Annotated in this window: 106 protein-coding genes (2 of these 106 only partly in view); 54 read left to right on the top strand and 52 right to left on the bottom strand. The window is 60.0% G+C overall.

Annotation, left to right across the window (positions count from 1 at the left end):
- From JBO08_RS01955 to lptF, 9 genes are all read right to left on the bottom strand, one after another.
- Nucleotides 1-7 carry the 5' end (the start) of a multicopper oxidase family protein gene (locus tag JBO08_RS01955; RefSeq protein ID WP_139113170.1) on the bottom strand. Its footprint begins 1,370 nt before the window's first position, so the window shows 7 of its 1,377 coding nt (coding positions 1-7); its start codon is at nucleotides 5-7; its stop codon lies off the left edge, out of view.
- A 170-nt stretch (nucleotides 8-177) separates the two neighbouring features.
- Nucleotides 178-927 carry a pyridoxine 5'-phosphate synthase gene (gene pdxJ / locus JBO08_RS01950; RefSeq protein WP_065871751.1) on the bottom strand — a complete coding sequence of 250 codons (750 nt, stop codon included), beginning with the start codon at nucleotides 925-927 and terminating at the stop codon, nucleotides 178-180.
- Nucleotides 928-978: 51 nt separating this feature from the next.
- Entirely contained in the window at nucleotides 979-1,668 is a 690-nt protein-coding gene (recO, locus tag JBO08_RS01945) for a DNA repair protein RecO (protein ID WP_065879564.1), read from the bottom strand.
- 157 nt (nucleotides 1,669-1,825) lie between these two features.
- On the bottom strand, nucleotides 1,826-2,728 hold the full coding sequence (era, locus tag JBO08_RS01940; protein WP_029297473.1) for a GTPase Era: 903 nt from the start codon (nucleotides 2,726-2,728) through the stop codon (nucleotides 1,826-1,828).
- Nucleotides 2,721-3,410 carry a ribonuclease III gene (gene rnc / locus JBO08_RS01935; protein WP_017136295.1) on the bottom strand — a complete coding sequence of 230 codons (690 nt, stop codon included), beginning with the start codon at nucleotides 3,408-3,410 and terminating at the stop codon, nucleotides 2,721-2,723. Before rnc ends, era begins: the two co-directional genes overlap by 8 nt.
- Before the next feature lie 152 nt (nucleotides 3,411-3,562).
- Nucleotides 3,563-4,414, bottom strand: coding sequence for a signal peptidase I (lepB, locus tag JBO08_RS01930; protein ID WP_049709829.1), 852 nt, complete (start codon nucleotides 4,412-4,414; stop codon nucleotides 3,563-3,565).
- Between the two features lie 5 nt (nucleotides 4,415-4,419).
- Entirely contained in the window at nucleotides 4,420-6,219 is a 1,800-nt protein-coding gene (gene lepA / locus JBO08_RS01925; protein ID WP_003210439.1) for a translation elongation factor 4, read from the bottom strand.
- Between the two features lie 151 nt (nucleotides 6,220-6,370).
- Nucleotides 6,371-7,450, bottom strand: a complete 1,080-nt coding sequence (gene lptG, locus JBO08_RS01920) for an LPS export ABC transporter permease LptG (RefSeq protein WP_220074564.1) — start codon at nucleotides 7,448-7,450, stop codon at nucleotides 6,371-6,373.
- On the bottom strand, nucleotides 7,443-8,561 hold the full coding sequence (gene lptF, locus JBO08_RS01915) for an LPS export ABC transporter permease LptF (protein WP_220074565.1): 1,119 nt from the start codon (nucleotides 8,559-8,561) through the stop codon (nucleotides 7,443-7,445). The genes lptG and lptF overlap by 8 nt, the downstream gene beginning before the upstream one ends.
- Nucleotides 8,562-8,845: 284 nt before the next feature.
- On the opposite strand from lptF, the gene JBO08_RS01910 reads away from it, so the two are divergent.
- From JBO08_RS01910 to rlmF, 5 genes are all read left to right on the top strand, one after another.
- Complete coding sequence (locus JBO08_RS01910; protein WP_065871747.1) at nucleotides 8,846-10,336, top strand: leucyl aminopeptidase; 1,491 nt, start codon at nucleotides 8,846-8,848, stop codon at nucleotides 10,334-10,336.
- Nucleotides 10,337-10,529: 193 nt separating this feature from the next.
- On the top strand, nucleotides 10,530-10,958 hold the full coding sequence (locus tag JBO08_RS01905; RefSeq protein WP_065879566.1) for a DNA polymerase III subunit chi: 429 nt from the start codon (nucleotides 10,530-10,532) through the stop codon (nucleotides 10,956-10,958).
- A 7-nt stretch (nucleotides 10,959-10,965) separates the two neighbouring features.
- Nucleotides 10,966-11,343, top strand: a complete 378-nt coding sequence (locus JBO08_RS01900) for a DNA polymerase III subunit chi (protein WP_220074566.1) — start codon at nucleotides 10,966-10,968, stop codon at nucleotides 11,341-11,343.
- 212 nt (nucleotides 11,344-11,555) lie between these two features.
- Complete coding sequence (locus JBO08_RS01895; protein WP_065871744.1) at nucleotides 11,556-14,402, top strand: valine--tRNA ligase; 2,847 nt, start codon at nucleotides 11,556-11,558, stop codon at nucleotides 14,400-14,402.
- Between the two features lie 203 nt (nucleotides 14,403-14,605).
- A complete protein-coding gene (gene rlmF, locus JBO08_RS01890) occupies nucleotides 14,606-15,625 on the top strand; it encodes a 23S rRNA (adenine(1618)-N(6))-methyltransferase RlmF (RefSeq protein ID WP_065871743.1) in 1,020 nt (339 codons plus the stop codon).
- A gap of 195 nt (nucleotides 15,626-15,820) precedes the next feature.
- Here rlmF and JBO08_RS01885 read toward each other — a convergent pair whose 3' ends face one another.
- A complete protein-coding gene (locus JBO08_RS01885; RefSeq protein WP_003212743.1) occupies nucleotides 15,821-16,102 on the bottom strand; it encodes an HU family DNA-binding protein in 282 nt (93 codons plus the stop codon).
- A gap of 397 nt (nucleotides 16,103-16,499) precedes the next feature.
- Between JBO08_RS01885 and yejK the strand changes: the two genes are divergently transcribed.
- Both yejK and JBO08_RS01875 read left to right on the top strand, forming a co-directional pair.
- Entirely contained in the window at nucleotides 16,500-17,504 is a 1,005-nt protein-coding gene (gene yejK / locus JBO08_RS01880; RefSeq protein WP_049709838.1) for a nucleoid-associated protein YejK, read from the top strand.
- Nucleotides 17,504-17,854, top strand: coding sequence for a glutaredoxin family protein (locus JBO08_RS01875; protein ID WP_065871742.1), 351 nt, complete (start codon nucleotides 17,504-17,506; stop codon nucleotides 17,852-17,854). The genes yejK and JBO08_RS01875 overlap by 1 nt, the downstream gene beginning before the upstream one ends.
- Here JBO08_RS01875 and JBO08_RS01870 read toward each other — a convergent pair whose 3' ends face one another.
- The 5 genes from JBO08_RS01870 to JBO08_RS01850 are packed head-to-tail and all read right to left on the bottom strand — an operon-like array spanning nucleotide 17,855 to nucleotide 21,615.
- Nucleotides 17,855-18,832, bottom strand: a complete 978-nt coding sequence (locus JBO08_RS01870) for a FecR family protein (RefSeq protein WP_065890465.1) — start codon at nucleotides 18,830-18,832, stop codon at nucleotides 17,855-17,857.
- Entirely contained in the window at nucleotides 18,829-19,407 is a 579-nt protein-coding gene (locus tag JBO08_RS01865; protein WP_049713413.1) for an RNA polymerase sigma factor, read from the bottom strand. The genes JBO08_RS01870 and JBO08_RS01865 overlap by 4 nt, the downstream gene beginning before the upstream one ends.
- Before the next feature lie 7 nt (nucleotides 19,408-19,414).
- Entirely contained in the window at nucleotides 19,415-19,741 is a 327-nt protein-coding gene (locus tag JBO08_RS01860; protein WP_065945335.1) for a DUF3325 domain-containing protein, read from the bottom strand.
- A complete protein-coding gene (locus JBO08_RS01855) occupies nucleotides 19,742-21,316 on the bottom strand; it encodes a PepSY domain-containing protein (RefSeq protein WP_220074567.1) in 1,575 nt (524 codons plus the stop codon).
- Nucleotides 21,313-21,615, bottom strand: coding sequence for a DUF3649 domain-containing protein (locus JBO08_RS01850; protein WP_025858985.1), 303 nt, complete (start codon nucleotides 21,613-21,615; stop codon nucleotides 21,313-21,315). Before JBO08_RS01850 ends, JBO08_RS01855 begins: the two co-directional genes overlap by 4 nt.
- Nucleotides 21,616-21,785: 170 nt before the next feature.
- On the opposite strand from JBO08_RS01850, the gene JBO08_RS01845 reads away from it, so the two are divergent.
- The 3 genes from JBO08_RS01845 (at nucleotide 21,786) to fecA (ending at nucleotide 25,640) form a co-directional block, all read left to right on the top strand.
- A complete protein-coding gene (locus tag JBO08_RS01845; protein ID WP_065871738.1) occupies nucleotides 21,786-22,274 on the top strand; it encodes a sigma-70 family RNA polymerase sigma factor in 489 nt (162 codons plus the stop codon).
- Nucleotides 22,271-23,212: a FecR domain-containing protein gene (locus JBO08_RS01840; protein ID WP_065879571.1), complete on the top strand. Its 942-nt coding sequence runs from the start codon at nucleotides 22,271-22,273 to the stop codon at nucleotides 23,210-23,212. Before JBO08_RS01845 ends, JBO08_RS01840 begins: the two co-directional genes overlap by 4 nt.
- Before the next feature lie 91 nt (nucleotides 23,213-23,303).
- Nucleotides 23,304-25,640, top strand: coding sequence for a TonB-dependent Fe(3+) dicitrate receptor FecA (fecA, locus tag JBO08_RS01835; protein WP_065879572.1), 2,337 nt, complete (start codon nucleotides 23,304-23,306; stop codon nucleotides 25,638-25,640).
- A gap of 61 nt (nucleotides 25,641-25,701) precedes the next feature.
- Here fecA and JBO08_RS01830 read toward each other — a convergent pair whose 3' ends face one another.
- On the bottom strand, nucleotides 25,702-26,112 hold the full coding sequence (locus tag JBO08_RS01830; protein WP_065871735.1) for an HPF/RaiA family ribosome-associated protein: 411 nt from the start codon (nucleotides 26,110-26,112) through the stop codon (nucleotides 25,702-25,704).
- Nucleotides 26,113-26,324: 212 nt separating this feature from the next.
- The gene (locus tag JBO08_RS01825) at nucleotides 26,325-27,272 is read right to left on the bottom strand and encodes a LysR substrate-binding domain-containing protein (protein ID WP_065871734.1); all 948 of its coding nucleotides are present in this window, start codon (nucleotides 27,270-27,272) and stop codon (nucleotides 26,325-26,327) included.
- A gap of 137 nt (nucleotides 27,273-27,409) precedes the next feature.
- Here JBO08_RS01825 and JBO08_RS01820 point away from each other — a divergent pair, with 137 nt between their 5' ends.
- The 3 genes from JBO08_RS01820 (at nucleotide 27,410) to JBO08_RS01810 (ending at nucleotide 30,734) form a co-directional block, all read left to right on the top strand.
- Nucleotides 27,410-28,786, top strand: a complete 1,377-nt coding sequence (locus tag JBO08_RS01820; protein ID WP_065879573.1) for an L-serine ammonia-lyase — start codon at nucleotides 27,410-27,412, stop codon at nucleotides 28,784-28,786.
- A gap of 60 nt (nucleotides 28,787-28,846) precedes the next feature.
- Entirely contained in the window at nucleotides 28,847-30,133 is a 1,287-nt protein-coding gene (locus JBO08_RS01815) for a serine/threonine transporter (RefSeq protein ID WP_065910563.1), read from the top strand.
- A gap of 286 nt (nucleotides 30,134-30,419) precedes the next feature.
- Nucleotides 30,420-30,734, top strand: a complete 315-nt coding sequence (locus tag JBO08_RS01810) for a DUF3509 domain-containing protein (RefSeq protein WP_065871731.1) — start codon at nucleotides 30,420-30,422, stop codon at nucleotides 30,732-30,734.
- Here the strand turns inward: JBO08_RS01810 and JBO08_RS01805 are convergent.
- The gene (locus JBO08_RS01805) at nucleotides 30,731-31,219 is read right to left on the bottom strand and encodes a phosphate-starvation-inducible protein PsiE (RefSeq protein WP_049709853.1); all 489 of its coding nucleotides are present in this window, start codon (nucleotides 31,217-31,219) and stop codon (nucleotides 30,731-30,733) included. The genes JBO08_RS01810 and JBO08_RS01805 overlap by 4 nt on opposite strands.
- 246 nt (nucleotides 31,220-31,465) lie before the next feature.
- Between JBO08_RS01805 and JBO08_RS01800 the strand changes: the two genes are divergently transcribed.
- Entirely contained in the window at nucleotides 31,466-31,726 is a 261-nt protein-coding gene (locus JBO08_RS01800) for a YebG family protein (RefSeq protein ID WP_003171979.1), read from the top strand.
- 54 nt (nucleotides 31,727-31,780) lie between these two features.
- On the opposite strand, the gene JBO08_RS01795 is transcribed toward JBO08_RS01800, so the two are convergent.
- A complete protein-coding gene (locus JBO08_RS01795; protein ID WP_065871730.1) occupies nucleotides 31,781-32,800 on the bottom strand; it encodes a Glu/Leu/Phe/Val dehydrogenase dimerization domain-containing protein in 1,020 nt (339 codons plus the stop codon).
- 185 nt (nucleotides 32,801-32,985) lie between these two features.
- Between JBO08_RS01795 and JBO08_RS01790 the strand changes: the two genes are divergently transcribed.
- On the top strand, nucleotides 32,986-33,789 hold the full coding sequence (locus tag JBO08_RS01790; protein ID WP_049709855.1) for a SirB1 family protein: 804 nt from the start codon (nucleotides 32,986-32,988) through the stop codon (nucleotides 33,787-33,789).
- Here the strand turns inward: JBO08_RS01790 and JBO08_RS01785 are convergent.
- The 4 genes from JBO08_RS01785 to hmgA all read right to left on the bottom strand — a co-directional run bounded on the left by JBO08_RS01785 (nucleotide 33,786) and on the right by hmgA (nucleotide 38,452).
- Nucleotides 33,786-35,153 (bottom strand): aromatic acid/H+ symport family MFS transporter, encoded by a 1,368-nt coding sequence (locus JBO08_RS01785; protein ID WP_220074568.1) that lies wholly within the window; start codon nucleotides 35,151-35,153, stop codon nucleotides 33,786-33,788. The genes JBO08_RS01790 and JBO08_RS01785 overlap by 4 nt on opposite strands.
- A gap of 71 nt (nucleotides 35,154-35,224) precedes the next feature.
- Complete coding sequence (maiA, locus tag JBO08_RS01780) at nucleotides 35,225-35,866, bottom strand: maleylacetoacetate isomerase (RefSeq protein WP_065879575.1); 642 nt, start codon at nucleotides 35,864-35,866, stop codon at nucleotides 35,225-35,227.
- A 12-nt stretch (nucleotides 35,867-35,878) separates the two neighbouring features.
- The gene (gene fahA / locus JBO08_RS01775) at nucleotides 35,879-37,165 is read right to left on the bottom strand and encodes a fumarylacetoacetase (protein WP_220074569.1); all 1,287 of its coding nucleotides are present in this window, start codon (nucleotides 37,163-37,165) and stop codon (nucleotides 35,879-35,881) included.
- Nucleotides 37,166-37,168: 3 nt separating this feature from the next.
- Complete coding sequence (gene hmgA / locus JBO08_RS01770; RefSeq protein WP_220074570.1) at nucleotides 37,169-38,452, bottom strand: homogentisate 1,2-dioxygenase; 1,284 nt, start codon at nucleotides 38,450-38,452, stop codon at nucleotides 37,169-37,171.
- 120 nt (nucleotides 38,453-38,572) lie between these two features.
- Here hmgA and JBO08_RS01765 point away from each other — a divergent pair, with 120 nt between their 5' ends.
- Complete coding sequence (locus JBO08_RS01765) at nucleotides 38,573-39,352, top strand: IclR family transcriptional regulator (RefSeq protein WP_065871725.1); 780 nt, start codon at nucleotides 38,573-38,575, stop codon at nucleotides 39,350-39,352.
- A 1-nt stretch (nucleotide 39,353) separates the two neighbouring features.
- Here JBO08_RS01765 and dacB read toward each other — a convergent pair whose 3' ends face one another.
- From dacB to JBO08_RS01730, 7 genes are all read right to left on the bottom strand, one after another.
- Nucleotides 39,354-40,799, bottom strand: a complete 1,446-nt coding sequence (dacB, locus tag JBO08_RS01760; RefSeq protein ID WP_220074571.1) for a D-alanyl-D-alanine carboxypeptidase/D-alanyl-D-alanine-endopeptidase — start codon at nucleotides 40,797-40,799, stop codon at nucleotides 39,354-39,356.
- Between the two features lie 52 nt (nucleotides 40,800-40,851).
- A complete protein-coding gene (locus JBO08_RS01755) occupies nucleotides 40,852-43,275 on the bottom strand; it encodes a TonB-dependent receptor (protein ID WP_220074572.1) in 2,424 nt (807 codons plus the stop codon).
- Between the two features lie 109 nt (nucleotides 43,276-43,384).
- On the bottom strand, nucleotides 43,385-44,320 hold the full coding sequence (locus JBO08_RS01750; protein WP_220074573.1) for a glutathione S-transferase family protein: 936 nt from the start codon (nucleotides 44,318-44,320) through the stop codon (nucleotides 43,385-43,387).
- Nucleotides 44,321-44,395: 75 nt separating this feature from the next.
- Nucleotides 44,396-44,668 (bottom strand): GIY-YIG nuclease family protein, encoded by a 273-nt coding sequence (locus JBO08_RS01745; RefSeq protein ID WP_065890478.1) that lies wholly within the window; start codon nucleotides 44,666-44,668, stop codon nucleotides 44,396-44,398.
- Between the two features lie 36 nt (nucleotides 44,669-44,704).
- Nucleotides 44,705-45,175, bottom strand: coding sequence for a nuclear transport factor 2 family protein (locus JBO08_RS01740; protein WP_065871720.1), 471 nt, complete (start codon nucleotides 45,173-45,175; stop codon nucleotides 44,705-44,707).
- Nucleotides 45,176-45,570: 395 nt separating this feature from the next.
- Nucleotides 45,571-46,206 (bottom strand): response regulator transcription factor, encoded by a 636-nt coding sequence (locus tag JBO08_RS01735; protein ID WP_065871719.1) that lies wholly within the window; start codon nucleotides 46,204-46,206, stop codon nucleotides 45,571-45,573.
- A gap of 201 nt (nucleotides 46,207-46,407) precedes the next feature.
- Nucleotides 46,408-47,232 carry a response regulator gene (locus JBO08_RS01730; RefSeq protein ID WP_065890480.1) on the bottom strand — a complete coding sequence of 275 codons (825 nt, stop codon included), beginning with the start codon at nucleotides 47,230-47,232 and terminating at the stop codon, nucleotides 46,408-46,410.
- Nucleotides 47,233-47,628: 396 nt separating this feature from the next.
- On the opposite strand from JBO08_RS01730, the gene JBO08_RS01725 reads away from it, so the two are divergent.
- The 9 genes from JBO08_RS01725 (at nucleotide 47,629) to JBO08_RS01685 (ending at nucleotide 56,076) form a co-directional block, all read left to right on the top strand.
- Nucleotides 47,629-48,261, top strand: coding sequence for a DUF1120 domain-containing protein (locus JBO08_RS01725; RefSeq protein WP_220074574.1), 633 nt, complete (start codon nucleotides 47,629-47,631; stop codon nucleotides 48,259-48,261).
- A 21-nt stretch (nucleotides 48,262-48,282) separates the two neighbouring features.
- Nucleotides 48,283-48,906: a DUF1120 domain-containing protein gene (locus JBO08_RS01720; RefSeq protein WP_065879577.1), complete on the top strand. Its 624-nt coding sequence runs from the start codon at nucleotides 48,283-48,285 to the stop codon at nucleotides 48,904-48,906.
- A 33-nt stretch (nucleotides 48,907-48,939) separates the two neighbouring features.
- Nucleotides 48,940-49,563 carry a DUF1120 domain-containing protein gene (locus JBO08_RS01715; protein WP_065890482.1) on the top strand — a complete coding sequence of 208 codons (624 nt, stop codon included), beginning with the start codon at nucleotides 48,940-48,942 and terminating at the stop codon, nucleotides 49,561-49,563.
- Between the two features lie 66 nt (nucleotides 49,564-49,629).
- Nucleotides 49,630-50,259, top strand: a complete 630-nt coding sequence (locus JBO08_RS01710) for a DUF1120 domain-containing protein (RefSeq protein WP_065879578.1) — start codon at nucleotides 49,630-49,632, stop codon at nucleotides 50,257-50,259.
- A 65-nt stretch (nucleotides 50,260-50,324) separates the two neighbouring features.
- Nucleotides 50,325-51,023 carry a fimbria/pilus chaperone family protein gene (locus tag JBO08_RS01705; protein WP_065890587.1) on the top strand — a complete coding sequence of 233 codons (699 nt, stop codon included), beginning with the start codon at nucleotides 50,325-50,327 and terminating at the stop codon, nucleotides 51,021-51,023.
- A 128-nt stretch (nucleotides 51,024-51,151) separates the two neighbouring features.
- Nucleotides 51,152-53,605 carry a fimbria/pilus outer membrane usher protein gene (locus JBO08_RS01700; RefSeq protein WP_220074575.1) on the top strand — a complete coding sequence of 818 codons (2,454 nt, stop codon included), beginning with the start codon at nucleotides 51,152-51,154 and terminating at the stop codon, nucleotides 53,603-53,605.
- An 11-nt stretch (nucleotides 53,606-53,616) separates the two neighbouring features.
- Nucleotides 53,617-54,741 carry a DUF1120 domain-containing protein gene (locus JBO08_RS01695; RefSeq protein WP_065910570.1) on the top strand — a complete coding sequence of 375 codons (1,125 nt, stop codon included), beginning with the start codon at nucleotides 53,617-53,619 and terminating at the stop codon, nucleotides 54,739-54,741.
- 19 nt (nucleotides 54,742-54,760) lie between these two features.
- On the top strand, nucleotides 54,761-55,408 hold the full coding sequence (locus JBO08_RS01690) for a DUF1120 domain-containing protein (RefSeq protein ID WP_065879580.1): 648 nt from the start codon (nucleotides 54,761-54,763) through the stop codon (nucleotides 55,406-55,408).
- A 44-nt stretch (nucleotides 55,409-55,452) separates the two neighbouring features.
- A complete protein-coding gene (locus JBO08_RS01685; protein ID WP_065874995.1) occupies nucleotides 55,453-56,076 on the top strand; it encodes a DUF1120 domain-containing protein in 624 nt (207 codons plus the stop codon).
- Between the two features lie 4 nt (nucleotides 56,077-56,080).
- Here JBO08_RS01685 and JBO08_RS01680 read toward each other — a convergent pair whose 3' ends face one another.
- Together JBO08_RS01680 and JBO08_RS01675 are read right to left on the bottom strand one after the other, a co-directional pair.
- Nucleotides 56,081-57,334, bottom strand: coding sequence for a CynX/NimT family MFS transporter (locus JBO08_RS01680; protein WP_065874996.1), 1,254 nt, complete (start codon nucleotides 57,332-57,334; stop codon nucleotides 56,081-56,083).
- Nucleotides 57,324-57,983 carry a FadR/GntR family transcriptional regulator gene (locus JBO08_RS01675; protein WP_065874997.1) on the bottom strand — a complete coding sequence of 220 codons (660 nt, stop codon included), beginning with the start codon at nucleotides 57,981-57,983 and terminating at the stop codon, nucleotides 57,324-57,326. Before JBO08_RS01675 ends, JBO08_RS01680 begins: the two co-directional genes overlap by 11 nt.
- Nucleotides 57,984-58,142: 159 nt before the next feature.
- Between JBO08_RS01675 and JBO08_RS01670 the strand changes: the two genes are divergently transcribed.
- On the top strand, nucleotides 58,143-58,454 hold the full coding sequence (locus JBO08_RS01670; protein ID WP_049709879.1) for a type II toxin-antitoxin system MqsR family toxin: 312 nt from the start codon (nucleotides 58,143-58,145) through the stop codon (nucleotides 58,452-58,454).
- The gene (locus tag JBO08_RS01665) at nucleotides 58,451-58,942 is read left to right on the top strand and encodes a type II toxin-antitoxin system MqsA family antitoxin (protein WP_065874998.1); all 492 of its coding nucleotides are present in this window, start codon (nucleotides 58,451-58,453) and stop codon (nucleotides 58,940-58,942) included. Before JBO08_RS01670 ends, JBO08_RS01665 begins: the two co-directional genes overlap by 4 nt.
- 51 nt (nucleotides 58,943-58,993) lie before the next feature.
- On the opposite strand, the gene JBO08_RS01660 is transcribed toward JBO08_RS01665, so the two are convergent.
- The 4 genes from JBO08_RS01660 to JBO08_RS01645 form a co-directional block, all read right to left on the bottom strand.
- Nucleotides 58,994-59,758, bottom strand: a complete 765-nt coding sequence (locus tag JBO08_RS01660) for an amino acid ABC transporter ATP-binding protein (RefSeq protein ID WP_003171943.1) — start codon at nucleotides 59,756-59,758, stop codon at nucleotides 58,994-58,996.
- 11 nt (nucleotides 59,759-59,769) lie between these two features.
- Nucleotides 59,770-60,867 carry an amino acid ABC transporter permease gene (locus JBO08_RS01655; RefSeq protein ID WP_049709881.1) on the bottom strand — a complete coding sequence of 366 codons (1,098 nt, stop codon included), beginning with the start codon at nucleotides 60,865-60,867 and terminating at the stop codon, nucleotides 59,770-59,772.
- Nucleotides 60,868-60,877: 10 nt separating this feature from the next.
- Nucleotides 60,878-62,059, bottom strand: a complete 1,182-nt coding sequence (locus JBO08_RS01650) for an amino acid ABC transporter permease (protein ID WP_065874999.1) — start codon at nucleotides 62,057-62,059, stop codon at nucleotides 60,878-60,880.
- A gap of 72 nt (nucleotides 62,060-62,131) precedes the next feature.
- Nucleotides 62,132-63,163 (bottom strand): amino acid ABC transporter substrate-binding protein, encoded by a 1,032-nt coding sequence (locus JBO08_RS01645; RefSeq protein ID WP_065875000.1) that lies wholly within the window; start codon nucleotides 63,161-63,163, stop codon nucleotides 62,132-62,134.
- Between the two features lie 345 nt (nucleotides 63,164-63,508).
- Between JBO08_RS01645 and JBO08_RS01640 the strand changes: the two genes are divergently transcribed.
- Together JBO08_RS01640 and rhlB are read left to right on the top strand one after the other, a co-directional pair.
- Nucleotides 63,509-64,165 carry an alpha/beta hydrolase gene (locus JBO08_RS01640; protein WP_065875001.1) on the top strand — a complete coding sequence of 219 codons (657 nt, stop codon included), beginning with the start codon at nucleotides 63,509-63,511 and terminating at the stop codon, nucleotides 64,163-64,165.
- 96 nt (nucleotides 64,166-64,261) lie between these two features.
- A complete protein-coding gene (rhlB, locus tag JBO08_RS01635; RefSeq protein ID WP_175402971.1) occupies nucleotides 64,262-65,722 on the top strand; it encodes an ATP-dependent RNA helicase RhlB in 1,461 nt (486 codons plus the stop codon).
- Nucleotides 65,723-65,808: 86 nt separating this feature from the next.
- Here rhlB and JBO08_RS01630 read toward each other — a convergent pair whose 3' ends face one another.
- The 7 genes from JBO08_RS01630 to JBO08_RS01600 all read right to left on the bottom strand — a co-directional run bounded on the left by JBO08_RS01630 (nucleotide 65,809) and on the right by JBO08_RS01600 (nucleotide 76,996).
- On the bottom strand, nucleotides 65,809-70,623 hold the full coding sequence (locus JBO08_RS01630; RefSeq protein ID WP_220074576.1) for an RHS repeat domain-containing protein: 4,815 nt from the start codon (nucleotides 70,621-70,623) through the stop codon (nucleotides 65,809-65,811).
- Nucleotides 70,624-70,699: 76 nt separating this feature from the next.
- Nucleotides 70,700-72,673 (bottom strand): hypothetical protein, encoded by a 1,974-nt coding sequence (locus JBO08_RS01625; RefSeq protein WP_139114600.1) that lies wholly within the window; start codon nucleotides 72,671-72,673, stop codon nucleotides 70,700-70,702.
- A 208-nt stretch (nucleotides 72,674-72,881) separates the two neighbouring features.
- On the bottom strand, nucleotides 72,882-73,334 hold the full coding sequence (gene moaE / locus JBO08_RS01620) for a molybdopterin synthase catalytic subunit MoaE (RefSeq protein WP_065875007.1): 453 nt from the start codon (nucleotides 73,332-73,334) through the stop codon (nucleotides 72,882-72,884).
- Between the two features lie 2 nt (nucleotides 73,335-73,336).
- Nucleotides 73,337-73,579 (bottom strand): molybdopterin converting factor subunit 1, encoded by a 243-nt coding sequence (gene moaD, locus JBO08_RS01615; RefSeq protein WP_049709886.1) that lies wholly within the window; start codon nucleotides 73,577-73,579, stop codon nucleotides 73,337-73,339.
- Entirely contained in the window at nucleotides 73,576-74,049 is a 474-nt protein-coding gene (gene moaC / locus JBO08_RS01610) for a cyclic pyranopterin monophosphate synthase MoaC (RefSeq protein WP_016978208.1), read from the bottom strand. The genes moaD and moaC overlap by 4 nt, the downstream gene beginning before the upstream one ends.
- Nucleotides 74,050-74,137: 88 nt before the next feature.
- Nucleotides 74,138-75,532: a PhoH family protein gene (locus tag JBO08_RS01605; protein WP_065875008.1), complete on the bottom strand. Its 1,395-nt coding sequence runs from the start codon at nucleotides 75,530-75,532 to the stop codon at nucleotides 74,138-74,140.
- A gap of 339 nt (nucleotides 75,533-75,871) precedes the next feature.
- On the bottom strand, nucleotides 75,872-76,996 hold the full coding sequence (locus tag JBO08_RS01600; protein ID WP_065875009.1) for a polysaccharide deacetylase family protein: 1,125 nt from the start codon (nucleotides 76,994-76,996) through the stop codon (nucleotides 75,872-75,874).
- 199 nt (nucleotides 76,997-77,195) lie between these two features.
- Between JBO08_RS01600 and JBO08_RS01595 the strand changes: the two genes are divergently transcribed.
- The 14 genes from JBO08_RS01595 (at nucleotide 77,196) to JBO08_RS01530 (ending at nucleotide 96,327) form a co-directional block, all read left to right on the top strand.
- Nucleotides 77,196-78,104 (top strand): hypothetical protein, encoded by a 909-nt coding sequence (locus JBO08_RS01595; protein ID WP_220074577.1) that lies wholly within the window; start codon nucleotides 77,196-77,198, stop codon nucleotides 78,102-78,104.
- 135 nt (nucleotides 78,105-78,239) lie between these two features.
- Nucleotides 78,240-79,019, top strand: a complete 780-nt coding sequence (gene yaaA / locus JBO08_RS01590; RefSeq protein WP_220074578.1) for a peroxide stress protein YaaA — start codon at nucleotides 78,240-78,242, stop codon at nucleotides 79,017-79,019.
- An 898-nt stretch (nucleotides 79,020-79,917) separates the two neighbouring features.
- On the top strand, nucleotides 79,918-81,234 hold the full coding sequence (locus JBO08_RS01585; RefSeq protein WP_065875012.1) for a nucleotide sugar dehydrogenase: 1,317 nt from the start codon (nucleotides 79,918-79,920) through the stop codon (nucleotides 81,232-81,234).
- An 83-nt stretch (nucleotides 81,235-81,317) separates the two neighbouring features.
- Nucleotides 81,318-82,799: a mannuronan synthase gene (gene alg8, locus JBO08_RS01580; protein WP_175402968.1), complete on the top strand. Its 1,482-nt coding sequence runs from the start codon at nucleotides 81,318-81,320 to the stop codon at nucleotides 82,797-82,799.
- A 37-nt stretch (nucleotides 82,800-82,836) separates the two neighbouring features.
- Entirely contained in the window at nucleotides 82,837-84,003 is a 1,167-nt protein-coding gene (locus tag JBO08_RS01575) for an alginate biosynthesis protein Alg44 (RefSeq protein WP_065875014.1), read from the top strand.
- 83 nt (nucleotides 84,004-84,086) lie between these two features.
- A complete protein-coding gene (gene algK / locus JBO08_RS01570) occupies nucleotides 84,087-85,514 on the top strand; it encodes an alginate biosynthesis TPR repeat lipoprotein AlgK (RefSeq protein ID WP_371905285.1) in 1,428 nt (475 codons plus the stop codon).
- Nucleotides 85,511-86,998, top strand: coding sequence for an alginate export family protein (locus JBO08_RS01565; RefSeq protein WP_065875015.1), 1,488 nt, complete (start codon nucleotides 85,511-85,513; stop codon nucleotides 86,996-86,998). Before algK ends, JBO08_RS01565 begins: the two co-directional genes overlap by 4 nt.
- The gene (algG, locus tag JBO08_RS01560; RefSeq protein WP_065875016.1) at nucleotides 86,998-88,572 is read left to right on the top strand and encodes a mannuronan 5-epimerase AlgG; all 1,575 of its coding nucleotides are present in this window, start codon (nucleotides 86,998-87,000) and stop codon (nucleotides 88,570-88,572) included. Before JBO08_RS01565 ends, algG begins: the two co-directional genes overlap by 1 nt.
- An 11-nt stretch (nucleotides 88,573-88,583) precedes the next feature.
- Nucleotides 88,584-90,032 carry an alginate O-acetyltransferase gene (locus JBO08_RS01555; RefSeq protein WP_065875239.1) on the top strand — a complete coding sequence of 483 codons (1,449 nt, stop codon included), beginning with the start codon at nucleotides 88,584-88,586 and terminating at the stop codon, nucleotides 90,030-90,032.
- Between the two features lie 8 nt (nucleotides 90,033-90,040).
- Nucleotides 90,041-91,150, top strand: coding sequence for a mannuronate-specific alginate lyase (locus JBO08_RS01550; RefSeq protein WP_083207046.1), 1,110 nt, complete (start codon nucleotides 90,041-90,043; stop codon nucleotides 91,148-91,150).
- 146 nt (nucleotides 91,151-91,296) lie between these two features.
- A complete protein-coding gene (locus tag JBO08_RS01545) occupies nucleotides 91,297-92,838 on the top strand; it encodes an MBOAT family protein (RefSeq protein WP_065875018.1) in 1,542 nt (513 codons plus the stop codon).
- Nucleotides 92,839-92,849: 11 nt separating this feature from the next.
- On the top strand, nucleotides 92,850-94,034 hold the full coding sequence (locus JBO08_RS01540; protein WP_065875019.1) for an alginate O-acetyltransferase: 1,185 nt from the start codon (nucleotides 92,850-92,852) through the stop codon (nucleotides 94,032-94,034).
- A gap of 16 nt (nucleotides 94,035-94,050) precedes the next feature.
- Complete coding sequence (locus JBO08_RS01535) at nucleotides 94,051-94,704, top strand: alginate O-acetyltransferase AlgF (RefSeq protein WP_049709899.1); 654 nt, start codon at nucleotides 94,051-94,053, stop codon at nucleotides 94,702-94,704.
- A 171-nt stretch (nucleotides 94,705-94,875) separates the two neighbouring features.
- A complete protein-coding gene (locus tag JBO08_RS01530) occupies nucleotides 94,876-96,327 on the top strand; it encodes a mannose-1-phosphate guanylyltransferase/mannose-6-phosphate isomerase (protein WP_065875020.1) in 1,452 nt (483 codons plus the stop codon).
- 92 nt (nucleotides 96,328-96,419) lie between these two features.
- Here JBO08_RS01530 and JBO08_RS01525 read toward each other — a convergent pair whose 3' ends face one another.
- Complete coding sequence (locus JBO08_RS01525) at nucleotides 96,420-96,902, bottom strand: hypothetical protein (RefSeq protein ID WP_065879585.1); 483 nt, start codon at nucleotides 96,900-96,902, stop codon at nucleotides 96,420-96,422.
- Nucleotides 96,903-97,072: 170 nt separating this feature from the next.
- A complete protein-coding gene (locus JBO08_RS01520) occupies nucleotides 97,073-97,486 on the bottom strand; it encodes a hypothetical protein (RefSeq protein WP_065875022.1) in 414 nt (137 codons plus the stop codon).
- Nucleotides 97,487-97,666: 180 nt separating this feature from the next.
- Here JBO08_RS01520 and JBO08_RS01515 point away from each other — a divergent pair, with 180 nt between their 5' ends.
- A complete protein-coding gene (locus JBO08_RS01515; protein WP_065879586.1) occupies nucleotides 97,667-98,131 on the top strand; it encodes a multidrug transporter in 465 nt (154 codons plus the stop codon).
- A gap of 14 nt (nucleotides 98,132-98,145) precedes the next feature.
- Nucleotides 98,146-98,958, top strand: coding sequence for an SDR family oxidoreductase (locus tag JBO08_RS01510; RefSeq protein WP_065910575.1), 813 nt, complete (start codon nucleotides 98,146-98,148; stop codon nucleotides 98,956-98,958).
- On the opposite strand, the gene JBO08_RS01505 is transcribed toward JBO08_RS01510, so the two are convergent.
- Nucleotides 98,955-99,812, bottom strand: a complete 858-nt coding sequence (locus tag JBO08_RS01505) for a LysR family transcriptional regulator (RefSeq protein ID WP_220074579.1) — start codon at nucleotides 99,810-99,812, stop codon at nucleotides 98,955-98,957. The two genes, JBO08_RS01510 and JBO08_RS01505, sit on opposite strands and share 4 nt — an antisense overlap.
- A gap of 111 nt (nucleotides 99,813-99,923) precedes the next feature.
- Between JBO08_RS01505 and JBO08_RS01500 the strand changes: the two genes are divergently transcribed.
- Together JBO08_RS01500 and JBO08_RS01495 are read left to right on the top strand one after the other, a co-directional pair.
- Nucleotides 99,924-101,108: an MFS transporter gene (locus JBO08_RS01500; RefSeq protein WP_065910577.1), complete on the top strand. Its 1,185-nt coding sequence runs from the start codon at nucleotides 99,924-99,926 to the stop codon at nucleotides 101,106-101,108.
- Nucleotides 101,105-101,506: a hypothetical protein gene (locus JBO08_RS01495; RefSeq protein WP_017526200.1), complete on the top strand. Its 402-nt coding sequence runs from the start codon at nucleotides 101,105-101,107 to the stop codon at nucleotides 101,504-101,506. Before JBO08_RS01500 ends, JBO08_RS01495 begins: the two co-directional genes overlap by 4 nt.
- A gap of 105 nt (nucleotides 101,507-101,611) precedes the next feature.
- Here the strand turns inward: JBO08_RS01495 and JBO08_RS01490 are convergent, their stop codons facing one another.
- Genes JBO08_RS01490 through JBO08_RS01475 form a run of 4 tightly spaced genes read right to left on the bottom strand, consistent with a single transcriptional unit; the run spans nucleotide 101,612 to nucleotide 106,372 of the window.
- Nucleotides 101,612-102,472: an HlyD family secretion protein gene (locus JBO08_RS01490; protein ID WP_065875026.1), complete on the bottom strand. Its 861-nt coding sequence runs from the start codon at nucleotides 102,470-102,472 to the stop codon at nucleotides 101,612-101,614.
- A gap of 10 nt (nucleotides 102,473-102,482) precedes the next feature.
- The gene (locus JBO08_RS01485) at nucleotides 102,483-102,683 is read right to left on the bottom strand and encodes a DUF1656 domain-containing protein (RefSeq protein WP_220074580.1); all 201 of its coding nucleotides are present in this window, start codon (nucleotides 102,681-102,683) and stop codon (nucleotides 102,483-102,485) included.
- On the bottom strand, nucleotides 102,673-104,850 hold the full coding sequence (locus tag JBO08_RS01480) for an FUSC family protein (RefSeq protein WP_065875028.1): 2,178 nt from the start codon (nucleotides 104,848-104,850) through the stop codon (nucleotides 102,673-102,675). Before JBO08_RS01480 ends, JBO08_RS01485 begins: the two co-directional genes overlap by 11 nt.
- Nucleotides 104,851-104,860: 10 nt before the next feature.
- Nucleotides 104,861-106,372: an efflux transporter outer membrane subunit gene (locus tag JBO08_RS01475; RefSeq protein ID WP_220074581.1), complete on the bottom strand. Its 1,512-nt coding sequence runs from the start codon at nucleotides 106,370-106,372 to the stop codon at nucleotides 104,861-104,863.
- Between the two features lie 182 nt (nucleotides 106,373-106,554).
- Between JBO08_RS01475 and JBO08_RS01470 the strand changes: the two genes are divergently transcribed.
- The 5 genes from JBO08_RS01470 to JBO08_RS01450 all read left to right on the top strand — a co-directional run bounded on the left by JBO08_RS01470 (nucleotide 106,555) and on the right by JBO08_RS01450 (nucleotide 111,058).
- Nucleotides 106,555-107,523, top strand: a complete 969-nt coding sequence (locus tag JBO08_RS01470) for a LysR family transcriptional regulator (RefSeq protein ID WP_065879589.1) — start codon at nucleotides 106,555-106,557, stop codon at nucleotides 107,521-107,523.
- 213 nt (nucleotides 107,524-107,736) lie between these two features.
- Nucleotides 107,737-108,711: a D-glycerate dehydrogenase gene (locus JBO08_RS01465; protein ID WP_220074582.1), complete on the top strand. Its 975-nt coding sequence runs from the start codon at nucleotides 107,737-107,739 to the stop codon at nucleotides 108,709-108,711.
- 113 nt (nucleotides 108,712-108,824) lie between these two features.
- Nucleotides 108,825-109,727 (top strand): chemotaxis protein CheV, encoded by a 903-nt coding sequence (locus tag JBO08_RS01460; protein ID WP_065875032.1) that lies wholly within the window; start codon nucleotides 108,825-108,827, stop codon nucleotides 109,725-109,727.
- Complete coding sequence (locus JBO08_RS01455) at nucleotides 109,724-110,206, top strand: N-acetyltransferase (RefSeq protein WP_065875033.1); 483 nt, start codon at nucleotides 109,724-109,726, stop codon at nucleotides 110,204-110,206. Before JBO08_RS01460 ends, JBO08_RS01455 begins: the two co-directional genes overlap by 4 nt.
- Before the next feature lie 108 nt (nucleotides 110,207-110,314).
- Complete coding sequence (locus JBO08_RS01450; RefSeq protein ID WP_065875034.1) at nucleotides 110,315-111,058, top strand: YkgJ family cysteine cluster protein; 744 nt, start codon at nucleotides 110,315-110,317, stop codon at nucleotides 111,056-111,058.
- Between the two features lie 125 nt (nucleotides 111,059-111,183).
- Here the strand turns inward: JBO08_RS01450 and JBO08_RS01445 are convergent, their stop codons facing one another.
- Together JBO08_RS01445 and JBO08_RS01440 are read right to left on the bottom strand one after the other, a co-directional pair.
- Nucleotides 111,184-111,954: a transporter substrate-binding domain-containing protein gene (locus JBO08_RS01445; protein ID WP_065875035.1), complete on the bottom strand. Its 771-nt coding sequence runs from the start codon at nucleotides 111,952-111,954 to the stop codon at nucleotides 111,184-111,186.
- Between the two features lie 164 nt (nucleotides 111,955-112,118).
- Nucleotides 112,119-112,352 (bottom strand): hypothetical protein, encoded by a 234-nt coding sequence (locus JBO08_RS01440; protein ID WP_065875036.1) that lies wholly within the window; start codon nucleotides 112,350-112,352, stop codon nucleotides 112,119-112,121.
- A 212-nt stretch (nucleotides 112,353-112,564) separates the two neighbouring features.
- On the opposite strand from JBO08_RS01440, the gene JBO08_RS01435 reads away from it, so the two are divergent.
- Nucleotides 112,565-113,731: an efflux RND transporter periplasmic adaptor subunit gene (locus JBO08_RS01435; RefSeq protein ID WP_065875037.1), complete on the top strand. Its 1,167-nt coding sequence runs from the start codon at nucleotides 112,565-112,567 to the stop codon at nucleotides 113,729-113,731.
- On the top strand, nucleotides 113,728-115,343 hold the 5' portion of the coding sequence (locus JBO08_RS01430) for a multidrug efflux RND transporter permease subunit (RefSeq protein ID WP_065910579.1). 1,483 nt of this gene lie beyond the right edge of the window; 1,616 of the gene's 3,099 nt are visible here — the first part of the coding sequence; its start codon is at nucleotides 113,728-113,730; its stop codon lies beyond the right edge, outside the window. Before JBO08_RS01435 ends, JBO08_RS01430 begins: the two co-directional genes overlap by 4 nt.

Here is a 115,343-nt window from a genome sequence, read left to right as displayed (position 1 = left end):
GGGACACAACAACCTCACGTATCTGCCGCAGAGCCAGGGCCTGCAAAGGGCAGATACGATACACCTGCACCGGCTGTAGGAGCGAGCTTGCTCGCGAAAAACTCGAAGGCCCCCCGGACATTCAGGCAACCCACGTCATCGTTGAAGTTTTTCGCGAGCAAGCTCGCTCCTACAGTGTCAGCGTTTCATTGTGGCGGCCGCCAGGATCAGCGCTTTCATCTCGGCCACGGCACCTTTGAAACCGACGAACAACGCGTGCGCCACCAAGGCGTGGCCGATGTTCAGCTCGTTGATGCCCTTGATCGCAGCCACGGCCTCGACGTTATGGTAGTGCAAACCGTGGCCGGCGTTGACGATCAGGCCTTCCTTGAGGCCGCAGTTCACACCGTCAATGATGCGTTGCAGTTCGTCGGCGACTTCGGTCGGTGTGGTAGCGTCGGCGTAACGGCCGGTGTGCAGTTCGATGGCCGGCGCACCGACACGGCGCGAGGCTTCGATCTGGCGCTCGTCGGCGTCGATGAACAGCGAGACTTCGCTGCCGATCTTCGACAAGCGCTCTACCGCAGCCTTGATCCTTGCCTCCTGGCCCGCCACGTCGAGGCCGCCTTCGGTGGTCAGTTCCTGACGAGTCTCCGGGACCAGGCAGATGTGCGCCGGGCGGATGCGCTCGGCGAACTGCATCATTTCTTCGGTGACGCCCATCTCGAAGTTCATGCGGGTTTGCAGCACGTCCTTGAGCACCAGCACGTCGCGCTCCTGGATATGGCGGCGGTCTTCACGCAGGTGCACGGTGATGCCGTCGGCGCCCGCTTCTTCGGCGTCCAGCGCGGCCTTGACCGGGTCAGGGTAACGGGTGCCCCGGGCCTGGCGCAGGGTGGCGACGTGGTCGATGTTGACGCCAAGAAGAATGCGATTGCTGGTGGTCACGGAAGCGCTCCTGAATAGGGAAAGAAACGCTGCACAGCATACACGGGGTTGTCAGGGCTTTCGAAACAACTCGCGGCTGACCAGCGGCCGCCCGCCCAGGTGCACGGCCAGCGCTTGGCGCATCAGGCGCTTGGCGGCGGACAAAGCACCCGGGGCGCTCCAATCGGCTTCGCTCATCGCCAGCAACTCGGTGCCCTGGAACAGGCCAGGTTGCAGCAGGTACACGCGCTCAAGGCCGGCATCGACTTGCAGGCGATACATGCCGTCGGCGGCGATGGGGTCGCCGTGCAGGTCGTTGGCGAGTTCGAAGCCGTAGCCCAGGTCGTCGAGCAGGCGCCATTCAAAAGCGCGCAGCAGCGGCTCCAGCGGGCGGCCTTCGGCGAGGGCGAGCAAGGTGGCGGCGTAGTGATCGAAGACGCTCGGGTGCGGGTCTTCGGCGGGCAGTAGGCGGATCAGCAGTTCGTTGAGGTAGAGGCCGCTGAACAACGCATCACCGTTGAGCCAGGCCGACGTACCGACGCTCTCGAGCCGCCCAACGTTTTTCAGCTCGCCCTTGCCGCGAAATTCCACGTCCAGCGCCACGAATGGCCTTGCCAGCGTGCCGGCCTTGCCACGCGCGCTGCGCAATACCGCGCGCAGGCGACCTTGAGGCGTGAGAAAGTCCACCAGGGCGCTGGTCTCGCGGTAGGCACGGCTGTGCAGGACGTAGGCGAGTTGGCTGGGGGGTGGGGATTGGGACATGGAAGTCTCTTCGCAGAACTTAAGAACAGCGACAAACCAATGTGGGAGCTGGCTTGCCTGCGATGCAGGCACCTCGGTTTTTCAATTGCACCGAGGTGATGCTATCGCAGGCAAGCCAGCTCCCACACAAGCCCGCTCCCACAAAGGTATGCGGTGTTTACAGGTCGCCGTAGCCCAGCGAGCGCAGTGCACGCTCATCATCGGACCAACCACCCTTAACCTTCACCCACAGGTTGAGCATGATCTTGGAATCGAACAACAACTCCATGTCCTTGCGCGCTTCGGTACCGATGCGCTTAATGCGCTCGCCCTTGTCGCCAATGATGATTTTCTTCTGGCCGTCACGTTCGACGAGGATCAGCGCATGGATGTGCAAGGTCTTGCCCTGCTGCTTGAACTCTTCGATTTCGACGGTGATCTGGTACGGCAGCTCGGCCCCCATCTGGCGCATTATTTTCTCGCGGACCAGTTCGGCGGCGAGGAAACGGCTGCTGCGGTCGGTGATCTGGTCTTCCGGGAAGAAGTGCTCGTTCTCCGGCAGGTAGCCGGCGATCACGCGTTCCAGGGCTTCGAGGTTATGCCCGTGCTGGGCCGAGATCGGCATGATCTGGGCGTTCGGCAGTTGTTCCTGCAGCCAGCTCAGGTGCGGCATCAGTTCGGCTTTGTCTTCGATACGGTCGGTCTTGTTCAGCGCGACGATCAAGGGGCCGGTTACGTATTGCACACGCTCGAGGACCATCTGGTCTTCATCAGTCCACTTGGTGCGGTCGACCACGAAGATCACCACGTCGACGTCTTTCAACGCCGCCGAAGCGGTTTTGTTCATGTAGCGGTTAAGCGCTTTCTCGCCGCCTTTGTGCATGCCCGGGGTGTCGACGTAGACCGCTTGTACGTTGCCTTCGGTCTTGATGCCCAGCATGTTGTGGCGAGTCGTCTGCGGCTTGCGCGAGGTGATCGCGAGCTTCTGGCCGAGGATGTGGTTGAGCAGCGTGGACTTGCCCACATTGGGGCGGCCAACGATGGCAACATAGCCACAGCGTGTTGCGGTTGAATCAGTCATGGCCATTCTCCACGCCCAGGGCAATCAGTGCTGCAGCGGCCGCTACCTGTTCGGCAATACGACGGCTCACACCCTGACCTCGGCTTTTTTCATTCAGTAAGGTGATTTCACATTCCACGAAGAACACGCGGCAATGCGGCTCACCCTGGATATCCACCACTTCGTAACGTGGCAGTTCGCAACCACGGGACTGCAGGTATTCCTGCAGGCGGGTCTTGGGATCTTTGTTGGTGTCGACCAGCGTCAGGCTTTCGATTTCCGAGGCCAGCCAGGCGACCACGCGCTCCTTGGCTGTCTCCATACCTGCATCGAGGTAGATCGCACCGATCAACGCTTCCAGGGCATCCGCCAGGATCGACTCGCGACGGAAGCCACCGCTTTTCAATTCACCGGAACCCAGTCGCAGGTATTCGCCCAGGCCGAAACCACGGGCCAGCACGGCCAGGGTCTCGCCTTTCACAAGGCGTGCACGCAAGCGCGACAGCTGGCCTTCGCGCGCTTGAGGGAAACGTTCGAAGAGCGCCTCACCGGCGGCAAAGTTAAGGATGGCATCACCGAGGAATTCCAGGCGCTCGTTGTTGCGCCCAGCAAAGCTGCGGTGTGTGAGGGCAAGGACCATCAATTCCTGGTCCTTGAAGGTGTAGCCGAGCTGGCGCTCGAGACGACTTAAAGAAACGCTCACGGTTTACCCATATCTGTTTGGTGGCACCGGCGGCCATCGACGATTGACGCAGTGTTCAAATTCAAATCCTGGTTGGTGCTGCATGGGGCCGGGCAAATAATTGTCCCAGCCCCAGAAAAGCATTCGGCGCTGTGTTCACAGCGCCGCCTGTATTACTTGATCAGCCCGACCCGCGAGAAGTTCGGCAGGTGGCTGAGTTTGGACTCCGGCCAACTCATCCAGACCGCGAAGGCCTTGCCGACGATATTTTCGTCGGGGACCATGCCCAGCAAGTCCTTGGGAATAGCGGGATCATTCCAATAGCGGCTGTCATTGGAGTTGTCACGGTTGTCGCCCATCATGAAGTAGTGCCCGGCAGGCACTTTCCACTCACCGTCAGGCTGGCGGTAGCGCGACATTTCCTTGCGGATCTCATGCTCTACCGCGCCGAGTTTTTCCTGGTACAGCTCGGCGCTGCCCAGGGAACTTGGCTCGGAGCCGAGCAGCTTCTCGGCCACCGACTCACCGTTGATCAACAGACGCTTGTCGCCCGTGTAGCGAATCACATCGCCCGGCAGGCCGATCACGCGCTTGATGTAGTTGACGTTCGGGTCGCTCGGGAAACGGAACACCATCACATCGCCGCGCTGCGGGTCACCAATTTCGATGACCTTCTTGTCGATCACCGGCAGGCGAATCCCGTAGGCAAACTTGTTCACCAGAATGAAGTCGCCCACGTCCAGGGTTGGTTTCATCGACCCCGAAGGAATCTGAAACGGCTCCACCAGGAACGAACGCAGCACCAGCACGATGAACAATACCGGGAAGAACGACTTGCCGTATTCAACCAGCAAAGGCTCTTTGTTGAGCTTCTCGACCACCACGGCATCGGGCTGGCTGACGCTGCCCTGATACGAAGCGATAGCCGCCCGCCGACGCGGGGCGAAGAACACCAGATCAAGCAACGCCAGGAGGCCACAAACGGCAACGGCGATGACCAGCAACAGCGGGAAATTTAGTGACATAGGACCTAACTATCCAACCTGAGCACCGCAAGGAAGGCTTCTTGTGGAATTTCCACGTTGCCCACTTGCTTCATGCGTTTTTTACCGGCCTTTTGCTTCTCAAGCAGCTTGCGCTTACGGCTTACGTCACCGCCGTAGCATTTGGCCAGTACGTTCTTTCTGAGTGCCTTGACGGAGGTCCGTGCAATGATCTGCCCGCCGATGGCGGCCTGGATCGCGACGTCGAACATCTGGCGCGGAATCAGTTCTTTCATCTTCTCGGTCAACTGGCGACCTTTATAGTGCGCATTGTCCTTGTGCACGATCAGTGCCAGGGCATCGACCTTGTCGCCGTTGATCAACACATCCAGCTTCACCAGATTAGCCGACTGGTAACGGTCGAAATGGTAATCCAGCGAAGCATAGCCGCGACTGGTGGATTTGAGACGGTCGAAGAAGTCCAGCACCACTTCGTTCATCGGCAAATCATAGGTCACTTGCACCTGGGTACCGAGGAACAGCATGTCGTGCTGTACGCCACGTTTTTCGATACACAGGGTAATGACGTTGCCCAGGTGTTCCTGCGGCACAAGAATATTGGCGCGCACGATCGGTTCGCGCATGTCTTCGATGGAAGACAGGTCTGGAAGCTTCGACGGGTTATCGACGTAAATCGTTTCACCGGTTTTCAACGCCAGCTCAAAAATAACCGTTGGCGCGGTGGTGATCAGGTCCAGGTCGTATTCGCGCTCAAGGCGCTCCTGGATGATCTCCATGTGCAGCATGCCGAGGAAGCCGCAGCGGAAGCCGAAGCCCAGGGCGTCGGAGCTTTCCGGGGTGTACTGCAACGACGAGTCGTTGAGGGTCAGCTTTTGCAGGGCTTCGCGGAAGTCTTCGAAGTCGTCGGAGCTGACCGGGAACAGGCCGGCGTAGACCTGCGGCTGGATGCGTTTGAAACCCGGCAGCACGTCGACGTCAGGGGTGGAGCTCAAGGTCAGGGTGTCACCGACCGGCGCACCGTGGATGTCCTTGATACCGGCAATGATGAAGCCTACTTCACCGGCTTTCAGATCAGTGGTAGCCGTGTGCTTGGGGTTGAACACACCGACGCTGTCCACTAGGTGGATCTTGCCGGTGGACTTGACCAAGATCTTGTCGCCCTTTTTCACACGGCCATGGCGTACGCGTACCAGGGAAACAACGCCCAGGTAGTTGTCGAACCAGGAGTCGATGATCAACGCTTGCAGCGGATCTTCGTAGTTGCCGGTGGGGGCGGGAATGGTCTTGACCAGGCGCTCAAGCACTTCGTCGACGCCCAGGCCGGTCTTGGCGCTGCACTCGACGGCGTCAGTGGCGTCAATGCCAATGATTTTTTCGATTTCTTCTTTGACGCGGTCCGGATCGGCTTGTGGCAAGTCGATCTTGTTCAGCACCGGCATCACTTCCAGGCCTTGCTCGATGGCGGTGTAGCAGTTGGCTACGGACTGGGCTTCAACACCCTGACCCGCGTCCACCACCAGCAATGCGCCTTCGCAGGCCGCCAGGGAACGGCTGACTTCATAGGTGAAGTCGACGTGGCCCGGGGTGTCAATGAAGTTCAGCTGGTACTTGATACCGTCTTTGGCGGTGTAGTACAGGGTGACGCTGTGGGCCTTGATGGTGATCCCGCGCTCGCGTTCGAGGTCCATGGAATCCAGCACCTGGGCTTCCATTTCACGCTCGGCAAGGCCGCCGCACATCTGGATGAATCGATCGGCCAGCGTCGACTTACCATGGTCAATGTGGGCGATGATGGAGAAATTGCGGATATGACTCAAATCACTCACGGATCAACACTCAAAAAGGCTGCAGGCAGATTGCCCGCTGAAAAATAGCCGGGAATTGTACCTGATGCTCAGGCCAGGCGTCATCTTTGCTGACCAGAACAAAAATGCCCCGAACTCTCGACCGGGGCATTTTTTGTTCATAAGCGTGGTATCAACCGGCTCGACGCAGTAGCCAGAAGCCAGCCAAGGCGCAGATGGCCGTGGGCACCAGCACCGCAAACAGCGGCGAGAAGCCGAACACCAGGCTCGACGGGCCGAGCAGGTCCTGGGCGATACGGAATGTGAAACCCACCAGCACGCCGGTAAATACACGCTGGCCCAGGGTTACGGAGCGCAGCGGACCAAAGATGAACGAGATCGCCATCAGCACCAGCGCCGCCGTCACCACCGGTTGCAACACCTTGACCCAAAATGCCAGCCAGTAACGACCGTTGTTCAGGCCCTGGTCCTTCAGATAGTGGATATAACTCCAAAGCCCGGAGATCGGCAGGCTTTCCGGGATCATCACCACGGTATTGAGCAGTTGCGGCTTGAGGGCAATGTCCCACTCTTCGCTTGGCACGTTGATCACTTCGGTGCTGGCCTTGGTACCTTGGCCGATATCGCGGAAATACGTGGTGGTCACATCGCTCAATTGCCACTTTTCATCACTGTACTGCGCACGTTTGGCGAAGCTTGACGACAGCAGATGGCGTTCTTTGTCAAAATTGTAGCGGGTCACACCAATCAACAGGCCGCCCGGTTGCACGGCGTTGATGTGGATGAATTGATCACCCTGGCGGTGCCACAGGCCGCGCTTGGAGCTTTGCGCATCGCCCGACCCCTGAGCCAAGGCACGATTAGCCTGGGCCGTGGATTCAGTCGGCGGCGCGACGTATTCACCGATCAGCACGCTGCACAGCATCAGCAGCAACATAGGCTTCATCACCGCCCAGACGATACGACCGATGGAAACCCCGGCCGCGCGCATGATGGTCAGTTCGCTGTTGCTGGCCAGGGTACCCAGGCCGATCAGACAGCCAATCAGCGCAGCCATCGGCATCATCTCGTAAAGACGACGCGGCGCGGTCAGCGCGACAAAGCTGAGCACATCCCACACGGTATAGGTGTCGCTGACGTTACCCACTTCATCGATGAAGGCGAACAACGACGCCAGGCCCAGGATGATGCCCAATACCGCCAGGATGGCGATCAGTACACTGCTACCGATGTAGCGATCGAGCTTAGCCACGGGCCAACTCCTTCTGGCCACGACGGCTCTTCATTTTCAAACGTATGGGTTCCCAGTAGAGCAGGCCCAGGCCAATCACCAGGAAGATCCCGTGCACCCACCACAGGCCCAGGGTCGGCGACAGCTTGCCCTTTTCCAGGGAACCACGAGCCGAAATCAGGATGGTCAGGTAAGCCATGTACAGCAGGATCGCCGGCAGCAGCTTGAGGAAACGCCCCTGGCGCGGGTTGACGCGCGACAGCGGCACGGCCATCAAGGTCACGATGAACACCAGCAGCGGCAGGGAAATTCGCCATTGCAGTTCGGCGATGGAACGCAGTTCCTTGCTGCCGAACAGGTCGGAGGTCGGGATGGCGTCACGGTCGGTGACTTCGTCGCTGATATCCGGACGCGCCAGCATCACGCCATAGGTGTCGTACTGGATTGCACGGTAATCGGCCATGCCGGGGCTGCCGTCATAGCGATAGCCGTTTTCCAGGATCAGGTAGCGGCTGCCGTCCGGGCGCACTTCCTGGCGGCCCGAATCGGCTACCAATATGGAAATACCACGGTCCTTCTTGTCCTGGCCCAGGCGTTTCTCGGAGATAAACACCCCGCCCAGGTTAGCGCGATCGTCGGTCAGGGTTTCGGTGTAGGTCACCCGAGAGCCGTCATTGAGCGCCTGAAAACGGCCTGGCTCAAGGGTATCGAACTCGGTCATCGCGTCCTGTTTGTTCAGCACCAACTGGAACTGCATGGCGCCCTGGGGAGCCAGGCTCAGGCTCAGCCAGGCGACGACCAGCGCGACGCCGGCGGCGGGGATCATGGTCATGCCCAACAGGCGCTGCTGGCTCATGCCGGTGGCCGAGAGCACGGTCATTTCGCTTTCAAGGTACAGGCGGCCGTATGCCAGCAGGATCCCCAGGAACAGGCCCAACGGCAGGATCAGTTGCAGGAAGCCCGGCAGGCGAAAACCCATGATCAGGAACAGCGAGCCTGGGTCCAGGGCGCCCGAAGCGGCTTGGGCCAGGTATTTGACGAAACGACCACTCATGATGATGACCAGCAATACCGCACTCACGGCACTCAGGGTCAACAGGACTTCGCGGGACAGATAACGGAAGACGATCAAACCAGACACTCCAGGGTTGTCAGGCTAAGGCGGCCAAACAAGCAAGCATACCGAGTCAGCCCCTTTACACAGGGCCGGCTAAAAAGATGGCGCATTATCCTGTGATTGACCGCGCCTGTCACTGCGCAACCTCATGCACGTGCACAAAGCTGGTGGCAAGGGTTGTCAGGCTCCGCCGGCGAGGTTCAAACTGCGGCCTTTGTCGCCGGCGGTTTACACAGCTGCCGGGTATTAAAGCCGGAGTACAGACTCCTGGCTAATAGACCTTTATAAGGGACCCGAAAATGGAATTGGTTGTAAAAAGCGTTAGCCCCGAAACGTTGAAAACCGCCACCCTCGTGGTCGCCATTGGCGAAGGCCGCAAACTCGGCGTTGCCGCCAAGCAACTCGACGAACTCAGCGGCGGCGCTATCAGCGCCGTGCTCAAGCGCGGCGACCTGGCCGGCAAAGTCGGCCAGAGCCTGCTGCTGCAGAGCCTGCCCAACCTTAAGGCCGAGCGTGTATTGCTGGTGGGCGTGGGCAAGGACGCCGAACTCGGCGACCGCCCTTTCCGCAAGATCATCAGCGCCATCCTCACCACCCTCAAGGGCCTGGGCGGCAGCGATGCAGCGCTGGCACTCGATGAAATCGTCGTAAAAGGCCGTGACAGCTACGGCAAGACCCGCCTGCTGGCTGAAACGTTGGTGGATGGTGGTTACTTCTTCGACCAGTTCAAGAGCCAGAAAGCCGAACCGCGTGCCCTGAAGAAAATCACCCTGCTGACCATCAAGGCGGCCCAGGCTGAAGTCGAGCGCGCCGTCACCCACGCGACAGCAATCGCCAATGGCATGTCGTTCACCCGCGACCTGGGTAACCTGCCGCCGAACATCTGCCACCCGACCTTCCTGGGCGAACAAGCCAAGGCACTGGGCAAAGAGTTCAAGGGCCTGAAAGTTGAAGTGCTGGACGAGAAAAAGATCAAGGAACTGGGCATGGGCTCGTTCTATGCCGTAGGCCAGGGCAGCGACCAGCCGCCACGCCTGATCGTGATGCAATACAACGGCGGCAAGAAGTCCGAGAAGCCTTACGCCCTGGTCGGCAAAGGCATCACCTTCGACACCGGCGGCATCAGCCTCAAGCCGGGCCTGGGCATGGACGAGATGAAGTACGACATGGGCGGCGCCGCGAGCGTGTTCGGCACCCTGCGCGCCGTACTGGAACTCAAACTGCCGATCAACCTGGTGTGCATCCTGGCCTGCGCCGAGAACATGCCAAGCGGCGGCGCGGCGCGCCCGGGCGATATCGTGACCACCATGAGCGGCCAGACCGTCGAAATCCTCAACACCGACGCCGAAGGCCGCCTGGTGCTGTGCGACGCCCTGACCTACGCCGAGCGCTTCAAGCCGCAGGCCGTGATCGACATCGCCACCCTGACCGGCGCCTGCATCGTCGCCCTGGGTTCCCATACCTCGGGCCTGCTGGGCAACAACGACGAACTGATCGAGCAATTGCTCAGCGCCGGCAAGGCTGCCGACGACCGCGCCTGGCAACTGCCGCTGTTCGATGAGTACCAGGAACAACTGGACAGCCCGTTCGCCGACATCGCCAACATCGGCGGTCCGAAAGCCGGCACCATCACGGCTGCCTGCTTCCTGTCGCGCTTTGCCAAAAACTTCAACTGGGCCCACCTGGACATCGCCGGCACGGCCTGGACCAGCGGCGGCAAGGACAAGGGCGCCACTGGCCGTCCGGTTCCGTTGCTGACCCAATACCTGCTGGATCGCGCCAAGGCCTGACGCTAAAACGCCGGGGTCGCCATTGCGTCACCCCGGCCGTAGCAGCTGCCGAGCGCAAGCGAGGCTGCGTTGGCGGAGTATCTGACACACCGCAACGCAGCCTCGCTTGCGCTCGACAGCTGCTACGCCAAGCTCAGACTCCTTTGCGGCGAAGGGTGATCGATTTAATTGCGGCGCGGCTATAAGGACCCCAATGACCCAAGTCGACTTCTATATATTGCCCAGCGCCGACCCGCTCGCGCGCCTGGACTTTGCCTGCAAGCTCACCGAAAAAGCCTGGCGCATGGGCCACCGTATCTACCTGCATTGCAGCGATGCGACCCAACGCGACGAACTGGATGCCCGCCTGTGGCGCTTCAAGGGCGAAAGCTTTGTGCCCCACGGCCCAGCCGAATCCGAGCCCGAAGGCTTGGTGGTACTGGGTTTGGGGGACAGTTGCGGCGATCACCAGGACCTGCTGGTCAACCTGGACCTGAAAGTACCGCCCTTTGTCAAGGCGTTCGCCCGCGTGGCGGAAGTGGTGGTGGAAGATCCGGCTATTCGTCAGGCCGCGCGGGAGAGTTTCCGTTTCTACCGCGAACAGGGCTATCCTCTGCAAGATCACCGGCTACAACGACTTTGAGCACACGATGGACACTCCCAATTCTGTAAAAAAAGACGACCACCTGCTGGACGACCTCGAGTCGATCCGCCAGTTGCTGGGTGATGATGACTTGCAGCCGCCGCTGCTGACCGAGACGATCGAGAGCGAGGTACAGATTCCACTGTTATTCGACATGGTAGGTAATAAGCCCGCAGCCCCGGTGGCAGTCACTGCAGCAGCAGAACCCGCCCCCGCTGAAAAAGGCCCGGACGCCCTACTGCTGCACCTCGATAACGAACTGCGCGCCGCTGCGCAATTGATCATGCAGGACGTGATCGACGATTTTGCCCCGCATATCGAGACCGAGATCAAGCGTCGGTTGGATGCGCGGATGGAAAGGTTGCTTAGCCAGTACCAGTCTTAATAGCTGTCCAGATCCTTGTGGGAGCTGGCTTGCCTGCGATCGCAGTGTCTCAGTCAACATCTTCAGTGGCTGGCATACCGCTATCGCAGGCAAGCCAGCTCCCACATTGGTTTTGCATAGGCCTTTAGTCCGTCTTCAACTCGCCCTCCACGCCCTCCCCCGTTATACTTGCCGGCTTTCCTGAATTAATGCCAACTAGGGTCCCGCCGCGCATGGATAAGACCTACCAGCCCCACGCTATCGAAACTTCCTGGTACAACACCTGGGAGTCCGAGAACTATTTCGCCCCACAAGGTGCGGGCGACTCGTACACCATCATGATTCCGCCACCGAACGTCACTGGCAGCCTGCACATGGGCCATGGCTTCAACAATGCGATCATGGATGCGTTGATCCGTTTCCGCCGCATGCAGGGCCGCAACACCCTGTGGCAGCCAGGCACCGACCACGCCGGTATCGCCACGCAGATGCTGGTGGAACGCCAACTCGAAGCCACCGGCCAGAACCGTCACGACCTGGGTCGCGAGAAATTCCTGGAAAAAATCTGGGAATGGAAAGACCAGTCCGGCGGCAACATCAGCCGTCAGATCCGCCGCCTGGGCTCGTCCGTCGACTGGAGCCGCGAGCGCTTCACCATGGACGACGGCCTGTCGGAATCCGTGAAAGAAGCCTTCGTGCGCCTACATGAAGACGGCCTGATCTACCGCGGCAAGCGTCTGGTCAACTGGGACACCAAGTTGCACACGGCGATTTCCGACCTTGAAGTGGAAAACCACGACGAGAAAGGCTTCCTGTGGAACCTCAAGTACCCACTGGCCGACGGCGCCAAGACCGCTGAAGGCAATGACTACCTGATCGTCGCCACCACTCGTCCGGAAACCATGCTCGGCGACGCCGCCGTAGCGGTTAACCCGAACGATGAACGCTACCAGGCGCTGATCGGCAAGTTCGTCGAGCTGCCTTTGGTTGGCCGTCGCATCCCGATCATCGCGGACGACTACTGCGACCCGGAATTCGGCACCGGCTGCGTGAAAATCACCCCAGCCCACGACTTCAACGACTACGAAGTCGGCAAGCGCCACAACCTGCCGCTGCTGAACATCTTCGACAAGAATGCCGCCGTACTGCCGGCCTGCCAGGTGTTCAACCTGGACGGCACGCTGAACGAGAGCATCGACGGCAAGATCCCGGCCGAATACGCCGGCCTCGACCGCTTCGAAGCACGCAAGCAGATCGTTGCCGCCTTCGACGCCGCCGGTTTGCTGGTGAGCGTTGACGACCACGGCCTGAAAGTGCCGAAGGGCGACCGTTCCGGCACCGTGATCGAACCGTGGCTGACCGACCAGTGGTACGTGTCCACCAAGCCGCTGGCCGAGCCTGCGATTGCCGCAGTGGAAGATGGCCGCATCCAGTTCGTACCGAAACAGTACGAAAACATGTACTTCTCGTGGATGCGTGACATCCAGGATTGGTGCATCAGCCGTCAGCTGTGGTGGGGCCATCGTATTCCGGCCTGGTACGACGAATCAGGCAAGGTCTACGTAGGCCGCGACGAAGCCGAAGTGCGTGCCAAGCACAACCTCGGCCCGGACGTTGCGCTGCAACAAGACAACGACGTACTGGACACCTGGTTCAGCTCGGGCCTGTGGACGTTCTCTACCCTGGGCTGGCCGCAGCAGACCGAATTCCTGAAGAAATTCCACTCCACCGACGTGCTGGTCACCGGTTTCGACATCATTTTCTTCTGGGTTGCCCGGATGATCATGCTGACCATGCATTTGGTGAAAAACGAAGACGGCACGCCGCAAGTACCGTTCAAAACCGTGTACGTGCACGGCCTGGTGCGTGATGGCCAGGGCCAGAAGATGTCCAAGTCCAAGGGCAACGTCCTGGACCCGCTGGACATCATCGACGGCATCGACCTGGAAACCCTGGTGCAGAAACGCACCTCGGGCCTGATGCAGCCAAAACTGGCGAAGAAGATCGAGAAGCAGACCCGCGACGAGTTCGCCGACGGCATCGCCAGCTACGGCACCGACGCCCTGCGCTTCACCTTCTGCTCGCTGGCGTCCACCGGTCGCGACATCAAGTTCGACATGGGCCGCGTCGAAGGCTATCGCAACTTCTGCAACAAAATCTGGAACGCGGCGCGCTACGTGCTGGATAAAGGCGAAGACTGCGGCCAGAACGGCGAAGAAGTCGAACTGTCCCTGGCTGACCGCTGGATCATCTCGCAACTGCAACGCACCGAAGCCGAAGTGACCCGCCAGCTCGACCAGTTCCGCTTCGACCTGGCCGCACAGGCCTTGTACGAGTTCATCTGGAACCAGTATTGCGACTGGTACTTGGAACTGTCCAAACCCGTGCTGTGGGACGAGAACGCACCGGTCGAACGCCAGCGCGGCACCCGCCGCACCCTGGTGCGCGTGCTCGAAGTGGCGCTGCGCCTGGCGCACCCGTTCATGCCGTTCATCACCGAAGAAATCTGGCAGCGCCTCGCGCCGCTGGCCGGTATCGAAGGCAAGACCATCATGCTGCAGCCTTGGCCGGTGGCCAACGAAGCGCGTATCGATGAGGCGGCCGAAAGCGATATCGAATGGCTCAAGACGCTGATGATGGGCACACGTAACATCCGCGCCGAGATGAACATCGGGCCGGGCAAGCCACTGGCAGTGTTTGTAAAGAACGCCAGCGCTGAGGATCAGCGTCGTCTTACTGAGAACGATGCACTGCTCAAGAAGCTGGCGAAGCTGGAGTCGATCACTGTATTGGCGGCGGGCGAAGAAGCACCGCTGTCCGCCACCGCTCTGGTCGGCGACATGGAAGTGCTGGTGCCGATGGCTGGCCTGATCGACAAGGGCGCTGAACTGGCCCGCCTCGACAAAGAAATCCTGCGCCTGCAAGGCGAAGTGCAGCGGGTGGGCGGCAAGCTGTCCAACGCGGCGTTCGTCGACAAGGCGCCGGCTGAAGTGATCGAAAAAGAACGCGCCAAGCTGGCCGAGGCTGAACAGGCCTTGGGTAAGCTGGCGGAGCAACATGCGCGGATTTCCAGCTTGTAAGGTGTAAACCGCGTGAAAAAGAGACCTTCGGGTCTCTTTTTTTTGCCTTTTGTGGGAGCTGGCTTGCCTGCGATGCAGACAACTCGGTGTACCTGCACGACAGCGTTGATGCCATCGCAGGCAAGCCAGCTCCCACATTTGACCGAGATCACCTCAAGAATGTGTGACAATGCCCACCACTTTGAGCCAACACCAGAATCATCATGACCACCCCCAGCACGCCAAAACCTCCGCGCAAGAAGCCTAAAACCGCAGCCACGGCCAAACCCGTCGTGCCGCGCAAAGAGGCCACCCTGCACCCGCGCAACCGTCACACGGGCCGTTACGACTTCCCGGCGTTGATCAAAACCACGCCGGAACTGGCGCAGTTCGTGATCCTCAACCCCTACGGCAAGGAAAGCATCGACTTCGCCAGCCCGGATGCGGTGCGGGTGTTCAACCGGGCGCTGCTGAAAGCTTTTTATGGTATCCAGCACTGGGACATCCCGGCGGATTACCTGTGCCCACCGGTGCCGGGACGTGCGGACTACGTACACTTCCTCGCCGACCTGCTGGCCAGCGTCAACGACGGCAAGATCCCGCGCGGTTCAATCGTCAAGGTGCTGGACATCGGCATGGGCGCCAATTGCGTCTACCCGTTGATTGGCTACATGGAGTACCGCTGGAACTTCCTGGGCTCGGAGGTCGACCCTACTGCCGTGGCCGCAGCCAAGGCCATCGTGCAGTCCAATGACTTGAGCAAGGTCATCCAGTTGCGCCTGCAGGCTAACCCTAAGCAGATCCTGCTGGGCTTGCTGGAACCGGGTGAGCGCTTTGACCTGACCATGTGCAACCCGCCATTCCACGCGTCCATGGACGAAGCCACCAAGGGCAGCGAACGCAAGTGGCGAGCCTTGGGCAAGGCTGACCCGAAACGCAAGTTGCCGGTGCTGAACTTCGGCGGCCAATCGGCCGAGTTGTGGTGTGAAGGCGGTGAAGTACGCTTCGTGACCCAGTTGATCGCCGAGAGCGCGCACTTTGCCCACAAGGTGTTGTGGTTCAGCACTCTGGTGTCAAAAGCGTCGAACTTGCCCGCCATCGAGACTGCACTGAAAAAAGCCGGCGTGCTGGAAAGCCAAGTGGTGGAAATGTCCCAGGGGCAGAAGCAAAGCCGCTTTGTGGCCTGGACCTTCCAGACCAAGAACGAACAGCAGATCTGGCGCCAGCGCTGGGTGCGCGACTGATCCATTTGGCGAGGGAGCTTGCTCCCGCGGGACTGGGCTGGCGCTCCAGTGCGAAGCGCTCCCAGACTTTTGGGGCCGCTGCGCAGCCCAGCGGGAGCAAGCTCCCTCGCCACAGCAACCCCGCAACCACAGTAAATCGCAGGCAACAAAAAACCGTGCCCGGATCGCTCCGGAGCACGGTTTTTTTGCTGCGTCTTACTTGTTAACAGCGTCGGTCAGGCCTTTGGCCACAACCAGCTTGATAACTTTCTTGGCAGCGATTTCGATGGCAGCGCCAGTCGAAGGGTTACGGCCAGTACGGGCAGGACGCTCGGTCACTTTCAGTTTGCCAACGCCTGGCAGAGTGATTTCGCCGCCGTTTTCCAGCTGATCAGCAACGATCTGGCTCAGTTGGTCCAGCAGAGCGCGCACGGTGGTCTTCGGTGCGTCTACTGCTTCAGCCAGGTCAGCGATCAGTTGGTCTTTAGTAATAGCCATTGTGGTGTTCCTTCCCTATCAAATTCATATGGATTGCAGAGTGCAGTGTCAGCCGTCGAGCCCGACCGTCATGGCCTGGCACCCCCGGCTATAACCACGGAGATCGGGGTTATAGATGCTTGAAACGGGGATTGGTTCGACCTGACAGATGCTGAATGCACGCTTATCGCCGAGACTTGGCGTAAGACGGGGCAAAACTAGCACAGAGACGGGGAAATATCCGCCTCTACCTACCCATTTGGTCAGCTTTATCGCTCTAAACCGTGAAAAAAAGGCATATGGACCGTCGGAGGGTGCCCAAAACCGCCTTCGAAGCGCGTCTTGCCCAATGGGTGCGGTACACTGGGCAACTTTTTGGGGAGGGCGCACCGCTCCCCTTCAACCAGCCGAGAAGCCTATGCCGATCCGTCATTGCATCGTCCACCTGATCGACAAAAAACCCGACGGCACACCTGCAGTTCTTCACGCGCGTGACTCGGAGTTGTCCGAATCCGCTGCCATCGAGAACATGCTTGCCGACCTTAACGAGAGCTATAACGCCAAACAAGGCAAGGCCTGGGGCTTCTTCCATGCCGAGTCCGGCGCGCACCCGTTCAGCGGCTGGTTGAAGGAATATTTCGACGGTGGCCAGGATTTCACCACGTTCAGCCGCACTGCCGTCGAGCACCTGCAGAAGCTGATGGAAGAGTCCAACCTCTCCGTCGGCGGTCACGTGCTGTTTGCCCACTACCAACAAGGCATGACCGACTACCTGGCCATCGCCCTGCTGCACCACAGCGAAGGCGTGGCGGTGAATGATGAGCTGGACGTGACCCCTTCTCGTCACCTGGACCTCGGCCAACTGCACCTGGCGGCACGCATCAACGTCTCCGAGTGGCAGAACAACAAGCAGTCCAAGCAATACATCTCCTTTATCAAAGGCAAGAACGGCAAGAAAGTCTCGGAGTACTTCCGCGACTTTATCGGCTGCCAGGAAGGCGTCGACGGCCCGGGCGAGACCCGCACGCTGCTCAAGGCCTTCAGCGACTTCGTCGAAAGCGAGGACCTGCCGGACGAATCCGCTCGCGAAAAAACCAAGACCCTGGTGGATTACGCCAGCAGCCAGGCCAAGCTCGGCGAGCCGATGGGCCTGGAAGAACTCTCGGGGCTGATCGATGAAGATCGGCCAAAAGCGTTCTACGACCATATCCGCAACAAGGACTACGGCCTGTCGCCAGAGATACCGGCTGACAAACGCACGCTCAACCAGTTCCGTCGCTTCACCGGCCGTGCCGAAGGCTTGTCGATCAGCTTTGAAGCGCACTTGCTGGGCGACAAGATTGAATACGACGAAGCCGCCGGTACCTTGATCATCAAGGGCTTGCCGACCCAACTGACCGACCAGCTCAAGCGCCGCAACTGATGCTCGGCGGGGTTTTCAAGAAAGTCCTGCTGGTGTTGCTGGTCGTGGTGGTGATTCAGAACTGGGGCAAGATCGAGCGGGTGTTCAACCCATCGCAGGTGGTACCAGAGCAGACCCGCGCCTCGGCGCGTGTGGTGCTCTATTCCACCGAGTGGTGTGGTTACTGCAAGCAGATCCGCCGGTTCCTGGACCAGAAGGGCATTCCGTACCAGGCGTTTGATATCGAAAAAGACGCCCAGGCGCGCAAGGCGTATGAGGCGTTGGGTGGCGGTGGGATTCCGTTCGTGGATGTAAACGGCACACTGATCCGCGATTACAGCCCCGAGAAGATCATGGCTGCGCTGAAGTAATCAGCGCACCACGATCATCCGGCCCAATACCGTGTGCTGCTCAAAGCCAAGCACAGCCTGCAACGCATTCAACACCGCCTGCGGGTCTTTGCTCGGGAAGCTGCCGCTGACCCGCTTGGCGCCCATCTCTTCGTTGAGCAACAGAATGCGGCCCGGATAGTAGCGCCCCAAGTCATTGATCACATCGGCCAGCGGCGCCTTGTAGTAGTTGAGCCAGCCGTCACGCCAAGCCAGGCGTGATTCGCTGTCGACCGCATGCAGAGGGTCGGCGACACCGTCGACGTAGGTCACTTGCTGGCCTGCCGTAAGAATTTGCTGCTGGCCCTGCTTGGACGGTATGACGCCAACGCGCCCGGACAACACGGTTACCTGAGCACCCTCCGGTTGCAGGCGCACTTCAAACTGCGTACCCAACACCCGCGCTTCGCCGCTGCCCGCCTCCACCACAAAGGATTGCCCGGTGTGAGTTACGCTGAAAAAACCGGCGCCGCGACGCAACTGGATATGCCGCTCACCCTGGCTGAAATCCACCGCAATGGCACTGTCGGCATCGAGGGTGACTTGGGACTTGTCGGCCAGCGTGACGGTTCTGACCTCCCCCGGCGCTGTCACGTAGTCGGCGCCGAAGTCATCGACCCAGCGCGACGGCTGCCAACCGGCGCCCATCGACACCATCAACACCAGACAGGCGGCCATCGCCAACGCGCCAGACCAGCGCACAACCCGTGAGCGCTTCGAGGTGTTCATCGCATTGAGATAGCCCTGCAAGGCCATGGCCTCTTCATCCGCCAATTTGCGTGCCGGCACTTCGCTCAACTCCCACAGCACCTGAGCCTGTGCGTAGGCCTCGACGTGCGCGGGATCGGCGCGCAGCCAGTGGCTGAACGTGGCCTGGTCGCCGCTGCTGGGTTGGTCATGCAACAGGCTCAGCCAAGCCAGTGCGGCCTGCTCCTGCGCGGGCGTGGGGGTGACGTTCACGGAGCTTTCCCTGGCGTGCGTGGGGGCGATGGTTCGCGAAGGCTGGCTTTGCAGGCTTCGAGGGCACGCATCATATGTTTTTCCACGGCACTTTGGGACAGGCCCATGGCCTTGGCGATCTCCGCGTATTTGCGGCCGTGAATGCGGTTAAGCAGGAAAATCTGCCGCGTGCGTTCGGGCAAGCTGCGCAAGGCGGCTTCGACGTGGCGCAAATCGTTGCCGGCTTCCAGCGCTGCCTGCGGTTCGCAACCCTGATTGTCCTGCTGCTCGGGCAGCCAGCCTTCGCTGCTGCGCACCCGCGCGCCTTCGCTGCGCAGGTGGTCGATGGCAATATTGCCGGCGCAGCGCAACAGGTAGGTGCTGAGTTCTTCGACCTGCACCAATGGCCGACGCCAGAAGCGCAGGAACAGGTCCTGCACCAGGTCGGCCGCCGTGGCGCGACATCCCACGCGACGGCTCACCAAGGCCTCCATCTGCGAACGCTGGGACAAAAACACCTGCAGGAAATGCGCACGTCCACCTGCCGCGTCAGCGTGCGGGCTGTCCTGGGATTCGGGTGGCGTGCTGATCATCAGGCTGAACTCAAAGAGTGGCAAAGGCCGCAACAGGGCTGGCGAGCAGGCCGACGCCCGCCAGGATCAAGGCCAGCCTTGGCCGATACGGCAACAACAGCACCAGCAACAGCGCACTGAGCATTAACACCGCGCACCACTCCACCAGGCCCTGGCCCCAACCCGCGATATTCACGGCGGGCCAGATCGACACCGTCAGCAGCACCCAACCAGCCACACGCAGGCCCAGCCGACGACGTGGCGATGGCGTGCTGTGCAGCAGTTCGCCGTGATGTCGGTCGGTAGACAAGCACAATGCGGTGAACCCCGCGTAGCACATCAGCAGTGCGAGCAGCATTCAGTTCGCCTCCTGCTTGAGCGTCAACCGGCGTGCGCGTTCAGGCTTGGAGGCAGGCACCGTACGCTGCTGCATTTTCCAGGCGGCCCAGGCGAGGAACACACCGCTGGCCAGGCAAGTCAAGTCGAAGCCGGCCATGGCCCAGTCGCCCGTTGCCAGGGAAACGCCCAGGTGATGGGAGGTCGTGAGCGCATTGAGCAGTGGAATGGCGATAAACAGCAGCGCGCCAAGGCTCAATTGTTCGATCCACCCCTGGCGACCGCGGCGCAGCATGGCGTGCAACAGGCTCAGGCCCCAGGCGATAAAGAAGGTTTGCACTTCCCAGTCGGAACGCTCGGCGAAGCTCACCGGCAACAAACGGTTGGCCCAGAAAAACGCCGCGATGGCGATCATCAGCCCGGACATGCTGGCGATGTTCAGCACTTCCACCAGGCGCAATTCAAACGGCATCACCGCGCTTTTTGCGTGCTTGAGCTGGCGTTTGCCAAGCCAGATCACCAGCCCGGTGCCAATCATCACCGTGCCCGCCAGACCACAGATAAAGTACAACCAGCGCAGCACCGGGCCGGCGAAATGGCCCATGTGCAGGCCATAAAAACTGCCGCCGGTCACGGCCGGCAGTGACTGTTCACCACTGACCCGCAATAGCTCGCCCGTGGTGCCGTTAAAGGACACCGTGCTGCCGAAATCATGCACCACGCTGTCAGAGCCGGCGCGAAACACATTGACCGAAGCGTTCACATCACTGGGGTTATTCACCGCCACACGCCCGACATGTCCACCCGCCCAATGCTCACGCGCCTGTTCGTACATCGGCACCAGCGGCTTCAACTGCCCGGGTTGCCCAAGCGCCGGTGCATTGTTTGTTGCCGGGAACACCTCACTGAAGAAGGCGCGGGTGTCGTTGCCGTACGAGGCCAGGATCGGTGCCGGCATTACCAGGCTCATGAAAATCACCAGGCTGCTGTAGGTGATCATCAGGTGAAATGGCAGCACCAATACACCCACCGCGTTGTGCCCGTCGAGCCAGGAACGCTGGCCTTTGCGGGGGCGGAAAGTGAAGAAGTCCTTGAAGATTTTCTTGTGGGTGATGATCCCGGTGATCAGTGCAACAAACATCACCATCGCGGCAATGGTCGACAGCCAGCGGCCCCAGGGATGCGGCATTTGCAGTTGGAAGTGAAAGCGATAGAAGAACTCGCCACCCATGCTTTCACGGGCCTGCACCGCCTGGCCGGTGACCGGGTCGAGGGTTTTCTGGATGAAGTTGCCACGCTTGCCGGGGTCGACTTTGTCCTGCCACATTACCGACAGACCGGGGTCGCGGCTGTCCGGCAGGGTGATAAACCAGCGGGCAGCGGTCGGCGCGACGTGCTGCAGATAGGTTTGAGCGACGTTCAGGCTACGTGCATCGTCCAGAGGACGAGCCTGCACTTCGGGCTGCATCCAGTGGCTGATTTCGTCTTTGAAATACGCCAACGTGCCTGTCAGAAAAATCGCAAACAACAGCCAGCCGAAGATCAATCCAGCCCACGTGTGCAACCAGGCCATGGCCTGGCGAAAGCCCTCTTTCATGTGCGCGCCATCCAAAAGCCCACGCCCGCCAGCGTGGCAAATGCTGCGCTCGGCAGCATCACGCCGAACCAGGCGCGTGCGGCGCTGCGGCAGGCGAAACACCAGAGCACGGCCAGCAAATAGAACACGAATGAACTCATCATCCCGGTGATCACAGCGTCGGCACGTGACGTGGGCATCCACAGCGCGAGGCAGATGCTGGCCAGTGAAGCCATCAGGTAACCGCCCACCACAGCAGCCAGTACGCGCGAGGTCACGGCGAGACGGTAGGAGACAGGCAGCGAGGTTTTGCTTTTCATGCGGAAGGCGCCAGGTTCATCAGCACGCGATATTAATGATAAATATTCTCATAAGCAAAAGAGAACAGATGAATCACCTGTGCAGATGGATTGCCGAAGCCCTTCATGCGCCCTACAATGCGAACAATTCTTGTTCTCTAAAGCATGCCGATGCTTGCGGAGCGTTCCCGTTGAGCCCGTCCAATACCGTCGAAGTTTTGTACAACGACCATCACCACTGGCTCACCGGCTGGTTGCGACGCAAACTCGGCTGCCCGGAAAGTGCCGCCGACCTGGCTCAGGACACGTTCATCCGCGTGCTCACCGGGCGGGAAACACCAACGCTGATCGAACCCCGCGCGTTCCTCACCACTGTCGCCAAGCGCGTGCTGTTCAACTTCTACCGTCGCCAGGACCTGGAACGCGCCTATCTCGATGCCTTGGCGCAAATGCCCGAACACGTGGCACCGTCGGAAGAAGAACGCGCAATCATCCTGCAAACCCTAATCGAGCTGGACCAACTGCTCGACGGCCTGCCCACGCAGGTCAAGCGTGCCTTCCTGCTGGCCCAACTCGATGGCCTGACTTACGCGCAAATCGGCGCTGAGTTGGGCATTTCCATCGCCACTGTTAAGCGCCACTTGAGCAAAGCGGCGATGCGCTGCTACTTCGCGCTATGAATTTTTCCACGCAAGTCGCCGAACAAGCCGTGCATTGGTTGATGGAAATGCAGCAAGGCGCCCTCAATCCGCGCCAGCAAGCCGCCTGGCAACAATGGTTGAACGCCCACAGCGAACACCAGCGCGCGTGGGACCACATGCAGCGCGTCAACCAGCGCCTGCGCGGCATGCCGTCGCCGCTGGCCCACGCGGCACTGAACGCCCCCACCTCCACCAGCCGACGCCAGGCCCTGAAGCTGCTGCTGATACTCGGCGCAGGTTCAGCCGCCGCCTGGAGCCTGCGCCAGCAACATATAGTGCCGCCGCTGAGCGCCGACTACCGTAGCCCCGTCGGCCAGCGCCGTAAGGTACAACTGGCGGATGGCAGCCAATTGCAGCTCAATACCGGCAGTGCGGTGGATGTGCATTTCGACGGCCAGCAACGCCTGATCCGCTTGCTCGAAGGCGAGATCCTGTTGACCAGCGCCGCAGGCAATACGCCGCTGCAGGTGCTGACCGGCCAGGGCCTGCTCAGCAGCCAGGCGGCGCGTTTGAACGTGCGCCAGTTCAACGATCACACTCAACTGTCGGTGTTTGAGGGGCGCGTCGACGTCATGCCCAATACCTATAGCGGCCTGCCGCTGACAGTCCAGGCTTCGCATCAGGTCAATTTCACGCGCAAAGGCTGGGACACCCCGCGCCCTACCGACGCCAACAGCGGCGCCTGGGCCGACGGCATGCTGGTCGCGGCTCACATGCGCCTGGAAGACTTCCTCGGCGAACTCGGCCGTTATCGGCGTGGCCAGGTTAATTGCGACCCACAGGTGGCCAATCTGCTGATCTCCGGCAGCTATCCACTGGACAACAGCGAACGCATTCTCGACCTGCTGGAAGTGAGCCTGCCGGTCAAAATCCGGCGGTTTACCCGCTACTGGGTGACCGTCCAGGCCCGCGCCTGAACTTTTTCTTAAAAACGATGAGCCGTTTTCCACACCTCGCGTGACAGAGAAGGAAAGCCACCTAGATCCTTCCTTCTCAGGACCGCCCGTCATGCCCCAGCAACCGACGCTTCTCGCCCGCTCACTGCGCCAACTCCTACTCGGCGCCAGCCTGAGTCTTACCGTACTGCCTCAGGTGATGGCCGCCGACGCCAAGCCTTTTCACATCGCGCCGACTTCGTTGGAAGCCGCACTGAATCAATTTGGCCGCGAAGCCGGCGTATTGATCTCCTTTGGTTCCGAAGTGACGGCGGGCAGGCAGAGCCGTGGCTTGACGGGCAACTACAGCGCGGCTGAAGGCCTGCAAAAACTGCTGGAAGGCACCGGCCTGCAAGCCCGCGCCGAAGGCGACAATGCCTACAGCCTGCAACCGGCCACTGCCCCAGCCAGCATTGAGTTGGGCACCTCCAGCGTGGTCGGCGACTGGCTCGGCGACGCCGCGCAAACCAACGTCTTCGAACACCCCGGCGCCCGTGATGTGATCCGCCGTGAAGAATTCGAACGCCAGGGCGCGACCCAGGCCAAAGACGTGCTCAACCGCATCCCTGGCGTCAACGCGCCGGAAAATAACGGCACCGGCAGCCATGACATGGCGCTGAACTTCGGTATTCGCGGCCTCAACCCGCGCCTGGCATCACGCTCCACGGTGCTGATGGACGGCATCCCGGTGCCTTTCGCGCCTTACGGCCAGCCACAGCTTTCGTTTGCACCGATCAGCATGGGCAACATGGACGCGGTGGACGTCGTCCGCGGCGGCGGCGCCGTGCGCTACGGCCCGCAAAACGTCGGCGGTGTGGTCAACTTCGTGACCCGCGCAATTCCGGATGCGCCCACTGTCAAAGGCGGCTTGCAGACCGAAACCAGCCCGTCCTCCAGCCATGACGGATTCAAGACCACCGGCAACCTGCTCGCCGGCGGCACCGCCGACAATGGCCTGGGCGGGGCGATTTTGTACTCCGGTACCCGTGGCGGCGACTGGCGCGAACACAGCGACACGCAAATCGACGACCTGATTCTCAAGGGCAAATACCAACTCGACGACGCCAACAGTTTCAACGCCATGGCGCAGTACTACGAAGGCCAGGCCGACATGCCTGGGGGCTTGAACGTCGCGAACTACAAGGCCGACCCGTACCAGTCCACCCGCCCCTACGACAAATTCTGGGGCCGCCGTACGATGTTCAACATCGGCTATCGCTATGAGCAGGACCGTCGCGAATTTACCGTGAACAGCTTCTTCACCAAGACCCTGCGCAGCGGCTACCTGGACCAGGGCACGTTCCTTTCGCTGTCCCCGCGTGAATATTGGGTACGTGGCATCGAGACCCGCTTCGCCCAAGGTTTTGACCTGGGTCCGACCAGCCATGAAGTCGGCGTCGGTTACCGCTACATCAACGAAGCCGGCCACGAACTGCGTTACCGCACGCCGATCGCCGCCAACCAGCAAATCCCCAGCACCGACAGCCGCAACGACCGCGACACCCGTGGCGGCACCGAAGCCAACGCCTTCTTCGTCGATGACCGGATTGATATCGGCAAGTGGACCATCACCCCGGGCATTCGCTACGAGATGATCGAGTCCCAGCAGACCAACAACCTCACCAACGTCAAATACAAGGGCGACTACAACACCGCGCTGCCGGCGCTGAACGTGCTCTACCACCTTACCGACAGCTGGAACCTTTACGCCAACACCGAAGGCTCGTTCGGCAGCGTGCAGTACAGCCAGATGCCCAACCGCGTGACCAGCGGCGAAGTGAAACCGGAAAAAGCCCGCACCTGGGAACTGGGCACCCGCTACGACGACGGCACCTTACGTGCGGAAATCGGTGCGTTTCTGATCAACTTCGACAACCAGTACGAAAGCAACCAGACCAACGACTCGGTGATTGCCCGTGGCGAAACGCGCCATCAGGGTATCGAGACCAGCGTCAACTATGCGCTCGACGGTTTGAGCCCGGCACTGGCCGGCTTTGATGTCTATGCCACCTACGCCTACGTCGACGCCACCATTCGCGAAGACGGCCCGAACAAAGGTAACCGCGTGCCTTTCTCCTCCAAGCACAAGGGCACTCTGGGCGTGGGTTACACCGAAGGTCGCTGGAAGCTCAACCTGGACAGCAGCTACCAGAGCAGCCAGTTCGCCGACAACGCCAATACCCAAAAGGAAAGTGCTGACGGCGCAAACGGACGCATCCCGGGCTACATGTTATTCAGCAGCCGCGCGGCATATGACTTCGGCCCGCAGCTGTCGGACTTGAACGTGGCAGTCGGGGTGAAAAACATCTTCAACACGCAGTACTTCACCCGCTCGTTCGACGATAACAACAAGGGCAAATACATAGGCGAGCCGCGCACGGTCTACGTGCAAACCTCCATCGCGTTTTAAGCCTGAAACGAAAACGGGCCTGCAAATGCAGGCCCGTTTTTAGTGGGGTGTGAAAAAACTGTCAGCTGTTAAGTGCAGCATTTTCGTTTTCCAGGAATTCCTCTTCAAGCGCGTCATCGTTCACTTTATTGGCCGGCAGGTTTTTACCGGCAGCGCGTGGCTTGCCTTGCAGCTTGCCAAACAAATGTTCCAACGCATGGTCCAGCTTGGTGGCTGCACCGTCGATCGCCTGTTCCAGGGTATCGGCCTTGTGCAGGACCGACACTGGCTGGTGGCCTTTTGGCCGTGCTTCCAGGCGGCAACTTAAATCGTGGGGACCGGGCTTATCGCCGTTCTCATCTTTCAGGTAGACCTCAACGCGGGTCAGGTCTTCTTCATAACGTTCGAGCGTGCTTTCAATGGTAGTACGTACCCACTCCTCCAGTCGGATGCTGCTTTCAATATGGTTATCGCTATTGACTTGGATTTGCATAGTTTTTCCCTTATTTCAGCTAGCTCGCGAGAGATCACGACTGCTTTACCAGGCAGGTAAAACCATGACCTCTTGATTACACAATTGGGCAGACCGCGAAACAATTCAACCCCTTTGCAAAGATAAATCACACATTACAAATTAAGTCTGACAACGATCAAACACGCTGTTATCGTCGGGAGTTGGGTACATCTTCTCACTCGCCCAATTTCCTACAACTGCCCCTCTCCCAGGGGGTGCAATCCGCGAAAAATCATCGCTTCTTCCACCAGCCAATCATGGACCGCCCGCACGCCCGGATGGTTCAGCGCGCCTGGCGCATACAACAATACGTAGCGTTTGTGGTTAGGCACGGCCAAGCCGAACGGCACGATCAAAGTACCGCGCTCCAGCTCATCGTTAAGCAAAGTGCGCCGCGCAATGGCCACGCCCATGCCGGCGATGGCGGCTTCGATGGTCAGGTGGTTGCGGTTGAAGGTGTGGCCACGACGCACATCGGCAACGTGATAGCCGATGGCATTCAGGTAGAACTCCCACTCCGCGTACTCATAACTCCCACGCCACGCAGTGATGTCGTGCAGCAGCGGGAAATGCACCAAATCAGCCGGGCCATGCAACGGTGGACGACCACGCAACAGGCTGGGTGCGCAGACCGGGAAGATCTGTTCGTCCAGCAGGGCTGTAGATAACAGGCCGGGGTAGCTGCCGTCATTCAAGTCGATGGCCAGGTCGAAGTCGCCCTCATGCAGGGCAATGCTGCTGTCTTCGGCAACCATGCGCAGTTGGATATCCGGAAAACGCTGCTGCAAGCGCGGTAAACGTGGGGTCAGCCACTTGCCGAGAAACGACGGGATCGAGCGCAGGCGCAGGGTGCCGCTGATCATCCCCGCGTCCAAGCGCTGCAATTCAGCATCGATGCTGCCGTAGGCTTCACCCACCGTTGCTGCCAACCGCTGCCCCTCGGCACTCAGCTCTACGCCACGTGCGCGTCGATGAAACAAGCGGAAACCTAATCGCTCCTCCAACTGACGGATTTGCTGGCTCACCGCCCCCGGCGTGATGTGCAGTTCTTCGGCGCAGCGGGTGAACGACAAATGCCGCGCCGCACAGGAAAAAACGTGCAGCCACACATAAGTCTGACCATGGAGGGGTCGGGTCATAGCGTTTAGTCCAGCTAAAGGGTGTCTTAGGATAATTCGTTGGTCAGTGCCGATCCAGAGCCTCAGTATCGCGCTAATTCCGCTCGTCCTACAAAAGATGGCAGCGATTTCCACTCCATTGCTTGTAAGGCTTTAGCATGGCTATCAGTGTTTTCGATCTATTCAAGGTAGGCATTGGCCCTTCCAGCTCTCATACCGTCGGCCCCATGCGGGCGGCGGCAACGTTTGCCCAAGCGCTGATCGACACCCAATTGCTGCGCGATACCCGCCGCGTTGAAGTGCGCCTGTATGGCTCGCTGTCCGCTACAGGCGTCGGTCACGCCACCGACCGTGCCTGCGTGATGGGCCTGATGGGCGAATGGCCAGATCAGGTCGATCCGACCTCAATCAATGCACGCATCCAGCAATTGCGCGAGTCCGGACGACTGCTACTCGCAGGCCAGCAGGAAATTGCCTTCAACTGGCATACAGATCTCCTACTGCTGGACGAAAGCTTGCCCTACCACCCCAACGCCATGTCCCTGCACGCCTACGGCGAAAACGGCCTGCTGAACGAGCAAACCTATTACTCGGTGGGTGGTGGTTTCATCATAGAGGCAGCCGAAGCAGCCTCGGGCATCGCGCCGACCAGCGATGTGGAATTGCCCTACGACTTTTCCAGCGCCGCTGAACTGCTGGCCCTCTGCAACAAGCACGGCCTGCGGGTATCGGAGCTGATGATGGCCAACGAACGTGCGTGGCGCAGCGACGACGAAATTCGCAGCGGCCTGTTGCATATCTGGTCGGTGATGCGCGAATGCGTGGAACAAGGCCTGCGCGATGAAGGCATTCTGCCGGGTGGCCTGGACGTGCCCCGCCGTGCAGCGAAATTACACCGCAGCCTGTTGGAAATCGGCAAACCGAATGTCATCACGTCAACCTTGTCGGCCATGGAGTGGGTCAACCTGTTCGCCCTCGCCGTCAACGAAGAAAACGCCGCTGGCGGGCGCATGGTCACCGCACCGACCAATGGCGCCGCCGGCATTATCCCGGCAGTGCTGCATTACTACATGAAGTTCAACGCCGACGCGTCTGACGACGACGTGGTCAATTTCTTCCTGGCCGCGGCGGCAGTGGGCATTCTCTGCAAGAAAAACGCCTCGATCTCCGGTGCTGAAGTCGGCTGCCAGGGCGAGGTCGGCTCGGCCTGCGCCATGGCCGCTGCCGGGTTGGCGGACATTCTTGGCGCCACGCCGGAGCAACTGGAAAACGCCGCCGAAATTGGCCTTGAACACAACCTCGGCCTCACCTGCGACCCGGTCGGTGGCCTGGTGCAAGTACCGTGTATCGAGCGCAATGCCATCGCCGCCGTCAAGGCGATCAACGCCACGCAAATGGCCCTGCGCGGTGATGGCAAACACTTTATTTCCCTCGACCGGGTGATCCGCACCATGCGCGATACCGGCGCCGATATGCATGACAAATACAAGGAAACTTCACGGGGCGGCCTGGCGGTCAGCTGGGTGGAGTGCTGAGGAGCACTCCCTGACTGCCCCAACGTGAGCCCGCGCAAAAATAATAACGAGGCAATAACGATGACCGATGTACGTACACCTGCTGCTGATAATCCTGCTGTAGAGAGCACCGTCACAACCGGCTGGACCCAGCACGACACCACCTGGATGCTGGGCCTCTACGGCACCGCCATCGGTGCTGGTACCTTGTTCCTGCCGATCAATGCTGGCCTCGGCGGCTTCTGGCCGCTGATCATCCTGGCACTGCTGGCCTTCCCGATGACCTTCTTCGCCCACCGTGGGCTGACGCGCTTTGTGCTGTCAGGCAAATCCGGTGATATCACCGAAGTGGTCGAAGAGCATTTCGGCGTCGGCGCCGGCAAGCTGATCACCCTGCTGTATTTCTTTGCAATCTTCCCGATCCTGCTGGTGTACGCCGTGGCGCTGACCAACACCCTGGGCAGCTTCATGGAGCACCAACTGCACATGACCCCGCCGCCGCGGGCGATCCTGTCGCTGGTGCTGATCCTCGGCCTGATGGCCATCGTGCGTTGCGGCCAGGGCGTGATCATCAAGGCGATGAGCGTGCTGGTGTACCCGTTCGTCGCTGCCTTGCTGTTACTGGCGTTGAGCCTGATCCCCAACTGGAACGGCGCGTTCTTCGCCTCCGCCAGTGAGGGCATGCCGTTGCCACTGTTCTTCAAGACGCTGTGGCTGGCGATCCCGGTGATGGTGTTTTCCTTCAACCATTCGCCGATCATCTCCGCGTTCGCCGTCGACCAGAAACGCGTGTATGGCGCGCAAGCCGAGCGCAAAAGCAGCGGCATTCTGGCCACCGCCCACGGCATGATGGTGTTGACCGTGATGTTCTTCTGCTTCAGTTGTGTACTGGCACTGTCACCGGCAGACCTCGCAGCAGCCAAGGCGCAGAACATCTCGATCCTGTCGTACCTGGCCAACCACTTCCAGACCCCAGTGATCGCTTACGCCGCGCCGTTGATCGCGCTGGTGGCCATCACCAAATCCTTCCTCGGCCACTACATCGGTGCCAGCGAAGGCTTCCAGGGCCTGATCGTCAAATCCCTGCGTGGGCGCAATCGTTCGATGTCGTCCAAATGGCTGGAACGCTGCACCGCACTGTTCATGGTGCTGACCTGCTGGGCCGTGGCCACTTTCAACCCGAGCATCCTGGGCATGATCGAGACCATGGGCGGGCCCATCATCGCGTGCCTGCTGTTCCTGATGCCGATGTACGCAATTCGCCGCGTGCCATCCCTGCGCCAGTATTCGGGCCAAGTCTCGAATGTATTTGTAGTGGTGATCGGGCTGATTGCGCTGTCTGCGATCGTTTTTTCCGTACTGCCCTGAAATAGCCCACAACGTCCATTCAATGTGGGAGCGGGCTTGCCCGCGATAGCCGTCCGTCAGTCAGAAATTAACAAGCTGACGAACCGCAATCGCGGGCAAGCCCGCTCCCACATGGGTCAGGCGCAGTCAGGTAGGTCGCCACACGGCACGCCCCTTGCTGTACAGCTTATGAAGCAAACGGATCTTGTGACGCTTCAGCGACGAAGTGGCCGGTGGTCAGGAGACACGAACTAATCCCAACACCGGTCGTCAATGACTGCATGTTCTTATCAGGCGGTAACGCACCATGGACAATCCTTTTCAGATCATCACCGACACCTTCACCCCGGAATATCGGGTCAACCTGAGCATCCAGCGGTTGGACGGCAGCATTATGCTCACCCTCTCCAATGAGGACGGGGTGGTAGCCAAACGCATGATCAGCGCCGAACAGCGCAACGATCCAAAGCGGCTGAAGCGTTTGGTGCAGAGCATCCAATTCGGTATTGCCATCGAACAGGGTCACAGCGCCATGGAAATCCTGGCGGTGATGACAGATGGCGATCACAAAGTGCTACAGCGACCGCCCACCCGCCCCCTGCCCTTCAGCGTCGGGCTTTAAAGCTCGCCCTTCTCGGTTTCCAGGCTCGCCCCGCCCTTGCGACGCGGGCCTTCGACCTTCACCGACGGGAACGCCGACGACGCGTAGCGCACCACCAGTATGGCGAACGCCAGCAGCAGAATCCCGCCGCACAGGTAGATGATTCCTACGTCTGGTGGGTTGTGGTGCGACACGTTGGAGATCAGCAGGCGCGTCAGGGCGGTGATCGCCACGTAGATCAGAAAGCGCACCGGCATGTGGTTGGTCTTGAAATAAATCCCGACCATGGCGCCCAATTCCAAGTAGATGAACAGCAGCAAGATGTCATCAATCTTGATGTGCCCGTTCTCCAGCATCCCCAGAAATTCCATCACCGCTGCCCAAGCGGTCACCGCACCAATGGCGAACAACGCCAGGTAGTGGAACGACTCGACAAACAGATTGCCCAGGGACTCGGCCAGACCATGTACTTGCTGGCGCAGCCTTTCGGCCCAGTTGATTTTCACGATGATGCTTCCTTAGGTCGACTCGACCGGATAATGCGGGTTGGACGTGACGGTTGTTCTGCATGCAGAAAAAAGGCCAGGGCAGGTATGAGATGATGGCCGGGTGACATGAGACACGCTTAACCTGTATTTACGGGCTACATTAAAAACTGCTATCCAAACCCCACGGTTTGGCTTACTCTTTTTGCTGTATATAAATACAGTAGTCGCAAAAGACAACTATCGTGAAGGCATGTGAGGTGGTGAATGGCCGTCGAAGTGGTATACCGCAGCAGCCGAGATCTGGAGCGTTTGTTCATGGATAAAGCCGAAGCTGACCGTCATGACAAAATGCTTGAGCTCGCTGAGCTGCTGGCAGAAGTGTTGCAAAAAGCCGTGCCGTCCCTGAGTGAGCAGCAGGTGGAAGAAGCCGGGATCTACATGGCGAAGAACCGCGATGTATTTGCCAAGGCGTTCAAGAGCCAGCCGGACGCGTTGTCCGAGTTGCTCAACGCTGCGGCGGAATAAAGCCAGAATTGAACAGGCCCTGAATCATCGATTCAGGGCCTTTTTAATAGCGGGTTATTGGTACAGCAACCGTTCGGCCAGTTCATCCGCCACCCGTGCGGGGGAGCGTTTTTCGGCCTGGGCGTGGGCGAAGATTTCGGTTAGGCGCGTACCGATGTTGGACAGGTGCGCAGTAATGGTCGCCAGTTCTGCGCCGCTGTGCTTGAGGGCCACGTAGATCAGGCCACCGGAGTTGATCACGTAGTCGGGGGCGTAGAGGATGCCGCGCCCTTCAAGTTGGTCGGCCACTTGCAGGTTGGTCAGTTGCGCACTCGCGGAACCGGCCACGGCGGCGCAGCGCAGTTGGCCGACGCTCTGGCGGTTGAGCACGGCGCCGAGGCCGCAGGGCGCGAGGATGTCGCACGGCGTGCTCATTAACGCCTCGTTGGCGATGGGGTGCGCGCCCAGTTGCTCCATGGCCAGCTGCACCTTGCCATGGTCGATGTCGCTGACCAGCAATTCGGCGCCGGCGGCGTGCAGTTGTTCGGCCAGGGCGTAGCCGACATTGCCCAAGCCTTGGATGGCCACGCGCAAGCCTTCCAGGTTGTCGCTGCCCAGGCGGGCCATGGCGGTGGTGCGGATGCCGGCGAACACGCCCATGGCGGCATGGGGTGAAGGGTCGCCCGCGGCGGTGGTGCTGGTCACGTAACGAGTGTGCTGGGCGATGCAATCCATGTCCGCCACCGAGGTGCCACTGTCGGTAGCGGTGATGTAGCGGCCGTCGAGTTGTTCGATACAACGGCCAAACGCTTCAAACAGTGCCGCGCGGTTTTCCACGTGGCCTGGGCGCAGGATCACTGCGGTGCCGCCGCCCACCGGCAATCCCGCCAGTGCGGCCTTGTAGCTCATGCCCTGGGCCAGGCGCGCGGCATCGGCCACGGCACTTTCGTCGTCGGGGTAGGAGAGGTAACGGCAACCACCGAGGGCGGGCCCAAGGCGACTGTTGTGGATGGCGATGACCGCCTTCAGCCCGGTGACCGGGTCGACGCTCAAGTGCAGCGATTCAAGGCGGGTGCTATGCATGAGAGCAAACATCGTCAAGCTCCCGAATCACTTCTGGTAGTGGGCCAAGTATAGGCGTGTGGCAGAAAAGTGCCGGACCACGCTGGAATAAGACGCCCGTTTTTGCGGGACTTGGGAAATAAGCGCAGGATATTTTCTAAGCCACTGGACGAAAAATCCCAGCAAGGCTAAAACGGGGGCATATGCCGGAGAATGCAATGAATCCCCGCAAAGCCTTTTTCGCCTGCCTGGAACGCTCACCACCTGCGCTGTTTGAAGCGGCGCTGTGGATTGCCGCCGAGCATGACCCGGCGGTGCAGCCGTTGCTGATCCTGCAGGAGCTGACCCTGTTGCAACAGCAGGTGAGCCTGGGCATGCCCATGCTGCCAGCGGATGAGCAGGCCCAGCCGCTGCTGCGGCGCATGAATGACCTGGGGTTTGCCCAGGATGAATTCACCCCCTTGCGCCCCGCCGCCGCCCTGCTGGACAAGGTCTTGCAACGCAAACGTGGACAACCCTTGGCCATGGGGCTGATCGCCATGGAACTGGCGCGGCGCCTCGACATCCCCATGGTCGGCGTGAATTTCCCCGGCCACTTCCTGCTGCGGGTACCCGGTGCCGATCACCTGCTGGACCCCTGCGGCGGCCGACGTCTGTACCCCAATGATTGTCGCGACCTGCTGCAACGCCAATATGGCCCCAACCTCAAGTTGCAGGCCGACCACCTGCACACCGCCGACCCGCGTTCGATCCTGCAACGGCTGTCGCGCAACCTGCGGCAACTGCACCTTTCCAATGACGCCCCGCTTGAAGCGCTGGTCGATGCCGAACGCGTGCTGGAACTGGGCAATGCCAGCGCCGCCGATTACCTGGCGAGGGCCAGCCTGTATCAGCGCCTGGACTGCCCTAACGCGGAACGCTTCGACCTGGAGCACGCGTTGATGCTCAGCGAAGACCCCATCCAACGCCTGCGCCTGACGGAGCGGCTGGGGCACCTGCCGCCCAATTCAGTGGTGCATTAAGCCTGCGGCGTCTTAAGAATATCCCCAGTCATCGGGTTCTTCGGCAGCTCAACCCCGGGCGAACGCACCTGAATAATCAACAACGCCGCAATCACCGCCGGTATCGCGCAGAAGAAGAAAATCTGCTCCACCGGGATATGCATCGCGAGCAGCATGCTGCCAAACAGCGGCCCCAGGATTGAGCCAAATCGCCCTACCCCCAATGCCCAGCCCGTACCGGTAGCGCGCACATGCGCCGGGTAGAAGTTGCTGGCAAAGGCATTGAGGGTCAACTGGCCACCGATGATGCAAAACCCGGCCGCAAAGACGCAGGCCACCAAATAGCGAGGGTTGTCATGGTTCAGGCCGAGCAAAACGGTGCACACCGCAGCCGCCGCCAGCACGCCTGACAGTAGTCGTACTTTGCTTTTCAAGCGGTCGGCGAACCAGGCCATGCCGATGGCGCCCAAGGTGCCGGCGAACAGGAACATCGATGTCACCAGATTGGCGTCTTTAAGTGTCAACCCACTTTCCAGAAGCAGCGACGGCAACCAACTGATCATGAAATACAGCAGGATCAGGCTGACAAAAAAGGTCGCCCAGATCAGCACGGTCGGGCGCGCGTAGCCGTTACGGAACAACTCCACGACCGTCAGTTTGCTGCCTTGCTCCTGTTGGTTTTCTGCCTGTGTCGCCAGCGGCGGTTGCCAGTCGGGCAGCATACGCACCGTCACCGTCCGCAACCGTGCATAGGGCGGGGCATCACGCAGCAAACGCGGCAGGGATTCCGGCAGCAGCCACACCAGAAACGGGAACAGCAGCAACGGCGTCACGCCTCCGGCAAGAAACACTGCCTGCCACCCGAAGCCTTCAATAAACCCTGCCGCCACGAAACCACCTGCGGCCCCGCCAAACGAGAAGCCACAAGCCGCCAAGGTCACCATCAGCGTGCGCAAGCGTGGTGGGGAATAGTCCGACATCAACGCCATCGCACTCGGCATCGCGCCTCCCATGCCGATACCGCAGATAAACCGTGCGGCCATCAGCGTGTTCAGCGAGTTGGCAAACACCATCAACACGGTGAGGCTGGCGTAGATCAGCACACAGCCGAGCAGGATGCGGCGTACGCCAAAGCGATCGGCCAAGGGTGTGACCAGCAATGAGCCGAGCGTCAGCCCCAGCAGGTTGGCGCTGAACACCGGACCAAATGCAGCTTTCTCCAGCCCCCAATCCTTGGCCAGCGCTGGCACGACATATCCCAGCACTTGGGCGTCATAGCCATCGGTGACCAGCAGCAGCGCGAGCAACAGGAGAATCAACCACTGATAGCGCGATACCGGACGGGCGTCGAGTGCCGCGCGAAAGCTGGCAATTTGGTTGTGCATCGCAAGGTACCTATTATTTTTATAAGGATCACGCCGAACAAATGTGGGAGCGGGCTTGCTCGCTCCCACATTTAGGGTTGGGGTGTGTCGGGTTGATTGGCAGGGTGGGCCTGGATAAATGCCGGATGCTGCGCCGCCAGCCCCGCCACCCGCCCAATGCGCGGATACGCCGCCAATGGCACTTTGAAGCGTTCTGCCGCATACAGCTGAGGGATCAGAAACGCATCAGCCAACCCCGGCTGGTCGCCAAAGCAATAACCTTGGTCACCAATCAATTGCTCCACCGCACCCAGCCCCTGGCTGATCCAATGACCGATCCACTCCAACACCTTCGTCTCGTCATGCCCCCATTGCCGCAGCAGGTTCTGGGTGCTCGAATTATGCAGTGGGTGGATATCACAGCCGATAATCGACGCCACCGCACGCTCATGCGCGCGGGTCGCCAAGTCTTTGGAGAGCAACGGCGCCTGTGGATAACGTTCCTCCAGGTATTCGATGATCGCCGGTGACTGAATCAGCAACTCGCCCTCATCAGTACGCAACGCCGGCACGCGACCTTGTGGGTTGATCGCCAGGTACTCCGGCTGGCGATTGGCACCACCCGCCGGCACCAGCAGGTTGACTGGCACGGCACTGAAATCCAGGCCCTTGAGTGCCAAGGCGATACGCACCCGGTACGACGCGGTGGAACGGTAGTAGGTATAGAGTTCCATCGCCCTGCCCTCCTAGCGCGCCGCGACCACGGTGCCGCGGCATTCGCCGAAGCCGATGGAAGCAAAACCTTCGCGGCTGCAACGGGCGCGCAGGATGATTTCGTCACCATCTTCCAGGAACTTGCGCACTTCGCCGGACGGCAACTCGATTGCCTTTTTGCCGCCTTCAGTCATTTCCAACAGGCTGCCGAACTGGCCTTCTTGCGGCCCCGACAAGGTGCCCGACCCAAACAGATCACCCGCTTGCAACTGGCAGCCGTTGACGCTGTGATGCGCAACCAGCTGCGCGACGGTCCAGTACATGTGCAGGCTGTTGCTCAGGGCCAGGCGATGCGCCGGCAGGTTCTGCTCGCGCATGGCGGCGGTGGTGAGCAGTACTTCCAATTCGATATCCAGCGCACCCGCAGCCTGGTCACGTTTATCCAGCAAGTACGGCAGTGGTTGCGGGTCGCCCTCAGGCCGCGCCGGTTGCGCCTTGCGGAACGGCTCCAAGGCCTCGGCGGTCACCACCCACGGTGAAATGGTGGTGATGAAGCTTTTCGACAGGAACGGCCCCAGCGGCTGATATTCCCAGGCCTGGATATCCCGCGCCGACCAATCATTGAGCAGGCAGAAACCGGCGATGTGCTCGGCCGCGTCACCAATGGGGATCGAATCGCCCATCGCATTGCCCTGGCCGATCCAGATGCCCAGCTCCAGTTCATAGTCCAGGCGCGCACATGGGCCGAAGGTCGGCTCGGTCTGGCCAGCTGGCAAGGTTTGGCCTTTGGGACGACGCACCTCGGTGCCCGAGGCACGGATGGTCGATGCGCGGCCGTGGTAACCAATCGGTACGTACTTGTAGTTAGGCAGTAGCGGGTTGTCGGGGCGGAACAGTTTGCCGACGTTTTGCGCGTGTTCGATACCGACGTAGAAGTCAGTGTAGTCATTGATTTTCGCCGGCAGGTGCATCTGGCAATCGGCGGCGCGGTGCAGCACCTGTGCCTCGCGGGTTTGCAGTTTACTGCCTTCAGCCAGCAGTTCCAGCAGACGCTCGCGCAAGGCCACGCGCGGGCCACGGCCGAGTTCAAAAAACCCGTTCAGTTGGCCGCCAGCGGTCGCTTCAACGGCGCGACGCGCTTCACCGTCGAACTCATCCAAGGCGGCGTGCAGATCAAGGATGGAATCACCAATCGCCACGCCACTGCGCGGTGCCGAACCGTTGAGGCTGAACACCCCCAGCGGCAGGTTTTGCAGGGGAAAATCCGCGTGACCATTGGCCGAGGTCACCCAGCTGCGCGTTAGTGTTGGCTGAGTCATGGGTTATCTCCGATTCGGGTTGAAGGTGGCGGGCAGCGAGGCCCAGCACGCGTCGTAAGTGTTTTGCAGTTGCGGGCATTCCAGGGCGAACTGTGTGGGACGCAGCACTTGGCTGGTCTCGAACATGAAAGCCATGGTGTTATCGATCTTGTGCGGCGCCAGCTCGACGTTGATCGCCTTGGTGCAGGTCTCGCCGTCCGGGCCGTGGGCGCTCATGCAGCTGTGCAGCGACGCGCCGCCGGGCAGGAAGCCTTCGGCCTTGGCATCGTAGGCGCCCTGGATCAGGCCCATGTATTCGTTCATCAGGTTGCGGTGGAACCACGGCGGGCGGAAGGTGTTCTCGGCCACCATCCAGCGCGGCGGGAAAATCACGAAGTCGAGGTTAGCCAAGCCGTGGGTGCTGGTCGGCGAGGTCAAGACAGTGAAAATCGACGGGTCCGGGTGATCGAAACTCACGGTGCCGAGGGTGTTGAAACGGCGCAGGTCGTATTTGTACGGCACGTTATTGCCGTGCCAGGCGACGACGTTGAGCGGGGAATGGTCGAGTTCGCAGGCCCAGAGTTCACCGAGGAATTTTTGTACCAGCGTCGTAGGCTTTTTCAGGTCTTCGTAGTGCGCAACCGGCGTGAGGAAATCGCGCGGATTGGCCAGGCCATTGCTGCCGATGGGGCCCAGGTCCGGCAGGCGCAACGGCGCGCCGTGGTTCTCAGCGACGTAGCCACGCGCCTGGGCATCCAGCAGTTCGACGCGGAACTTGAGGCCTCGCGGCAGCACGACGATCTCCAGCGGTTCCACCTCCAGCACGCCCAATTCCGTGGCGATACGCAGCCGACCTTGCTCGGGGACGATCAACAATTCGCCATCGGCGTTGAAGAACACGCGCTCCATCGAACGGTTGGCACAGTAGTAATAGATGCTGATGCCAGAGGGTTTTTCCAGCGCCGAATTGGCGACCATTCCTACAAGCCCATCAACGAAGTCCGTCGGTTCACTTGGAACATCCAACGGGTTCCAACGCAAGCGATTGGGCGTTACCGCGCCCAACGGCCCACCAGCCAATTGCCGCGCAAGCTTGACGAACGCAGGGTGATTAGCCGACGGCTGAATGCGGTAAAGCCAGGTACGCCGGGCTTCGCTGCGCACCATGGTGAACGCTGTGCCGGAGAACAGCTCGGTGTACAGCCCATAAGGCGCTTTTTGCGGGGAGTTCTGGCCGACCGGCAATGCGCCGGGCAGCGCTTCGCTGGCGAATTCATTGCCGAAACCCGACAGGTATTCGAGGTTCATGGATCATCCTCTACACGGAAGTTGTTTTTATCGTAATCCAGTTACGCATAACGTAATTTGATCACTATCGACCGTCAAGCTATAAAGACGCCCATTCATCTCTCGGATTCTCGCCCCTCCATGGAAAAGCCTCGCGACACCGGTAAACAGAAAGTCCGCTCGGCCGAAGTGGGCACCGACATCCTCAAGGCCTTGGCCGAACTGTCGCCGGCGACCTCATTGTCGCGCTTGGCCGAGCATGTGCAGATGCCTGCGAGCAAGGTGCACCGCTACCTGCAGGCGTTGATCGCCTCGGGATTCGCCGAACAGAACACCGCCACCAACCACTATGGCCTGGGCCGTGAAGCCTTGCGCGTGGGCCTGGCGGCGCTGGGCAGCATGGACGTATTGAAAGTCGGCGCAATGCCGCTGGCAGAGTTGCGCGACGAATTGAATGAGACCTGCTTTCTGGCGGTGTGGGGCAACCAGGGCGCGACCGTGGTGCAGATCGAACCCGCCGTGCGCGCCGTCACGGTGGTGACGCAATTGGGTTCCGTATTGCCGCTGCTCAGTTCGTCCACCGGGCTGGTGTTCAGCGCCTTTCTGCCGTCGCGGGAAACTGTGGAATTGCGTGACCGCGAGATCCAGGCCGGTATCGCCCATGCCCTGGCCGATGACCAGGCTTACGCCACCGTCTGCCAGCAGATCCGCAGCCGTGGCCTGCATTTTGTGCATGGTTTGCTGATGCCTGGGGTGGACGCCTTGTCGGCCCCCGTGTTCAACGCCATCGGCCAAGTGGCGGCGGTGATGACCGTGGTCGGCCCCACCTCACTGTTCCATGCCGATGAAGATGGCCCGGCGGCGCAACGCTTGTTGGCGGCGACCCAGGCCGTGAGTTGGCGAATGGGCTATCAGCCCTGAGCTAATCGTGCCATTGAGTCAGGGCCAGTGCCACGCGGTTCTCCAGCGCGCGGATCGGCGCTGCATCGCTCAGGTAGTTGTTGCTGATCATTGAGAACACCAAGCGTCGCCCGTCAGCATCGGTGATATAGCCGCTCAGCGAGGAGACCCCGGCCATAGACCCCGTCTTGGCGTGCAGGTTGTTCTCAGCCGCGGTGCCGCGCAAGCGATAACGCAAGCTGCCGCCGGTCATGCGGTCCGGGTTGCCGGCGATCGGCAAGGCGGTGTACCACGCCTCGAACCAGGGCTGTTTGGCCGTGGCCAGCAGCAGGTCCGTGAGGTTCTGCGACGACACCAGGTTGCGCCGCGACAAGCCCGAACCATCGACCTGGCTCAGCGTCATCGGGTCCAAACCCTGGTGGCGCATGAAGTCCGCCACTGCCGCGACACCGGCCTGCGCCGTACCTGTATTCGACGCCTTACGGCCCATGGCCTTGAGCAACGCCTCAGACATGTTGTTGTTCGACAGCTTGAGCAGCGGCGTGATCAGTTCCTGCAACGGCGCCGATTGATGCTCGGCCAGGACCCTGGCCGTCACAGGGCTTGCACCGCCGATCACACGCCGTCCCATCACCTGAATGCCCTGCTGTGCCAACGCCTGTTCAAACAGATTGGCCACCAGCTGTGTCGGCTCCCACACACTCACCCACTGTCGACTTTGCTTACCCGGCGCCAACGCACCACTGAGCTGCAGCAAATTGGTGCCGTGCTGGCGGGTGATGCCGTAGTTGTTGCCGGGTCCGCTGACGGCGCGATTGCTCAGTTGTACGTAATCGGTGGACGGGCTCAACATCACGCTGACCGGTTGGCCAACCACGGCGGGCGCCTTCGCCGTAACCAGCAATGTTCCTGCATCAAAATCCGTGTTGGGTGACACGGTCAGCGCTGAAATCTGCGCGCCGTAATAGGTGCTTTCATCGTCCTGTGCCCAGTCCACGCCCAGCCGTTCGGCGTCGAAAAAGGTGTCGTCGAATACCAGGTCGCCCTGGATCTGGCGCACGCCTTGGCCTGCAAGCTGTGCCGCCAGTGCCTGGTAATCGGCGAACTGCGTGGTCGGATCGCCGAGGCCTTTGAGGTACAGGTTGCCGGTGAGGCGCTCACCTTGCTGCGTGCCATTGCTCAACAACTGGGTAGAAAAACGGTACTGCGGCCCCAGCACATCCAGCGCTGCCGCAGTGGTCAACAGCTTGAGGTTGGACGCGGGAATCAACCGCGTACGCGGGTTGTGTTGATAGAGGGTGTCGCCGTTGCGGGCATCGCGCACCATCACCGAAACGGTGGCGCCATTGAAGGCCGGATCGGCCAGGAGCTGGTCCAGGGTTGCCGGGGTGGAAGTCGTCGAAACACTCGCGCAACCACCCAGCAACACGCTCAAGCACAACAGGTGTATCCATCGTCCAAACGGCATCGGTATTGTTTTCCGCCCAATCATCAATGGCGGCAACGCTACCACATCGCCCTTAGAACTCCAGGGTGCTGGACACCGACACTTGTCGCGCATCGCCCATGGACACGAACAACCGGCTCGCCGCCGAGGTGTAGTAGACGCGGTCGAACAGGTTCTTCACGTTGAGCTGGAACTTGACCTTTTGCCCATCGATTTTGGTGTCGTAGGTGGCAAATGCATCCGCCACGGTATAACCCGGCAGGGTGAAATCGTTGGCCGCATCACCTGCGCGTTCACCGACATAGCGCGCACCGGTACCCACACGCAGCTGATCACCGCCAAAAATGTTGCCAAAGTCATACGCCACCGACAGCGAGCCGGTGTGCTTGGCGACATTTTGCAGGCGGTTGCCTTCCAGTGTCGGGTCGTTGTCCTTGACGTCCAGTGCGTCGGTGTAGGCGTAGCTGCCGATCAGGCTCCACTTGTCGGTCACTTGGCCACTGGCGTCGAGTTCCAGGCCGCGCGAACGCACCTGGCCGGCAATGCTGTAGACGGTGTTCGCGCCGGAACCGACCGAGACCAGCACATTGCGCTTGTCGATATTGAACAACGCGGCACTGGCAGTGATACGCCCTGGGATGTCGAGCTTGGCCCCCAGCTCCCAGGACTTGGATTCCTCGGGCGTGAGGTCGCCGGTCAAGGTGCTGCCATCGGCCAATGCGGCAATGGTGGAGTTGGGTTTGAACGATTCGGTGTAGCTGCCATAGAACGACAATTCATCCGTGTAGCGGTACACCAGGCCCGCACGCGGCACCCAGGCCTGGCCATTGCCGTTGGTGTTGGCCTTGAACGGCACGCCTTTGCCCGCGTACTGGTCATACATCTGGTAGCGCGCGCCGGCCACGAAAATCCACTGGTCGGTCAGGTGGATCGCGTCCTGGAAGAACAGCGAGTCGCTGCGCAGCAGGTCGGTCTGGGCGCTGTCGGCGGCGCTGACGGTGGTGCCCGCCACTTCGTTGCCGTACATCGGGTTGTTGTAGTTGAAGCTGGCGGCGCGCGAGTTCTGACGGATCAAATCGGCACGATAGATCTTGCGGTATTCATCATCCAGGCCAAACACCAGGTCATGCTGCATGCCCAGCACATTGACCTTGCCTTCCAGGCTGGCCGTGGCGAAACGGTCGGTGGTGATCGCACCTTTGGTGCCGTCCATCTTGCGGGTCAGGGTACCGTTGGTATTCACGGCACTGACGCGCACCTGGCTGGCGTCATAGGTTTCGCGGTTCCAGCTGTAGCCGAAGTGAGCTTTCCAGTCGTCGTTCAAATCATGGTCGGCTTCGAAGCGGTACAGGTCGGAGCGGCCTTCCATGTTGTTGAACGGCTCGTCCAGACGCCGGGTAGACGGGATATCCAGCGGGTGGTTGGACTTGTCGATGGCGGTGCCACGGTCGAACGGCGAGAGAAACTCGCGATGTTCGTAGGCCAACAGCAACTGGGTGGTGTCCCCATACCAGGCCAGCGACGGCGCGATCAGACTCTCACGGTGAGTGCCGAAGTTACGCCAGTAATCCTCGTCTTCATGGTCAACGATCAACCGATACGCCAGGCCGCTGTCGCCAATCGGGCCGGTAGTGTCGAGGCTGCCGCCGCTGCCGTTCTTGCCGTCACCGAAGGTTGAACCGCGCACGGTCAGGGCCGTGGACTGCACCAGCTCAGGCTTTTTGCTGACGATGTTCACCACGCCGCCCGGGTCCTGGATGCCGTACAGCAGCGAGGATGGGCCCTTGAGCACTTCGACGCGCTCCGCCGTGGCATTCAGCGCACGCCCCTGCACGATCGGCATGCCGTCGCGCATGATCGAGCCGTTACGGTTGTCACCAAAGCCGCGCAGCATCACCGCGTCCTGTGTGCTGGCCAAGGTGTTGGCCTGGGTGATGCCGCTGATGTTGGCGAGGGCGTCATCCAGGTTGCGCGGGGTCTGGTCACGCAGTACCTGGGCGGGGACGACGTTGACGGTTTGCGGGGTTTCGAGCAGCAAGGCACGGGAGCGCATCACCGAACTGGTCGGCGGTGGCTGGTAGCTGGTGCTGTCCTGAGTCTGTTGGCCGACGCCACTGATGGTGGTGGCACCGAGGTTGACCGCACCCTCGGTGGGCACCGGTTCCAGGGCCAGGGTGCGTGCGTCGATCTGGCGAAAGGTAAAGCCGCTGTTACCGAGCAGGCGTTGCAGGGCCTGGGTCGCGCTCATCTGCCCACTGACTGCCGGGGCGGTGAGGCCGTAGGGCGCTTCATCGGTGTAGATCACGCTGATCCCGGTGACCCGGCTGAAGTCGCTCAGGGCCTGGGGCAGCGGTTTGGCCGCCAGGGCAAAGCTGAACTGGGCGCTTTGCTGCTCCTGCGCCTGCGCCACGCACAGGGGTAGCAACGCCAGCCCCGACGCTGCCAATACCGAGGCGCCCAACCACTGTTTAACCAAACCGCCCGCCGTCGACTTCATGCTATGAGAACCCGTGTAGAAAACGCTGTTAATGCGAATAGATCGCAGTTTCATGCACTACACGGATGGGCCGGCAATTTACCTCACCCTTATTTGCAAATATTTTTACTTATTGCGCCTGAATGTGGAAACCGAAGCGTGGGAAATGCACATTCACGGTGCCCGCGCGCTCATCGGTGCGCCTCAGGATCAGCTCTTCGCGGCCCGCAAATAGCAACTCGCCTGCCACGAGGTCAGTGCCATAGTCAGTTGCGCAAATGGTGACTTGCTGGCCTGGCTCGAAGCCGTTCAAGTCCTCGAACAGTTCATGCGGCACTGCCGCCGGCGTCGCGCTGCGCGCCACGTCCAAGGCTTGCTCGGCGCTCATCTGAGTGGAGGTCCCATGGCCAAAACCCAGCACACGGTCCAGCCATGCAACAACGCAGGGATACCCATCCACCAAAGGCGCCGTCACCGAAGAGCCCTTGAGGAACCACAACGGGTGGGCCAGGGAGAAGTCGGCAATCGAAGGCTCACCGAACAGGAAATCCCCCGACTGGTGCCGCAGTTGCTGATCAATGCGGTTGATGATCACCGGCCATTGGTGCTTGGCCTGGTCCAGTTGCAGACGCGCCGCCGTGCCACCGCTGAACAGTTTGCTGCGATCCGCCACCAATACCTTGATCATTTCCGGCGGCACCTTGGCGAACTTGACCGCCAGGGATTCGGGCTGGAACACCAACGCAACCGAGTGGGCAAACACTACCGAATCAGCCCAGGCAGCGAAGCCTTGGGCGACCATTTCCAGGCCTTGGGGAAACAACGCAGGAGCGGCTTTTTCCTGTTCCAGACGACGCGCAATCATAGCGGTGTCACAGTAGATATCCGCGCCGACCTGCAACACTGGCGTCTTACGATAGCCGCCAGTGAGGGCGGTAAAGTCAGGCTTGGGCATCACCGGCGGGATCAACACCGAATGCCAGGATAAGCCCTTGAAGCCCAGCAACAGGCGGGCTTTTTCAGCGAAGGGGGACTGCGGGTAGTGATGAAGAATCAACTCAGACATGCCAGCTTCCGCTCTTGAAATGAGCCGCTAGCTTAGCCTGCAAAAACCCGATTGGGGGTGATGAGAGCCCATCAGTCAAATCAATGAGCCACTCGCCGCCAGGCATTCCTTGGCGCTCTTCTTCAACTTCTTGATCAACCGCTCCTGGCGTAACGCCTCGCCCTTGCTCGCGCACTGCTCGGTGTACACCAGCGCCACGGCCGGGCTGGACAGGAAAAACCGCGCGCCCCTGCCGCTCTGGTGAGCAGCAAAGCGGCGCACCGGGTCATTGCTGATGCCGCAGTACAGCGAGCCATTGGCGGCGCGCACCAGGTAGACAAACCAGGGTTTGGGTTCAGGCGTGGTCACGGGTGCATTCGGTAAGACCAAGGGACGCCAATCTTATCAACGACTGGCCTGGAATGCCTTCAAGCCTTTGAGCGCCTGGGCACGCACGGCGTTTTTCAGCGCGGGCGACCAACCCAGCAGCAGGCCCTTGAGGCCCAAGGCCTGACGCGACCAGCGCCACAGGTCGAAGTGATCGTGGTGCTCACAAATCTTGCCGTCGCGAAACACGAACCGCGCACCGATGTCGTTGACCACCGTGTTGCCGGTCGCGCTGAACAAATAGGTCGCGACCCAGTGCGCGCTGCCGGTGGTCTCGTCGCTGCGCACATGATCGAACGTCAGCGAAAAGTCCTTGGCCCGTGTGGTGAGCATGCGCCACATATCGCCGGCATCACGCCCGTGCAGCTCGCCGAATGCAGGGTCGCTGAACACCACATCGTCGGTGTAGCAGGCAACCATGCCTTCGGCGTCCAGGCGTTGAAAGGCTTGGTAGAAGCGGGTGATCAGGGCGTCGTGGGCATCACTCATGGGCAGGCTCCGGGAAAATTTTGTTGTGAGGCCCGCACGATAATCCGCCCGGGCGGGAAAGACTATCGGCATTCCTCACAACAATAGGCACGCGATGGACCAGCCCTGAGTGGCGTGCACGTCTTAGAGGTAAACAACCTCAAGGGTTGCACTGCCGTCCATAGGGATAGCCTGACCCACCGGCAAGGTACGCTTGAGCGCAATGGTCGTCGCCACCTTGAGATCAACCACCAGGTTTTGCATCGGCAGTGGGGCTCGATTTATTTAATAAGTATTCAGTGTCATGCGCCGATCAACCTGTACCGGAGCATGCACACATTTTACTGTTTCAACCCTCTCAACCCCTGCAACTAACACGAACTTAAAAGCGTTCAAAAAAGTGTAAAACTTACCAACTAAGGCACCATCCCCGTGTCTCGCGCATACGCAAATAACGCCACATCAGTTGAAATACACAACCGCTGCATGGCGGTACTTTTCTGTTTGCTGATGGTGGAGATGCTGCGATTGACCCGCGCGGCGATCTGGCTGACGGTCATACCGCTGGCGAGCATGCGGACCACCTCCTGTTCCTTGCCGGACAACTGGGGTTCCTGAGTCGGCTCGGCCACGCACGCCTGGTCCAGTTGCACCCGCAGGCACTCACTGACAAACACACGCCCGGCGGCCACGGTGGCGAGGGCCTGGGGCAACTCCCTGGCCGACGCACTTTTGGCCACAACCGCCTTGGCGCCTTGGGCCAGCGCAGTGCGCAGGGTGGTGATATTGGCAAACATCGTCACTAGAATCACCGGCAAGTTGGGATACTGGCGATGCAGCAACCCCAGCAAGCCATAACCATCAGCCTGTTGATTTCCGGGCATGGCGAAGTCCGTCACTATGACGTCACACGGGGTGCTGGCAATCAAGGCCAGCAGTTGGTCGGGGCCATTGGCCTCTCCTACGACTTTGCATTTACCACTCGCCTCAATCACCACTTTTTGTCCAACTCGGACGATCGGGTGGTCGTCAGCAATTATTATGCGAAGCATTGGCTTTTCCATGATGGCAATTTGGGTATAAGCAAAATACAACGGTAAACCTTTAGTAACAACTGCGCGCTCGCCGCTCAATTTACGCCCAGCCTTTATTTAATGGGCCTCACACTTTCACCTACAAAATAAAAAGAAATGGAATACAGAAAAGTACTACATGCCAAATAGATAAATTCCCACGGCACAAAGTCAGAAAATTCAGAGAGCCGCCAAACACTCCAAATACTGTTCAACATCCCGATGAAACTGTTCAAGGCCCGTCAACTGCGTGGCGACGCCGGATTGATTCACTTGGGCAATCAAGTGCACCGCCCGTTGCTCAAGGATCGTCGCACCAAAAAACGCGATGCTGCCGACAAGGCGATGCAACCGCTGGGTCGTCAATGTCGCATCAAGGCGGGAGCGTGCCAGGCTGAGCACGGCGAGATCTTCGCGGGCCTCCTGCAGCAGGCAACTCAGCAACGGCTGCACCACGGCCCAGGAGCCGAAGGTGGCGATAAGGCTGCTGCGCGTGGGCACCCGCTCCTGCACGGCGGCAGGCACGGGCTCACGCCAGCCACCCCGTGGCCGTGACTGCGGAGCCGGCAGCCAGTAAAGAAGCACCTCGCGCAGTTGCTCCAGAACGACCGGCTTGATCAGCCAACCGTCCATGCCGCAATCGACACAGCGCCGCACTTCATCCGGGCCAAGGCAGCCGGTCAAGGCCAGCACCGGAATGTGCGGCGTCCCGGTTCGCGCCTCACGGCACCGCAATTCGCGGGCCAGGGTATAGCCGTCCATGACCGGCATGCGGCAGTCGGTAATGACCATGTCGTAGCGTTGCGCGTTCAGGGCCAGCAAGGCCATGCGCCCGTCGGCCACCGCGTCATGTGCCAGCCCGAGCCGATGCAACAGCGAACTCATTAACAAGCGGTAAGTGCGTTGATCATCGACCACCAGCAACCTGGCGCCTTGCCAATGCAATGGCATAGCCACCGCGGGCGCACGTTTGCGCGCCCCACGGCCTGGAGTCTTGCCCGGCATATCGACCTCATACGGAGCGATCAGCTCACCGCCCCCCCGACAGGGCGCGGCTGTATGTTGTCGACCAGGTGGGCGACCGCACTCGAACTTCTCGCACATAAACGTTCGCCACATTCATTTGAATAAGGTGCGGCCAACAAAGTGCGCGAAAAATATCTGAATGGACGAACTGCAGCGATACAACAACTACGACAAGTTGGTTTTTCCTACATACACGACGATAAGTTCCACATCGCCCGACAGTATCGTAATAGTTGCATTCCCCCTCCCCGCCCCGGGCGATAAATTTCTCCCCGTCCTGAACTGACGTCGCCCTTTAAAAAATAACGACTGCCCACTGACGCATCAGCGCGCCCTGAACCTCTACGCCTTTACTTCACCTGGAGCCTCTTTCCTATGAACGCATCCCGCGCCACCCTCGCGGCTGCTCTATTACTGACCGCCGCTGCATGCGCCCACGCTGCCAGCAGTGTGGACCTGTCGGTCACCGGCCTGATCACCCCCAGCGCCTGCACGCCCACCCTGAGCAGCGGCGGCGTGGTTGAGCTGGGCAAAATCGCCGCCGGCGACATTCTTCCCGGCGACATCACCTACCTGCCCAAGGCGGCAATGGACCTGGCCGTGAACTGTGAAGCGGCCACCCTGTTTGCATTAGCCCCCCAGGACAATCGCCCGCAAATGTTCACGCCCTGGGCGTTCGGCTTCGCGTTGATGCCTTCGGGCAAACCCATGGGCGGCTACTGGCTGGACTTTGTCGACTCACTGGCCGATGGCGTCGAACTCACCCGCTTGTATTCGGAAAACAACGGCCAGACCTGGCGCGTCGCTGACCCGCTGGACCTGATCGAGCCGCGCAAGCTGACCGCTTTCGGCGAGTGGATCATCGGCCCGGCCAACGTGCTGCCGATCCAGAACCTGAATGTTTCGTTCCTGGTCAGTCCGTTCTTCTACCCGGGCGGAGCCTGGTTGCCGGCCAACGAAGAAATCCCCATCGACGGTTCCACCACCTTCGAACTGCGCTACCTGTAAACCCCACAAGGATTTGTGCCCATGACCAGACCCACCCCAGCCACCCTCGCCCTGCTGTTGGCGACCTGCGCCCCCGGCGTGTTCGCCGCCAGCAGCCTGGACCTGAGTGTCACCGGGACCATCACCCCCAGCTCGTGCGCACCGAGCCTGTCCGGCGACGGGGTGATCGATCACGGCAAGCTCACCGCCCGTGACCTCGACCTCGAACTGCCCACCCGCCTTCAGGCGGGCGAGATGGCCTTTGAAGTGCACTGTGAAGGGCCGACGTTTTTCACCCTGACCATGGTGGATAACCGTTCGGGCACGGCGGCAGGGCATTACTCCCACCACGGCCTGGGCATGGCCAACCCCGACCAGAAACTGGGCGACGTCGCATTTGGTGTATTCGAGCCGATGGCCGATGAATTGCCGGTCAACACCATCATGTCCCGTGATGGTGGCGCCAGTTGGGGGCCGTCTTCCTACGTGGGCCACGCTGCGCTGACCTCGTTCGCCGCGCCGAGTGCCCCATACACGCCCATCGCCATGCAAGACCTGAGTGCGCGGCTGCGCGCCTTCACCACCATCGCCCCTTCAAAGGGGCTGACGTTGCTCGATGAAATCCCCATCGACGGTCACGTCACCCTGCAACTGAAGTACTGGTAACCCCTGACCCTGTCCCCCTACGGAGCCCTGAAAATGAACAAGTCCCTCACTACCCTGATCGCTGCCGCCCTGCTGGCGTTCACTGGCCACGCCGTTGCCGCCTCCAGCGTCGACCTCACCGTCAAGGGCCTGATCACCCCGAGTGCCTGCACACCGGCGCTGTCCAATGGCGGCGCGATTGATTACGGCAAGATTTCGGCCAAGGACCTCAAGCCCGACCTGCCGACCCAATTGCCCCAGCACATCCTGCAACTGACCGTGACCTGCGACGCCGCCACGCTGATGGCCATCGAAGGCAAAGACAATCGCGAAGGCACGGACTACGGCAACGACCTGATGTATTTCGGCCTGGGCCTGATCAATGGCACGGAAAAACTTGGGCGTATGTCCATCCGCCTGCTGTCGCCCCTGGCCGATGGCGTCGCGGCGCGCACCATTGCCTCCATGGACAACGGCCTGACTTGGTACCTCGACCGCTACGTGATGCGCGACAACATTCTTTCGGTGGCCGATTCCACCACCGTGGCGCCGGTGCCGGTGCAGGTGTTCTCTTCGGACTTCGCCGTGGTCTCCGACATCGCGCCCGCCAGCCAACTGACCCTGAACAACGAAGTCGCTATCGACGGCTCCGTCACCCTGACCGTGCGTTACCTGTAAGCCGCCATTGAACCGAGCAGCGGCACGGCAGGACGCCGGGCCGCGCTCACCTAGTGAACACACTTTATGAAGACCACTCCTTCAACGCTGTTTGCTCTGTTGGGCCTGATGAGTATCGGGCCCTCGGCGCTGGCGACGTCCAGCACGGAGCTGAACGTCACCGGGCGGATCACGCCCAATGCATGCACCGTATCGCTGTCGGCCGACGGAATTGTCGACCACGGCAAGGTGCCGGCACGCGGGCTCAATCAATGGGAGTTCAGCCAGTTGCCCAGCCAAAACCTGGACTTGAGCGTGAGTTGCAACGAGCCCGTGCTGTTTGTGCTGGTGGGCGTGGACAACCGCGCCGATTCGTCCCTGGGCCCAGGCTTTTATTACGGCCTGGGCAACAACATACATGCCCCGACCGAGCGCTTGGGCACCGTGTCCCTGGCCTTTCGTGACGTCATCGGCGACGGCGACGGCGTGCTGGTATTGGCCTCGAGCAACCAAGGCCTGACCTGGTTTCCCGAGTCCAACGCCTATCCCAATAACTACATGGGTTTTGCCTCCCCGGGCACCTTGGTGCCCGAGCCCCATCGCCTGCTGACCGCCACCCTGAACGTCAATACGTCGATCAACGCCGCCGCCTACCTGACCCTTAACCAAGAGGTGCCGTTGGACGGCTCCATCGTGCTTGACCTGAGGTACTTGTAGCCATGCCCCCCTTCCCTTGTGTTGCCTTGTTCAACCGCTTTCTGAACCTGTTGTTTTCTACCCTGATGCGCTACGCATGCCTGTATATAGGCGCGCTGGCCCTGGCATTGGGCGGCCCGTCGCTGGTGCTGGCCGACGGCATGGTGCCGGACACTTCGGTGGTGATCGTGCATGAAGAGGACGGCGAAGCCTCGGTGTCGGTGACCAACACCGACAACAAGCTCGCCCTGTTGCACGTCACCCTCGAGGATATCCCCGAGGACACTGCGTCACTGTTGTTCGTCACCCCACCGCTGGCGCGGGTTGAGCCCTCCAAGAGCCAGCTGGTGCGCTTCATCCTGCAGACCCCCGAGCCACTGACCACCCAACGTCTCAAGCGGGTGATCTTCGAAGGCATGCCCCAGAACCGCTCCGCCACCCAGGCCGGTCATGCTCGCGTAGGCGTGACCGTGCGCCAGAACCTGCCGGTGATCATTCATCCCAAGGGCCTTGAGCCCAATCGCACGCCCTGGACCGGCCTGGCCTGGCGCCTGGACAACAACCAGTTGAGCGTGCACAACCCCACGCCCTACGTGGTGCGCCTGGCCCAGGAACTGCGCTTGCTGCCGGGTGATGGCGCCGCGCTGTTGCCGCGCACTTATGTGTTGCCCGGCGAAACCCTGCACGTGACCGCCAGTGCCAGCGGCGCGACCCGTGTGCAGTTGCAACCTGCCACGGTATACGGGTTCGCCGTGGCGCCCTACGAAGCCCCCATCACTTTATGACAAGCGGGCGCCCAAGGACCTAAGCCGGCGCCCAGACAAAAAGAAGTGGCCTCCCATTGAACGCCACCGGCACGCGGCGTGAACCGATAGGAATCGGTAGCACGCGTCCAACACTTGAGTACGACCTTGTGAGCACAGTAACCACTGACCGCGACGGCGAAGCCGTGCCCGGTCGTCCTACTCGCCGGTCCCGCAGGTTTCTGGCGGGACTGGCCCTGACCCTGGGTGGCACACTGCCCGCCAACGACCCACTGGCCGATGAGTTGTTGCTCGCCGGTTCATTTGATCCGCAAACCTTGTCCCAACGCGGCATCGACCCGGAGCTGGCCAACCTGCTGTTGGACGCGCCGCGCTTCACCCCTGGCCGGCATGCCGTCAACATGAACGTCAACGGCCAACGCCGCGGCCGGGTCGATGTGACGTTCGAGCGCGACGGTACGCTGTGTTTCAACCGTGCGTTGCTCGATGTCGGCAACCTGATCGTCCCCGACGATGGCGCCTGCGACAGCTTTCTCGCGCGCTACCCGCAGACGGTCATCGAGCAAGACCCGGCCAGCCTCAACCTGGCCCTGGTGGTGCCCACCGAGGCCCTGCGCCCGGCGCAGCGAGATGTGTCTGGCTACCAGAGCGGCGGTTTTGCCGCGCTGCTCAATTACGACCTGACTGGGCTGCACAACGTATACGGCGGCGACACCAGCCGCTTCGGCTCGGCCAACACCGAAGTCGGCTTCAATGCCGGCGACTGGATCGTGCGCAGCCGCCAGGTACGCACCTGGCAAGAGAGTCGCTCGCGCACCACCCACTTGGACGCCTACGCCCAGCGCACCTTCGCTGAACAGCAGGCGGTGCTGCAGGCCGGGCAGATCAACCTCTATAACCCGGTGCTGGCCGGCACGCAAATCACCGGCGCCCAGGTGCTGACCGAAACCGCGCTGCAGGACCAGAACCAGGGCGCGACCATCAATGGCATCGCGAATAGCCCGGCCCAGGTGGAGATCCGTCAGAACGGCACGCTGATCCATTCCACGGTGGTTCCGGCCGGGCCATTTTCGCTGACCGATGTGCGGCGCCTGAACAGCCGCTCCGACGTGGAAGTCACGGTTAAGGAAACCAGCGGTGAAGAGCGCCGTTTCACCGTACCGGCGGGCATGCTCGGGCTGGGCTTGCCGGCGCCGGGCTTCTCGGTGGCGGCCGGGCGGGTGCGGCAGATTGGCGACAGTGCCGGAGCCGAACCCTGGGTGGTCAGCGCGGGCTGGAGCGGTGCGCTGCACCCGCAAATCAGCGTGGGCGCCGGCGTGCTGGTGGCGGATGCGTACCGATCCAGCGGCGTCAGCCTGGGCTGGCTGCCGTGGCAGGACAGTCAGCTGCAATGGTCGACCCAGGCCGCCCAAGCCAGCCGCGTCGGCCAGGACCAAGGGCTGCAGACCGACCTGTCGTGGTCGCAGCGCCTGTCGGATCGCTGGGGGTTCAGTACCGCGGCGTCGTGGCGCTCCCTCGGTTACCGCGACCTGGAGGAGTCGACCTTCGACGCCAACACTCGCGACCAGCAACGCTCGCGCTACCGCGATCAACAGAGCTTCACCGCCTCCTGGGCGCACCCGACACTGGGCGCATTCAGTGCCGGGATTTCGCGTTTGTCATCCTATAGCGGCGACAACAGCAGCCGCGCGCTGGCGTCCTGGGGCACCAGCTTCGGGCGGGTGTCGGTATCGGCCAGTGCCGAGTGGCAAGTCGGCGGGCGACACCAGAGCGATGACAGCCTTTACCTCAACGTCAGCCTGCCCTTGGGTGAAACCCGCCGGGCGCGTACCTGGGTACGCAATACCGGCGGTGAACATCGCCTGGGCGCCGGGCTCAGCGAGCAACTCAACGACCAACTGAGCTACCGCGTCGACGTCGAACGTGACAGCCGCGACCGCGAAGTGGAAGCCACCCTCGGCGTCTCGGCCCTGCCGTATTACAGCCAGCTGGACTTCAACTACACCCGCTCCGACGATCAGCGCGCCAGCTACCAGGGCGGCGCACGCGGCGGTGTGGTGGCCCACGGTGACGGCCTGACGTTCTCGCCCTATCCGGTGCGCGACACTTTTGCCGTGATGTCGGTGGGCGACATGGCAGGGATCAAAGTCAGCACCCCGAGCGGGCCGGTGTGGACCGACTGGCAAGGCCAGGCCGTGGTCCCGCAACTGAGCGCCTACGGCCGCAGCCCGGTGGAAGTGCACACCCGTTCGCTGCCGCGCAATGCCGATATCAGCAACGGCTTGGCGGTGCTGACCGCCGGACGCGGCGCGGTCGACAAAGTGCAATTCGGCGTGGCCGTGACCCGTCGCGCGCTGCTCACGGTAAGCCGCGACGACGGCCAGCCGCTGCCCAAAGGCGCAGCGGTGACCACGGCGGACGGCGAGTTCATCACCCTCGTCCAGGACGGCAGCCAGGTGTTCCTGCCCAACGTGCTCGACGAGCGCCCGCTGTGGGTCAAGGCCCCGGGCCAACCCCGTTGTCGCCTGAGCTACACGTTGCCGAACAAGGGCGACCCCGATGTGTATTTCGAAAGCGCAGCCGCCCGCTGCCTCCAGCCATGAGGAACATCGTCATGAAGCCTACCGGGCTGTTGTTAGCCACCCTGTGCCTGAGCAGCGGCGCCTGGGGTGCGCAGGAGTGCCAATTGAACATCAGCGAATCGACCCTGGATTTCGGCCTGATGAACCGCGCCGCAGCCCTGGTGCCGACGCCGGAACGATTGCTGGGCGAACGCCGGCTCAGCCTCACCTTGAACTGCGCGCAAGCCACCGATATGAGCCTGTTCTACCGGGGGCTGGCCGCCGGGCCGGAGCGTTTTCGCTTCACCGAGCGCGGCAGCTATGGCCTGAACGTCAGTGACGCTGTGCTGGATGGCGAGGCCGTTGAACTGGGCTTGCTCAGCGCCAGCGGCCAGGCACCCAGCCTCGGCAGCGCCAGCCTGGCGTGGCGCGCCGACCACGGCATTGTGCCAATGCGCGGCGGTGCGGTGGTCACTGGCCGCAGCCTGTCGTTGCAGATCGACGCCAGTGCCTGGGCCAGCGAAGACGCCCTGCGCGTGCGCGACGCCGTGACCTGGGACACCAGCGGCGTGCTGGAGGCCACCGGCGCCGGGCGCTCGCGGGAGTTGCGCCTGCAAGCGCGCTTTGCCCCGGCGGCGTGTACACCAAGCCTGTCCAATGGCGGCAACGTCAACCTCGGCAAACTCTCGGTCAGCGACCTGCACACAGACCGTGACACCGCCCTGCCCCCCCGCGACCTGCTGGTGACGGTGGCGTGCGACGCCCCCACCCACTTCGCCCTGCGCCTGCAGGACAACCGTGAGGGCTCAGCGACCGGGCCCGCCGAGGCCGGCACCTACGGCCTGGGCCTGGATGCTCGCCAGCAAAAAATCGGCCGCTACGCGCTGACCTTCGACCCAACCCGGGCCAGCGCCGACAGCCTGCCTGCGCTGTACCGCACCGACTCCGCCAGCGGTGGCGTGCCCTGGAGCACCGCCAGCAGCAGCCCCCTCGCCATCGCCGCGAATCGCTACCTGGGTTTTGCCGCCACGCCCGGCAGCAGCGCCGGCCCGGTGGCGATTCAAACCCTCAGTGCCACCGCAAGCCTGGAGGCGGTGATTGCACCGCTCAACAGCCTGGACCTGGGCAACGAAGTGCGTCTCGACGGCGCGGCGACCCTCGAAATCACTTACCTCTGACCCCCTACTGGAGCTCACCATGAACCGTTACCTGATTCCTCTCGCTGTGTACCTGTTGTCCCAGGGCAGTTCCGCCCACGCCGCGTCCACCGTTGAGCTGACTGTCACCGGGCTGATCACGCCCATGGCCTGCACACCGATGTTGTCCGGCGGCGGGCTGGTGGATTTCGGCAAGATTTCCCAACAGGACCTCAACCAATCGGTCGGCACGCGCCTGCCGCTCAAGTCCTTGACCCTGAGCATCAACTGCAACGCGGCGGGCCGTTATGCCCTGCGCATGCGCGATAACCGCGACGGCACCGCCCACGTCAACAGCGAGATTTTCTACGGCCTCGGCCTGGATAACAGCGGCGGCAAGATTGGCGTGTATTCCGTGAGCTTCGACCCGAAAAAAACCGTGGTCGATGATGTGCCGGTGATCTACGGCACCGAGTCCACCACCGGCGGCGTGGCGTGGCGCATGGCCAATACCAACCCCATCGACATCGGCTCGCGCAGTTTGTTGGGTTTCACCGATGTGCAGGGCAGTACCGCCGGACCATCGGCAATCCAGACCCTGACCAGCACCCTGACACTTGAAGCGACGCTTAACGCCAAGCAGAACCTGGACCTGAGCACCGATGTGTTGATGGACGGTTCAGCGTCGTTGGAAGTCGTTTACCTGTAACCCTTTTCCCTGCCACACAACCTTCCCTAGAAAGGAGCAACACCATGAGCAAGTCCCTTCCCATCCTGGTCGCCACCCTGGCAATGGCCTGCGCCGCGCAAACCCAGGCGGCCTCGGCTATCGACCTGAGCGTGAGCGGGTTGATTACACCGAGTGCGTGTGAATTGAATTTGGCCAATGGCGGCCAGTTTGAAGTCGGCAAGATCGCGTCCAAAGATCTATATCCCGAACAGCCGACCGACCTGCCAAGCATGACCACGGCCCTCACCGTCACGTGCGAGGCCGCAACCCTGGTGGCGATCGAAACCCAGGATAACCGCGCAGGCTCGGCCTACTTCGATGACGCCCAAAGCCTGGGACTGGGGCTGATCAACGGCAACCAGAAGCTCGGCAACATGTATGTGATGCTCAGGTCCATACTGGCCGACGGCGACAGCGGCTACGGTATTCACTCGAATGACGGCGGCCTGACCTGGAACACTGGCGGCTACTTCAGGAACGGTGGCCTGGTATCGATCTACAAGGCCTCACCGCTCATGCCGGTCCCGGTGCAAGTGCTCACGGCCTCGATGCAAATCGACGCGGCCATTGCCCCGTCCAAGAACCTCACACTCACCAGCGAAGTGCCCATCGACGGCTCAGCCACATTGACGGTGCGCTACCTGTAAGGCACTAGACCTTCTCGCTGCTCACCCCCACATACAACGCCCGGCCTGCCCCCAGGCCGGCAACGATCGCACCCACGCCGATCACCGCAAAAATCCAGCCCACCGCTGCCCAACCACCGGTCCAATCATGCACCAGGCCCACCGCCAACGGCCCCAAGGAAGCCAGGGTGTAGCCGATGCCCTGGGCCATGCCCGACAGGTTGGCGGCCACGTGGGAGTCCCGCGAGCGCAGCACGATCAAGGTCAGCGCCAGGCTGAAGGTGCCGCCCTGCCCCAGGCCGAGCAGCACCGCCCACCCCCACAACCCCTCAAGCGGCGCATACAGGCAACCGAACAGGCCGGCAAGGGTCAGCAGCATCACCACCACAATCGCCAGCCGCTGGTCCTTGCCACGGGTAGCCAGCCACGGCGCCGTCAGCGCGCTGAGCAGTTGCACGATGATCGAACCGGACAGCGCCAAACCGGCATCGGTGGCACTCAGGCCACGATCGATCAGAATCGACGGTACCCAACCGAACACGATATAGGCCAGGGACGATTGCAGGCCCATGTACAGGGTCACCTGCCAGGCCAGCGGGTCGCGCAGCAAGCCCTTTACGCGATAGGCGACTTGATGGGCGCCGTGCTTTTGGCCGACCTGTGGCAACCAGAACAACGCCGCCACCAGCGCGGGCACAATCCAGAAGCCCAGGCCGACGCTCCAACTGTCGCCGAAGTAATGACTGAGCGGCACCGTCGCCCCCGCCGCCAACGCCGCGCCCAGGCACAGGGCCATGGTGTAGACGCCGGTCATGGTGCCGGCCTGCTTGGCAAAATCACGCTTGACGATGCCCGGCAGTAACACGCCGATAATGCCGATGCTCGCGCCGGCGATCAGGCTGCCGGCGAACAACCCCACTTCGCCGAACGCACTGCGCAGGGTGATCCCGCCCGCCAGCGTCAGCAGAATTCCCAACACCACCCGCTCGGCGCCAAAACGCCGCGCCAGCAGCGGCGCCAAGGGCGCAAACAGCCCCAGGCACAGCACGGGCAAAGTGGTCAGCAAACCCGCTTTGGCCGCCGACAACCCCAGGCTGTCGGACACCGCACTGAGCAACGGCGACAGGCTCGACAGTGCCGGGCGCAGGTTCATCGCTACCAGGATCAAGCCCATGATCAACAGCCACGGGCGGCTCACCACCGGTGGGGTGTGTTGCACCCCCTCGTCGTCGGCTTCAGCGTCGATCAACAGTTCTTCAAGCTTGGTTTCAGGGTTCATTGATCAACTGCCGGCAAAGGGATTTGGCGCGTTCCGGGTCTTGGTGCTCCACGGCTTCGAGCAGGGCGATATGCAGGTCGAACACCGCTTGGCGACGCGGCGAGATGTTCAGGGTCTGGCGCAATTGGGCGCCGACGACGGCGGAAAAATACTGGTACAGCTCGCTCAAGGCCGGGTTGTGTGCGGCGTCTACCAGGCGCTTGTGGAACACCAGATCAGCCCTGATGTACGCCTCCAAATCGCCGTGATACAGCGCGGCGCTCGCGTGCAGGGCTTCGCGCAAACCTGCCAGGTCGTCATGGGTTCGGCGCAACGCCGCAAGGCCGATGGCCTCCACTTCAAGAATCTGCCGCGCCTCCTGCGCCTGGGTGACCGTGCAATGGGACAACGCACGCATCGCGCCCAGCGGATCGGTCATCGAACGCAGGTAACTGCCGTCGCCCTGGCGAATTTCAATCAACCCGGAAAAGGCCAATACGCGCATGGCTTCGCGCACGGTATTGCGGCTGATGCCCAACTCGGCGGACAGCTCAGGCTCGGTGGGCAGGCGTTCGCCAATGGCCCACACCCCTCGACTGATGCGTTGGCGCAGTTGCTCCAACGCCTGGTCGACCAGGGAGCGTTTGATCAGGGGGGCGATGTCTGTCATGGCTTTTGCATTTTCGTCCAATCATAGGATGAATTTTCCTACAGCCTATTCGGAGCAGCCTACAAAGGCAACGGACTAGGGTTTTGAGGCAGGAAAAGGAGCAGTATTTTCGATTGGTAAAATTACCCTCAGAGGGTAATTATTGGACTCAGGTGTCTTATGGAAAAGTACACACCTCATTACGATCTGGCGGTGGTAAAGGCGGATGTGAAGCGGCTTGGCAGGAGAGCGTTTACCCACACAGCACAAAGGTGCGGCAGGGAACTCCACTTCAGCATCAAGGAAATGCAGGATGCCATCTATGAGTTACAAAACTGGATGTTGTACAAGTCGATGACCACCTATAGAGATCATCGGGTTTGGCAGGACGTGTATCACACGTACGCAAAAGATAGGGAGATTTACATCAAGGTCACTTACTCCCCGGACGGTGACCCTCCGGTGATCTCCTTCAAGGAGAAGAACCTATGAAGGTAAAAAATTGCTACATCTGTGGTGCCCCCGACGCATTGCATTATTTTGAGGGCCGCAGTGAAACCATCAGGGTCAGAGGTATGGAGCGCCGGGTAGACAATCTTTCCGGCTGGGAATGTCACGTATGCGGTGACGGCTTTTGGGACCCCGATACCGATAGTGCGGATCGTTATGGCGAAGCCGGCGATGAACTCGTCATAGCAGCCCAAAAGATGATTGGCGCCGAGATGAAACGTATCCGCCGCAAATTGCACCTTACGCAAAAGGAAGCGGTGGAATTACTGTCCGGTGGCGGCCACAACGCATTCTCTCGCTACGAACGCGGCGAGCTTCTTCCCCCCAAGCCGCTGGTATTACTGATGCGGCTATTGGATCGTCACCCGCATTTGCTGGCAGATGCCGAAGTCTTGGCAGAAGGTGCTGACATGCGTGGCGCTTTCACCTACACCGTGAACAACGACGCTGAGGCACTCAAAGTGTCCTAGCCCCAAAAAATAAACCCGGCGCCAGGCCGGGTTTATTCATTCAAACATCGATCAATGCAAAATCTGGCTCAAGAACAACTTGGTCCGGTCATTCTGCGGGTTGTCGAAGAAGTCATTCGGCGCCGCCTGTTCCACGATCTCGCCCTTGTCCATGAAGATCACGCGGTTGGCCACGGTGCGCGCAAAGCCCATTTCGTGGGTCACGCACAACATGGTCATGCCGTCTTCGGCCAGGCCGATCATGGTGTCCAGAACTTCCTTCACCATTTCCGGATCGAGTGCCGAAGTCGGCTCATCGAACAGCATGATTTTCGGCTTCATGCACAAGGCACGGGCGATCGCCACACGCTGTTGCTGGCCGCCGGACAGTTGCCCCGGAAACTTGTGCGCCTGTTCCGGAATGCGCACGCGCTCCAGGTAATGCATGGCGATTTCTTCGGCCTTGCGCTTGGGCATCTTGCGCACCCACATCGGCGCCAGCGTGCAGTTCTGCAGGATGGTCAGGTGCGGGAACAGGTTGAAGTGCTGGAACACCATGCCGACTTCACGGCGGATCGCTTCGATCTGCTTGAGGTCGTTGGTCAGCTCCACGCCATCGACCACGATGCGGCCCTGCTGGTGCTCTTCCAGACGGTTGAGGCAGCGGATGGTGGTGGATTTGCCTGAACCCGACGGGCCGCACAGCACGATACGCTCGCCCTGCTTGACGTTGAGGTTGATGTCTTTCAACACGTGGAACTGGCCGTACCACTTGTTGACGCCCTGCATCTGGATAATGCCTTCAGGGCTCACAGGCTGTTTGATCGCTTCGCTCATAACATCAACTCCTAACGCTTGTGGCCAGTGTCGAGCTTGTGTTCCAAATGAATGGAATAGCGCGACATACCAAAACAGAAAATCCAGAACACCAGGGCCGCGAACACGTAGCCTTCAGTGGCCATGCCCAACCATTTCGGGTCGGCGGCGGCTTGCTTGACGCTGTTGAGCAGGTCGAACAGGCCGATGATGATCACCAGGCTGGTGTCCTTGAACAGCGCAATAAACGTGTTGACGATGCCGGGGATGACCATCTTCAGGGCTTGCGGCAGAATCACCAGGCCCATCGAGCGCCAGTAGCCGAGGCCCATCGCTGCGGCCGCTTCGTACTGACCTTTGGGAATCGCCTGCAAGCCACCGCGCACCACTTCCGCCACGTAGGCCGACTGGAACAGGATCACGCCGATCAATGCGCGCAGCAGTTTGTCGATGCCCATGCCTTCGGGAAGAAACAACGGCAGCATCACCGAGGACATGAACAGCACGGTGATCAACGGCACGCCGCGCCAGAATTCGATGAAAGTCACGCAGACCACCCGAATCGCCGGCATGTTCGAACGCCGCCCCAGCGCCAGCATGATGCCCAGCGGCAAGGCGCCAGCAATGCCGACGGTGGCGATCACCAGGGTCAGCATCAGGCCGCCCCATTGGCTGGTCGCCACGTTGGTCAGGCCGAAGATTCCGCCGTGCAGCAGGAAGAACGCGATGATCGGGTACAGCACCAGGAAGCTCAGGCCGTAGACCGCCTTGCGTTGAAAACGCGAGATGAACAACGGCGCCACGCCAACGATGGCCAGCCACACGGTGAGGTCTACACGCCAGCGCAGGTCTCCAGGGTAGTAGCCGTACATGAACTGCCCGAAGCGCTGTTGGATAAACACCCAGCAGGCGCCCTCTTTGGTGCAGTCGGCGCGCGTGGTGCCGACCCAGTTGGCGTCGATGATCGCCCAGCTCAGGATCGGCGGCACCACCAGGTACACAAGGTAGAACGCGAGCAACGTCAGCAGCGTATTGAGCCAGCTGGAAAACAGGTTGGCGCGCATCCATGCCATCGGCCCGAACACTTTGTTCGGCGGCGGCATATCAGGTTTGAAAATATGTGAACTCATGGGCGTTTCCTCACCGCTCGATCAGCGCAATGCGCTTGTTGTACCAGTTCATCAGCAGGGAAATGCTGATGCTGATCGCCAGGTACACGCTCATGGTGATAGCAATAACTTCGATGGCCTGGCCGGTCTGGTTGAGCACCGTGCCGGCAAACAGCGAAACCATTTCCGGGTAACCGATACCGGCGGCCAGCGAAGAGTTTTTCGCTAGGTTGAGGTATTGGCTGGTCAGCGGCGGAATGATCACCCGCAGGGCCTGCGGAATGATGACCTTGCGCAGCGTCGGCCCAGGGCGCAGGCCCAGGGAACGCGCGGCTTCGGTCTGGCCATGGCTGACGGACTTGATGCCCGAACGCACGATCTCGGCGATAAACGCTGCCGTATAAACAGTAAGCGCCAGGGTCAGTGCCAGCAGTTCGGGGATGAGTACCCAACCGTCGACAAAGTTGAAGCCCTGCAGCTTAGGCATTTCCCAGTGCAGCGGCGCGCCGAAGATCAAGGCGCACAACGCCGGAATCACGATGAACAGCGCCAGGCCCGCCCAGAATTTGTGGAACGGTACGCCCGTCGCTTCAAAGCGCTTGTTGGCCCAGCGAGCCATCAGCACGATTGCGACAATCGCCACCACCACACTGACCACAAACGGCCAGAAACCGTCGGCTGCAAGCGCTGCCGGCATGTTCAGGCCGCGGCTGCTGACAAAGAAGGTGTCACCGAAGTTGTGGCTGTTACGCGGCCCCGGCATGGTCAGGAACACCGCGAAATACCAGAACAGGATTTGCAGCAGCGGCGGAATGTTGCGGAACACTTCCACATACACGGTTGCCAGCTTGTTGATCATCCAGTTCGGCGACAGCCGCGCGACGCCGATGATGAACCCCAGCAGCGTCGCCAGGATCACGCCGATAAACGTCACCAGCAAGGTGTTGAGCAAACCGATCACAAACACCCGGGCATAACTGTCCGATTCGGTGTAGTCGATCAGGTGCTGCGCGATGCCGAAGCCGGCACTGCGTTCAAGAAAGTCGAAACCCGAGGTAATGCCCCGGTGTTGAAGGTTGGTCTGGGTATTGTTGAAGAGGTACCAGCCCAGCGAGACCACCGCCACAATCGTGATGATCTGGAAGAGCCACGCACGCACTTTGGGATCGCTGAAGCTGAGCTTCTGCTTTGGTGCGCCGATTTGATTTTGCATGAAGTGCCCCGGAAATAATGGAACAGAACATCACCCGGTGGTTGGCCCACCGGGTGACAGAACCATCAGCGATCAGCGCACAGGTGGTGCGTATTGAATGCCGCCGGCGTTCCACAGCGCGTTCAGGCCACGGTCGATTTCCAGCGGGGTGCTCTTGCCGAGGTTGCGCTCGAACACTTCGCCGTAGTTACCGACTTGCTTGACGATCTGTACGACCCAGTCTTTCTTCACTTTCAGGTCTTTGCCGTATTCGCCGTCAGCACCGAGCAGACGAGCGACGTCCGGGTTCTTGGTGGACTTGGCTTCAGCTTCAACGTTTTTCGAAGTGATACCGGCTTCTTCAGCGTTGAGCATGGCGTAGCCAACCCAGCGCACGATGGCCAGCCACTCGTCATCGCCGTTACGCACGACTGGGCCCAATGGTTCCTTGGAAATGGTTTCCGGCAGGACCACGTAGTCTTTCGGTGCGGCCAGCTTGCTGCGCTGGGCGAACAGTTGGGACTTGTCGGAGGTCAGTACGTCGCAACGACCGGATTCCAGCGACTTGGCGCTTTCATCGGAGGTGTCGAAGGTGATCGGGGTGTATTTGAGGTTGTTGCCGCGGAAGTAGTCGGAAACGTTCAGCTCGGTGGTGGTACCGGCCTGGATACAGATGGTTGCACCGTCCAGTTCCTTGGCACTTTTAACGCCCAGCTTGTTGTTTACCAGGAAGCCGATGCCGTCGTAGTACGTGATGAAGCCTGGGAATTTCAGGCCCATGCCGGCGTCGCGGGAGCTGGTCATGGTGGTATTACGGGACAGAATGTCGACTTCGCCCGATTGAAGCGCGGTGAAACGCTCCTTGGCGTTCAACTGGCTGAATTTGACCTTGGTCGCGTCACCGAAAACGGCAGCGGCCACAGCGCGGCACACATCAGCGTCAATCCCCAGGATCTTGCCGCTGGCATCCGGTACCGAGAAACCCGGCAGACCGTCACTCACGCCACATTGCACAAAGCCTTTCTTCTGCACGGCGTCCAGCGTGGCGCCAGCTTGGGCGAAACCACTGACACCCAGTACAGCCGCCGCAGAAACGATGGCCAGGGTGGATTTCAATACCTTCATTCAAACCTCCAGTTGCTCTTGTTGTGTCGGAGCTCGAACCTCAGCGCACCCTTATGAGGCGATATCGACCCGTGTTGGCTTTTTTTGGGGTCAAGCGGCATGAGGTTGTTGCGGTCAATCCAGTTGCTATCCCATAAGCGGCAGTCACTGATAGTGTTACCGTCCTGAGATAGCGCTGACATCGTCCAACACATAGCAAGGCCCGTACCAGAGTGCCGGCTGAGCCGATTCAGCCCACGGTCAATAGCAAAAGATTCAACCGTGCGACATCTTCTTAACAGATCAACTCGTCGCGCACCGTTCCGTTGCACTTAATCGGAGCGCGCGCACATTAATGGAGCAGACATGACCGAACCCTTGATTCTTCAGCCCGCCAAGCCCGCAGACGCCTGCGTAATCTGGTTGCATGGCCTGGGTGCCGATCGCTACGACTTCCTGCCGGTGGCCGAGGCGTTACAGGAAAGCTTGCTGACGACCCGCTTCGTTTTGCCCCAGGCACCGACCCGTCCGGTGACGATCAACGGCGGCTATGAGATGCCCAGTTGGTACGACATCAAGGCCATGAGCCCGGCCCGCTCGATCAGCCTGGAAGAGCTGGAGGTGTCGGCAAAAATGGTCACGGATTTGATCGAAGCGCAGAAGAGAACCGGAATAGACGCGTCGCGGATTTTCCTCGCCGGGTTTTCCCAGGGCGGCGCCGTGGTCTTTCATACCGCGTTCCTGAATTGGGAAGGCCCACTGGGCGGCGTTATTGCCCTCTCAACCTACGCACCGACATTCGGCGATGAGCTGGAGTTATCCGCCAGCCAGCAGCGCATTCCAACGCTGTGTCTGCACGGCCAGTACGATGAAGTGGTACAGAACGCCATGGGTCGCACGGCGTATGAGCACCTGATGAGCCGTGGTGTCACCGTGACATGGCAGGAATACCCAATGGGCCACGAAGTGTTACCCCAGGAGATACACGATATCGGCGCCTGGCTGACCGCGCGCCTGGGCTGAAACCCGGCGTTTATGTAGCCGTATGACAGACGCACTACGCCGCGCCCGATTCTTGCATTACACTGGCCGGCGTACATTCCTTAACCAATTAATGAGATCACCGTGCTCAAAGCACTCAAGAAGATGTTCGGCAAAAGCGAGGCTGAGCCGCTCGCGCCTGATTCCAGTGCTCCTGTCTCTATTACCGGCAGCCGCAACGACGGTGAACAACCCGGCCGGACAGCACCCGTTGCCCAGCCGAAGGTGACACCGCCTGAACAGGCAACACCGGCGGCAGCCGCTCCCGCGCCAGTGGCTCCAAAGCCTCGCCGCGAACGCGCACCAAAGCCGGTCGTCATCCCCTGGAAGCTCGAAGACTTCGTCGTCGAACCCCAGGAAGGCAAGACCCGCTTCCACGATTTCAAACTGGCCCCGGAACTGATGCACGCCATCCAGGACCTGGGTTTCCCGTACTGCACGCCGATCCAGGCGCAGGTGCTGGGCTTTACCCTGGCGGGCAAGGACGCCATCGGCCGCGCCCAGACCGGTACCGGCAAGACCGCCGCGTTCCTGATTTCGATCATCACCCAACTGCTGCAGACGCCGCCGCCGAAAGAACGCTACATGGGTGAACCGCGCGCGCTGATCATCGCCCCGACCCGGGAGCTGGTGGTACAGATCGCCAAGGACGCCGCCGACCTGACCAAGTACACCGGCCTCAACGTCATGACATTCGTCGGTGGCATGGACTTCGACAAGCAGCTCAAGCACCTCGAAGCCCGTCACTGCGACATCCTGGTAGCCACGCCGGGCCGCCTGCTCGACTTCAACCAGCGCGGCGACGTGCACCTGGACATGGTCGAAGTGATGGTGCTGGACGAAGCCGACCGCATGCTCGACATGGGCTTTATCCCGCAAGTGCGCCAGATCATTCGCCAAACTCCACCGAAGGCCGAGCGCCAGACCCTGCTGTTCTCCGCGACCTTCACCGAAGACGTGATGAACCTCGCCAAGCAGTGGACTACCGACCCGTCCATCGTTGAGATCGAAGCGCTCAACGTCGCCAGCGAAAACGTCGAGCAACACATCTACGCCGTGGCCGGCGCCGACAAGTACAAGCTGCTCTACAACCTGATCAACGATAACGGTTGGGAGCGGGTGATGGTGTTCGCCAACCGCAAGGATGAAGTACGCCGCATCGAAGAGCGCCTGGTGCGTGACGGCGTCAACGCCGCGCAGCTGTCGGGCGACGTGCCGCAGCATAAGCGCATCAAGACATTGGAAGGCTTTCGCGAAGGCAAGATTCGCGTGCTGGTGGCCACCGACGTGGCCGGGCGCGGGATTCACATCGACGGCATCAGCCACGTGATCAACTTCACCCTGCCGGAAGTGCCGGACGACTACGTGCACCGCATTGGCCGTACCGGCCGTGCCGGGGCGGCGGGGGTGTCGATCAGTTTTGCGGGTGAGGATGACTCGTACCAGTTGCCGTCGATTGAGACGTTGCTGGGCCGCAAGATCAGCTGTGAGACGCCGTCGACGCATTTGCTGCGGGCGGTGGAACGTAAGCGGCCTTAAGCGCAACGCGATTAAAAAAGTGAGCGGGCCCGCCCGCTCTCAAATTTGTTGCATCAAACACGTCCCGCGCCACCGTCCTACCGATATCAATTCCACCAGGATGGTTGGCGAATGCGCGACTCCTCGTCTCTGAATGCCTGAAAGTAACCTGCACTGCTCGTTGGCATATCAAAAAAAAGACTGCCAGCGGCCTGTGGCTGTGCCGAAGCGTTCGAACCCGGCCCCGTCGGGCCTGACTCAGAAGCCGGTGACGCCGCTTTGCTTCTGGCCTCTATCGCTCGGCCAAAATTGGTCGTTCTCAAAGCAAAGCGCGTGACGCCATAAACCTTGCTGAAGGTAGTAACGCCCTGTTTGTCGGTGAACTTGTAGGTCAAGCCCACCATGCGTTTGCCCGCCGCCTGCAGACCGCTTCCAAGCGGGGTATCAAAAAAGCCAGCGTACTTGACGAAGTCTTTGGCAGTCCCGGCTTTCGCTGCCGCGTTGTAAGCCAGGTTTGCCGATGTATAGGCTCCCCCAATACTGGCCGTCCATGAAGCAATGGAAAACCCTAAAGAGGCCCACCCCAGGTTGCGAATATGGTGGGAACGGTCCCACCCCGTCATTCTGTCAACCTCTGCAATGCCAAGCGCCGCAGTACTCAAGGTTCCACCCACTACGCCCAATGCAGAAGCGATAAAAACTGCCGATTTGGAGGCAACTACCATCGCCGCCGTAGCGGCGGAGGCTGTCGCAGCAACTGCCGCTGCGCCACCCGAAGCCGCTGCTAAACCTGCCGCCGTCGCCGCCGCCGTATAGGCAGCCGCAGCCGCCATCAACCCGGGCGTCGCAAATCCTACCGTTACTATCGACAGGGCTAATGCCGTCCCGGTCAGAACCCACTTCAGCCAGCTCGGCCACAAACCGCTGGGGTCCATCAAGTTGATTGGATTACACGCACAATACGCGTAGCTATTGAATCCACCCTCATCGAATGGAGCAAGCGGATCAACCTGCAGAAAAACCAGCAGACTAGGATCGTAGACGCGCTGGCCGTTGCCCAAAATATAGAGGTTGCACGACGCATCCAGTCGATGACCATTGAACGCTGGCAGTTGCAGGTCTGCCATGGTGCGAGTCTTTCCGTCATTCGGTACAACTTGCGCATCGCCATAGGGCGTGTAATGTCGCCGCACATGCGCAAGCCCCGGAGCCGATATGCCGCGCACGCTACCTGATGCATCGTTAGTGTGCAGTTGTGGCCCATCCACACCGCCGCTGCGCGCCAACACCTGATCCCCTCCGTCGGCAAAACGGATTTTTTTATTGCCTTCCACCACGGTATCAAGGCGGTCTTCCACGTACATCAGCTTCACAGGAGGTTCGTTGCCCCTGGAAGCAAGTACCTGGCGTGATTCGGCATCGTACTCATAGCTGTACTGGAGGGCATTGGCCCGTACTCCAGTCAGTTGATCAAAACTGTTATAGGTATAGGTCTGGCCTGAGGCTCCGACCTGCAAGTTGCCCGCCGCATCATAAGTCAGAGTGACATCCTGCACTGGGAGAGTGTGAGTGAGCCGGGTCAAACAGGTAGGGTCGGTGCCGGTGAAAAAACGCACGCACGTATCTTGCGTACCGTCGGTAAAGGAGGTGATTACCTGGGTAATGTTATTAAGGCTATCAAAACTGAAAACCTGCCCTACGACGCCACGCCCCAACTGGTCCTTAGGCTGTTCGCGACCCTCACAGCGATAAGTCTTGAGCCTCAGGAAGGCATCGTAGGTAAATTTCTCATCGGTCACCACTTGTGAGCTCGCATCCGTCAGAACCCGTGTCGCCAGCATACTGTTGGCATCGTATGTGCTGGTGATCACTTGCAGCAGCGCGCCGTTCTGCTCAAAACGGCGTGAGGACTCACGCCCCAGCCCATCGTAAGACAGCATGGTTACGACTTCAGTGCTGCCATAGGCAGTGGTCAGGTTCTGTGGCCGACCCAACGTATCATAGCTCTGCTCAACGACCATACTGCCCGTGACTATCTTGGTAAACCGACCGCGCTCGTCATAATCAAGCCGACTAACCTGACCATCAGCGGCCGTTTGATGCAGCAGTCGACCGCCAGGGGAATAGCTGTAGAGGGCAGTCAACGAAGTGCCATTGATGTTTTGAGTCTCCTTCTCGAGATGGCCGTTCTCATCATGAACATACTCATGGATCAGGCCATTGGTCTCCGTGCGCGTCAGTGTTCCCGCAACATAATCATGCTTGTAGGTACTTACCGGGAGCCCCGTCATCTCCACCTTGGTTTGCACATCCAGCTCTTTGTCATAAGTAATGCTTTGACGAGCACCACGAGGGGATACCATCGCAACGGGCGCCATCCACCCTGCCTCATACTCCCATGTAGAGGCTTGCCCCGTGCCACGACTCTGGCTGGTCATGCGCCCCAGGCTGTCATAACTGCGTGTGCCCAACTGTTTGCCGTCGATCAAGAGTGCGCTGACCGTTTCGCTGCTGGTACCCGGCGCGTAGTCAATTTTGCGCAACCGTTGCGGGGTGCCGTCCACAGGCTTTTGAAGAACGGTCAACAGCCGGCCGAAGGTGTCATAGGTGAACTCACTCGAAGTGCCATTGATATCCTTCACCAGCAGGCATCGGCCCAGGCCATCATAGGTGCGCGACTCTACTTCTACGCCGTTATTGCTGGCATCAAGTCGCTCCACCTTCACCGGCTGACTATGCTCATTGAAATAAGTTTTCAGACGTTCACCACCCTCAACGCCCTCAACCTTGAGATTCAACTGCGGATCGTATTCATCAATCAGAACGCGGCCATCGGGACCGGTTACGCTGCTGGGGTTGCCCCAACCATTGTAGGAATAGACCGTCTTCAGCACACGCTGGCCGTCGGTCACATAATCGAAATCGACCTGTTCAATGAGTTGCCCAAGCGCATCGTAAGTCCGTGTTCCGATAGCGCGTTCCAGCGGTCCCGCCATCAGTTGATTATCGGAAACCTGGCGGCCAAGCCCATCAAACCTTGTGACGACCTGGCGACCTTGGGCATCTGTGGTGATCAGATGAGCAGCGTTGCTCTGCGTCGAAAAATGGTAGGCATAGTTACGCTTAGCCTGCTGCGGTTTGCCCGGAGAAACCACTTCCTCAACCAGTCGACCATTGACATCGAATGCTAGAGCCACTGCACAACCACCGTCCCGGATCATTGATTCCTGGCGCCGGTTGACCAGCGATAGTGTGCGTTGAGACTCAACCCATTGCCCTTCACGGCCCAGCAGTCGGCGCGTTTCAATAAGACGATCACCCGCGATGGTATAGCTGAAGTTGCTGACCAGCGTCAGTCCAGCAATGGTGCAAGAGGATGTTTCCAACCGACCTACCAGCTCGGCAGGCGCGCTGTAGTAAGTGTGCTGCTGGCTGAAACTCCCAGCCTGAAGGATGGACTGCTGCAAGACAAAGTAACTGGCGCCCGTCGCCGGCAAGCGGGTGTGGGTGTAGTCGGTGACTCGCGCAGCAACCGTGGCTCCCACAGGAAAAAGGCGCTCTTGCTTCACGTAGCGAGGAAAGAGGTTGTGAGAGTCGGCCGGGCATTTTGCAGCTTCACCAGTGATCGGGTAGTAGCTGTACTCGGTGCGAACGCCGGATACTTCAGTGAGACTTAGCTCATTGCCAAAGTCGTCGGTCTCGATATGCTCAGACACCTCCCTTGCAGGGTTACCCGCCCGTTCATAGCGCTGGGTAACCGTCTTCGGAATCGCGTAATTGGCCGGTTGATCAGAGAACTGACCCGCGACCACGTTATAGATGACGCTGGTCTTGCTTATGGTGCCATCGCGCCGCACCGTTTTTTCGGTCTGCAGGTGAAATTTGTTGTAGGTCGTACGTGTAACCATCAGCACCTTGTCATTGTCGGCTGCGTCAATGCGGGTTTCCTCCGACCAATAAACGTAAGCCCCCGCCACCCTCAACAAGTTGTCCTCGCCCTCCTGGAAACCACCTGAAAAAGGGTATCCGGAGAAGTTGCTGCCCGGACTGTAGCTATATTTTCTGATCATGCGCGGCTGATTGGCGCCAGGAATCTGCACCCACGTGTCGACGCTGGGAATGTATTGGTTGTTACCGTAGGCAAGGGTATTTTCGCTGTAGACAATGCGTTCCTCCCCCCCCATAGGCCGCTTTACACTCTCGATAGCACTCAAGCCATTGCGGAACACGGTATAGGCGAACGTGTAAGCAGCAGACCCGGGCGGACCACTGCGATCATAGGGAACGGTGACACCGGTTAAATACTCGTTGGCATATGAAAATCGGACGCGTGCGTAACGCCCGCCGCCGACAAGGGTATCGACCGTCGACAGTATCCAGCTCTGGGAATAGGTCAACACCACAAGTTCCTCGCCCTTCTGATTAAGGATGCGATCGAGGTGTTCACCCAAAGCATATCGAAAGCTCAAGCTCTCGCCATTTTCAAACTGAATGGTATTTATACGATAGGGCACGGTACTGCCATGCTTTTTCAAAACCTCGACGGTTCCATCCTTATAAACTACATGTAGCGTGTCCGCAGCCGGCCGCTTGACCACCAAATCCCTTAACTTACGATCTGTGAATGCAAGCGTGCCCCCTACTGACGGCAGGCTCTGGGTTTTATAGCGCTCACCCGTGAGTAGCGTGAGCGTAAGGTTGTCAACATCAAACTCGGTATTACTGATTCGCCAACCAATACCGTACCTTGAAGGCTGAGTGTTCAGCATTGAAAATGACAGCGTGACATCCTTAGACACTTCTAAAGGGCCGTTTGGATATAAGGTTGCCAATTGAACCTTAGACGTGTATTGCAATGTGCGGTCATCGACAGAACCGGCCAAATAAGAGCCAAAGCAAAACGCATTCGAGTAAACATTCATACGGACGCACCTCAAGTCAGCATTTGAAATTGAACGCCGCCTCATCAATAACAACAAGACTCAAGGTTCCTAAGCACTAGTTATAATCGGTAAAGTAGGCGGTATTACCGTCCTCACTCTGATTAATATAATACGCCTGCTCACATCCGTAATTATCGATCAGCCGCAATGGCGTTTTTGTGTCTCCGCTACCGAACGAAATCGAAGGCCTTGTCACTCTCGCAATACGCATTACTGTATTATGATGATCCGCTTTTATTATAATATTTGGATCCACTAATCCATCATTCGCAATATCACCAAATCGAACGACGGCATTAACATCATCACCTAACAGCACACCAATTTTTCTAGAGCGCCCTAAAGCACCCCCATCATGAGCGTAACACGACTGAAATTTTAACCCTTCACTAGGCAACGACAGAGGGGTGTCCAACCCTTTGTTCATCAGAAACTCGACACCGCCCATTGACGGACGCACATAATACATATCTAAATCAGTAGAGACTGCGCCATTAAAAACATCATAGCGATTCACAGTTAACTCACCAACCCGAATAACATAAGGCCTGACAGGTGAAAGAGTGATAAATGAATTACCCACGTACCCGTAAGTTGTATAAACCACGCCACCTACAATTATTCTCGCCATAAATCTGATTGATTCTAATGGGATGCCTGGCGCAACGCGCATATATCGCTCAATTATTTCAGCTCTAGGATCATTGGTAACTGTATACCCACTATCATCACACACAGAGTTCTCGGCATCCAGGCTGCGAATTCCCGTATCGAAGATGTTTTTATCTGTGTCAACAGACCACCCCGTCGGGAGTGGGGCAAACTTATCTGATGAATAAAAGGTGATCGTTGCGCTTTTTTTCTCCTCATTCGTCAGGGGTTTTTCCACCCAGATGCTCCCATCGAGAGTTTCTTCTTTGACGACTTCAATCAAAACTTTGCATTGATGGCGATTATTGGTATAGAGCTCATTACTATTGGGCTGCCCACTAGGGAAAAAAATCTTGAAGACTTTGACGTTAGTTTCAGCGATCTCCTCATAGTCCTCCACCCGCATCCCAAAACCGCCAGATGATTTCGATAAACGGTATTTTTGTGTCGTCCCGACATTATCAATCAATGTCCATGCACTGCGAGTGTCTTCGCGAAGAATTGGCATATCATCACTCACGTGGAGAGCACGCATGATCGTCGGACGCTCATGAAATCGTACTAGCGGATTTTTCCATGGATGGTAGAAACCATGATGAATATCACTCAAATGCAGCTGCAGACCGGAATAGTCCCCCCCCCTGACAACGCCAGCCTTCCACCCCAAGTTGTATGCTTCCTCATGTAAGAACGATGTTTGGAACAGCTCTCCCTCTTCAGAAAATTCAACAGACCGTCCAAGCCCTAAATTCCGAGTAAAATACATTGGGCTTGGAGGCGTCCAATAGGAACATTGAATGGTACATCTGGCGTCTACATACGCAGCATCTGCAGATTCAGAGAGATCCTCAGCTTTAATGACGAATGGACGGATCGGCTTAACGACTACCGACGAATCTTCCTCATCGCCTGCACAGCCTGCCGACGTATAAACTTGGCCATCAAATTCAACCTTGGCCACAAGGGTGATAGGTGCATAACTATCAGTTGGGGCGCAACGCATAAAACGCCGCACATACTCTTTTTTAGAACCTACACCGCAGATCGAAGTTTCATTTTTTCTAGCCTTGCCCTGCCCTGTTTTATTTTTTTGCAGGCCAAGATCATATTGATTTCTCTTCTTATCACACGACCATCCCGACGCGAGTGGTTGAATCTTATCAGCGAAACACTGGATGACCGTTACACTGGCACGCTCAGACTCCGACAATTCAGTTTCATGCCACACTCCGTTCCCATCCTGAGCCTCTTTAATCACTTCGATAATTAGCTCGCACTGATGGTTACCATTGGCATATACCGAGCAACGCGAACTTTCATCGCCAGAGCCTCTGATTGTAAAATGAGAAAGGCGAATAGAATCTTCGGTCTGAGCCATGTCAAATTCCTTATAGAAATTATGAAAAATAAGAAAATTACAGGCTCGACAAACTTATTATAAATTTCTTTAACCGCTATAAGCCACCGCACCATACGGTCGATTAAAAGTCTTTCACCAAGGTGATGACAACTGTCAGAAGTAACAGTTAATAAGAACAAATAGAAATAGTCATGAAGTTTTGCGCTTCAAAAAGCCATGAAAACTCTCACACGTTCCAACGATGTGCAGCCGCACAATCGCTTTCCCGCCCTTCCACCCAACGCGGCCCCTCACTGGTGTTCTCTTTCTTCCAGAACGGCGCCCGCGTCTTCAGGTAGTCCATCACAAACGCACAGGCATCAAACGCCGCCTGCCGATGGGCACTGGCGGCTGCAACAAACACAATCGGCTCACCCGGCTCCAGCGCGCCAATACGATGCAGCACTTCCAGCTTGAGCAACGGCCAGCGCTGCTCAGCTTCGACTGCGATCTTGGCCAGGGCCTTTTCGGTCATGCCGGGGTAGTGCTCCAGGAACATCCCTGCCACGTCCAGGCCGTCGTTGAAGTCGCGGACATAGCCCACAAAACTCACCACCCCGCCCACGCCCACATTGGCCGCGTGCATGGCATTCACCTCAAAACCCGGATCGAACGCCTGGGCCTGCACACGAATGGCCATGATCAGCCTCCGGTCACGGGTGGAAAGAATGCTACTTCGTCACCTGCCTGCACTGGCTCATCGAGGCCGCACAACTCTTCGTTGCGCGCACACATCAGGCTGGTCTCGTTGAGTACGGCAAACTCCGGGTCACTGGCCAACGCTAGACGCACCGCATCGACAGTGGCGAAATCGCCCTCCACCTCCAGCGAGTCAAAGCCCACTGCTTCGGCGTAACGCGCAAAAAACAATACGTTGATGCTCATGCCTGGTCCGCCTTGAAGTGCCCGCTTTTACCGCCGAGCTTTTCCAGCAGGCGAATGCTTTCGATGGTCATGCCACGGTCCACGGCCTTGCACATGTCGTAGATCGTCAATGCCGCGACGCTGGCAGCGGTCAACGCTTCCATCTCTACACCGGTCTGGCCGGAGAGTTTGCAGCGCGCCAGGATATGCACAGCGTCCACGCCATCGGCGCTCAGTTCGACCTTGACGCCCGTCAACATCAGCGGGTGGCACAGAGGGATGAGATCACTGGTTTTTTTCGCAGCCTGGATCCCGGCAATGCGGGCCACGGCAAATACGTCGCCCTTGGGATGGGCGCCGTCGACAATCATTTTCAGGGTCTCGGGCAGCATGCGCACGCGCGCTTCGGCCACCGCCTCACGGAACGTCACGGACTTGTCGGTGACGTCGACCATATGGGCGCGACCTTGGGAATCGAGATGGGTCAGCACAGGGATACTCCTGATCAGGAGCACCGATTGTAAACCTATCGCCGATCAAAATGTGGGAGGGGCAAGTGCCCTCCCACACTGACCGCATTTACAAGTGAGATTCGGCGTATTCGGCCAGAATCGAACGGGGCACCCCTTGCAGCGCAATGTGCACGCCGTTGGGGAAGTCTTTGAAGCGTTCCGTCAGGTACGTCAGCCCGGAGCTGGTCGCGGACAGGTAAGGGGTGTCGATCTGTGCCAGGTTGCCCAGGCACACCACTTTGGAACCGGCACCGGCACGGGTGATGATGGTTTTCATCTGGTGCGGGGTCAGGTTCTGGCATTCATCGATCAAAATCAGGCTCTGCTGGAAGCTGCGACCTCGGATGTAGTTGAGGGATTTGAACTGCAACGGCACTTTGCTGAGGATGTAGTCGACGCTGCCATGGGTGTTTTCGTCATCCATGTGCAAGGCTTCGAGGTTGTCGGTGATCGCCCCCAGCCACGGTTCCATTTTTTCCGCCTCGGTGCCGGGCAGGAAACCGATTTCCTGGTCCAGGCCCTGCACGCTGCGGGTGGCGATGATGCGGCGATAGCGCTTGGTCACCATGGTCTGCTCGATGGCAGCAGCCAAGGCAAGGATGGTTTTACCGGAACCGGCAGCCCCCGTCAGGTTGACCAGGTGGATGTCCGGGTCGAGCAGCGCGTACAGCGCCAGGCTCTGGTAGATATCGCGCGGTTTCAGGCCCCAGGCTTCCTGGTGCAACAGGGGTTCCTGATGCAGGTCGAGAATCAGCAGCTTGTCGACCTGGATTTCTTTGATCCAGCCTACAAAGCCCTGTTCGTCGATGATGAATTCGTTGATGTGTACAGCCGGCAGGTTGTCGATCAGCTGTACCTGATGCCAGGTGCGGCCATGGTCCTGACGGGTTTCGACCTTGCTGACGAGGTCCCAGAAGGAGCCGGGCACCGTGTGATAGCCACGCGACAACATCGACACGTCGTCGACCAGTTGGTCAGTGCTGTAGTCCTCGGCAGCGATCCCACACGCTCGTGCCTTGAGGCGCATATTGATGTCTTTGGTCACCAGTACCAGGCGCAGATCCTTGTCGCGCGCGTGCAGGTCGATCAATTGGTTGATGATTTTGTTGTCGTTCAGATTTTCCGGCAGCAGGCTGTTGGGCTCGCTGCGCTTGCTCATCAGAATCGACAGCAAGCCCTTGGGCCCGCTTTTGCCACGCTGGATCGGTACGCCGACTTCAACATCCTCCGGCGATGCTTCGCCCAGTGTCTTGTCGATCAGGCGGATGGCCTGGCGGCATTCGGCGGCAACGCTGTGGTGCCCGCTTTTGAGTTTGTCGAGCTCCTCAAGCACGATCATCGGGATGGCGACGTGGTGTTCTTCAAAGTTAAGCAGTGCGTTCGGATCGTGGATCAGTACGTTGGTATCAAGCACATAAAGGATTGGCTGGTCGGAAGAAGGGTTACGTCCATGATCATCCATACTCGGTCACCTTTGTGGGAGCCAGTCGACGCAATACCTGGGCGGTGCTGCGCCTCGATTCGACCACCGACTGCACCTGAGTGACGTCAAGCGCAGTGCCCACATGAGGAGTCTTGGAAGACGCCACCTGTGTTGCAGGTTTCGGCGATCTGACTTCGTAATACCGCAAAACCCATGACAGGAAAAAGCACTTTGACGCTTTTTTGAAGTTTATTTTTCAGGATGACGAATAGCACTAGCCGAGTAACAGGTACCCCGTTAAAGTCGGAAGTCCGCCTGCATCGAAATATCGTACAAAATCACTCCGAAAATGCCTCACACCCAACAGGGCCGGGCACTTCAGCGAAACGCCTCTCGGCAGTCCTGCCAACCCAGTCCACTCTGCGCCGTTGCCTGTAGCAGGATGGGCAAAGCAACCCGCGCTTTGTCCTGGGTGTCGTGAAACACAATCACACCTTTGCGCCACAGCAGCATCAACGTCAGCACCCGTTGCGCCGACTCATCGGCCTTGAGCTTGCCCGGCTCGTCCTGGGAATCGATGTCCCACAATGCCACCTGCAAGCCTTGGGCTTGAAAGAAACCCTGGCTGTCGGCACGACGCTGGCCGTAGGGCGGACGGAAGAGAGGCACGTAGTTTTCCGGCATCAGGTTTTGCGCCAGTGAGGCACTGCGGGTGATGGAGCTCTGCCAATCCACCCAATGACTGTGGGAACGGTACTGCCAACCCTGGGTGCCCACGCACTGACCCTGGTACAGCGCCTGCACATCAGCAACGGAACTGCGCTCCACCCGGGTTTGCAGGCTGCTGCCGAGGGCGAAGAACGTGGCGTTCATCTTTTGCTTGCGCAGGTAGTCGGTGAGCCAGTCGGTGTTACCGCTGACCGAGGCCGGGCCGCCGTCGAAGGTCAGCAGGAACAGGCGGTCGTTGAATTCATCGCCATTACGCTCATGGTCGCCAAACCGCGCGATTTCGCTGCTGATCTGTGGAAACAGCGCAGCCTTGCGCAGCAGTTCGTCCAGGTACCGTTCATGGAAGCTATGACTGGGGGCGGCCCAGCCTATATAGAAGGAATCGCTGCTGACCTCGAACTTGCCGGCCTGCTCGCGCAGGTCGTCCATGTTTTCCACCAGGTAGCAGAACGAGGCATCCTCCTCGCAGCTCCTTTGGGCAAGCGTGTAGTTCTCCAGCAGGCGCTGCCAGAGCTGACGACGCAGGTCGTCGATGGCGGACAGATTGATGATCTTCAGGCCAAGGCGCTGTTTGAGCGCGCTTTCATCCTGATTCTCGCTGGCCAACAGGCTATGGGCGAACATCAGGATTTCCGCGCGCGAGGCGACGTCGAACAGCGCCGGGCTGCCGAGTTTTTCTGGCCAGGTGCCACGGTCGAGGCTGGCCACATCCACCGGGGCGGCGTGAGCGCTCAGGCAGAACAGGCAAGCGGATAAAAAAAGCGCGATTCGCACAACGGGTCTCCCTCTCCAGAGTCGACCGGCACTATAGCCGATCAGTCACTCGTCCACGCCTATGCCGGAGCGTGAATAGGGTCGGCGCTAAAGTGGCGCAGCACCTCATTTGCCCGGTAGAGTCAATTGAGCGCCGGTGTGTATCCAGCTGTGCGCAAAGGGATCCGCATTCATCTAAAGACCGAAAGGAATATTGAATATGCATGAGCAGGCAAGGCTGACCAAGAGCCATCAGACATTGGGGCAAGTCGGGCAATTGGTTTCCATTGAAGACATCGAAAAGAACTACTCGACCTCCGCCAAAGCCAACAGCGCAGTGGAGGTTGAGTGCGCGAACACACGCTGCAAGGTTAAAGTTCGCATTACTATCATTTCGCCCTCCAAGCCTGGCCGAAAAATAACGCCTTCATCCTATTTTCATGGAAAGCACATAGCGGGTTGCGATCGCAAACCTTCACAGCCGCAGCTGGCTCCTATGCACGCTTCACGAACGCAAGGAGCCAACCCGGATAAAAACAATATCCCCGCTGTTTGGGTGGATCCTATCGACACCTCTCCTGGCTCCGGGGGCCCCACCGCGATCTCTCCAAGCCAGATCAATCCTTCAGGCGCTTCGACCCAAGGCCGATCCCGGACCGGCGCAGGCACGAGTAAAAGCCAGTCCCAGCGGGTTGAGCGCTTCGCGAAGGAGTGGCTCAAATTGACTCAGCAGGTCAGAAAAACCCAGCCGCTAGAAGCCCCCTGGAATCTCGGCGGCACTTACGCCTCAGCGTTTTATCCCTTTGATTATCAAGACACAGAATCGATGTATTCAGTTGGGACAAGAATACACACGGCCTCCGTGGTGTCGGGAAAACTCTCCAATGGCGATTTTTACATTCGCCTGAAAGAACAAAAAGCGCACGCAACTCCAAAGATCGTCATTATCAATGCTGCCATGCTGAGCGCCAGCGTCGCTGGCCAATCGCTGGCAATGCAGCTCATCAACCCAGGAGTACCGACCAGCAAAACGTACATTTTTTTCCTCGGCGCATTTCTGGCAAACCAGACGACGAGCCAGGAAGAATTGATCGTTGCTCACCCCCATTACTTTTACGTGCAAACCTAACAATGTGGAACGAGCCTTGACCCCGAGCGCATTTAACCCCTAGGCGCGTAACGAGTGCATACCTATCGCCATCATAGGTGGAGTCAAAACGCCCAAGCCCCTAGAATCCCTCCCACGATTACAGGAGCCAACTTCATGCTGATGGTGATTTCCCCCGCCAAGACCCTCGATTTCGAGACCGCGCCCGTGACCCAGCGCTTCACCCAGCCGCAGTACCTGGACCACTCCCAGGAACTGATCGAGCAATTGCGCACCCTCAGCCCGGCGCAAATCAGCGAATTGATGCACGTCTCCGACAAGATCGGCGGCCTCAACGCTGCCCGGTTCGGCAGCTGGACCCCAGCGTTCACCCAAGCCAACGCCAAACAGGCGCTGCTGGCGTTCAAGGGTGACGTCTACACCGGCCTGAATGCCGAAACCTTCAGCGATGCCGATTTCACCTACGCCCAGGACCACCTGCGCATGCTCTCGGGTCTCTATGGCCTGCTGCGCCCGCTGGACCTGATGATGCCGTACCGCCTGGAAATGGGCACCAAACTGGCCAACGCCCGTGGCAAGGACCTGTACGCCTTCTGGGGCACACGAATCAGTGAGTGGCTCAACCAAGCGCTGGCTGAGCAAGGCGACGACGTGCTGCTCAACCTGGCCTCCAACGAGTACTTCTCGGCGGTCAAGCGCACGGCCCTGAACGCGCGGATCATCAACACCGAGTTCAAGGACCTGAAGAACGGCCAGTACAAGATCATCAGCTTTTACGCCAAGAAGGCACGGGGCATGATGAGCCGCTTTGTGATCGAAGAACGCATCAACGACCCGCAAAAGCTCAAGGCGTTTGATGTGCAGGGGTATCGCTTCAATGCAGAGCAGTCGAAGCCGGATAACCTGGTGTTTTTGCGCGATCACGCACCGCAATAAGGCGTAACCGCCTCATCAGACAATGAGGTCCAAATGTGGGAGCGGGCTTGCTCGCGAATGCGCAATGTCAGCCACTGAATGAGTTGACTGACCCACCGCATTCGCGAGCAAGCCCGCTCCCACATTTTTAGGTGCACGCCCATCAAGATTCGTCATATTTTTGGCGTCAAAAAACATCCTGAAGCATGTCTAACAATTCTTTCACTCGACATTCGTCATTTTTTTTCGTAGTGGCACCACTTTTTTAAAAGCGTGATGGCACAAAACTATCCCTGCGCGCCAACTCCCCACAACTACTGGCCCAAATAGCAAGTGCTATCAATATAGTACTAGTGCCATCTTGCCTAATATTTCAAGAAATTTCGGGAAACAGGATGAGCGGCCCGGAACTTCGTCAAAACGCACGGCTCATACCACCGGTAACGAAATTCTCTGTTTCTGTAGGAGATGACTTACATGACGACCAATGGAGAGTATCGAAGTTGTCACACTAAACTTTGACCGAGTGGTCACTTTACAAATGCTTAGTTACGAGCGGCGACAAGGATGATTTGCCACGAACTATGAGGCCAAGGCTGTGCTTACCCTAATGGGTCAGTGATACAACCCAAGACATTGATATTTAAGGCTAAAAACCCATATCAAAATCTTGTGGCACTGGCGCCACGCCCTTCTCCCAGGAAGGCTGGCTGCATTTCAGGGCAGGCCCCAATAACAAGGCCAAGTTGCGCACAACTTGAGTGCAATAGTTAGTCACTCGCTATTTAACATGCCTGCACGCGATAAGTCGGCGTCTATTCGCCTAACTTTCGCGGCATCAGTGACGCTTGCAAACATGAACTCCGGCCAATTATTGGCATGATTAACACCGTCTTCAATGACACATGAGGTAAATGCGATGCGCATCAGCATATTTGGTTTGGGTTACGTTGGCGCAGTCTGTGCCGGTTGCCTGTCTGCACGTGGCCACGAAGTGGTCGGCGTAGATATCTCCAAGGATAAGATCGACCTGATCAACGCTGGCAAATCGCCGATTGTTGAGCCAGGCCTGGGCGAACTGTTGAGCCAGGGTATTGAAACCGGCCGGCTGCGCGGCACGACCAACTTCGCCGAAGCCATCCGCGATACCGACCTGTCGATGATTTGCGTCGGCACGCCGAGCAAGAAGAACGGCGACCTGGAACTCGACTACATCGAAGCGGTATGCCGCGAGATCGGCCTGGTCCTGCGTGACAAAGCCACCCGCCACACGGTGGTCGTGCGTAGCACCGTCTTGCCAGGCACCGTAGCCAACGTGGTGATCCCGATCCTCGAAGACTGCTCTGGCAAAAAAGCCGGTGTGGACTTCGGCGTTGCAGTCAACCCGGAATTCCTGCGTGAATCCACCGCCATCGCTGACTACGACCTGCCACCGATGACCGTGATCGGCGAATTCGACAAAGCCTCCGGCGATGTCCTGCAGTCGCTGTACGAAGAACTCGACGCACCGATCATCCGCAAGGACATCGCCGTTGCCGAGATGATCAAGTACACCTGCAACGTGTGGCACGCCACCAAAGTGACCTTCGCCAACGAGATCGGCAACATCGCCAAGGCTGTCGGCGTCGACGGTCGCGAAGTGATGGAAGTGGTCTGCCAGGACAAGACCCTCAACCTCTCCCAGTACTACATGCGCCCAGGCTTCGCCTTCGGCGGTTCGTGCCTGCCAAAAGACGTGCGTGCCCTCACCTACCGCGCCAGCACCCTGGACGTGGAAGCGCCGCTGCTCAACTCGCTGATGCGCAGCAACGAGTCCCAGGTGCAGAACGCCTTCGACATCGTTTCCAGCCACGACAAACGCAAAGTCGCGCTGCTGGGCCTGAGCTTCAAGGCCGGCACCGATGACCTGCGCGAAAGCCCGCTGGTCGAGCTGGCAGAAATGCTGATCGGCAAGGGTTATGACCTGAGCATCTACGACAGCAACGTCGAGTACGCCCGTGTCCACGGCGCGAACAAAGACTACATCGAAGGCAAGATCCCGCACGTGTCGTCCCTGCTCAACTCGGACTTCGACGACGTGATCAACAACTCCGACGTGATCATCCTGGGCAACCGCGATGAGAAGTTCCGTGCCCTGGCGCAGAACGCACCGCACGGTAAGCAAGTGATCGACCTGGTGGGCTTCATGTCCAAGGCCACCAGCACGACCGGTCGTACCGAAGGCATTTGCTGGTAACAGCAACGGCCAGTTCCGGGCTGCAAGCGTACTAATCCCCAGCGCTTGCAGCCTGGAGCCTTCTTCACCTTCGGATGACGCTCATGTCCAAGTTAAAACACGTACTGCTCCAATCCGCCGGCTGGCTGTTCTTCCTGAGCCTGCTGATGGGACTCGCCCTGCTGCTGCCGGCGAGTACGTTCGACGCTGAGTCGAAGAATTTTATTTTCCTGATTGGCGCCGTCGGTATCTGGCGCTACTCGATGGGTGCAACGCATTTCTTTCGCGGCATGCTGTTCCTGTACGTGGTCTACCCGCACCTGCGCCGTAAAGTGCGCAAGCTGGGCAAGGCCGCCGACCCGTCCCATGTGTTCCTGATGGTCACCAGTTTCCGTATTGATGCGCTGACCACTGCACAGGTCTACAGCTCGGTGATCCGTGAAGCCATCGAATGCGGCTTCCCCACCACCGTGGTCTGCTCACTGGTGGAAATGTCCGACGAGCTGCTGGTGAAGAGTTTGTGGGAACGCATGAACCCACCGGAGCACGTCAAGCTCGACTTCGTGCGGATCGCCGGTACCGGCAAACGCGACGGCCTGGCCTTTGGTTTCCGCGCCATCTCCCGCCATCTGCCGGATGACCGCGCAGTGGTTGCGGTGATCGATGGCGACACCGTGCTCGCCGAAGGCGTCGTGCGCAAGACCGTGCCGTGGTTCCAGCTGTTCGGCAATGTCGGCGGCCTGACCACCAACGAGTTCTGCGAAGTGCGCGGCGGCTACATCATGAGCGAGTGGCACAAACTGCGCTTCGCCCAACGCCACATCAACATGTGCTCCATGGCCCTGTCCAAGCGCGTACTGACCATGACCGGTCGTATGTCGGTGTTCCGTGCCAGCGTAGTGACCGACCCGGGCTTTATCGCCGATGTGGAAAGCGACTCGCTGCAACACTGGCGCCTGGGCCGCTTCAAGTTCTTGACCGGCGACGACAAGTCCAGTTGGTTCAGCCTGATGCGCCTGGGTTACGACACGTTCTACGTGCCGGACGCCGCGATCAATACCGTGGAACACCCGCCGGAAAAAAGCTTCATCAAGGCCAGCCGCAAGCTGATGTTTCGCTGGTACGGCAACAACCTGCGCCAGAACTCCCGTGCCCTGGGCCTGGGTGTGCGTCGGTTGGGCTTGTTCACCAGCGTGGTGCTGTTCGACCAGCGCGTGTCGATGTGGACGTCCCTGCTCGGCCTGACCGTGGCGATCATCGCCACTTTCAAATACGGCGGCGCGTTCATCCTTGCGTACCTGCTGTGGATCGGCATCACCCGCCTGATCCTGACCCTGCTGCTGTCGTGCTCCGGCCACAAGATCGGCCCGGCCTACCCGGTGATTCTCTATTACAACCAGATCATGGGCGCGCTGGTGAAGATCTACGTGTTCTTCCGCCTTGATCAACAGTCCTGGACCCGCCAGGACACCAAACTGACCCGCGATTTGGCCAGCTTTCAACGTTGGTTCAACACCTGGTCGTCTCGGACCATGACCTTCTCCGCCGGCAGCATCTTTGTTGCCGTGTTGCTGATGATGGTCTGACCCTGCCAAGCCTGAATTAACTCTAGGAAATGCCCTGATGAACAGTCCAGTAAACGCCAACGTAGTCCACGAATCCGAAGCCCAGCGCCAGCACGCCCGCGTCAAAATCCCGGCCAAGCTGCGCTTTTTCAACACCGACCGCACGCCGACCGAAGCACGCGTGCTCGACCTGTCCGCTGGCGGCCTCGCGTTCACCGCGACGCAGCCGCTGACCATCGGTGAAGTGCACAAGGGGCGCCTGCAATTCGTCATCGATAACCTCGGCCTGGCGATGGACGTGGAGCTGCAGATTCGCTCCTACGACCGCCAGACCGGCCGCACCGGTTGCCAGTTCCAGAACCTCGATGCCCAGGATATTTCCACCCTGCGCCACTTGATCACCTCGCACTTGTCCGGTGACATCGTGACCATGGGCGACGTGCTCGCGACCCTGCAGCGCGACAACTTCACCAAGGCGCGCAAGGTCAAGGACAGCGGCAGCAACATGAGCGCCTTCGGTCGCTTGCGCGCCGTGACGTTCAGCCTGGCAATCTTCCTGGTGGGTCTGGCCGCGTTCGGCTTTGTGTTCAAGTCGGTCTACGGCATGTACTTCGTCAGCCACGCCCAGGCCGGCATTGTCAGCGTGCCTGGCATGAACGTGACCATGCCGCGCGACGGCACCGTGCAAAGCCTGCTCAAGGGTGATGCGATCGCGGCCAAAGGCGCACCACTGGCCACCTTCAGCACCAGCATGCTGGATGTGCTCAAGGGCCATCTGGATGAAGACCAACTGCAACCGGCCAAGGTTGAAGAGCTGTTCGGCAAGCAAATGACCGGCACCCTGACTTCGCCATGCGATTGCATCGTTGCCCAGCAAATGGTCGCCGACGGTCAGTACGCCAGCAAAGGCGATGTGATCTTCCAACTGGTACCGCGCGGCGCCCAAGCCAATGTTGAAGCACGCTTCACCTATCGCCAGTTTGGTGACGTTCGCCCAGGCACACCGGTGAGCTTCCAGGTGGCCGACGAAGAACAACTGCGCACCGGCACCATCGTCAGCAGCACCAGCCTGAACAGCGCCGACCTGTCCTCCGACATCCGCGTGCAGATCAAGCCTGACGCTCCGCTGGACAGCACCTACGCCGGCCGCCCGGTCGAAGTGACCAGCGACCGCGGCCCATCGCTGAACTGGCTGATCGACAAAGCCATGGCTCACGGTCTGTAAGCGAGGACATGCCTGTGATGACTTTCCCAAAAACACCGCAATCCCTGTGGGAGCGGGCTTGCTCGCTAAGGGATCAGCGCGGTATGCCTGATGGACCGCGTCGCCTGCTTCGCGAGCAAGCCCGCTCCCACATTGGATCGCTGTGCACATTGGCACTGGCCATTTCTCTGGCCGGTTGCGCCGGCCTGCCTGACCAACGCCTGGCCAATGAAGCGCTCAAGCGTGGCGACACCGTCACCGCGCAGCAGAATTACCAGCAACTGGCAGACCTGGGTTACAGCGAGGCCCAAGTGGGCCTCGCCGATATCCAGGTAGGCACCCGCGATCCGGCGCAAATCAAACAGGCTGAAGCCACTTACCGTGCGGCGGCGGACACCTCGCCCCGCGCCCAGGCACGCCTCGGCCGCCTGCTGGTGGCGAAGCCCGGCTCCACCGAAGCCGAGCACCATGAAGCCGAAGGCCTGCTGAAAAAAGCTTTTGCCAACGGTGAAGGCAACACGTTGATCCCGCTGGCGATGCTGTACCTGCAATACCCGCACAGCTTTCCGAACGTGAACGCCCAGCAGCAGATCAGCAAGTGGCAAGCAGCGGGTTATCCGGAAGCCGGCCTGGCCCAGGTGCTGCTGTATCGCACCCAGGATACCTACGACCAGCATCTGGATGATGTGGAGCGCATTTGTAAAGCCGCGCTCAACACCACCGACATCTGCTACGTCGAGCTGGCCACGGTTTACCAGAAAAAAGCCGAACCGGAAAAACAGGCCGAGCTGCTCAAGCAAATGGAAGCGGGCTACAGCCGTGGCACCGTCACCGCACAACGCGTCGACAGTGTTGCTCGCGTATTGGGTGATGCTTCGTTGGGCAAGACCGACGAAAAAACTGCCCAGGCCCTGCTGGAAAAAATCGCGCCTGGCTACCCGGCTTCCTGGGTGAGCCTGGCGCAACTGCTCTACGACTTCCCGGAGCTCGGCGACGTCGACCAAATGATGAAGTACCTGGACAACGGCCGCGCCGCCGACCAGCCGCGCGCCGAGCTGTTGCTGGGCAAGCTCTACTACGAAGGCAAGTGGGTACCGGCAGACGCCAAGGCCGCCGAAGCACACTTCCAGAAAGCCGTAGGCCGCGAAGTGGCTGCCGATTACTACCTCGGCCAGATCTACCGCCGTGGCTACCTGGGCAAGGTCTACTCGCAAAAAGCCCTGGACCACTTGCTGACGGCGGCGCGCAACGGCCAGAACAGCGCCGACTTCGCCATCGCCCAGTTGTTTTCCCAAGGCAAGGGCACCAAGCCCGACCCACTGAATGCCTATGTCTTCAGCCAATTGGCTAAAGCCCAGGGCACGCCAGAGGCCAATGACTTGGCCACGCAGCTGGAGGCACCGCTGACGCCTGAGCAACGCGCTCAAGGCCAACGCCTGGTGCAACAGGAACTGGCCGCACGCGGCACCCTGGCCCAGAGCACGCTGCAACTGCACGCCCTGCAAGAAGAAGACGGCGAGGAATCCCTATGAAGCTCAACCCATTCGTCAAGGCCGGCATCGGCCTGACCTTCGCCCTGCTGTGGTCGTGCCCGACCCTGGCCGCCCTGACCGAAGCCAAGAACTTCGGCCTGGAAGTCAAAGCCACCGCGCAGTCCGAAGATGACCGCGACCTCGGCACGCAGAAAGGCGGCGACGTCAACGGCATCGGCCTCGACCTGCGCCCGTGGATCTACGGTGAAAGCGGCAACTGGAGCGCCTACGCCATGGGCCAGGCGGTTGCGTCCAGCGACATCATCGAGACCGACACCCTGCAACAGTCGGCCAATGACGAAAACCAGCAAACCAGCAACAACGATCGCAAGACCAAGAAAAACTACTTGGCCATGCGTGAGTTCTGGGTCGGCTACAGCGGCTTCACGCCCTACCCTGGCGAGATCCTCAAGCTCGGTCGCCAACGCCTGCGCAATGACGACGGCCAATGGCGCGATACCAACATCGAAGCACTGAACTGGACCTTTGACACCACCCTGCTCAAGGCCAACGTCGGCGTTGCCGAACGCTTCAGCGAATACCGCACCGACCTCAAGGAACTGTCGCCGAAGGACAAGGACCGTCAGCACCTGTACGCCGACGCTTCCTACCAGTGGACGCCGGGCCAATGGATCGGCCTGCGCGGCCACCACACCCATGACAACGGCAAGCTCGATTACCCGGAACCGGGCCAGCCGACCGACTCGCTGGACAAGCGCGAGAACGGCGACCTGACCTGGCTCGGCATCGAAGCCAACAGCGACGCCTATAACTGGCGCAACACCAACACCGTCAACTATTGGGCGAGCATCACCGGCATGCAGGGCGACCGTGACACGGTCAACGCTTTGAAGGCCGACGGCACCCGCCCCGACCAGGCCAAGCGCAGCGATGACGTGAATGGTTGGGCTACCGACTTGGGTATCCGCCTGCGCCTCGACCCGCAGTGGCAAGTGGGTGCTGCCTACGCCCGCGCCAGCGCCGAGTACGAACAGAACGGCCTGCAAAGCAACCGTTCGAACTGGACCGGCACCCAGTCCCGCGTGCACCGCTTCGGCGAAGCCTTCCGTGGCGAAATGAACAACATGCAGTCCATGAGCCTCTTCGGTTCCTGGCAGTTGCGCGAGGACTACGACGCCAGCTTGGTGTACCACAAGTTCTGGCGTGTCGACGGTAACAAGCCGGTGGGCAGCAACGGCATCGATGCCGTGCAGAACAACACCGACGATGTGACCGGCGCGATCCTGTCCAGCACTTCCCTGCCGCTTGAAGACGGCAAGAAAGACCTGGGCCAGGAGATGGACCTGGTCGTTACCAAGTACTTCAAGACCGGCTTGCTGCCGGCCGCGCTCAGCCAGTCGATCGACGAACCGTCGGCCCTGGTGCGCTTCCGTGCCGGTGTGTTCAAACCGGGTGACGCCTATGGCAGCCAGGTCGATTCGTACATGCATCGCGCCTTTGTCGACGTGATTTGGAAGTTCTGATGGGAGCCTGCGCAATGATTCCTCAACGCTTGCTGGTGACCGCGATGCTGATGGCCAGCGCCACAGCCTTCGCCGATACCGCGCAGCAGGTCAAGGCGCCGACCATCGCCAAAGAACTGCAACAGGCCAAGACCTACACTATTTCCAGCCCGCCGACCGCGCCGCTGGAAATGGCCAAGCCGGCCCTGCCGGATCTTTCGGGCTACACCGCTGCAGCGATGCAAAAGAAGATCGTGCGTGGCAAAGCGGGCAAGATCAGCATCCGTCGCATGATGCAGGAAGACGCCCTCAAGGACTTCATTGGCGGTGACAACAAGATGGCCGAATGGGTGGTGCGCCAGCACGGCATTCCCCAGGCGATCTTTGTCGATGACGGCTACATGAACCTCAAGGACCTGCTGGGCAAGGTGCCCAAGCAGTACCTGAGCGAAACCTCGCCGGGCGTGTTCCTGGCCAAGTTGCCGATCGTGGTCGGGCGCAAAGGCATCCTGGAAATCGACAAGAAGACCCAGGAGTTGCGTTTGTCCCAGGAAGCCGGTTCGTTCCTGATCAACGATGGCCAGCTGTTTGTGAGTGACACCAAAGTCACCGGCTGGAGCGAAAAAGCCAACGGCCCGGCGCTGTTCAAGTCGCCCAAGGAATTTCGCCCGTTCCTGCTGGCTTGGGGCGGCACCGAGACGTACATCGCCAATACCAAGATGGCGAGCTTCGGCTACGCCAACAGTAAGTCGTACGGGGTGAGTATTTCCCAGTACACGCCGAATATGGCCAAGGTACTCAAGCGTCCTGAGCCGACCGGCTGGATCATTGATTCCGAGTTCTCGGACATGTGGTACGGCTTCTACTGCTACGAGACCACAGGCTTTGTGATCAAGGGCAATACCTACAAAGACAACATCGTCTACGGCATTGACCCTCATGACCGTTCCCACGGCCTGATCATCGCGGACAACACCGTCTACGGCACCAAGAAGAAGCACGGCATCATCATTTCCCGGGAAGTGAACGACAGCTTCATCTTCAACAACCGTAGCTACGACAACAAGCTCTCCGGCCTGGTGCTCGACCGTAACAGCGTCAACAACTACGTGGCTGACAACGAGTTCTACCGCAACCACACCGACGGCATCACGCTCTATGAGAGCGGTGACAACCTGCTGTGGGGCAATAAAGTGATTGCCAACCGTCGCCACGGTATCCGCGTGCGTAACAGCGTGAACATCAAGCTGTACGAAAACACCTCGATGGCCAACGGCCTGACGGGGCTTTACGGCCACATCAAGGATTTGACCGACACCGACCGTGACATCGCCCTCGACCCGTTCGACGCCAAAGTTTCGCTGATCGTGGTCGGCGGAGAGCTGGCGGGTAACGGCAGCGGACCGCTGTCCATCGATTCGCCGTTGAGTGTCGAGTTGTACCGCGTGTCGATGCTGGCGCCGACCAAATCCAGCGGCATCAGCTTCTCCGGCATTCTTGGCGAGCGCCAGGAAGAAATTCTCGACCTGCTGGTACGCCAGCAGAAAGCCGTGCTGATCGACCCTGTCGAACGCCAGACCGAAATGCAGGACTGAGGATGACCCTTATGCACCCACACATGATCAAACTGCTCAGCCTCTCGGGTCTGACCCTCGGCCTGCTTGCGGCCAGCCAGGGCGTGCGCGCCGACGAAATCAAGGCGCCGACCTTCACCGCCGAACCGTGCTGCAGCCTGTGCCCGGCGGCGCATGATGCGCGCAACTACACCACGCGCTACCAGCAGAATTTCACCACCCTGGTACAAGCCCAGGGCGACTGGCTGTTCCGTACCCAGGAAGACCTGCGTACCGAGTTCGACACCACGCCTTCCGGCTACAAGCGCATGCAACAGCTGCACGATGCGTTCAAGGCCAAGGGCGTTGAATTGGTGGTGGTTTACCAGCCCACCCGTGGCCTGGTGAACCGCAATAAACTCAACCCGGAAGAGAAAGCCAAGTTCGATTTCGACAAGGCACTGGGCAACTACAAGACCATGCTCGGCCGTTTCGCCAAGATGGGCTACGTAGTACCGGACCTGTCGCCGTTGACCAACGAACAGCTTCCGGATGAACTGCCGGCCCACGATTTTTACTTCCGTGGCGACCAGCACTGGACGCCCTACGGCGCCCAGCGCACGGCGAAAATCGTCGGTGCCAAAGTGCGTGCAATGCCTGAGTTTGCCGACATTCCCAAGCGCGAATTCGAAACCAAGCGTTCCGGGCGCATGGGCAAGACCGGCACCCTGCACAACATGGCCGGCCAGCTGTGCGGCACGAGCTACGCGATCCAGTACATGGACCAGTTCACCACCGAGCCCAAAGGCGAAGCCGGTGATGGCGACCTGTTCGGCGACTCGGGCAACCCGCAGATCACCCTCGTGGGCACCAGCCACAGTGGCAAGAACTACAACTTCGCCGGTTTCCTCGAGCAGGAAATCGGTGCCGATATCCTCAACGTCGCCTTCCCTGGCGGCGGTCTGGAAGGTTCGATGATCCAGTACCTGGGCAGCGACGAATTCCAGAAGTCGCCGCCAAAGATTCTGATCTGGGAGTTCTCGCCGCTGTATCGCCTCGACCAGGAGACCATCTATCGCCAGATGATGTCCCTGCTCGACAACGGCTGCGAAGGCAAGACCGCACAGATGACGGCCAGCACGACATTGAAACCCGGCAAGAACGAATTGCTGGTTAACAGTTCGAACAAAGACCTGCGCAACGCCAACCACCAGGTTGATATCCGCTTCGCCGATCCATCGGTGAAAACCTTGCAAGCCACCCTCTGGTACATGAACGGGCGCCACGAGGACATCAAGATCGAGAAACCCGAAACATCCGATACAGATGGGCGTTTCGCCTTTGAACTGCGCACCGATGAAGACTGGGCCTCGCAGAACTTGCTGGCCGTGGAAGTGCAGGGTCCCGAAGCGGGCGCTGCCGCGCAAAAGGTTGAAGCGAAAATTTGCACACGCAACGTATTCCCAAGCAGCGGTCAAAAAACCGCATCACTCGGGCAATGAGGTTACCTATGCAGAAGTTATTGATCCCTACGTTACTCGGCCTGGCGATGTTCGCCGGCTCCGTTAACGCCGCCGCGCCACTGCGTCCGCCCCAGGGTTATTTCGCACCGATTGAAGCCTTCAAGACCGGCGACTTCAAGAATGACTGCGACGCCATGCCGGCGCCGTACACCGGCTCGCTGCAATTTCGCAGCAAGTACGAAGGTTCGGACAAGGCGCGTTCCACGCTGAATGTGCAATCCGAAAAAGCCTTCCGCGACAGCACCGCTGATATCACCAAGCTGGAAAAAGACACCAGCAAGCGCGTGATGCAGTTCATGCGCGACGGTCGTCCGGAGCAGCTGGAATGCACCCTCAACTGGCTCACGAGCTGGGCCAAGGCGGATGCGTTGATGTCCAAGGACTTCAACCACACCGGCAAGTCCATGCGCAAATGGGCGCTGGGCAGCATGGCGTCGGCCTATGTACGCCTGAAGTTCTCCGATTCGCACCCGTTGGCCAACCACCAGCAGGAATCGCAAATCATCGAAGCCTGGTTCAACAAACTGGCCGATCAGGTAGTAAGCGACTGGGACAACCTGCCGCTGGAGAAAACCAACAACCACTCCTACTGGGCCGCCTGGTCGGTGATGGCAACGTCCGTCGCCACCAACCGCCGCGACCTGTTTGATTGGGCGGTGAAGGAATACAAGGTCGGCGTGAACCAGGTCGATGACCAGGGCTTCTTGCCGAACGAATTGAAGCGCCAGCAACGCGCCTTGTCGTACCACAACTACGCCCTGCCGCCGCTGTCGATGATCGCCAGTTTTGCCCTGGTCAACGGTGTTGATCTGCGTCAGGAAAACAACAGCGCGCTCAAGCGCCTGGGCGACAAAGTGCTGGCCGGGGTGAAAGACCCGGAAATCTTCGAACAGAAGAATGGCAAAGAGCAAGACATGAAGGACCTCAAGGAAGACATGAAATATGCCTGGCTTGAGCCGTTCTGCACCCTCTACACCTGTGCGCCGGATGTGATCGAGCGCAAACACGGGATGCAGCCATTCAAGACGTTCCGCCTCGGGGGTGACCTGACCAAGGTGTACGACCCGACGCATGAAAAGGGCAACAAAGGTAGCTGACGAAACGCACTTCAAATGTGGGAGCCCGCTCCCACAGTTTGAACCGGTTTCGTCAGTAGGAATGTAGTACCGCCCCCTCGCGAAATCGTGGGGGGGTTTGGGGGGGCTCTGGCCCTTGACTGTTGGTTAAACATGGAGAGATCGGGATGGTTTTCTCGTCCAATGTGTTCCTGTTTCTGTTCTTGCCGATCTTTCTCGGCTTGTACTATTTGAGCGGGCAACGCTATCGCAACCTGCTGCTGCTGCTGGCCAGCTACGTGTTCTACGCCTGGTGGCGAGTGGACTTCCTGGCGCTGTTCGCCGCGGTGACGCTGTGGAACTACTGGATCGGCCTCAAGGTCGGTGCGGCAGGCGTGCGCACCAAGCCGGCCCAGCGCTGGCTGCTGCTGGGCGTGGTGGTCGACCTGTGCATCCTCGGCTACTTCAAGTACGCCAACTTCGGCGTCGACAGCATCAATGTGATGATGAAGTCGGCGGGCCTGGAGCCGTTTATCCTGACCCACGTGTTGTTGCCGATCGGTATCTCGTTCTACATCTTCGAGTCCATCAGCTACATCATCGACGTGTACCGTGGCGACACCCCGGCCACGCGCAACCTCATCGACTTTGCAGCGTTCGTGGCGATCTTCCCGCACTTGATTGCCGGCCCTGTGTTGCGCTTTCGCGACCTGGCCGACCAGTTCAACAACCGCACCCACACCCTCGACAAGTTCTCCGAGGGCTGCACGCGGTTCATGCAGGGGTTCATCAAGAAGGTCTTCATCGCCGACACCCTGGCGGTGGTGGCCGACCATTGCTTCGCCCTGCAAAACCCGACAACGGGCGATGCCTGGCTCGGCGCGCTGGCCTACACCGCACAGCTGTACTTCGACTTCTCCGGCTACAGCGACATGGCGATTGGTTTGGGCTTGATGATGGGTTTCCGCTTCATGGAAAACTTCAAGCAGCCGTACATCAGCCAGTCGATCACCGAGTTCTGGCGTCGCTGGCACATCAGCCTCTCCACCTGGCTGCGTGACTACCTGTACATCACCCTGGGCGGCAACCGTAAAGGCACGCTGACCACCTACCGCAACCTGTTCCTGACCATGTTGCTCGGTGGCCTGTGGCACGGTGCGAACATCACCTACATCGTGTGGGGTGCCTGGCACGGCATGTGGCTAGCGATTGAAAAAGCCATCGGCCTCAACACCTCGCCGCGCAGCTTCAACCCCGTACGGTGGGCCTTTACCTTCCTGCTGGTGGTGATGGGCTGGGTGATCTTCCGCGCCGAAAACCTGCACGTCGCCGGCCGTATGTACGGTGCGATGTTCAGCTTTGGCGAGTGGTCGCTGTCGGAACTCAACCGCGCCAACCTCACCGGCCTGCAAGTAGCAACCCTGGTGGTGGCCTATGCAACCCTGGCGTTTTTTGGCCTGCGCGACTTCTACACCAATCGCCCTGCCGAGAAAACCGAGAAGACCAAGCCAGCCGACCCGAGCCTGATCAAGGCCGTACCGGGCGACAACCCTGGCAGCATCCACGAGCCCGGCTTCACCGTGGGCCAAGATGCCGCCGTGCAACCGGCCTACTGGACCGCTGACTGGCCACGCTACGCCATGCGCGCTGCGGTGCTGCTGCTGTTCGTGGCGTCGATTCTTAAATTGTCGGCGCAGAGTTTCTCGCCGTTCCTTTACTTCCAATTCTGAGGGAGCCGACCATGACCCGTTCATTACGCGTCCTCTATATCGGCCTGTTCCTGGTGGTGCTGCTGGCCCTGGGTGCCTGGTCACTGCGCAGTTTCTTCGGTTTCAGCACCAATGCCGACGCAACCGTGCTCAACGGCCGTTGGACCAAGGCTGTCGAGACGCACTACGACGAAGAGTTCCCGATCAAACGCCTGGGCACCAACCTGTGGGCAGCGCTGGATTATAAGCTGTTCAATGAAGGTCGCCCTGGCGTGGTACTGGGTCGCGATCACTGGTTGTACAGCGACGAGGAGTTCAACCCCGCCGTCAACGAAGACCAGAACCTTGAAGGCAACTACGCGCTGGTCGAAGGCGTACGCCAGAAGCTTAAGGCGCAGGGCATTCAGCTGGTGATGGCGATCGTGCCGGCCAAGGTGCGCCTGTACCCGGAACACCTGGGTGAAGTGAAACCGGCCAGCATCCACGCCAACCTGTACCAGGACTTCCACGCCCGTGTCGCCGCCGACAAGATCATCGCCCCCGACCTGCTTGGCCCACTGCAACAGGCCAAGCTCGCTGGCAAGCAAGTGTTCCTGCGCACCGACACGCACTGGACGCCGGACGGTGCTGAAATTGCCGCCAAGCAGTTGGCTAAGACGATTACCGAAAAGACCCCGCTGAGCGGCGAACCACAGCGCTTTGTCACCGAAGCAGAGAAAACCGAGCCGCACAAAGGCGACCTGCGCCTGTTCCTGCCTCTGGACCCGCTGTTCGAAAACCTGATGCCACCTAAAGAGCCGCTGGAAAAACGCGTCACGCACCTGGCCGAAACCAAAGGTGACGACGCGCTGTTCAGCGACAGCGAAACCCCGGTGGCACTGGTGGGCACCAGCTACAGCGCCAACCCCAACTGGAACTTCGTCGGCGCCCTCAAGCAAGCCCTGGGCAGCGACGTAGTCAGCTACGCCGAAGACGGCCATGGCCCGATCCTGCCAATGCTCAGCTACCTCAAAAGCGATGACTTCAAGAACAGCCCGCCACAGGTGCTGATCTGGGAGTTTCCTGAACGTTATCTGCCCGTGAACAACGAAATCGGCGATGCCGACCCTAAGTGGGTTGCGCAACTTAAACAAGCCGGTACGCGCCAACAGAACATGGCACTGAACACCCCAGCTAAAAACCCAAAATCCGAGACGCCCGACCGGGCGCAAAACTGAAAGAGAGGTAACTCACATGACTTTCACTACTACTCCGCGTCGTCTCGCCAAAACCTTGGCCCTCGCCGCTGGCATGAGCATCGCTTCGATGTCGGCCTTCGCCGGTGATGCTGCCTTGTACGGCCCCGTCGCACCGAAAGGTTCGAGCTTCGTGCGCGTCTACAACGCCTCCAATCAAGAAGTCAGCGCCACCGTTGGCAGCACCAACCTGAGCGAAGTCGCGCCACTGGCGAGCAGCGATTTCAGCTTCATGCCGGGCGGTGACTACAGCGCGAAGGTAGGCAGCCAGACCGTGCCGGTCAAACTCGCCGCAGACCACTACTACACCCTGGTCAACAACGGCAGCGGCCAGCCACAGCTGATCGAAGAACCACCGTTCAAGAATAAGCAGAAGTCCCTGGTGCGCGTGCAGAACCTCAGCGACAAGGCCCTGACCCTGAAAACCGCTGACGGCAAGACCGACGTGGTCAAGTCCGTGGCTGCCAAAGGCCGCGGCGAGCGCGAAATCAACCCGGTGAAAGTGAGCCTGGCCTTGTATGACGGCGACAAGAAAGTCAGCGACCTGAAGCCAGTGGCGCTGGAGCGCGGTGAAGCCGCCGTGCTGTACGTCACGGGTTCCGGTTCGAGCCTGTCGCCAGTCTGGGTGAAACGCCCCGTGTCGACCCGCTAATTATTTCCCTGTGGAAGCCGGGCTTACCCGCGATGCACACGACTCGGTTTGTCAGATGCACCGAGGTGATGCCTTCGCGAGCAAGCCCGCTCCCACAGGGACCGAGACAAAAACAAGAGTGAAACGACAAACCTTCGTAGCTCTGACCCAAATTGATTCAAGGAGAAACACATGATCCCAGTAATCCTTTCCGGTGGTAGCGGCTCACGTCTTTGGCCGCTTTCCCGTAAACAGTTTCCTAAACAATTCCTGGCCCTGACCGGCGAACACACGCTGTTCCAGCAAACCCTGGAACGCCTGGTGTTCGAAGGCATGGACGCCCCGATCGTGGTCTGCAACAAGGACCATCGCTTTATCGTCAACGAACAACTGGCGACCCGTAAGCTGGAATGCCAGCGCATCCTGATGGAACCGTTCGGCCGCAACACGGCGCCGGCCGTGGCCCTCACCGCGATGATGCTGGTCAACGAAGGCCGCGACGAACTGATGCTGGTGCTGCCGGCCGACCACGTGATCGACGACCAGAAAGCCCTGCAGCGTGCACTGGCACTGGCTACCGTAGCCGCCGAGCGTGGTGAGATGGTGTTGTTCGGCGTGCCGGCGACCCGTCCGGAAACCGGTTATGGCTACATCAAGTCCACGGCTGATTCGCTGCTGCCCGAAGGCGTGAGCCGCGTGCAACAGTTCGTGGAAAAGCCCGATGAAAAACGTGCCGTCGAGTTCGTCAAAAGCGGCGGTTACTTCTGGAACAGCGGCATGTTCCTGTTCCGCGCCAGCCGCTTCCTCGAAGAGCTGAAAAAGCACGATCCGGACATCTACGACACCTGCGTGCTGACCCTGGAACGCAGCGAGCAAGATGCCGACACCGTGTCCTTCGACGAAGCCACCTTCGCCTGCTGCCCGGACAACTCCATCGACTACGCTGTGATGGAAAAAACCCAGCGCGCCTGCGTGGTTCCGCTGAGCGCCGGCTGGAGCGACGTGGGTTGCTGGGCGTCGCTGTGGGCTGTCAACGACAAAGACGTCCACGGTAACGTCAGCAAAGGCGACGTGGTGATCCAGGACAGCCGCAACTGCATGATCCACGGCAACGGCAAACTGGTGTCGGTGATCGGACTGGACAACATCGTGGTCGTTGAAACCAAGGACGCGATGATGATTGCCCACAAGGACAAGGTCCAGGGCGTCAAGCAGATGGTCAACACCCTGAACGACCAGGGCCGCACTGAAACCCAGAACCACTGTGAAGTCTATCGCCCGTGGGGCTCCTACGACTCGGTGGACATGGGCGGCCGCTTCCAGGTCAAACACATTTCGGTCAAGCCGGGCGCATGCCTGTCGCTGCAAATGCACCACCACCGCGCCGAACACTGGATCGTGGTCAGCGGCACGGCCGAAGTGACCTGTGACGAGAACGTGTTCCTGCTCACCGAAAACCAGTCCACCTACATCCCGATCGCTTCGGTGCACCGCCTGCGTAACCCAGGCAAGATCCCGTTGGAGATCATCGAAGTACAATCGGGCAGCTACTTGGGCGAAGACGATATCGAACGATTTGAAGATATCTACGGCCGCTCGACGCCAGTTGAACGTGGCGTGTCGGTGAAAACTATCGCGCAGTAAAACAGTCGTACAAGAAGCCCCCGTCCAGCCGACTGCGTCCCCTATCCGCAGCCGGTTGGGCGGGGGCTTTTTAGTTCACAGGCCGTTCAAGCCTATGCGCGACCGCCCCAGTTACTCGGGGAATAGGCATTGTAATTGCCCGTATTGTTAGTGCTGGTGCCCGCAATGTCATATTTTTTCTTGCCATATTCCTCCATAGTCCTGCCGCCCCAGACCATAGCCCCCCCGAAAACTTTCGCACCTGCGCCACCATTGGTCGCAACTCTCGCGCCAACCCCCTGCATCGCCGCACCTGCCACCGTTATGGCGACCCCGGCGACCTTACCCTTATTCGAATCATCTTTAACGTGAAGCGCCGTTGAAAACTGCGAATTGACGCGATTGCTGATGCCTTGCATGAGTGTCTGGCGCAGATTCGTAAGCCCCAGGTTTTGCATACGCGGTAACCCGTTCGAGCTGACCTCTTGCTTGGGCACTTGATTGGGTGTTCCCAACACCGCAGGCGCTGGCGTGGATGCCAGCGAGACAAAGGCGTCGGTACAGGGGCGAGGGTATTTGATACGGTCATAGAACATCTCACTTCGTAAGTCTACGGTTGAGTTCCTTCATGGCTTAGCGCGCAACTCCGTGCTCAAACTCTGTGGGAAAAAGCTCGAAACCGGTTCCCGTATCAAAGGAAATGCCCACACACCCAGGTCGTGCTTTGCGGCTGCTGAACAGACGCAATCCTGGGTTTTGATTGCCGTTACCTACGACTGGCGCGATCGAATGTGTCGGCACCATACTCTTGGGCAACCTTGCCTCCCACGATCATCGCGGCGCCGAGGACTTTGGACAACGTCCCACCGCTGGTGACCAGTGTTTGCCCAGCCTCCTGGGTTGCCATGCCGCCCATGGCAATACCAAATCCCTTGGCGTGCCTGGCGTTCATACCGCTGTTGCGCAGATCTGCTGAAGGCGCTTGCAGCAAGGTTTGCCCCAAGTTTGTAAGCTTCTGATTCTGCATACGACCAGACGGGCGTGAACCCGGCTCTTCGTTCGTTTGCCTGGACGCTCCAGCCGTATTCGGCGCTGGTGCTCGCTGAGCCGTGATGAGAGAGGTCACCGCCGACGCCAGGGCGGAGGTGACGGCCGGCGCAAGAAGGGCTGCTGCAATCATAGTTTTTCTCACTTAATCAGACTGCGGTTGATAACCCTCCTGGGTAGTTGGCATTTCCCTATGCTGGCTCTGTGGAGAAAATGAGTTATCAGGTTCCCTGTAAACGAAAACCGCTACCCGCGATAGGCACCGAGGCCACCCCGCAGGTAGGATGTTTTATCTGCTTATGAGGTTGTCATCATGTTCTTCGGCGTCCTATTGATCATCACCTGGTTGATCCTGTTGCTGCGCTATCCGGCCAAGGCCTTGCCGGTGTCGCTGGCCGCCGCCGTTGGCCTGGGTCTGGTCGCCGTTTGGGTGGTATGGCTGGACAACCGCGAAGCCTCTCAATTAGCCCGACTGGAACTGCGCATCACCTATGCCGCCGCAGAATGCCCGGCCGACCGGCCGCTCAAACTGACCCTGAACAACGGCAACGACGTGCCCCTCACCGAGCTGCGGTGGCGCGTCGCCGCCTATGCGCCGGGCGACACGGTCAACCTCGCCGACAATGTCTACGCCGCCCCGCGCTATCGCGGACCGGGTGAGTTGCAGGCCGGCGCCACCTGGGACGATTGCCTGCCCACACCGCCTCTACGCGCCGGCTACCGCCCGCAAACCCTCGAATTTCGTGCCGAGCACCTGCAAGGCAGTTTCTCGGACTGACAAAGGACTGACCCATGCCCAACGTACTGATCACCGGATGTTCAAGCGGCATCGGCCGTGCCCTGGCGGATGCCTTCAAAACCGCCGGCTACACGGTGTGGGCCAGCGCCCGCCGCCCGGAAGACGTCGCCGCCCTTTCCGCCGCCGGGTTTAATGCCGTCGAACTGGACGTCAACGACAGCGCCGCCTTGCAGCGCCTGGCCGAACAATTGGGCGAATTGGATGTGCTGGTCAACAACGCCGGTTATGGCGCCATGGGTCCGTTACTCGACGGCGGCACCGAAGCCATGCAGCGCCAATTCGAGACCAACGTGTTCTCTATCGTGGGTGTGACCCAAGCGTTGTTTCCGGCCCTGCGGCGCAGTAAAGGCCTGGTGGTGAATATCGGCAGTGTTTCCGGTGTGCTGGTCACGCCGTTTGCCGGCGCCTACTGCGCGTCAAAAGCCGCCGTACATGCCTTGAGCGATGCACTGCGCATGGAACTGGCGCCGTTTGGCGTGCGCGTGATGGAAGTGCAACCCGGCGCCATCAACACCCACTTCGCGAAAAACGCCGGGGCCCAGGCCGAGTTGTTGATCAATGAGCAATCCCCTTGGTGGCCGTTGCGCGACGGCATCCGTGCGCGCAGCCAGGCCTCCCAGGACAAACCCACACCGGCCAGCGTGTTTGCGGCGGATGTGCTGAAGGCTGTGCAACAAGATCTACCGCCACGCCTGCTGCGTTCGGGCAATGGCAGCCGGGCATTGCCGTTGATGGCGGCGTTACTGCCCAAGGGGTTGCTGGAGAAGGTACTCAAGAAGCGCTTCGGGCTCGCCGGCTCGCTTTAGCTCTTCATGAAATCAATAAACGCCCGCACCTTCAGCGGCAAATGCCGAGTGTCCGGATACAGTGCGTAGACCCCTTGCGGGGCGAAGCGATGGTCCGGCAACAGGCGCACCAACCTGCCGGCGTCCAGATCGTCTTTGACCAGCCATTGGGGCAACACCGCCACGCCATGCCCGCGCACGGCGAAGGCTTGCAGGACTGCGGCGCTGTCAACCACGAGGGTGGTGTGCCCCGTGCGGTATTGATGCTCGACGCCCGCCGAGTCGGTCACCGTCAATTCGGTCAGCCGCCCATGGCCCAACCTGGGCATCTGCTCCAATTCATCCAGGGTGCTAACCCCTGCTAACGCTGGCGCCGCCACGGCAAACACCTCGAACGTCGACAACTGCACCGCGCGCAGGTTGGAATCCAGCAAACGTCCCAGGCGGATCGCCACGTCAAAACGCTCGGAGATCAAATCTGCATGGGTCGAGGAGGTGGATAAGTGAATATTCAAGTCCGGATGCAAGCGGCGGAAAGCTTCGATAGCCGGAACGACCACGGCCAACGCGTATTCCATGGTGGTGGTAATGCGCAACGAACCTTTGAGCTGGGCATGCTCCGAGCGCGCCTCTTCCACCGCCAGCCGCGCCTCTTCGAGCATACGCGTACAGCGCAGGTAGAAGCGTTCGCCGGCATCGGTCAGCGCCAATTGGCGGGTGTTGCGGGTCAACAGGGTCACGCCCAACTCGGCTTCCAGGCGTTTGAGGTTGAAGCTGACCACGGCGCGGGTCTGCCCCAGCAAATCAGCCGCAGCCGTCAGCGAGCCGGCCTCGACCACGGCCTTGAAGGTGTCGAATCGGTCCAGGCTGACCATCGGCAGCGCGCTCCTTTGTCAAAATATTTTTGACAAACTAACAGGCAAACCGACGTATACCAAACACTGCATCCCTCCTACCCTGCCCGCTTCATTCGCAGGATTGCGCCCATGACCTACCGCTCGAAAGTCGCCTGGATCTTTTTGCTAGGCTTCGCCCTGGACTTGGTGAATATGTTTGTCGCCACGGTCGCCTACCCGGATATCGCCCGCGACCTGCAGGCCTCGGTCACGCAACTGGCGTGGATCAGCAACGCCTACATGCTCGGCCTGACGGTGATCATTCCGCTCAGCGTCTGGCTGGCCGCGATGATGGGAGAAAGAGCCTTGATCGCCGCCAGCCTGCTGTTGTTCGCCGGAGCCTCGGTGATGGTGGGCCAGGCGAGTTCGATTGAAACGCTGATCGGCTGGCGCGGCCTGCAAGGGCTGGGCGGTGGCCTGCTGATTCCCGTTGGGCAGGCCATGGCTTACCGGCACTTCCCTGCCGCTGAGCGCAGCCAACTGACGGCGCGGGTGATGTCAGTGGCGTTGTTGGTGCCCGCGTTGTCCCCAGCGTTGGGCGGTTTGATTGTCGACAGCCTGTCATGGCGCTGGATCTTCTACGCCAACCTGCCGCTGGCGCTGATCACACTGCTGCTGGCCCTGCTGTGGATAAAACCCGACGCGCCCACAACTGTAAGGCCGGGCCTGGACGTGAGCAGTATTTTCAAACAGATCGGCAGCCCGATGTTGCGGGTCGCCATGCTGATCTATCTGTGCATTCCCGGCGTCTTTATCGGCACCAGCCTGATCGCCATCCTCTACCTGCGCGGCCTCGGCTATGACGCCACGCACACCGGTGCGCTGATGCTGCCCTGGGCGCTGGCCTCGGCAGTCGCAATTTACCTCAGCAAAAAGCTCTTCAACCGTTGCGGGCCGAAGCCGTTGTTGCTGGCGGGCATGGCGCTGCAATGCATCGGCATTCTGTTGCTGAACGAGCCTGCGCTGATTATCCCGGCCTATCTGTTGATGGGTTTGGGCGGCAGCCTGTGCAGCAGCACCGCGCAAACCCTGGCTTTTCTCGATATCCCCGCCGAACGCATGTGCCACGCCAGCGCCTTGTGGAACATCAATCGGCAAGTGAGCTTCTGCCTGGGCGCCGCGCTGCTGAGTGGATTGTTGTCGGCCTTGGATTCTTTCGCCATTACCTTCACGATGGCAGCAGCCCTGACCCTGCTGCCTCTTTTTGCAGTGCTGCGCCTGGACACGTCCCGAGTGCGCGCATTGCTCCACCCTGCCAGCGAGCCTCACCGATGATTGATTACAGCGACTTTTTTGAAGAAGTGATCCAGACCCACGTCGAGATCGAGCAATGGTTTGCCGGGGTTGCGCCAGAGGGCACCTTGCAGAACTTGCTCGCGCGCTTCTCTCCGGAATTCAGCATGGTTGCCCCGGCGACCGGCACACGGGTCAATACCGCCGGGGTCAACGCCCTGTTCACGCGTTTGGGCGGCATGCGTCCGGGGTTGAAGATCACGTTGAGCGAGATGACCGGGATTGACCGGCATGCGCGTGGCGCCACGGTGACTTATCGTGAACATCAGGTGGATGACAGCGGCACGCAGACGGACCGCCGCGCCACGGTGGTGTTCGAGAAGCAGGCCAGTGGCGCGCTGTTGTGGCGTCACCTGCATGAGACCTTTATCAAAGCCTGACAGGGTCGATAAATGTGGGAGCGGGCTTGCTCGCGAAGGCGTTGGGTCAGTCGATGGATTAGGTGACTGTCACACCGTATTCGCGAGCAAGCCCGCTCCCACATTTTAGTTGCGTGTTTGATCAACAATCACCGTGCAAGTAATCCCCGCCGCCAACAACACCCCCTCCGGCACTTCATCGATATGAATGCGCACTGGGACCCGCTGCGCCAAACGCACCCAGTTGAAGGTGGGGTTCACATCGGCAATCAGCTCGCGGCTTTCGGGGTTGTCGCGGTCATAGATGCCGCGTGAAATGCTCTCCACGTGCCCCTTCAGCGTCTCGCCGCTCATCAGTTGCATGTCGGCCTTATCACCGACTTTAACGTGAGGCAGCTTGGTTTCTTCGAAGAACCCGTACACCCAGAACGAGTTCATATCCACCACAGCCATCTTGGCTTCGCCGATGCGCGCGTAGTCGCCGCGATGCACATTCAGGTTGGTGACATAACCATCGACCGCCGCGACGACTTGAGTGCGTTTCAGGTTGAGTTCGGCCGCTTCCAATTGCGCCAGAGCGTGCTGGTAATCCGCCAAGGCCGAATCGGCGATGTTGCTGGCGTCTTCGCGGTTTTCCTTGGAGATCACCAGCGCATCGAGGTCGGCGCGGCGGTGGGCGTTGACCTTGCGCATTTCCCAAGTGGCCTTGCGCGAAGCCACCAACGATTGCGCCTGCTTGACTGCGATGCGGTAGTGCTCGGGGTCGATCTGCATCAGCAAGTCGCCCTTTTTCACCAACTGGTTGTCACGCACCGGCACGTCGACCACTTCACCCGTAACGTCAGCCGCCACGTTGATGATGTCCGCACGCACGCGGCCGTCGCGGGTCCACGGGGTCTCCATGTAATGCACCCACAGCGTGCGGCCAATCCAGATCGCCAAGGCCAGTACCAGCAAGGTCGCGAGCAGGCTGAAAAACTTTTTCATCGGGGCATTCTCAACGGTAGACGGTCAGCGCCAGGGCGCCAAACAGGCAAACGAACAGGCTCAGGCGCAGCAACGCCGGGTGCCAGAAAAAACGGTACAGGTCGAACCCGGCCAGGCAGCGATCCAGCGCCCAGGCCAGCACGGCCGCGATCAGGAACATCAGGGTGATGGTCGGCATGTACACGCCGTGGAAGGCGATTTCACGGGGCATTCGGGGATCCTTTGAGGGCAGCGAGCGGCGATTGCGGGTCCAGCAATGAGGTGCGGATAAAATGCAGGTAGCTTTTCACCCGCCGCAGCGCCGAGGTATCGAAGTGCGGGGCGAAGGGTTCGTCGGTGGCCTGCACGCGGCTGATCGCGTGGTCCACAGCGATCAGGCCACGCTCCAGGTTGCTCGCGCTGGGTTGCAGGAACAAGCGCACCAGCGAGCGGCCCATCACGCGGATCGCCTGGCGCCAGGGCTGGGATTCGGCGTACGCCGGGTGCACCGGCAAAATCGCCTGTTCCTTGCGCAACTCGATGATCGCGTGGCCGACTTCCAGCACCACGAACATCCAGCGCAGCAGGTCGCGCTGCACGTGTGGCTGGCCGACGGCGAGGCCGTAGGCCTGGTGCAGCAGGTCGCGGGTGCGGCTTTCGAAACTCGAGGCCAGGCCCTTGAGCTTGCCGCTGATCGCGTACACCACTTGCTCACGCAGGTCCTGCTCCAGGCGGCGCCACAGCCAGCGGCTGTTGGGCGGCAGGATGATCGCCCCCGCCGCCGCGCACACCAGCATGCCGATGACCATGGCGATGTAGTCGTTGATAAAGGTGTAGGGGTTGTAGACCGTGAGGTTGTCCGGCACCGAGCCGGTGCTGAAGAAGATCAGCAGGCCCACGCCCACACCCGCGTATTGCGGGCGTGAAGCGAGGAAGGCCCCAAAGATGATCACCGGGGCGAGCATCACGCAGAGCAGCGGGAAGCCGTCGATCAAGGGAAATACGAAGAACATTTCGACAAAACCCACCAGCGCGCCGATCAAGGTGCCGCACGCCATCTGGAATGCCATGCGCTTGGGGTTCGGTGTGGCGGCGGACAAGCCGACGGTGGCGGCGGCGATCAGGGTCATGGTGGCGCCGCTGGGCCAGGCGGTGGCGACCCAATAGCTGCCGAGCACGATCAAGATGAATGACGCACGAATCCCTGAGGCGGCGCAGGCCAGCCAGTTGGTTTTCGGTATGAAGGTTTCGTCCCACTGCTCGCGCGCATGGCTGTGATCCGCGAGGGAGGCGTGGGTTTGCGCGTAGTTGTGCAGGTCATCGACAAAGCGGTAAAGCAGCTCGTAGGCGGTATGGAAATCCAGCTGTTCGGCTTCGCTGGGGCTCTGTTCCTGGAAGGTCGCGCGCAGGCTGCGGACCTTGGCCGGCAGGCCGTCCTTGTAGGCGCTCAGATGAGCCACCAGGCGCGCTGCGTCAGGGCTGGTGAGCGCGCGACCGGAGAAGCCATCGAGCACTTCGGCAAGGTCTTGCAGGCCGGGCTTGATGGCGGCGACCACATGATCGGCGTCATCGGTTCGCAGGCGTTCAAGCAACTGGTGCAAGGCGTTGAACCGCGTGGTGATGCTCATGAATTCGCTGTTGAGGCGGCTCAGCCGACCGTTGCGCCGGCGCATGTGCGGGTCTTCAAACACGGTGAGGCTGCGCAGCCCTTCCAGGCCGATCGCTTCGGCGATAAACCGGACGTTGCTGGCCTCGAAACCGTCCCGTTTACTGCGCCCGCGCAGGCCGTCGGTGACAAACAGCGCGAACACGCCAAAACGTTGGTACAAGGCGTTGCGCATGGCGGCGCTGCTGGTTTGCGGCAGGATCGCCGCGCTGACCAGCGTGGAACACAATATCCCCAGGGAGATTTCCAGCACGCGCCACACCGCCGCCATAAAGGCGCCGTCCGGGTGGGCCAGGGCCGGCAAGCCGACCATCGCCGCCGTGTAGCCGGCCAGTACAAACCCGTAGGCGCGAAAGTTACGGTTGCGCGTCGCACCGGCGGTGCAGACGCCGACCCAGATCGCCAGCGCGCCGAGGAACAGTTCGGTGTTCTGCGCAAACAGGGCAATCAACAACACCATCACCGCCGACCCCGTCAGGGTGCCAAGGAAGCGGTAGAAACTCTTGGCAAACACCTGGCCGCTCTGCGGTTGCATCACGATAAACACGGTGATCATTGCCGTGCGCGGTTGCGGCAGCTCCAGGCGCATGGCCAACCACAGCGTGAGGAACGCGGCGATCAGCACCTTGAAGATATACACCCAGGTCACGCCGTCGCTGCGTGCCCAGTCGAAAAAACCACGGCGCCACTCAAGGGAATGCAGCCAGCGCAGCGGTGCAGGCAAGGGGGTCATCACATCCTACTCAGTGATCAAACACGGCGAGCGCCGCCGGGGTTTTGCTCGGGAGGGTCTTGGTATCTGGCGGTACGTCGTCGCCGGCTTTGATGCCGCCGCCAAGAGCGGTCACCAGTTCGGCGTGGGTGGTCAGGCGTGCGGCCTGTACGTGTTGCTCGATCTGCTGCTGGCGGAACAGCAAGGTCTGGGCGTTGAGCACATTGAGGTAGTCGGTGAGGCCGCGCTGGTAGGCGATCATCGCGATGTCGTAGGTCTTTTGCGCCGAGGCCACCGATTGCGCGGCGAAAGAGGATTGCTTATCCATCGATTCACGGCGGATCAATTGATCGCTGATGCCTTTGAGCGCATTCACCAGGGTTTGGTTATAGCGCGCCACCGCGATGTCATATCCGGCACTGGCCTCACCCAGTTGCGCACGCAAGCGACCGCCGTCGAAGATCGGCAAGGTGATCGCCGGGCCAACGTTGTAGTTGAATTTCTTGCCCGCCAAGAACGCTAGCATGCCGCCGCCGGTGGCCACGTAGCCGAGGCTGCCGACCAGGTCCACGTTGGGATAAAAGCCGGCGTGGGCCACATCGATGCCACGCGCCTGGGCGGCAACTTGCCAGCGGCTGGCGACCACATCCGGGCGTTGGCCGAGCAATTGCGCGGGCAGGCTTGAGGGTAATGTCAGCGGTGCGGCCAGAGACAGTGTCGGGCGTTGCAATCGCGCGCCCTCCCCCGGGCCTTTGCCCGCCAACGCCGCCAGCTGGTTACGGCTCAGGGCAATTTCTTCGTCCAGGGCGTCCAGTTGGCGGTGGGTTTCCGGCAGCGGGGTTTCAGCCTGGCTGACGTCGAAGTGCGTGCCGATCCCGGCGTTCAGGCGTTTGTTGGCCAGGTCGAGAATCTGCTGCTGTTGCGCCAGGGTGGCCGCGACGATATCGCGATTGGCGTAATGCAAGGACAGCTGGATATAAGCGCGCACCACGTTGTTCTGCAATTCGAGCTGGGCCTGGCGCGCTTCGGCGGCGCTCATATGCGCCAGGTCGACGGCACGCTCGGAGGCATTGCTTTCGCGGCCCCAGAGATCGAGGGCATAGCTCAGGCCGAGGGACGAATTATTGTCCCAGGTGTTGGCGCCACTCAATTCACCGGGACCGTAGAACTGATCCTTCGGCCAGTTGTGGCGCTTGAGGGTGGTGTCGCTGTTGACCTGCAACGACTCGGCTGACTCGGCAATCCCGGCCATCGCCCGTGCTTCACGGACGCGTGCGGCGGCCATGGCCATGCTCGGGTTGTTTTGAGTGGCGAGGTCGACCCAGCGGCTGAGTTGAGGGTCGCCGTAGGCCCGCCACCATTGCGCGGTGGGCCAATGAGCGTCCTTGGCGGCACTCTGGATCGCTTCGTCGGTGGCCAGGTTGTTGGCGTTGAGGGACTGGCCTTGGGGGGCGATTCCTCCGGTTCCGATGCAGCCGCTGATTGCTAACGATAAAGCCCAAACACTGAGAGCCTTCAACTCTCTGTTGATGCGACGCGGCACTGCTGCGAATTCCTGAGGTGGTGGTGCGGGGAGAGGTGGCGCAATTCTAGGCGGCGGCATGGAGGACGATAAGCTGGCATTCCTGTGAATCTTTGTTACCGTTCAAGCGATAATCCGTTGGTAGGGATCACTGGACGGCGTAACTTTCTGTCACAATTTGGCATCTCCCCTGAGAACTCTCCATGGACACTTTGCAAAACATGCGCGCCTTCAGTTGCGTGGCCGAAGCCGGCAGCTTCACCGCCGCCGCCGTGCACCTGGATACCACCACGGCCAACGTGTCGCGCGCGGTCTCCAACCTTGAGGCCCATCTGCAAACCCGCTTGCTCAACCGCACCACCCGCCGCATTGCGCTGACCGAAGCCGGAAAGCGTTATTTGCTGCGCTGCGAGCAGATCCTGGCCTACGTCGAAGAAGCCGAGGCCGAAGCCAGCGACGCCCACGCGCGCCCTTCCGGGCAGCTGAAAGTGCACACCATGACTGGCATCGGCCAGCATTTCGTGATTGACGCCATCGCCCGCTACCGCCGTACCCACCCGGACGTGACCTTCGACCTGACCCTGGCCAACCGCGTGCCGGACTTGCTCGACGAGGGCTATGACGTGTCGATCGTGCTCGCCAGCGAGCTGCCGGACTCGGGTTTCGTGTCGCAGCGCCTGGGCATCACCTACAGCATCGCCTGCGCCTCGCCGGATTACGTCAAGGCCAAGGGCTGCGCGCATCGCCCCCATGACCTGCTCAACCATGCCTGCCTGCGCCTGGTCAGCCCGGTGATCCAGCTGGACAAGTGGACCTTCAACGGCCCCGAAGGCCAGGAAAGCGTGGCGATCAACACCTCGCCGTTCCTGGTGAACTCGGCCGATGCGATGAAAACCGCGATCACCAGCGGCATGGGCATCGGCTTACTGCCGGTGTATGCGGCCATCGAGGGCTTGCGCAACGGCACCCTGGTGCGGGTGATGCCCAATTACCGCTCCCAGGAGTTGAACCTGTACGCCATCTACCCGTCGCGCCAATACCTCGATGCGAAGATCAAAACCTGGGTGGAATACCTGCGCGGCTCGCTGCCGGAAATTCTGGCAGCGCACCAGGCGGAGTTGGTGACGTATGAGTTGAGTGGCAGCCTGAGCGGCGCGCGAATGGCGAACTGATTGTAGTGAGCGGGCTTGCCCCGCGCTGGGTGGCGAAGCCGCCCCAACCCAAGCACCAAATTTCTCCAGTTAGAACGAGGTGTTAGGTTTTAGGGCGGCTTCGCCACCCAGCGCGGGGCAAGCCCGCTCACTACAGCCCCCTCAATTCGCACAACAATACTCAATAATGTTAGCGTGCTTGGCATTCTTCCGTAGTCGATGAGCCCGCCTGCAATGAAAAAGACTGTCCTCGCCTTCAGCCGTGTCACCCCGGAAATGATCGAACGCCTGCAACAGGATTTCGAGGTGATTGCGCCCAACCCCAAGCTGGGCGATATCAACGCTCAATTCAATGAAGCCCTGCCCCACGCCCACGGCCTGATCGGCGTGGGTCGCAAGCTGGGCCGCGAGCAGTTGGAAGGTGCGGGCAACCTGGAAGTGGTGTCCAGCGTGTCGGTGGGCTACGACAACTATGACGTGCCGTACTTCAACGAGCGCGGGATCATGCTCACCAATACCCCCGACGTCCTCACCGAAAGCACCGCCGACCTGGCCTTCGCCCTGCTGATGAGCAGCGCCCGCCGCGTGGCCGAGTTGGACGCCTGGACCAAAGCCGGCCAGTGGAAAGCCAGCGTGGGCGCGCCGTTGTTCGGTTGCGATGTGCATGGCAAGACGCTGGGCATCGTCGGCATGGGCAATATCGGCGCGGCCGTGGCACGGCGTGGGCGCTTGGGTTTCAACATGCCGGTCCTGTACAGCGGCAACAGCCGCAAGCCGGCGCTGGAGCAGGAACTGGGCGCACAATTTCGCAGCCTGGATGAACTGCTGGCCGAGGCGGACTTCGTCTGCCTGGTGGTGCCGTTGAGCGACAAGACCCGCCACCTGATCAGCACCCGCGAGCTGGGGTTGATGAAGTCCAGCGCGATCCTGATCAATATCTCCCGAGGCCCGGTGGTCGACGAGCCGGCGCTGATCGAAGCGCTGCAAACCCAGCGCATCCGTGGCGCCGGGCTGGATGTGTATGAGCAAGAGCCGTTGGCCGAGTCGCCGCTGTTCCAGCTGAGCAATGCCGTGACCCTGCCGCATATTGGCTCGGCCACCCATGAAACCCGTGAAGCCATGGCCAACCGCGCCCTGGACAATTTGCGCAGCGCCCTGCTGGGCCAACGTCCGCAGGACCTGGTGAACCCGCGAGTCTGGAAGGGTTGACACAAATGCCCTGTGGGAGCGGGGCATGTACCACACAAAATACGGTTAAAGCCTGGCTCCCCCAAGTCGATAACCTTCCATAGATCGTCCTCCCTGATCCACAGAAGGTTTTTATGTCCACCACCAAAGCCCGCGCAGACTCACTTTCGCTTCTGCTCTTTACCTTGCGCAGCGGCAAGCTGATGGCCATCAACCTGCTGAAAGTCAGCGAAATCATTCCGTGCCCGCCGCTGACCAAGCTGCCGGAGTCTCACCCGCACGTCAAAGGCATCGCCACCCTGCGCGGTGCCTCGCTGGCAGTGATCGACCTGAGCCGTGCCCTGGGCGAAATGCCCCTTGAAGACCCCAACGGCGGCTGCCTGATCGTCACTGATGTGAGCCGTTCCAAGCAGGGTCTGCATGTGCAGGCGGTGAGCAAGATCGTGCATTGCCTGACCACCGACATCCGCCCGCCGCCCTATGGCTCCGGCGGTAACCGCGCGTTCATCACTGGAGTCACCCAGGTGGAAGGCGGCCTGGTGCAGGTGCTGGATATCGAAAAAGTCATCCACGGTATCGCGCCGGCTCCGATCGAAGTGGCGCCTACCGACCTGACCATGGAAGAAGCTGAAGTACTCGGCCATGCGCGGATCCTGGTGGTCGATGACAGCCAGGTCGCCCTGCAGCAATCGGTGCACACCCTGCGCAACCTCGGCCTCACCTGCCACACTGCGCGCAGTGCCAAGGAAGCCATCGATGTGCTGCTGGAGCTGCAAGGCACGGCCGAGCAGATCAATGTGGTGGTGTCGGACATCGAGATGTCCGAAATGGACGGTTACGCCCTCACCCGCACCCTGCGTGAAACCCCGGACTTCCAGCACCTGTATGTGTTGCTGCACACCTCCCTGGACAGCGCGATGAACAGCGAAAAAGCCCGTCTGGCCGGGGCCAACTCGGTGCTGACCAAGTTTTCCTCGCCCGAGCTGACCAAGTGCCTGGTAGTGGCCGCCAAAACCGTGGCGCAACAGAGTCTGTGACCGAGTATTTCCAACTACTGCGCCGCGACCTGAGGGGCAGCCTGCCCGCACCGCAGTGGCCGGCCAATACACAGTTGGATCATTACCGCGCAGACCTCGCCCCGGCGATTCACGCGGTGTTGCGCATGACCCAGGACCAGGGCGGCGGCCGCGTTCCCAACCTGGAAACCTGGCAGCGCCAATTCACTAGCGATGCCGAGTTCGACCCCACGCTGTGCCTGGTGGCCAGCAGCGGCGAGGGCATTCTCGGCGTGGCGCAGTGCTGGACCAGCGCCTTTATCAAGAACCTGTGCGTACACCCTTGCGCCCAGGGCCAGGGAGTGGGCCGTGCGTTGTTGCTGCACAGCTTCCAGGTATTCAAGCAGCGCGGCGAACCCTACGTGGACCTCAAGGTGCTGGAGAGCAACCTGCGTGCCCGGCAACTGTATGAAAGCGCAGGCATGGTATTTGTCCTACGGGATGTGGTCGCAGACGACTGACAGTCGCTGGCGCATAACTTGCTTCCAGAGTGCCTGAACGGTGAACAGAGGTAAAAACCCGTCACCGTTCCTGCGTGCCCTCTGACCTAGCCTGGTGACAGATCTGCCATGAACACCCACTTTTCCTGCGTCGGTTGCGGTAAATGCTGCACCGACCATCACGTCCCCCTGACACTCGACGAGGCCCGCCTGTGGGCGGCGGACGGCGGTAACGTCATCGTCCTGGTGGAAGGGTTCCTGGGTAATGGCCTGGGCCTGCCCCAGCAGCAACGCGAACATGCCGAGCGCCGTTCGGTGGTGGTACCCAGCGGCAACACCGAGGCGTTTGTGGCGATCACCTTTGCTGCCTACAACGCCGGACGCTGCCGGAATCTTGACGAAGACAACCTGTGCCGCATCTATGAACGCCGGCCATTGGTGTGCCGCATCTACCCGATGGAGATCAACCCGCACATCCCGCTGAACCCTGCCGCCAAGGACTGCCCACCGGAATCCTGGGAACAGGGCCCTGCGCTGATCGTAGGCGGTGAGTTGATGGACCTGGAGCTGGCTGAGTTGATCCGCCGTTCACGTCAGGCCGATCGCGATGACGTGCAGACCAAGGAAACGGTGTGCGCCTTGCTGGGCATACGGACCACGGCGCTCAAGGGGGATGGGTTTACCGCTTACCTGCCGGACATGGGCGCATTTGGCCAGGCGCTTGAGTCCGCAGCGAATCAGCCACCCGTGGCCAGCGAGTGGGTGTTCCATGTGTCGGGCCTGGACATCGCCGAACAGGTGCTGGATGCCGGCGCGCGGGTTGCGACTGAGGTGCCGGCCAACTATGCGTTTATTTCGTTGCGGGCAGCTTAGACTGTTCCGGCCTCATCGCGGGCAAGCCCGCGATAGTGATGGTCCTTTCACCACAAGCGCCGTGATTTGTGACGCGCTGGCTGGCACCCTCCAGTGCGACGCCAGCATGCTGGGCCTGTGGACGCTCACGGTGCATCCAGCCGGTAAGGCGCAAGAATCCGCTGATACTCGCCGTTGTGCATAAGTTGTTCAAGGGCGCGATTAAGCTCCGTACGCAACGCTGTGTCGGTATTGCGCAGTGCAATCGCCACGCCCTCGCCCAGCAGTTCGGTAGACACGGCAGGGCCCAGGAAGTCGAAATCCGCACCTGCGACCGTGTCGAGCAAGGCGTTGCGGATTTCCACGGTGCCCTGCAGAGTGGCGTCAATATCACCTGCCACCAGGCTGCGCACCAATTCGTCGTTGAGCCAGAAGCTCTTGATGATCACCCCGTTGCGCGCCCATTGCGACCGGGCAAAGGCTTCACGATTGCTGCCCAACAATACGCCAACGCGCTTGCCCTTGAGCGACGCCGTCGTTGGCATCAGGCCTGAGGTTCGATGCGCGACCAGGCGCGTGGTGAAGGGGTAGAGGATATCGCTGAAGCTCACCCAGCGCCGTCGCTTGGGCGTGGGCGCGATCCCCATGATTGCATCGAATTGGCGGGCATCAAGGTCTTCGAAGTTTTCGACCAACACCTGATCGACCCAGGTGCAGCGCGCATTCAACTGCTGGCACAAAGCATTGCCCAGCTCGATATTCAGACCGACCAATTGCCCTTGCGGGTTACGGCTCTGGAAGGGGGGGAATTGCGCGGCAACGGCGAAGCGGATTTCGCGTCGCGGTTGATCAATGCCAGCAACGGCATCCACCGCGAGCAACAGGGCAAGCGCTACACAGAGCTGTATCAGGGCCACAGGAAACATCCTTTTCCGGAAAGAGCGCCCTCTATCCAGCCTCGGTAAAAAGTCGAGGCCGAACAGAAGCGGTGCAAGCTTTCAAGAAACGATCGCGAGCCTACAAGCGGAAATTTCAGCGGGCACTGTAGGTTGCATCCTGCAAGGCGTGTTGCAGATTATTCCTAACGTTTACCCATCGAACGACGAGTACCCGGCGGCGCCATGCCAGGGGTCTTGGTGTGGCCGTTCTTGGCACCGTTTTTGTACCAAGGCTGGGCGTCACTCTTGCTGCCACCCAGTTCACCCGGTTTGAAGGGAAACTTGAACGCCGGGATCTCGGCTTTTTCAACGCCGTCGGCGTTGGCCGAATCGACGAGGTCGGCCGCTTCAACAGGTGTGTGTGTCGGGGATTTCATGAAAGCTCCGGGGCATGCAGAAGATGATGTGGGCCAAGTGAAGGATCACATAGGTAGGAAGTATACCTGCGCGACTCAGATCTTTGACCAGCGTCGTACGAATGGTCAGGAGTTAACTGACGCGGCTGTCAGATAGCGGTCACTTTACTGACTGGGTCAGCAGGCTATAAATACTCACCCCTACCTCAACCCCTGCCTTGGCGCCTTACAGCATGCACATTAAAAGAAAAACTGTATTGACCGTGGGAGTCCTCGCAATTCTGGCTGTCGCGGCCTGGGCGCTGACCCGACCTGCCAAGCCCAAACTGGTTGCCTCCACCGCCGTGCCAGTAAGGGTCGTGAAGGTGGTGGAGCAGGACTTGCCGCGCTACGTGACCGGAATCGGCTCGGTGCTGTCGTTGCACAGCGTGGTTATTCGCCCGCAAATCGACGGCATCCTCACTCGATTGCTGGTCAAGGAGGGGCAACTGGTCAAGGCCGGTGACCTGCTGGCGAGCATCGATGACCGCTCGATCCGTGCCAGCCTCGACCAGGCCAAGGCGCAACTGGGCGAAAGCCAGGCGCAACTGCACGTGGCGCAGGTCAACCTCAAGCGCTACAAGGAACTGAGCATTGATGATGGCATCTCCAAGCAGACCTACGACCAGCAACAGGCGCTGGTCAACCAGCTGAAAGCCACGTTACAGGGTAATCAGGCCGCCATCGACGCGGCCCAGGTGCAACTGTCTTACACGCAGATTCGCTCGCCCGTCACCGGCCGCGTCGGTATCCGTAGTGTGGATGAAGGCAACTTCCTGCGCATGAGCGATGCCCAAGGGCTGTTCTCGGTCACCCAGATCGACCCGATTGCCATCGAATTCTCCCTGCCCCAGCAGATGTTACCGACATTGCAGGGCCTGATCGCAGCGGCTTATCCCGCCCGCGTAGACGCCTACCTGGGTGCCGATACCGAAGGCGAAAACGCCGACCTGCTCGGCCAGGGCCGCCTGAGCCTGATCGACAACCAGATCAGCAGTACCACCGGCACCCTCCGCGCCAAGGCCGAATTCAGCAACAGCATGCAGAAACTCTGGCCGGGCCAACTGGTGACGATCAAGATCCAGACCGCCCTCGACCGCAACGCCCTGGCGGTTCCGCCAAGCGTGGTGCAGCGCGGCCTGGACTCGCACTTCGTGTACCGCGTCAACGGTGACAAGGTAGAAATCGTGCCGGTGCAAGTGGTGTATCAGGACAGTGAACGCAACATTCTCAAGGGCATCCAGGCGGGCGATGTGCTGGTCAGCGATGGTCAGTCGCGGCTCAAGGCGGGCGCCAAGATAGAGGTCCTCAAAGAGCCACCCCAAGTGATCCAGACCGCTGACGTCATGGTGCAGCCATGACGACATCCCGGGGCTCGATTTCCGCCTGGTGCATCGACCGCCCGGTCGCCACCCTGCTGCTCACATTCGCCCTGGTGCTGCTCGGGCTGATTGCCTTTCCAAAATTACCCATCGCCCCACTGCCAGAGGCTGAGTTTCCCACCATTCAGGTGACCGCACAGTTACCAGGCGCGAGCCCGGACACCATGGCATCGTCGATTGCGACCCCACTGGAAGTGCAATTCAGCGCAATTCCTGGCATGACTCAGATGACCTCCAGCAGTGCCTTGGGCTCCACTCTGCTGACCCTGCAATTCACCCTCGATAAAAGCATCGATACCGCTGCGCAGGAAGTGCAGGCAGCTATCAATACCGCTGCCGGCAAACTGCCGAGCGATATGCCGAGTCTGCCGACCTGGCGTAAGGTAAACCCGGCGGACAGTCCGGTTCTGATCGTCAGTGTCAGCTCCCACGACATGCCCGGCACTGAACTGAGTGATTTGGTCGAAACCTTGTTGGCGCGCCAGATCAGCCAGATCGACGGCGTAGGCCAGATCAACATCACCGGCCAGCAGCGCCCGGCGATTCGCGTGCAGGCTTCTCCCGATAAGCTCGCCGCCATCGGCCTGACCTTGGCCGACATCCGCCTGGCGATCCAGCAATCCAGCCTCAACCTGGCCAAAGGGGCGCTGTACGGCAAGAACAGCGTCTCGACCCTGGCAACCAATGATCAGCTATTTCACCCGGGTGAATACGGCGACTTGATCGTCTCCTACAAGGATGGCGCCCCTGTTCAACTGCGCGACGTCGCCAAAGTCGTCAGCGGATCGGAAAACGCCTACGTTCAGGCGTGGGCCGTCGACACGCCTGGCGTTAACCTGGTAATTACCCGCCAGCCTGGCGCCAACATCGTCGAGACCGTGGAGCGCATCCAGGCCGAATTACCACGACTGGAAGCCATGCTGCCGGCATCGGTGCAGGTCAGCGTGCTGATGGACCGTACCACCACCATCCGTGCCTCGCTGCACGAAGTGGAAATGACCTTGTTGATCGCCGTATTGCTGGTGGTCGGGGTGATGGCGATTTTCCTGCGCCAATGGTCGGCGACCATCATTGTCTCCAGCGTGCTGGGCGTATCGTTGATCGCGAGTTTTGCCCTGATGTACGTGCTGGGCTTCAGCCTGAACAACCTGACCCTGGTAGCCATCGTGGTGGCCGTAGGCTTTGTGGTGGACGATGCGATTGTGGTGGTGGAGAACATCCATCGCCATCTTGAGACCGGCATGGACAAGCGCGAGGCGGCGATCAAGGGGTCCAGTGAGATTGGCTTTACCGTGGTGTCTATCAGCGTGTCCCTGGTGGCAGCCTTTATTCCGCTGCTGTTCATGGGCGGCGTAGTCGGCAGGCTGTTCAAGGAGTTTGCCTTGACCGCCACGTCGACCATCCTGATTTCCGTCGTGGTGTCCCTGACGCTGGCGCCGACCCTGGCCGCATTGTTCATGAATGCACCAAACCACCGCGCGCATGACAAACCCGGCTTTGGTGAAAGACTGCTGGCAGCCTACGAAAGAAGCTTGCGTCGCGCCCTGGCCCACCAGCGCACCATGGCTGGCATCTTCATGCTGACCCTGGC

The organism is Pseudomonas sp. LAP_36 (assembly GCF_019456785.1).
In the GTDB taxonomy this organism is placed as follows: domain Bacteria; phylum Pseudomonadota; class Gammaproteobacteria; order Pseudomonadales; family Pseudomonadaceae; genus Aquipseudomonas; species Aquipseudomonas tritici.
Note: the sequence above shows the minus strand (reverse complement) of the source record. Positions and strands in the feature narration are given on the sequence as shown.

Coding starts and splice junctions, on each gene's coding strand:
- recO (WP_065879564.1), bottom strand. CDS start 1,668: ATGTCCCAATCCCCACCCCCCAGCCAACTCGCCTACGTCCTGCACAGC.
- era (WP_029297473.1), bottom strand. CDS start 2,728: ATGACTGATTCAACCGCAACACGCTGTGGCTATGTTGCCATCGTTGGC.
- lepB (WP_049709829.1), bottom strand. CDS start 4,414: ATGTCACTAAATTTCCCGCTGTTGCTGGTCATCGCCGTTGCCGTTTGT.
- JBO08_RS01910 (WP_065871747.1), top strand. CDS start 8,846: ATGGAATTGGTTGTAAAAAGCGTTAGCCCCGAAACGTTGAAAACCGCC.
- JBO08_RS01905 (WP_065879566.1), top strand. CDS start 10,530: ATGACCCAAGTCGACTTCTATATATTGCCCAGCGCCGACCCGCTCGCG.
- JBO08_RS01900 (WP_220074566.1), top strand. CDS start 10,966: ATGGACACTCCCAATTCTGTAAAAAAAGACGACCACCTGCTGGACGAC.
- JBO08_RS01895 (WP_065871744.1), top strand. CDS start 11,556: ATGGATAAGACCTACCAGCCCCACGCTATCGAAACTTCCTGGTACAAC.
- rlmF (WP_065871743.1), top strand. CDS start 14,606: ATGACCACCCCCAGCACGCCAAAACCTCCGCGCAAGAAGCCTAAAACC.
- JBO08_RS01885 (WP_003212743.1), bottom strand. CDS start 16,102: ATGGCTATTACTAAAGACCAACTGATCGCTGACCTGGCTGAAGCAGTA.
- yejK (WP_049709838.1), top strand. CDS start 16,500: ATGCCGATCCGTCATTGCATCGTCCACCTGATCGACAAAAAACCCGAC.
- JBO08_RS01875 (WP_065871742.1), top strand. CDS start 17,504: ATGCTCGGCGGGGTTTTCAAGAAAGTCCTGCTGGTGTTGCTGGTCGTG.
- JBO08_RS01860 (WP_065945335.1), bottom strand. CDS start 19,741: ATGCTGCTCGCACTGCTGATGTGCTACGCGGGGTTCACCGCATTGTGC.
- JBO08_RS01855 (WP_220074567.1), bottom strand. CDS start 21,316: ATGAAAGAGGGCTTTCGCCAGGCCATGGCCTGGTTGCACACGTGGGCT.
- JBO08_RS01850 (WP_025858985.1), bottom strand. CDS start 21,615: ATGAAAAGCAAAACCTCGCTGCCTGTCTCCTACCGTCTCGCCGTGACC.
- JBO08_RS01840 (WP_065879571.1), top strand. CDS start 22,271: ATGAATTTTTCCACGCAAGTCGCCGAACAAGCCGTGCATTGGTTGATG.
- fecA (WP_065879572.1), top strand. CDS start 23,304: ATGCCCCAGCAACCGACGCTTCTCGCCCGCTCACTGCGCCAACTCCTA.
- JBO08_RS01830 (WP_065871735.1), bottom strand. CDS start 26,112: ATGCAAATCCAAGTCAATAGCGATAACCATATTGAAAGCAGCATCCGA.
- JBO08_RS01825 (WP_065871734.1), bottom strand. CDS start 27,272: ATGACCCGACCCCTCCATGGTCAGACTTATGTGTGGCTGCACGTTTTT.
- JBO08_RS01820 (WP_065879573.1), top strand. CDS start 27,410: ATGGCTATCAGTGTTTTCGATCTATTCAAGGTAGGCATTGGCCCTTCC.
- JBO08_RS01815 (WP_065910563.1), top strand. CDS start 28,847: ATGACCGATGTACGTACACCTGCTGCTGATAATCCTGCTGTAGAGAGC.
- JBO08_RS01810 (WP_065871731.1), top strand. CDS start 30,420: ATGGACAATCCTTTTCAGATCATCACCGACACCTTCACCCCGGAATAT.
- JBO08_RS01800 (WP_003171979.1), top strand. CDS start 31,466: ATGGCCGTCGAAGTGGTATACCGCAGCAGCCGAGATCTGGAGCGTTTG.
- JBO08_RS01795 (WP_065871730.1), bottom strand. CDS start 32,800: ATGTTTGCTCTCATGCATAGCACCCGCCTTGAATCGCTGCACTTGAGC.
- JBO08_RS01790 (WP_049709855.1), top strand. CDS start 32,986: ATGAATCCCCGCAAAGCCTTTTTCGCCTGCCTGGAACGCTCACCACCT.
- JBO08_RS01785 (WP_220074568.1), bottom strand. CDS start 35,153: ATGCACAACCAAATTGCCAGCTTTCGCGCGGCACTCGACGCCCGTCCG.
- maiA (WP_065879575.1), bottom strand. CDS start 35,866: ATGGAACTCTATACCTACTACCGTTCCACCGCGTCGTACCGGGTGCGT.
- fahA (WP_220074569.1), bottom strand. CDS start 37,165: ATGACTCAGCCAACACTAACGCGCAGCTGGGTGACCTCGGCCAATGGT.
- hmgA (WP_220074570.1), bottom strand. CDS start 38,452: ATGAACCTCGAATACCTGTCGGGTTTCGGCAATGAATTCGCCAGCGAA.
- JBO08_RS01765 (WP_065871725.1), top strand. CDS start 38,573: ATGGAAAAGCCTCGCGACACCGGTAAACAGAAAGTCCGCTCGGCCGAA.
- dacB (WP_220074571.1), bottom strand. CDS start 40,799: ATGCCGTTTGGACGATGGATACACCTGTTGTGCTTGAGCGTGTTGCTG.
- JBO08_RS01755 (WP_220074572.1), bottom strand. CDS start 43,275: ATGAAGTCGACGGCGGGCGGTTTGGTTAAACAGTGGTTGGGCGCCTCG.
- JBO08_RS01750 (WP_220074573.1), bottom strand. CDS start 44,320: ATGTCTGAGTTGATTCTTCATCACTACCCGCAGTCCCCCTTCGCTGAA.
- JBO08_RS01740 (WP_065871720.1), bottom strand. CDS start 45,175: ATGAGTGATGCCCACGACGCCCTGATCACCCGCTTCTACCAAGCCTTT.
- JBO08_RS01735 (WP_065871719.1), bottom strand. CDS start 46,206: ATGCTTCGCATAATAATTGCTGACGACCACCCGATCGTCCGAGTTGGA.
- JBO08_RS01730 (WP_065890480.1), bottom strand. CDS start 47,232: ATGCCGGGCAAGACTCCAGGCCGTGGGGCGCGCAAACGTGCGCCCGCG.
- JBO08_RS01725 (WP_220074574.1), top strand. CDS start 47,629: ATGAACGCATCCCGCGCCACCCTCGCGGCTGCTCTATTACTGACCGCC.
- JBO08_RS01720 (WP_065879577.1), top strand. CDS start 48,283: ATGACCAGACCCACCCCAGCCACCCTCGCCCTGCTGTTGGCGACCTGC.
- JBO08_RS01715 (WP_065890482.1), top strand. CDS start 48,940: ATGAACAAGTCCCTCACTACCCTGATCGCTGCCGCCCTGCTGGCGTTC.
- JBO08_RS01710 (WP_065879578.1), top strand. CDS start 49,630: ATGAAGACCACTCCTTCAACGCTGTTTGCTCTGTTGGGCCTGATGAGT.
- JBO08_RS01705 (WP_065890587.1), top strand. CDS start 50,325: ATGCGCTACGCATGCCTGTATATAGGCGCGCTGGCCCTGGCATTGGGC.
- JBO08_RS01695 (WP_065910570.1), top strand. CDS start 53,617: ATGAAGCCTACCGGGCTGTTGTTAGCCACCCTGTGCCTGAGCAGCGGC.
- JBO08_RS01690 (WP_065879580.1), top strand. CDS start 54,761: ATGAACCGTTACCTGATTCCTCTCGCTGTGTACCTGTTGTCCCAGGGC.
- JBO08_RS01685 (WP_065874995.1), top strand. CDS start 55,453: ATGAGCAAGTCCCTTCCCATCCTGGTCGCCACCCTGGCAATGGCCTGC.
- JBO08_RS01680 (WP_065874996.1), bottom strand. CDS start 57,334: ATGAACCCTGAAACCAAGCTTGAAGAACTGTTGATCGACGCTGAAGCC.
- JBO08_RS01675 (WP_065874997.1), bottom strand. CDS start 57,983: ATGACAGACATCGCCCCCCTGATCAAACGCTCCCTGGTCGACCAGGCG.
- JBO08_RS01670 (WP_049709879.1), top strand. CDS start 58,143: ATGGAAAAGTACACACCTCATTACGATCTGGCGGTGGTAAAGGCGGAT.
- JBO08_RS01665 (WP_065874998.1), top strand. CDS start 58,451: ATGAAGGTAAAAAATTGCTACATCTGTGGTGCCCCCGACGCATTGCAT.
- JBO08_RS01660 (WP_003171943.1), bottom strand. CDS start 59,758: ATGAGCGAAGCGATCAAACAGCCTGTGAGCCCTGAAGGCATTATCCAG.
- JBO08_RS01655 (WP_049709881.1), bottom strand. CDS start 60,867: ATGAGTTCACATATTTTCAAACCTGATATGCCGCCGCCGAACAAAGTG.
- JBO08_RS01650 (WP_065874999.1), bottom strand. CDS start 62,059: ATGCAAAATCAAATCGGCGCACCAAAGCAGAAGCTCAGCTTCAGCGAT.
- JBO08_RS01645 (WP_065875000.1), bottom strand. CDS start 63,163: ATGAAGGTATTGAAATCCACCCTGGCCATCGTTTCTGCGGCGGCTGTA.
- JBO08_RS01640 (WP_065875001.1), top strand. CDS start 63,509: ATGACCGAACCCTTGATTCTTCAGCCCGCCAAGCCCGCAGACGCCTGC.
- JBO08_RS01630 (WP_220074576.1), bottom strand. CDS start 70,623: ATGAATGTTTACTCGAATGCGTTTTGCTTTGGCTCTTATTTGGCCGGT.
- JBO08_RS01625 (WP_139114600.1), bottom strand. CDS start 72,673: ATGGCTCAGACCGAAGATTCTATTCGCCTTTCTCATTTTACAATCAGA.
- moaE (WP_065875007.1), bottom strand. CDS start 73,334: ATGGCCATTCGTGTGCAGGCCCAGGCGTTCGATCCGGGTTTTGAGGTG.
- moaD (WP_049709886.1), bottom strand. CDS start 73,579: ATGAGCATCAACGTATTGTTTTTTGCGCGTTACGCCGAAGCAGTGGGC.
- JBO08_RS01605 (WP_065875008.1), bottom strand. CDS start 75,532: ATGGATGATCATGGACGTAACCCTTCTTCCGACCAGCCAATCCTTTAT.
- JBO08_RS01595 (WP_220074577.1), top strand. CDS start 77,196: ATGCATGAGCAGGCAAGGCTGACCAAGAGCCATCAGACATTGGGGCAA.
- yaaA (WP_220074578.1), top strand. CDS start 78,240: ATGCTGATGGTGATTTCCCCCGCCAAGACCCTCGATTTCGAGACCGCG.
- JBO08_RS01585 (WP_065875012.1), top strand. CDS start 79,918: ATGCGCATCAGCATATTTGGTTTGGGTTACGTTGGCGCAGTCTGTGCC.
- alg8 (WP_175402968.1), top strand. CDS start 81,318: ATGTCCAAGTTAAAACACGTACTGCTCCAATCCGCCGGCTGGCTGTTC.
- JBO08_RS01575 (WP_065875014.1), top strand. CDS start 82,837: ATGAACAGTCCAGTAAACGCCAACGTAGTCCACGAATCCGAAGCCCAG.
- algK (WP_371905285.1), top strand. CDS start 84,087: ATGCCTGATGGACCGCGTCGCCTGCTTCGCGAGCAAGCCCGCTCCCAC.
- JBO08_RS01565 (WP_065875015.1), top strand. CDS start 85,511: ATGAAGCTCAACCCATTCGTCAAGGCCGGCATCGGCCTGACCTTCGCC.
- algG (WP_065875016.1), top strand. CDS start 86,998: ATGGGAGCCTGCGCAATGATTCCTCAACGCTTGCTGGTGACCGCGATG.
- JBO08_RS01555 (WP_065875239.1), top strand. CDS start 88,584: ATGCACCCACACATGATCAAACTGCTCAGCCTCTCGGGTCTGACCCTC.
- JBO08_RS01550 (WP_083207046.1), top strand. CDS start 90,041: ATGCAGAAGTTATTGATCCCTACGTTACTCGGCCTGGCGATGTTCGCC.
- JBO08_RS01545 (WP_065875018.1), top strand. CDS start 91,297: ATGGTTTTCTCGTCCAATGTGTTCCTGTTTCTGTTCTTGCCGATCTTT.
- JBO08_RS01540 (WP_065875019.1), top strand. CDS start 92,850: ATGACCCGTTCATTACGCGTCCTCTATATCGGCCTGTTCCTGGTGGTG.
- JBO08_RS01535 (WP_049709899.1), top strand. CDS start 94,051: ATGACTTTCACTACTACTCCGCGTCGTCTCGCCAAAACCTTGGCCCTC.
- JBO08_RS01530 (WP_065875020.1), top strand. CDS start 94,876: ATGATCCCAGTAATCCTTTCCGGTGGTAGCGGCTCACGTCTTTGGCCG.
- JBO08_RS01525 (WP_065879585.1), bottom strand. CDS start 96,902: ATGTTCTATGACCGTATCAAATACCCTCGCCCCTGTACCGACGCCTTT.
- JBO08_RS01520 (WP_065875022.1), bottom strand. CDS start 97,486: ATGATTGCAGCAGCCCTTCTTGCGCCGGCCGTCACCTCCGCCCTGGCG.
- JBO08_RS01515 (WP_065879586.1), top strand. CDS start 97,667: ATGTTCTTCGGCGTCCTATTGATCATCACCTGGTTGATCCTGTTGCTG.
- JBO08_RS01510 (WP_065910575.1), top strand. CDS start 98,146: ATGCCCAACGTACTGATCACCGGATGTTCAAGCGGCATCGGCCGTGCC.
- JBO08_RS01505 (WP_220074579.1), bottom strand. CDS start 99,812: ATGGTCAGCCTGGACCGATTCGACACCTTCAAGGCCGTGGTCGAGGCC.
- JBO08_RS01500 (WP_065910577.1), top strand. CDS start 99,924: ATGACCTACCGCTCGAAAGTCGCCTGGATCTTTTTGCTAGGCTTCGCC.
- JBO08_RS01495 (WP_017526200.1), top strand. CDS start 101,105: ATGATTGATTACAGCGACTTTTTTGAAGAAGTGATCCAGACCCACGTC.
- JBO08_RS01490 (WP_065875026.1), bottom strand. CDS start 102,472: ATGAAAAAGTTTTTCAGCCTGCTCGCGACCTTGCTGGTACTGGCCTTG.
- JBO08_RS01485 (WP_220074580.1), bottom strand. CDS start 102,683: ATGCCCCGTGAAATCGCCTTCCACGGCGTGTACATGCCGACCATCACC.
- JBO08_RS01480 (WP_065875028.1), bottom strand. CDS start 104,850: ATGACCCCCTTGCCTGCACCGCTGCGCTGGCTGCATTCCCTTGAGTGG.
- JBO08_RS01470 (WP_065879589.1), top strand. CDS start 106,555: ATGGACACTTTGCAAAACATGCGCGCCTTCAGTTGCGTGGCCGAAGCC.
- JBO08_RS01465 (WP_220074582.1), top strand. CDS start 107,737: ATGAAAAAGACTGTCCTCGCCTTCAGCCGTGTCACCCCGGAAATGATC.
- JBO08_RS01460 (WP_065875032.1), top strand. CDS start 108,825: ATGTCCACCACCAAAGCCCGCGCAGACTCACTTTCGCTTCTGCTCTTT.
- JBO08_RS01450 (WP_065875034.1), top strand. CDS start 110,315: ATGAACACCCACTTTTCCTGCGTCGGTTGCGGTAAATGCTGCACCGAC.
- JBO08_RS01440 (WP_065875036.1), bottom strand. CDS start 112,352: ATGAAATCCCCGACACACACACCTGTTGAAGCGGCCGACCTCGTCGAT.
- JBO08_RS01435 (WP_065875037.1), top strand. CDS start 112,565: ATGCACATTAAAAGAAAAACTGTATTGACCGTGGGAGTCCTCGCAATT.